Origin of the sequence: Roseateles agri (genome assembly GCF_034043675.1) — a bacterium.
In the GTDB taxonomy this organism is placed as follows: domain Bacteria; phylum Pseudomonadota; class Gammaproteobacteria; order Burkholderiales; family Burkholderiaceae_C; genus KK5.
The window spans coordinates 618055-729758 of the sequence record NZ_JAXCLA010000001.1; the positions used below are offsets into that span (position 1 = coordinate 618055).

Sequence of the window (111704 nt, forward strand, 5' to 3'; positions counted from 1 at the left end):
AGCCGTCCGCTCGAAGGTATTGAGATGCAAGACGCGCACGCGCTCGGCCTCTTCCCGGCGCGCCACGCGAGGATCAACGCCCCCTGAAATCTTCTCGGCTTCAGCACCCGCGAGTTTGCGGGCAGCAGCAAGCGAAACCGCCGGGTAGTGCCCCAGGCTCAACTTGCACTCCTTGCCGGCGCGCTTGAAGCGATAGACCCAGACCTTGGCCGACGGCCTCACCCGAAGGTAAAGACCGTCACCGTCTGCGAGGAGGTATTCCCGGTCGCGAGGCTTCGCGGACCTGATCTGAAGTTCGTTGAGCTGCCCCATGGTGTGTACCCAAAAATAACTGCGTTGAAAAAGCAGTCTGGGGTACACCAGTGGGTACACGCAACGACGAGATCTTGCGGGACTTCACGAGACTTCCTGAGACGCCGTTTTCGGCTAAGTCCTTGTTGCGCTTAGGCTTTTGGACTTCTCGGGAATTCGTGGGAAAGGGGGTTGGTGGCCTGGGGCGGAATCGAACCACCGACACGCGGATTTTCAATCCGCTGCTCTACCAACTGAGCTACCAGGCCTTTGTTTTTGTCTTCGGTGATCGTTGCCGATCAGCGAAGACCGCGACTATAGCACAGGATTTTCGTCAGATGCCAACGCCGCGCTTGTTGCGGCTCAGGTCGACGCCCAGTTGCTTGAGCTTGCGGTAGAGGTGCGTGCGTTCCAGGCCGGTCTTCTCGGCGACGCGGGTCATCGAGCCGTTTTCCTTGGCCAGGTGGAACTCGAAGTAGCACTTCTCGAAGGCGTCGCGCGCTTCGCGCAGCGGGCGGTCCAGCTCGAAGCTCTGCTCGGATGCCAGGCCCGCGGGCTGCAGCATGCCGGGCGCCGCCATGCCGCCGAGGCTGGCGGGTGCCGGATGCTGTTGCGTGGTCAATGCGGCGTTCGTGCCGGTGCTGCCGCCGCCGATCATGCCGTCGTTGCGCAGGCCGTTGTTGCTGCTGCCGCCGACGCTGCCGTAGCTGCCGGGCACCTGGCCCACCGGGGCCGCGGGCCGCGGTGCGGTCTTGACCAGTGCCTGCTCCACCGCGCGCAGCAGCTTTTGCAGCGTGATGGGCTTTTCGAGGAAAGCGATGGCGCCGAACTTGGTGGCTTCGACGGCGGTGTCGATGGTGCCGTGGCCGCTCATCATGATCACCGGCATCGTCAGCAGGCCGGCGCCGCCCCATTCCTTCAGCAGCGTGATGCCGTCGACGTCGGGCATCCAGATGTCGAGCAGGACGAGGTCGGGTCGCAAGCGGTCGCGGACGGCACGGGCCTGCGCGGCGTTTTCGGCCACTTCAATGGTATGGCCCTCATCGCTGAGGATTTCGGACAACAGGGCCCGGATGCCCAGTTCGTCATCGACTACAAGAATGGTTGCCATGGATGCCTAGTTCTGCCGGTCATGCGGGCCGCTGCGCGGTCTCCGCCGTCTCGCTGGCTGCTGCAGCAGCCGATACAAGATTTGAAAATGATAACGAAACTTGCGCACCGATAACCGGCAGCGCGTCCTCGCCGTCCTGATGAACATTGGACAAGCGGATGCGTGCCCCATGTTCGTCGGCGATCTTTTTCACCACCGCAAGACCCAGGCCCGTCCCCTTGCTCTTGGTGGTGACGTAGGGCTCGAAGGCACGCTTGAGCACCTTTTCGGCGAAGCCCGGGCCGTTGTCGATGATCTTCAGGCGCAGCGAGCGAGCCTCGCCGGCCTCGGTGAAGGTCTGCTGCGTGCAGACGTTGACGCGCCCGCCCTCGCGGTCCTGGATCGCGTCGAGCGCGTTCTGCACGAGGTTGTGGATGACCTGGCGCAACTGGCTCGCGTCGCCCTTGATGAGGGTCGGGTTCGATGCCAGATCGGCCTGCAACTGGCCCTTCTCCTGCGCCTCGGCGTAGAGGGTCAGCACCTCGGCGACCAGCGCGTTCAGGTCCAGCGGCTTCAACTGTGCGGAGGGCAGGCGCGCGTAGTCGCGGAACTCGTTGACGAGCTGCTTCATCGCCTGGACCTGGTTGACGATGGTGCCGACCGAGCGATTCAGCATCGCCTGGTCCGCGCCCTCCAGCTTGGCCTCGAGCTTGTGCTGCAGGCGCTCGGCGGAGAGCTGGATCGGCGTCAGCGGGTTCTTGATCTCGTGCGCGAGCCGCCGGGCCACCTCGCTCCAGGCGGCCGAGCGCTGCGCCGAGACCACCTCGGAGATGTCATCGAACACCATCAGGCGCGCATCCTGCGGCAGTTGGGCGCCGCGCACCAGCAGGGTCAGCTGCTCCTGGCCGGACTGCAGCTGGACCTCGAAGGCATCCTGCCAATGCTCGGCCTCGGTGCCGTCGCCGGGCAGCTCGAAGTGCGGCCCGATCGCATCGGCAAAAGCCTGCAGCGCCGGCACCTCGGCCAGCGTACGCCCGCGCCAGGCCAGCAGCGGCAGCCGCAGGATGCGCGTGGCACCGGGGTTGACGGTATCGATGCGGCCCTGCGCGTCGAACACGATGACGCCGGCGGTCAGGTTGTCGAGGATGGTCTGCAGGTTGGTGCGTGCGCTCTCCAGCTGCGCGACGCTGCGCTCCACCATGGCCCGCGCGTCGGACAGCTGCCCGGTCATGTCGGCGAAGGAGCGCGTCAGCCCGCCCAGTTCGTCGCGCGAGGCAAGCACCGGCTTGGCCGAAAGGTCACCCTGCGCCACCTGCCGCACGCCATCGGCCAGCAGCAGCAGCGGCCGCGCGAGCTGGTTGCCCAGGGTGACGGCCAGCAGCAGCGCGGCGAACACGGCAAGCACCAGCACCAGCGTCAGCGTGCCGAGGTACATGCGGCGCAGGCCGTCGCGCTCCAGCGCGCGCAACTGGTACTCGCTGTTGGCCGTCTGCACCGCCAGCGCGTTGGCCAGCACCAGGCTCGGAATGCGCTGCACGACCATCAGGAAGCGATCGCTCGCGCCGGCCGTGCCCAGCCGCATGTCGGCGCTGGGCAGCATGGCCAGCGCGCGGATGCGGGCCAGGCCCTGCAGAGCCAGTTGCTCGTCCTCCAGGCCTTCCAGCTGGCTGGCAGCGCTGGACGGCGCATTGCGCGCCTTGGCCAGCAGTTCCTTGGCCGGGCGGTCCGGAGCCAGCGTGCTGGCATCACCGCCGCTGGCCAGCAGGATCTGGCCCGAGCTGCTCACCACCGCCACCGTGCGCGCCCCGATCTGCTCGCGCAGCCGCTCCAGGCCCAGCAGCTGCGTGGCGCTGGAGCTGTTGACCGCATCGGCGCTCATCCGCTCGGCGGCGTCGCGGGTCTTGGTGGTCAGGTCGTTGACCATGCCGTCCAGCGTGCTGCGGCCCAGGTTGAGGCCCGCCTCCAGCGCGCTGGCCAGGCGCACGTCGAACCAGTTCTCGATGCTGCGATTGACGAAGGTGTAGGAGACGCCGTAGATCATCACGCCCGGCACGAAGCCCACCAGCGCGAAGATGCCCGCCAGCTTCAGCAGCAGCCGGCTGCCGAATCTGCCGCGCCGCACGCGGATCACCAGGCGAACCGCCGCCACGATGATGACGATGGCCAGCACGCCGGCCACCGCCGCGTTGAGCCAGAACAGCCAGAAGTAGTGCCGCTCGAAGAAGCCGCGCTGCGGCGTCGCGCCGATCGACAGCAGGAAAGCCAGCACACCGCAAATGCCGGTCACGGCCACCAGCGAGATGACCCAGACCCAGCGCGTCACCTTGGTCATGGGGTGATCGTCTGCGCGCTGAGGTCCGGCGCCAGGCCGATCGTGCGCTCGGTGGACAGGTTGAAGCCCTGGCTCGGACCGAGGACGATCTGCATCGGGCGCGGCAGCTGGGTGGTGTCGAGCCGGTAACTGAATTCGAGGTAGTAGCCGCCGTCGCCGTCGAGGTCCTTGGCGTCGGCGATGCGCCAGCCCGCCGCAGCCCGCAAGGAGGCCAGGGCCTCCGGCAGGCTGGCGAAGCTCTGGTTCAGGCCGCCGGTGCTGACCTTGTACTGCCGGTACAGCGACTCCCAGGAGAGGCGCCAGGTCCGCGTGCTGCGGTTGACCCGCACGTCGCGCCAGTACCAGCGGTGACGCAGCACGTTCACCTCGGCGATGAAGTAGAACTTCACCCCGTTCATCAGCGCCTCCTCGACCGGGCGCGTCAGCTCGAAACGGGTGCTGAAGCTCAGCTCCAGGCCATCGTCGGTCTTGTGCGTGCTCAGCTGGGCCAGCTCGACGCCATCGGAAGCCGCCAGCGCCAGCCGCGGGGCCAGCACCGATGCCAGGACCAACGCCAGCAGCAGCACCGCCCGGCGCAGCGCGCGGGGGAGCAGGAGGACCGGGCGGAGGAGGAAGGAAGCAGGCAGGCTCAAGAGGTCGACAAGGACGAGGGCGCGGGGCGCTGGTTCAGGACTTCACCAGCAAGGCGTAATAGAAACCGTCGACCATCGATGGCTCTCCCCCGCCCGCTGCTGCCGGCCCATTGTCGGCCAGGGGCAGCAAATGCCCGGTGACGCCGCTCACTTCGATGCGGCCCGCACCATTTTGGCGTTGCAAAAATGCGTCGATTTGGTTCACCCCTTCGTCATTGAAGACCGAGCAAGTGGCGTAGACCAGGCGGCCACCGGGCTTCAGCGTGGGCCACAGCGCGTCCAGCAGCTCGGCCTGGATGCGGGCCAGGTTGCCGATGTCTTCGGCCCGGCGCAGCCAGCGCACGTCTGGATGACGGCGCACGATGCCCGAGGCGCTGCAGGGCGCGTCGAGCAGGATCGCGTCGAAAGGTTTTCCGTCCCACCACGCGGCGGTTTCGCGCGCATCGGCGGCCTTCAAGGTGGCCTGCAGCTTCAGCCGATCGAGGTTGTCCTGCACGCGCGTCAGGCGGCCGGCATCGGCATCCAGCGCCAGCAGGTCCAGATCGCTGCCCAGCTCCAGCAGGTGGGCCGTCTTGCCGCCCGGCGCGGCGCAGGCGTCAAGCACGCGGGCTCCCGCAGCCAGGCCCGTGCCGAGCAGCAGCGGCGCGGCCAATTGCGCCGCCACGTCCTGCACCGAGACCTGCCCTTCGGCAAAACCGGGCAGCGCCGACACCGGCACCGCCCGCTCCAGCACCACGCCCTGCGGCGCCAGCGGGCCGGCGGCGCGCGCCGCGATGCCGGCCGCGGCCAGGCGCTCGAGGTAGGCGGAGGCCGTGAGCCCGTGCCGCGCATTGACGCGCAGGCTCATCGGCGGATGTTCGTTGTTCGCCCGCAGGATCGCCTGCCACTGCTCAGGCCAGTCCTGCCGCAGCCGCTCGATCCACCAGGCCGGGTGATCGAAGGCACCGCGCGGATCGCGCTGCGCGGCGGCCACCGTGGCATCGCGTTCGCGCAGGAAGCGCCGCAGCACCGCGTTGACGAAGCCGGCGCTGGCCGGCGCGCGCTTGCGGACCGCGCCGACCGCCTGGTCGACCACCGTGTGCGCCGCGTAGGGAGGATCATCGGCCGGCCATAACAGCGCAATTGCACTGACCAGCAGGCTGTCGACCTTCGGCGGCGGCGGCTTCGGGGCAAGCAGCACCCGCGCCGCCTCGGCGCCGCCCAGGTGGCGCAGCACATGGAAGCTCAGCGCCTGCGTGCCGGGTCGCAGTTCGGCGGGGCAGCGGGCCAGCACCTCGGTCAGCGAGCGGCCGTCGCGCACCGCCTGCACGGCGTCGGCGACCTGCAGCAGCAGCTTGTTCAATGGGGCGGAAAGCGAATTCACGGCACCAGTGTAGAGCGCGGGTTTCATCGACACGCCACAATGCGGGGCAGAAGAACCCGCCGAGAAGCCCGATGTCCGCACCGCCCGTCCCTGTTTCCGAACGCATCCGCTACCGCCTGGTCAGCGCCGCCTGCCGCCACCACGCCAACGACAACATCGCCGATTTCATCGAGGACGGCGAGCTCGACGAACTGCAGGCCGAGGTCCAGGCCAAGATGCAGGAGGTGCTGAAGGCGCTGGTGATCGACACCGACAGCGACCATAACACCCAGGAGACCGCCAAGCGCGTCGCCAAGATGTTCGTGCGCGAGGTCTTCAAGGGCCGCTACGAGAAGGCCCCGACGGTCACCGAATTCCCCAACGCCGAGCGACTCAACGAGCTGATGATCGTCGGCCCGATCACCGTGCGCAGCGCCTGCTCGCACCACCTGTGCCCGATCATGGGCCGCGTCTGGATCGGCCTGCTGCCCAACGAGCACTCCAACCTGATCGGCCTGTCCAAGTACACCCGCATCTGCGACTGGATCATGAGCCGCCCGCAGATCCAGGAAGAGGCCGTGACGATGCTGGCAAACGAATTGCAAGAGCGTGTGCAGCCGGACGGCCTGGGCATCGTGATGGAAGCGGACCACTTCTGCATGCACTGGCGCGGCGTGAAGGACACCGAGACCAAGATGACCAACAGCGTGATGCGCGGCGCCTTCCTGAAGGACCCGAGCCTGCGCCGCGAGTTCCTGTCCCTGCTCAGCAACAAGTAACCGACCGGGGGATCCGAGATGCTAGTGCGCCTTGTCTATGCCAGCCGCGCCGCCGCCACCATCGGCGAGCACGACTTCAACGCGATCCTGAAGTCCTCCCGCGAGCACAACCAGGCCGAGGGCATCACCGGCCTGCTGTGCTTCAACGAAGGCGTGTTCATCCAGTTGCTCGAAGGCGGTCGCAACGCCGTCAACGCCCGCTACAAGCAGATCATCGACGACGCCCGCCACAAGGACGTGATCCTGCTCGCCTACGACGAGATCCAGGAGCGCCAGTTCGCCGGCTGGGCGATGGGCAACGCCCAGCTGTCGCGCGCGAACCGGGCGATGCTCTTGAAGTATTCGGAGTCGGCCAAGCTCGACCCCTACGCGATGAGCGGCAAGGCGCTGATCGGGCTGTTCCATGAGATGGTGAGCGCCGGCGCCATCGCTTGTAGCTAAGCGAGTACTTCGCTCCAAACATCCCGCGCCCAGCGCCAGGCCTCCTCACCCTCGGCGGCACTGGGCGCATCCGACGAGCCGCCGACGCCGTGGACCGGCAGGTAGGTCTTCTCGGCCGCCACGTACTCGTGCTCGCTGGCGATGTGCATCGCGCGCTTCGCGTCGACGAAGCTGTAGCAGGTGCTGGCCAGCCGGGGCACCGCGGCGGGCTTTCCCGATCCGCTCAATTGCGACGTCAGCAATACCGCCAGCGCCTTGCCCTGGCTCATCGCCATATGGCCGCTCTTGGGCATCGCCGGGGCGATCTGGATCGAATCGCCGATCACGTGAACATCGGCCGCGGCCGTGGACTCGAAGTCCGGGAACTTCACGCCGACCCAACGCGCATTGCCGTTCGCCAGGCCCGCACGCACCGCGATATCGCCTGCGCGCATCACCGGCAGCACGTTCAGCACGTCGGCGCGCAGGTCTTCCTGAATCTCGAACTTCAGCGTCTTCGTCGCCGCGTCAACGGCCACGGTCTTGGTCTGCGGCTGGTAGTCGACGATGCCTTTGTAGTCCTCGGCCCAAACCTTGCGGAACAGCGCGCCCTTGGACGTCAGGTCCTCGTTCGCGTCGATCACCAGCACCTTGGACTTCGGCTTCGCCCGCTTGAAATAGGCCGCCACCAGGCAGGCGCGCTCGTAGGGCGCCGGCGGGCAGCGATACGGCGCCTCGGGAATGGCGATGGCGAACACGCCGCCGTCGGGCATCGCCTCCAGCTGGCGGCGCAGCGCCAGCGTCTCGGCACCCGCCTTCCAGGCCTGCAGGATCTGCCCGCGCGCGGCGGCCAGGCCCTCGACGCTGTCCCACACCATGTCCACGCCGGGGCTCAGCACCAGCTTGTCCCAGCCGAGCACGGCGCCGGAAGCCAGGGTCGCCGTCTTCTTCACCGGGTCGATGGTGACAACGCTGTCGCGCAGCACCTTGACGCCATGCCGCGACTGCAGGGCGGCATAACTGCGAATCAGCACGGACAGCGGCTGCGAACCTTCGAGCACCAGGTTCGACATCGGGCAGGAGACGAAGGCCTCCTCGGGCTCGACCAAGGTCACATCGATCGCGCCACCGGACAGCAGCCGCAGATGCTTGGCCGCGGTAGCCCCGCCGTAGCCGCCGCCGACGACCAGCACCCGTGGCTTCACCGCCGCCCGCACGGGCAGGCCGGCCAGGGCCACTGCTGCGCCGAGCAAGCCGCGCCGTTTCATGGCGCTACAACGATCGCGCCTCGGCGAAGCCGTAGAGGCTCGCCAGGATGCGGGTGGGGAACTGGCGAGCCGCCTCGTTGTACTGCGTCACCGCCATGTTGAAGACCTGCCGGGCGAAGGCGCGCTGGCGCTCGACCAGCTTCAGCTCGTCCACCATCGGATCGATGCCCTCGCGCTCGCGCAGATCGGGCTGGTGCTCCAGCAGCGACATCAGCCGCGTCAGCGCCGCCGCGTGGACCGCGCTGGACACGGCCAGCGCCGCGACCGGGTCGCCCGCGTAAGGCTTCAGCCGCGCCGCCTGCGCCGCCGTGCGGGCCTCGGCCTGGGCGCTGTCCAGGCTGTCGAAGGTGGCCTGCTCGCTGGCAAGCAGCGGCCGCAGCTTGGCGAGCAGCGCGCTGCACAGCTCGGCGCGCTCGTTGAGGTGCTGGTCCAGCAGCACGTAGGCGTCGCCGATCGCATTGCGCAGCCGCATCAGCCGGTTGTAGGCGCCGATGCCCCAGAACACGAGGATCGCGACGACGACGCCCAGCACGGTCGTCCAGCTCATGACTTCCCGGCGACGTATTCGTCGTAGCCCCGCGCGCGCAGTTCGCAGGCCGGGCAGGTGCCGCAACCCCAGCCCCAGGCGTGGCGCAGCTTGCGCTCGCCGAGATAGCAGGTGTGCGTGTCCTCGATCACCAGCTCGTTCAGCGCCGCGCCGCCGAGGCGCTCGGACAGCGCCCAGGTCTCGGCCTTGGTGATGAACATCAGCGGCGTCTCCAGGGTCATCGGCGCGTCCAGGCCCAGGCTCAGCGCCACCTGCAGCGCCTTCAGCGTGTTGTCGCGGCAGTCGGGGTAGCCGGAGTAGTCGGTCTCGCACATGCCGCCCACCAGCACCGAGGCACCGCGCCGGTAGGCCAGCGTGGCGGCGAAGGTCAGGAACAGCAGGTTGCGGCCGGGCACGAAGGTGTTCGGCAGGCCATTGGCCTGCATCTCGATCGCGACGTTCTCGGTCATCGCGGTCTGCGAGATCTGGCTCAGCAGGCTCAGGTCCAGCATGTGGTCCTCGCCCAGCTTGGCGGCCCAGTGCGGGAACTGGTCCGCGATCTTGGCGCGGACGGTCTGGCGGCATTCGAGCTCGATGCGATGGCGCTGGCCGTAATCGAAACCGATGGTTTCAACTTCGGCATAGCGGTCCAGCGCCCAGGCCAGGCAGGTCGTCGAGTCCTGCCCGCCTGAGAAGAGGACCAGGGCCTTGCGGGTCGTGTTGGCTTGCGGAGGTGCAGTCATGGGGGACATTTTCGCGTGAAGCTGCATGGTATGTTTGCCCGCGACGCCACTGGGAGTACCCGATGAAAAAGACCCTTGCCCTGTTCGTTCCCTTTGCCTTGTCCGCAATCGGCGCCGCTGCGCAGGGTCGCATCGACCAGGTGCTGGTCTTCCCCGGCGGTGCCACCGTGGAGCGCCTCGTGCCGGTAAAGGCTGGCGCGCAGCAGCTGCGCGTCGCCTGCCTGCCGGCGCGCTTCGATGCCGATTCGCTGCAGATCCGGCCCGAGCCCGGCATCACGCTGGGCGAGATCAGCATCCAGACCGTCGACCGCGCCGCCGTGCCGGAGTGTGCGAACTCGCCGCTGGATGCGCGCATCCGCGAACTGCAGGACCAGATCGCCACCGTGGCCGCCGAGTCGGACGCCCAGGGCGTGGCGCTGGACGTGCTGCGCCGCGTGGTGCCGCCCACCGGCCAGTTGCCCGGCACGCTCGACACCGTCCGCAAGAACGGGCTCGACGCGCTCGCCAAGCAGCACCAGCTGGCCCGCCGCCGCGAGGATCTGGAGAAGCAGCTGGCCCCGCTCACAACCGAGCGCGACCGGCTCGTCGCCGCCAATCCGCAGGTGCGCACCGTGGCGGTCCGCATGGCCGCCACGAAAGACGCCGAACTGCACCTGAGCTACCGGCTGAGCCAGGCCGGCTGGGAGCCGGTCTACCGCGCCTATCTGGACACCGCCACCGGCGCCGTGCGCCTGGAGCGCCACGCCCAGGTGGCGCAGAGCAGCGGCGAGGACTGGAGCGGCGTCAAGCTGCGCCTGTCCACCGCGCAACCCCGCCAGGCCACGGGCATGACGCCGCCCTACCCGTGGACGCTGGACATCCTGCCGCCGGCCCAAGCCATGAGCTTCGCGCGAGCCGTACCGGCGCCGGTGATGGCCAAGGGCGCAAGGGCCGCGGAAGCTGGTGACGCAGCGCCGGCCGGCCCGAGCTTCGACCTCAGCGTCTTCGAAGGCGAGTTCGCCACCGAGTACGAGGTGCCCGGCCGCGCCACCGTCGCCGCCACCGGCGAGCGCATCGCCTACGCGCTCGGCAGCGTGCCGCTCGACGCGCGGGTGATGGCCCGCAGCAACCCGCAGGCCGAGGCGGCCGCCTACCTGGTGGCCGAGAGCGCACGGCCGGCCGGCGTGTGGCCCGCCGGTGCGCTGCAGCTCTATCGCGATGGCACCTTCGTCGGCCAGAGCCGCCTGAGCCTGGCCAACCTCGACAAGCTGGACCTGTACTTCGGCCGGGACGACATGGTCCGCGTGACGGTCGACCCCGAGGCCCGCAACGCCGCCACCACCGGCTTCATCGGCACCCGCGCCGAGCAGAAGATCGCCCACGTCTACAAGGTCGAGAACCTGCACCGCACGCCCTTCGCCGTGCAGGTGCTGGAAGCCTCGCCGGTGGCGCAGCATGAGGACATCAAGGTCACGGCGACGTTCGAGCCCAAGCCCACGGTGACCGAATGGCGCAAGGAGCCCGGCATCAACGCCTGGGAATTCACCTTGCAGCCCGGCGCCTCGCAGTCGCTGAAGGCGAACTACCTGATCAGCTACCCGAAGGACGCGCGTCTGGGAGGAATGCGCTGATCAGGTCCTGATCTCGCCCTGGCCGAGCACCACCCACTTCATCGAAGTCAGCCCGTCCAGGCCCACCGGGCCGCGGGCGTGGAATTTGTCGGTGGAGATGCCGATCTCGGCGCCGAGGCCGTATTCGAAGCCATCGGCGAAGCGGGTGCTGGCGTTGACCATCACGCTGGCCGAATCGACCTCGCGCAGGAAGCGCATCGCATTGGGGTGGTTGGTCGTCAGGATCGCATCGGTGTGATGCGAGCCGTAGCGGCCGATGTGGGCCATCGCCTCGTCCAGGCTGTCCACCACCTTGATGCTAATAACCGGCGCCAGGTACTCGGTACCCCAGTCCGCCTCGCTGGCCGGCACCGCGGCCGGCACCAGCGCCTGCGTGCGGCCGCAGCCACGCATCTCCACGCCCTTGGCCACGAAGATCTCGGCGATGCGCGGCAGGAAGGCGCGCGCCTGCGCCGCATGCACCAGCAGCGATTCGGTCGCGTTGCAGGGGCTGTACTTCTGCGTCTTCGCGTTGTCGACGATCACCAGCGCCTGCTCGATGTCCACCTCCGCATCGACGTAGCAGTGGCAGTTGCCATCCAGGTGCTTGATGACGGGCACCTTGGCCTCGCGGCTGATGCGCTCAATCAGGCCCTTGCCGCCGCGCGGGATGATCACGTCGACGAACTCCGGCATCGTGATCAGGAGGCCCACCGCCGCACGGTCGGTCGTGCCGATCAGTTGCACCGCCTCGCGCGGCAGGCCGGCCTCGGCCAGCGCGTCGCCGACGAGCACGGACAGCGCCAGGTTCGAATGGATGGCCTCGGAACCGCCACGCAGGATGCAGGCGTTGCCGCTCTTGATGGCCAGCGAGGCGGCCTCGATGGTCACGTTCGGCCGGCTCTCGTAGATCATGCCGAACACACCCAGCGGCACGCGCATCTGGCCCACGCTGATGCCGCTCGGCCGGCGCTTGACGCCGGTGATCTCGCCGACCGGATCGGGCATCGCGGCGATCTGCTCGCAGCCCTCGGCGACGGTGGCCAGCACCTTGGCCGTCAGCCGCAGCCGGTCGACCATCGGCGCCTCCAGGCCCGCGGCGATGGCGGCGTCCACGTCCTGCGCATTGGCCTTCTGCAAGGCCGGGCCGGCTTCGCGCAGGCGGCGCGCCAGCGCCAGCAGCGCCTGGTTCTTCGCCGCTGTCGGGGCGGCGGCCATCGCGGTGGCGGCGCGGCGCGCGGCGGCGCCGAGCGAGGTCATCGAGGCAGTCAGATCGTCAAGGCTATTCACGGCATTCATTCGGCCATTTTGACCGATGCGCCCGGGTTCAGCCGGCGGCACATTTGCGCACCGTATCCCAGGTGCGCGTCGTGATGTCCTTGCCGAAGGTCTTCTCGATCAAGGTCATGAAGACGGGGCTGTCGTCGCCGGGCTCGTAGGCGGAGAGGATCTCGCGGCCGCGCACGGCCAGGATGCTGGCCTTGCTCAGGGCCAGCGGCAGCTCGAGGGTAGCCGTCGGCTCGGCGCGCAGGAAGCTCACCACGCGCTTGGCCTGCGCCGGCAGCTTGAATTCGGCGAAGGGGTCGGCGTCCAGCAATTCCTGCAGCTCCGCGACCGGCCGCACGATCGTGTAGAAGCCGCGGCCGAGGTGCTGCTGCATCGCCGCCTCCAGCTTCTTCTCCAGCGCCGCATCGGCGGTCTTGCGCGCCGTGTCGAAGGCGACGTTGCCGCTGGACAGCAGAGTCTTCACATTGGCATAACCCGCAGCCTCGACGCAGGCCTTCAGCTCGGCCATCTTGCAGTTCATCGGGCTGACGCCGCGCAGCAAGGCCACGTATCTCGGCATGGATCAGGCCTCCGAATCGAGCGCGGCGGCCCAGGCGCGCGTCACCTCACCGGCATCGCCCGCACGCGCCAGCGCCGCGGCCTGGCCCGACCACAGCGACATGAAGTCGCCCGAGCCGCGCGCTTCTGACGGCGCGCGCAGGGGCGTCAGCGCGCCGCCGGCCAGCGGGAAGGCGGGCGCAGCGTCCGACAGAGGGCCGAGTTCGCGCATCAACCGGTTGACGACGCTGCGTGCCGGGCGGCCACTGAACAGGTTCGTCAGCGCGGTGACTTCGACGCGCTCGCGGTCCTGCAGGGCCGCGCGGTGCGGCGCCGAGACCTTGGCCTGCGGGCTCAGCAGGTAGGCCGTGCCGATCTGCACGCCGGCCGCGCCGAGCGCCAGCGCCGCGCGAATGCCGCGCTCGTCGGCGATGCCGCCGGCCGCGATCACCGGCAGGCCGCCGGCCGCGTCCACCACCTGCGGCACCAGCGCGAAGGTGCCGATCTGCGAATAGACCTCGTCGCGCAGGAAGACGCCGCGGTGGCCGCCGGCCTCGCTGCCCTGCGCGATCACCGCGTCCACGCCACGCGCGGCCAGCCAGCGTGCCTCGGCTGGCGTCGTCGCCGAGGCCAGCACCTTGGCACCGGCGGCCTTCACGCGCGCCAGTAGCGCCGGCTCCGGCAGGCCGAAATGGAAGCTCACCACCTCGGGCCGCAGTTCCTCGACCAGCACACAGGCGGCGGCGTCGAAGGGGTTGCGATTGGAGACGGGGATCGGCCCCTCGGGGTCGACGCCCAGCTCCAGGTAGTAGGGCCGCAGCCGCAGCCGCCAGGCCTGCTCGCGTGCCTCGTCGGGCGCCGGCGTCGTGTGGCAGAAGAAGTTCAGGTTGAGCGGCTGGCCGGGCGCCAGGCGCCGGAACTGCGCCACCTCCTCGCGCACCTGCTCGGGCTTCAGCAGCGCGCAGGGCACGGCACCCAGCCCGCCAGCGGCGGCGACCGCCACGGCCAATTCATGGCCCTGCGCGCCGGCCATCGGCGCCTGCAGGATCGGATGCGCGATGCCCAGCAGGCCGCGCAAGGGCGAGTCACGCCATGCTTTCATCGGTACTTCCTTTTTCTTTCAGCTGACCGTCTGGAACGCGAGTTCGAAGCTGAACACGCTGCCCCGGCCCGGCTCGCTCTGCACGCGCAGCTGGCCGTCCATCAGCCGCACCAGTTGCTGGCTGATCGACAGCCCCAGGCCCGTGCCGCCCTGGCGGCGTGCCTCGTCGGACACCTGCTCGAAGGGCTGGAACAGGCGCGCCATCTGGATCGAGTCCATGCCGATGCCGCTGTCGCGCACCTCGAAGTGCAGCCGCGTGTTGCCGGGCTGCTGCGCCTGCACGCGCACCGCGAGCACAACCTCGCCGTGGTCGGTGAACTTGACCGCGTTGGACAGCAGGTTCAGCAGCACCTGCCGCACGCGCTGGCCGTCCGCCACGAGCCGGTAGGGCAGCTCCGGGTCCAGGTCGACGCCGAAGCGCAGCAGCTTCTGCTCGGCCCGCAGCCGCACCGCGTCGCAGACCGCGTCCAGCAGCGCATGCAGGTCCAGCGGCGCCGGCTGCAGCCGCACCTTGCCGGCCTCGATGCTGGCCATGTCCAGCACGTCGGAGATCAGGCTCAGCAGATGCTCGCCCGAATCGCGGATCAACCGCACCTTGCCCTGCTGCGTGCCGCCGAGGCTGTCGTCCATCTGCAGCAGCTGCGAGAAGCCGAGAATCGCGTTCAGCGGCGTGCGGAACTCGTGGCTCATCGTTGCGAGGAAGCGGCTCTTGCTCTGGTTGGCCTCTTCCGCGCGCTGCTTCGCGCGGGTCAGCTCCTGCGTGCGGCCGGCCACCAGTTCCTCCAGGTGGTCGCGGTGGCGCGTCAGCTCCTGCTCGGCCAGGCGGCGCTGGGTGATGTCGGTCAGCATGCCCTCGACCCGCAGGCCCTGGCCATCCGCCGCCGGCACGATGTGGGCGGACAGCTCCACCCACAGCTGCCGCCCTTCGCGCGTGGCGATCAGCACCGGCACCTGTTGCAGCAGCCGGTGCCGGATCAGCGCCCGTGCAATGCGCTTGAACTCGGGCCCTTCGAGCTGCACGATGCGCCGCAGCCGCGTCGCCAGGCCCAGCGCCTGCGCGGGGCTGGCGAAGCCCAGCATCGAGGCCATCCTGCGGTTCAGTCCGATCAGGCGGCCGCGGCCATTGGCCTGGAAGATGCCTTCGGTGGCGTTCTCGAACAGGCTGCGGTAGCGCTCCTCGCTGCGCCGCAGGTCCTGCGAGGAATCGCGCAGCTGCGCGCTCATCGTGTTGAACTGCTGGGCCAGCACGCCCAGCTCGTCCGTGCGCTCGACCGGCACGCTCGCACCGAGGTCGCCGCCCGCCACCGCCTGCGCCATCTTGCCCAGCGCCACCACCGGCTGGCAGATCAGCTTGTTGACGAGCACATAACTCGTTACCAGGACGGCAAGCAGCACGGCCGCCAGCAGCCCGGCGACGAAGTCCCGCGTGCGCGCGACGCGCTCCACCACCTGCGCCTGCGTGTAGACCAGCCGCGCCCGGGCCACCGGCGCGCTGTCGGCGCCGGGCACCTCGCCCTCGTGCTGGATGTCGAACTCGCGCACCACCGGCTCGACCGGCGGCGTCTCCCGCGCGCGCTGCATCGGCGGCACCTTCAAGCCTGTGCTGCGGATCTCGATCGACTGGACCTCCGGATCGGCCATCACGGCGTCGAGCAGGCTGTCTATCGCCGAGGCATCGAGGTTCCAGACCGGCCCGGCGAAGCCCCGCGCGACCAGGCCCGCCATCTGGGCCTGGCGATGCTGCAAGGCCTCGCTCTGCTCGCGCGCCTCGAAGCTCACCCAGTACCAGCCGATGGCCGACACGAGCACGCTCGCCACCAAAGCAATGCCGATCATCAGACGCGCCTGAATACCAAACCTGACCGGCGCGGGCATCACCATGCTGCTCTTCCTCTCCTATTTCTCGCGAGGGCAGCATAAATGAAACAGAACGAAGCCTAAGCACGGGTGGACCCCTGGTCACGCGACGGCCAGCTTGTGCCAGCGCCACGGCAAGGCCGCCGGCTGGCGCACGCCGCCGAGCACGCGCAGCCGCACGCTGGGTTGCTCGCCGTCCAGGCGCAGCTCGGCCTGCGCCGCCACCTGCAGCAAGGTGCCGTCGTGGTGGTCCAGCCACAGCAGGCCGGCGGCCGGATTGACGCTGAGGTTGCCCATGGTCATGAAGAAGCGATTGCCGGGATAGTCGGGCAGGACCAGCACAAGCCCGTCGGCCTCGGGCTCGATGGCGACGAAACCGGGCGGGCCGCCGCGGTGCGACACGTCGACGCCCTCGCTGCGCTCGTCGGCATCGGGCCGGGCCGAGGCGCTGGCGATGAACAGCGTGTCGCTGCGACGGATCAGCGCCAGCGCGGCTTCGTCGAGCTGCGGCCCGAGAAGCTGCACCGGCTGCGGCACGGCGGCGAGGCGCTCCGGCTCGCGCGGCACGATGTACTTGGGGCAGTTGCCGAAGCTCTGCCGCACGGCGATCTCCAGCGCCCCGCCCTCCGGCCAGCGCTCGACGACGCCGTTCATCCGGTTGCGTCGGCGCGTGTGCGGCTCCAGGCCCAGCAGACCGACCGGCGCGCCTTCGTGCAGGCCGGCCAGTGCCGGATCGCCGGCGCGGCGTGCCGCGTCGATCCGCATCCGCCGCGCATCGGGCGTCGTCACGAAGCCCGGCGGCCCGGCCAGCATCGTCGCCCAGGGCTGGCCCGCCTCGTCCAGCGCACCGAGCAACAGGGTCGGCAGCTTGCCGAACAGCTCGCGGTGCTGGTCGGGCATGTGGTCGCGCACCACCTGCGGGCCGATCGCCGCCATCCGCTCGCGCAGGCCCACGCGTGCCTGCATCGCCTGCTCGCCGGCGTGGAAGCTGGCACCGGCGGTCATGACACGAGCCTCGATGGCAGAGGGATGAAGCCGGGCAGCGCCTCGATGCGCGTCAGCCAGGCGCGCACGGCCGGATAGTCGTCCAGCGCGATGCCGCCGATGCCGGCCTGCGAGTTGTAGCTGTACAGCGCGATGTCGGCCAGGGTCGGCGCGTCGCCGCCCAGCAGCCAGGGCGTGGCAGCGAGCTGCGCCTCCATCAGCGCCAGCAGCCGATGGCCTTCGCTGCGGTTTTCGTCGGTGACCGGGCGGCCGATCAGCGCCGAGTAGCGCGCCGTGGCCGTGCCGTAGTCCAGCAGGCTGGCGGCCAGCGAGAACCAGCGCTGCAGCCGCGCGGCGGCCACCGGATCCTCGGGCAGCCAGGCCGAGCCCGGCGCGTAGCGGCGCACCAGGTAGACCAGGATCGCATTGCTGTCGGCCAGCGCGGTGTCGCCGTCCTCCAGCACGGGCACCTGGCCCAGCGGGTTCAGCGCCAGGAAGGCCGGCTGACGCTGTTCGCCGGCCCGCAGGTTCACCTCGACGTTCTCGTAGGGCAGGCCCAGCAGGCTCAACATCAGCTCGACCCGGTGGCAGTGGCCGGAAATGAAGGCGCGGTACAGGCGCAGCGGCTGGGCGGGGCTAACTTCGACGTTCATCTGACGCTCCTCGATTCGATTGCGTTCACGATAGCTATTGCCAGATTCGGTTGGAATATCGAAAGTCGGCCTTTCAGAATTCCTCCAGGCGAAACAGTTCAATGGACCATCTCGACACGCTGCGCGCCTTCGTCGCCATCGCCGACCTGCAGGGCTTCGCCGCGGCGGCGCGCCGCCTGGGTGTGTCGCCGCCGGCGATCACGCGGGCGATCGGCGCGCTGGAGAAGCGGCTGGGCGTGGTGCTGCTCTTGCGCAGCACGCGCACGGTGCGGCTCAGCGAGGCCGGCGAACGTTTCCTGGCCGACTGCCGGCGCATCCTGGCGGACCTGGACGAGGCCGAAGCCGCCGCTGCCGATGGCCAGGCGCGCGGCTGGCTGGCCGTGACGGCGCCGCAGATGTTCGGCCGGCTGCACGTGGCGCCGGTGGTGCTGGATTTCCTGCGCGCGCAGCCGCAGGTGCAGGTGCGCACGCTGTTCGCCGATCGGGTCGTGCATCTGCTGGACGAGGGCATCGACGTGGCGCTGCGCATCGCGCATTTGCCGGACTCGGGGCTGACGGCGCTGCCGGTCGGCGCGCTGCGGCGCGTCGTCGTCGCGTCGCCGGAATATCTGGCAGCGCACGGCGAGCCGCGCACGCCGCAGGATCTGGCATCCCACCGTGCCATCGCCTACGCGCAGGACGGCCTGAACCCATCACCCTGGCGCCTGCGCGATGGCCAGCTCGGCCATCCACGGATCGACTGGATCACCAACAACAACGAGGTCTCCATCGCCGCCGCCGTGGCCGGCCATGGGCTGACGCGCTGCCTGATCTACCAGGCCGCAGCCGACCTGCGGGCCGGCCGGCTGCGCACCGTGCTCGACGAGCACACGCTGCCGCCGGTGCCGGTGCACCTGGTCTACCCGGCGGGGCGGCGAGCGCCGGCCAAGGTGCGGGCCTTCATCGAGTTCGCACGCGAGCGGCTCGCCGCGGAGCCGGTGCTGCGCGGCGAGCTCTGATCAGGCCTTGGCGGTCTTCTTGGCAGCGGCCTTCTTCGCCGGCGGCGCGCCCTTGGCCGGGCGCGGCTCGAACTCGAACACAACCTTGCCTTCCTTCTTGTCGTAGGTGAGGAAGGCCTTGAACTTGCGCCGCGTCTTGTTGGAGACGAAGTTCTCCAGCAGGTCGGTCTTGCCGGTGCTCAGCAGCTTCTGCACCTGCTCCGGCTCGACCGGCTGCTGCAGGATGATCTTGCCGCTCTTGAAGTCGCAGGTGATCTTGTCGCCGACCGCGTGTTCGCAGACGTAGTTGCTGCCGAAATCGTAGACCTTGCCGCCGCACTTGGGGCAATGGCCCAGCGAGGTCTGGCCGCTGAAATCGACCGGCTCGCCGTCGTTCTCGGCCTTCTTCGCGTCTTCGCCGAAATCGAACTCGAGCTTCCAATTCTTGATCTCGTCGTCGAACACCAGGGCCAGCTCGGCGGTGAAGGGCCAACCCGCCTTGGAGCGGAAGCCTTCCAGCGGGCCGATCTTCTTGTCGTGCAGCAGCGCCTCCACCTCGGGCAGCTCGAAGCTGCGGCCGGCGGGAATCTTGCCGATGCTGAAGCCGCAGGCGTCGGAGCCGTCGGCATGCTTGCCCATGCAGGTGAAGCGGCGGTAGTTCTCCTTGACCACGCCGCCGCAGTTCGGGCAGGGCGTCTTCAGGGTCGCGTAGTCGCCCGGGATCGTGTCGCGGTCGTAGCTCTTGGCCTTCTGCACGATGCGCTCGGTCATCGACGCGATATTGGCCATGAAGGCGTCGCGGTCGAGGCGCCCCTTCTCCATCTCGGCCAGCTGGTGCTCCCAGTTGCCGGTCAGCTCGGGCTTGGTGAGGTCCTCGACGTCCAGGCCGCGCAGCAAGGTCATCAGCTGGAAGGCCTTGGCCGTGGGGATCAGCTCGCGGCCTTCGCGCAGCATGTACTTCTCGGTGATCAGGCCTTCGATCGTGGCGGCGCGGGTGGCTGGCGTGCCCAGGCCCTTCTCGCCCATCGCTTCGCGCAGCTCGTCGTCCTCGACCAGCTTGCCGGCGCCTTCCATCGCGGAGAGCAAGGTCGCTTCGGTGTAGCGGGCCGGCGGCTTGGTGGCCAGGCCCTTCACGTCCACGCTCTCGGTGCGCACCAGCTCGCCCGGTGCCACCGGCACGAGGTTGGCGTCGTCGTCCTGTTCTTCCTTGCCGTAGACGGCCAGCCAGCCGGCCTTCACGAGCACCTTGCCGTTGGTCTGGAAGCTGTGCTCGCCGACCTTGCTGATGCGGGTGGTGACGAGGAATTCCGCCGGCGGGAAGAACACGGCCAGGAAGCGCTTGACGACCATGTCGTACAGCTTGGCCTCGATCTCGGTCAGGCTCTTGGGCGCCTGCAAGGTCGGGATGATCGCGAAGTGGTCCGAGACCTTGGCGTTGTCGAAGACCTTCTTGGTCGGCTTGACGTAGCCGTTCTTGACCGAGGTCTTGGCATGCGCGCTCAGTTCGCGCAGCGGGCCGGGCATGTCTTCCTTGGCCAGCATCTCGGTCGTCTGCTTCGCGACAGCGAGGTAGTCCTCGGGCAGGAAGCGCGAGTCGGTGCGCGGATAGGTCAGCACCTTGTGCTTCTCGTACAGCGCCTGGGCGATCGACAGCGTTGTCTTGGCCGAGAAGCCGAAGCGCGAGTTGGCCTCGCGCTGCAAGGTGGTCAGGTCATAGAGGCCGCCGCAGGAACTGGTCGTGGGCTTGCTCTCTTCGGTGACGACGGCCGGCTGGCCCAGCACGGCCTTGGCAATCGCCTGGGCGTCGGCCTCGTTCCAGATCCGATCGGCGCGCGCCTCGGCGTCGTCGCCCTTCTTCCACTTCGGGTCGAACCACTTGCCTTCGTAGAGGCCCGCCTGGGCGTCGAAGGTGCCGCGCACTTCCCAGTAGTCGCGCGCCACGTGCTTGCGGATCTTCTCCTCGCGCTCGACGACGATGGACAAGGTGGGCGTCTGCACGCGGCCGACGGTGGTCAGGAAGAAACCGCCGTCGCGCGAGTTGAAGGCCGTCATCGCCCGCGTGCCGTTGATGCCGACCAGCCAGTCGGCCTCCGAGCGGCAACGCGCCGCGTCGGCCAGCGGCAGCATCTGCTTGTCGGAGCGCAGCTTGTCGAAGCCGTCGCGGATCGCCTGCGGCGTCATCGACTGCAGCCACAGCCGCTGCACCGGCTTGTCCAGCTTGCCCTTGGCCGGCTGCGCGTACTGCAGGATCAGCCGGAAGATCAGCTCGCCCTCGCGGCCCGCGTCGCAGGCGTTGATCAGGGCGGTGACGTCCTTGCGGCGGATCAGCTTCACCAGCGCGTTGAGCCGGCCCTTGCTCTTGTCGATCGGGTTCAGATCGAAGTGCGGCGGGATCACCGGCAGGTTCGCGAAGCTCCACTTGCCGCGCTTGACGTCGAACTCCTCCGGCGCCTTGATTTCCACCAGATGGCCGACCGCCGAGCTCACGACGTACGCGTCGTTCTCGAAATACTCGTCGTGCTTGTCGAACTTGCCCGTGCCGGGCTGCAAGGCCCGCACGATGTCCTGCGCCACCGAAGGCTTCTCGGCAATGATCAGTGTCTTGCTCATATCGATCGACTAATTTCCAACAGGTCCCTGCCTACAATCCGCCTCGCGCACGCACATACGTACGCGCGCGCACCCATGAATTCAATGTAACCACAACTTCCGATGACGCCCAAAAAGCCCGCCGACCGCAAGACGCCCCCGACGACGAAGCAGACGCCGGGCAAGGCGGGTGCCGGCCGCCGCATCCAGGTCCGCCGCTCGGGCGTGCATGGACGCGGCGTCTTCGCGGTGGCGCCGATCGCGGCCGGCGACACGCTGATCGAGTACGTCGGCGAACGCATCAGCTGGGACGAGGCGATGGACCGCCATCCGCACGATCCCAAGCAGCCCAACCATACCTTCTACTTCCACGTCGACACCGGCGAGGTGATCGACGCACTACACGGCGGCAACAGCTCGCGCTGGATCAACCACAGCTGCGACCCCAACTGCGAGGCCGACGAGGTCGACGGCCGCGTCTTCATCAAGGCGCTGGCCGACCTCTCGCCCGGCGAAGAACTGTTCTACGACTACGGCCTTGTCATCGACGAGCGCTACACGCCGAAGCTCAAAAAGGAGTTCGCCTGCTACTGTGGCAGCGCAAACTGCAGGGGCACGATGCTGGCCCCAAAGCGTCGGTGATGGAGCGCGGATGAAGCCTTTGAACAGCGGCGTTAGCATCGACCCCTACCAAGACAAGCCATCGCTCATGGACACCCCGCAGAACTGGAAGGTCGAAGCGCTGTGGCAGCAGCTCTCGCCGCTGTTGCCGGGCGTCAGCATCGAGGTCGTCGCGCGCACCGAATCCACGAACACCGCACTGCTGGAGCGGGTGCGCAAGGAGTCGCGCGGGGAGAACCAGGCCTACGGCCGCCGCTCGCACGACATGCAGCCCTGCCTGCTCGTCGCCGAACACCAGACGCAGGGCCGCGGCCGCATGGGCCGCCCCTGGGTTTCCGCGCCCAGCGCCTCGCTCACCTTCTCGCTGGGCGTCGCGCTGGACATGGACGACTGGTCCGGCCTGTCGCTGGCCGTCGGCTGCGCCGTCGCCGACGCGCTGGAGCCGTTGGCCGAAGGCCAGGCGCCGCGCCTGCAGCTGAAGTGGCCCAACGACATCTGGCTGGTCAACGAAGCCGGCGGCCGCAAGCTCGGCGGCATCCTGATCGAGACGGTGCCAGCCGGCGCGCAGCGCATGGCGATCGTCGGCATCGGCCTGAACATCAGCGAGCAGGCGGCCGTCGCGCCGCACGAGGGCATGGGCGCGCCGGTGTTCAGCACCGGCTTCGCGGCCCTCAGCGAGTTCTATCCGCCCGATGCTCCGGCGCCGACGGCGCCCGACGTGCTCGCCCGCATCGCGCCGGCGCTGGCCCAGGCCCTGCACGACTTCCCGCAGGCCGGCTTCGCGCCCTGGCAGGCTGCCTATGCGCGGCGTGACCTGACGCTGGACCGCGCGGTCAGCGCCGGCACGCTGGAAGGCATCTCGCGCGGCGTCGACGCCGGCGGCAACCTGCAGGTCGAGACGGCCGGCGGGGTCGTGCAGCCGGTCAGCGGCGGCGAGGTCAGCGTGCGCCTGGCCGGCAGCAAAGCCTGACCCCCCACGATGCTGCGCACGCTCGTCGTCCTGCTCGTCGTCGTCAACGCCCTCTTCTTCGGCTGGACCCGTGGCTGGCTGGACAGCGTCGTCGGCGTCAAAGCCAGCGGCGACAGCGAGCCCGAGCGCCAGGCGCGCCAGCTCCACCCCGAACGCATCCAGATCCTCGGCGCCCAGGCCGCCGCCGCGCTGCAACAGCGCAGCTGCCTTGAATACGCCGGCGCGCTGGACAACGAGGCCGCGCTGCAGGCCGCGCAGGCGGCGCTTGGCAAGGTAGGCGTGACGAACGCCGCCGCCAGCACCAGCGACCTGCCGGGCCAATGGGTCGTCGCCACGATCAAGCTCGGCACGAAGGACTTCCGCGACCGCAAGGAAGAGACCTACAAGCGCCTGCACATCGCCTTCGAGCCGCTGACCGGCGTGGCCGCCGACGAACTGCCCTCGCTCGTGCTGGGCCGCTACGCCAGCGCCGGCGCCGCCCAGGCCGCGCTGGACGGCTTCGAGGCACGGGCACTGAAGGGGCTGCGGGTGATGCAGTTGCAGGCACCGGCCAAGCACTACGGCCTGCAGATCGCGGAGGCCGACGGTGCGCTGCAGGCGCGTCTGAAGGCCGCTGCGGCGAAGGATCCGGCGCTGGCGGGTGGCTTCAAGGCTTGTACCGCCACGACCGGAACCGCCGCGGCCGCCTCATCGGCGGCCAGCGGCAACTAGAACCGGCTCAGGCAGCCGCCCTGCGGCGCAGGGCCACGCAGGCGACGGCCAGCAAGGCGAGCCAGGCGGCGCTGAATGCACCACCACCGCCGCCACTGCTGCTGCCCGTCGTCGTGGACGTCGGCAGACTCTCCGCGACCGTGATCGTCCCCTGCGCCGTGTAGCTGGCGCCGAGGTTGTCGGTCGCCTGGACCTGCACAACGATCGTGCCGGCAGCCGAGGTGGCCAGGGTCGCGACCGTCGAGCTGGCATTCGTCAACGTGCCGGTGCCGCTGACCACCGTCCAGCTGGCGCTGGCGATCGAACGGCCCGTGCCCAGCGTGCCGCTGCCGATGCTCAAGCTCACCGAGGTGCCGGCGGTGGGGCTGGCCGTCGACGGGCTCACGCTGATCGTCCCGCTCGGGTCGGCCGCGCTGACAGTGATCGTCGCCTGGCCGGAGTGCGTGAAGCCGAGGTTGTCCGTGACCGTGGCCTGCGCGACGACGGTGCCGACGCCGTTCGTCGTGATCGTCGCCGTGCTCGCGCTGGCGCCCGAGGTGATGGTGGCCGGCCCGCTGACGATGGTCCAGGCGGTACTTGCCGCCGTCACGCCGCTGGACAGGCTGCTGGCAGCACTCAGGGTGGCCGTGGCACCAGCCTTCACCGTCGTCGGCGAGGCGGTCGCCGTGACCGTGCCGCTGCCGGCCGACTGCGCCAGCGCGACCGCCTTCGCGGCGTCCAGCATGCCGGCGCCGCAGGTGCTGGTCGTGCAATAGCACTCGTCCTGCGTGGCGCTGGTCGGAGCGTGGCAGGCAGGGATGCCGGCCGTGGCGCCGCTCGTCACGAAGCTTCGAGCCGTGCTCTGCAGGATGCTCTTGACCTGCGTCGGGGTCAGCGAGGAATTGGCCGAGAGCATCAGCGCCACGGTGCCGGCCACCAGCGGGGTCGAGAAGCTCGTGCCGACCGATGCGGTGGTGCCGGTGTAGCCGTTGGTGCCCGGCGTGGTTGTGCCTTGATTGACGGTGCTCTGGATCGTGTAGATGCAGTCGCCGGTCGCGTTGCCGTTTGCATCCACGTTGACGCAGTTGCCGCCCGGCGCGGCGATCGCCACGTTGGAACCGAGGCTGGAGAAGCCCACCTTGCTGCCTGCATGGCGCAGGCCGGCGACGGTGATCACGCCGCTGCAACTGCCGGGAATACCGAGCCCCAGGCCTTCGCTGTTACCGGCGGCCACGACGATGGTCGTGCCGGCCGCGGTCACCTGGCTGATCGTGCCCGGATAGGTGCCGGAGCCGCTGCCTGTGCAGGTCTCGGCCGAGGAACTGCCGAGGCTCATGTTGATGACCTTGGCCTTGTTCGGGTTCGTCGGCGTGCCCGGTACGGCGATGCCCGCGGCCCACAGCATGCCGGCCATGATGTCGGAGTCGTAGCCGCCGCATTTGCCGAGCACGCGCACCGGCAGGATCATCGAGCCCCAGGACACGCCGGCCATGCCGGTGCCGTTGTTGATGGCCGCGCCGATCAGGCCGGAAACGCGGGTGCCGTGCCAGGAGCTGTTGCTGATGTCGTCGCTGGTGCAACTGCTGCCGAGCTTGCCGATATCGCTCTGGGCGACCCAATCGCCCGGGTCGGAAGCATCGCCATCGGCGCCATTGCCGTCGTTGGCCGCAGCGATCGAGGCCGAGCTGCCGCTCTCGCCGTAGCCGATGAAGTCGTAGCCCACGTAGCCGCTGGGGAAGTTCGTCGTGTCCGTGGTGGCGATGAACTTGCTCGTCAGGTCCGGATGGTCGAAGCGCACGCCGGTGTCGACCACCGCGACGACGACCGAGCTCGCGCCGGTCGTGACATCCCAGGCGCCGGGGACGTTGATGCTGGACACCACGTCGGTGGTCGGGGCCTTCAGGTACCACTGGTCCAGCGTACGCAGCGAGACGCCGCTGCCGTTCACGGTGACCGGAGCGATCGTCGCGCCGCCGTAGATCGGGTCGTTGGGCACCGCCGCGGCGCCGCGCTTGCGCAGCGTGTCGACGGCGACGAATTCGACCTCGCCGTCAGCGGCCAGCTGGGTCGCCAGTGCCGCCGAGCTGATGCCCTTCACCATCACGACCTGCGTGCGGTCGTCCAGCGCGCGGCCACCGTGGATCTGCGAGTCGGCCGTGGCCGTCTTCACCAGCCCTCGGCGCAGGCCCAGTGCCCGCGCGCGGGTCTGCGCGATGTCCTTGACCTCGGCGCGGGACATCGCCCGCGTCATCGTGTGAGCCTTCACCGAATCCGCGCCGGCCTTGAAGCGGACGATCACGCGGCCGACTTCGTCGCTGCTGCTCGTTGTGCTCGTGTCGGCAGCGACAGCCGCTGGAAGGAGCTGTACGCCGGTAGCCAGCAAGGCAGCCAGACCCAGTGCGAATGAAGAAATGCGTCGTCCCATAAGCTCTTACCTCGGCGGTGTCTTGTCGGCGGATCATCGCCGGGCGCCGATGAGTTTAGGTGTTAGCCCCAGACACACGCGGTAAAGAATCAGACAAAGAAACGGGCAGTTCCATCAAATAGACACGGACCATGAAAAAGGGCCTGCTCACGCAGGCCCTCTCTTGCAGGTCAGTCGACGGTCAGTCAGGCCTTGGCCACGACGCGAACCATCTCCAGCACCTTGTTCGAGTAGCCCCACTCGTTGTCGTACCAGGACACGAGCTTGACGAAGGTACCGTCCAGCGCAATGCCGGCATCGGCGTCGAAGATCGAGGTGCGCGGGTCGCCACGGAAGTCGGTCGCGACGACCTTGTCTTCCGTGTAGCCCAGCACGCCCTTCAGCGCACCCTCGGACTGCGCCTTGAACTCGGCGCAAATTTCCTTGTAGCTGGCTTCGTTGACCAGCTCGACGGTCAGGTCGACGACCGACACGTCGGAAGTCGGCACGCGGAAGCTCATGCCGGTCAGCTTCTTGTTCAGCTCGGGAATCACCACGCCGACAGCCTTGGCCGCGCCGGTGCTCGACGGGATGATGTTCTCCAGGATGCCGCGGCCGCCGCGCCAGTCCTTGTTGCTCGGGCCGTCCACGGTCTTCTGCGTGGCGGTGGTGGCGTGCACCGTTGTCATCAGGCCGCGCTTGATGCCCCACTTGTCGTTCAGCACCTTGGCCAGCGGGGCCAAGCAGTTGGTCGTGCACGAAGCGTTGGAGATGATGGCTTGGCCGACGTAGGTCTTGTCGTTGACGCCGAAGACGAACATCGGCGTGTCGTCCTTGGACGGGGCCGACATGATGACCTTCTTCGCACCCGCGGCCAGGTGCTTCTCGCCGCCGGCCTTGTCGAGGAACAGGCCCGTCGATTCGACGACGATGTCGGCACCGACCTCGCCCCACTTCAACTCGGCCGGATCCTTCACGGCGGTCAGGCGGATGCGCTTGCCGTTGACGATCAGCGTCTGGCCGTCCACCGACACCTCGCCGTCGAAGCGGCCGTGCACGGAGTCGTGCTTGAGCATGTAGGCCAGGTAGTCCGGCTCCAGCAAGTCGTTGATGCCGACGACTTCAACGTCCTTGAAGTTCGCGATGGCAGCACGGAACACCATGCGGCCGATACGGCCGAAGCCGTTGATACCGATCTTGATCGTCATGAGAGAGTCTCCAGGCTATGAAAAGTCAGACTGCGGCGCGCCGCCCGGGGCGAAGCCGGAAGGATATCGATTTGCGGTTACACGGGTGGATCAAGCAAACGCCGGACCACACCCGCACCGCGGGCAATCAGCGCTTCTTCGGCGCCTTCAGCTTCGCCACACCCAGCGCCACCTTGACGGTGTCGACGACGTTCTCGACCGTGAAGCCGAAGTACTTGAACAGCACCGGGGCCGGGGCGGATTCGCCGAAGGTGTCGATGCCGACGACGGCAGCGCAGCCGTACTTCCACCAACCGTCGCTGACGCCCATTTCTACAGCGACGCGCGGCAGGCCAGCGGGCAGCACGCTTTGCTTGTACTTGGCGTCCTGGCGGTCGAACACGCTGGTCGACGGCATCGAGACGACGCGCACGTGGATGCCTTGTTCGGCCAGCGCGGCCTGGGCGGACAGGGCCAGTTGCACTTCGGAGCCGGTGGCGATGATCACGCCCTTGGCCTTCTTGGCGGGCTCGCGCAGCACGTAGCCGCCCTTGCTGATCTCGTCGAGCTGCAGCTTGTTCGCGTAGGGCAGGTTCTGACGGCTCAGCGCCAGCGCGCTCGGGCGCGATGCATTGCTCAAAGCCATCGTCCAGGCCACGGCGGTTTCGGCCGTGTCGGCCGGGCGCCAGACGTCCAGGCCCGGGATCAGGCGCAGGCTAGCGACGTGTTCGATCGACTGGTGCGTCGGGCCGTCTTCGCCCAGGCCGATCGAGTCATGGGTGAACACGTGGATGACACGTTGCTTCATCAGCGCGGCCATGCGGATGGCGTTGCGGCTGTAGTCGCTGAAGGTCAGGAAGGTGCCGCCGTAGGGGATGTAGCCGCCGTGCAGCGCGATGCCGTTCATGATCGCGGCCATGCCGAACTCGCGCACGCCGTAGTTGATGTGGCGGCCGCCGTTCGGCGTGCCGTCGGCTTCCAGGCGGAAGGGCGTGGCGGCCTTGGTGTTGGTCAGGTTGGAGCCGGTCAGGTCGGCGCTGCCGCCGAGCATCTCGGGCAGCTTGGCGGTGAAGTGCTCCAGCGCGAGCTGGCTGGCCTTGCGGGTGGCGACGGTCTCGGCCTTGGTGTGGGCTTCGATCACCGCGTCGACGGCGACCTGGGCGAAGTCCTTCGGCAGCACGCCGGCCATGCGGCGCTGGAACTCGGCGGCCTGCTCGGGGAAGGCGGCGGCGTAGGCGTCGAAGCGGGTGTCCCACTCGCCTTCGGCGGCGGCGCCGGCGGCCTTGGCGTCCCAGTCGGCATAGACCTCGGCCGGCACGACGAAGGGCTCGTAGGGCCAGCCCAGCGCCTCGCGGGTCAGCTTGATCTCGTCGGCGCCCAGTGCTTCGCCGTGCGCCTTGGCGGTGCCGGCGCGGTTCGGCGAGCCCTTGCCGATGGTGGTCTTGGCGATGATGATCGTCGGCTTGTCGGTGCTGGTCTTGGCCTGCGCGATGGCGGCATCGACGGCGTCGACGTCATGGCCGTCGATCGGGCCGATCACGTTCCAGCCGTAGGCGTCGAAGCGCTTGGCGGTGTCGTCGATGAACCAGGGCGCGACCTTGCCGTCGATCGAGATGCCGTTGTCGTCGTAGACGGCGACCAGCTTGTTCAGCTTCCAGGCGCCGGCCAGCGCGCAGGCCTCGTGGCTGATGCCTTCCATCAGGCAGCCGTCACCCATGAACACGTAGGTGTGGTGGTCGACGATGGCGTGGCCGTCGCGGTTGAATTCCTTGGCCAGCATCTTCTCGGCCAGCGCCAGGCCGACGGCGTTCGTCAGGCCCTGGCCCAGCGGGCCGGTGGTCGTCTCGACGCCCGGGGTGATGCCCACTTCCGGGTGACCTGGCGTCTTGCTGTGCAGCTGGCGGAAATTCTTCAGCTCGCCGATCGGCAGGTCATAGCCGGTCAGATGCAGCAGCGCGTACAGCAGCATCGAGCCGTGGCCGTTGGACAGCACGAAGCGGTCGCGGTCGGCCCAGTGCGGGTTCGTCGGGTTGTGGCGCAGGTGGCGGCCCCACAGCGCGACGGCGATGTCGGCCATGCCCATCGGGGCGCCGGGGTGGCCGGAGTTGGCCTGCTGCACGGCATCCATCGCCAGCGCGCGGATGGCATTTGCCATCAAGGAGGTGGAGGTCGGTGCGGCGACGACGGCGGCGGTGTCAGACATGGTGGGCTGCTGGAGTTGCGAAGGACGAAACGAGGGATTTTACTTGGCTGACAAGTCCCGGTATTTCTGCCCCGGACGGGTGGCGCGGACGCTACGGATTAGCACCGATTCAGCGCCGTTCCGCGTCCAGGGCAGAATGACTTCGCTTCCCGGACCCGTCCCCCCTCCCTCCTCTTCCTCCTTATCCAATGACGGTCATCGCCGACAAGGCCAAGTTGTCCGCGGCCCTGCCCTGGTGGCTGTTGGGCGGCGCGGTGCTGGCCGCGGCGGATCTTGCGGCCCTGCTGCTGGCGCCGGCCTGGGCGCCCGCGCTGCACGGGCTGACCCTGCTGGCCGGCGCGCTGATCGCCGTGCAGCTCTGGCGCGCGCAGCAGCGCGGCTGGGCCGATGCGCAGGCCGAACTGGCACAGACGCATCAGGCGCTGGCGCAGGCACGCGCCGAGGCCCAGCAGGAACGACAGCTGCTGGAGCGCGCGGTCGACGTGCTGCCGGTCGGCCTCGAGATCTACGACGAACAGGACCGCCTGTTGCTGGCCAACCGCCGCGCTCGCGACTGGTTCCCTGCGGTCGATTTCGACATCGCCAAGCGCCCCACTTTCGAACAGCTGCTGCGCCAGAGCTTCGAGGCCGGTGAGCAGCCGCTGGACGCGCAGCAGACCGATGTCGAAACCTGGATGCAGGCCCGGATCGCCCAGCACGGCCAGAGCGACCTGCCGCTGCTGCAGCAATGGGCGGACGGCTTCGCGCTGATGATCCACGAGCGCCGCACGGCGGAGGGTTATCTGGTGTGCGCGCGGCTCGACGTGACCGAGCTGGTGGCCAAGGAGCGCGCGCTGCAGACCAGCCAGGCGCAGCTGCAGGCCATCATCGGCACGGCGGGCGTGGCGATCCTGACGCTGGACACCAACGGTCGCATCGGCAGCGCCAATCCGACGACCGAACGGATGCTCGGCTACACGAACGAGGAGCTGCTGGACCAGGACGTCGGCGTGCTGATGGGCGAGACCTCGCGCCGCCTGCTGCGGCAGGACGTGCAGGCCTACATCAGCGCGGAAGACCGTGAACTGCTGGGCCGCCCGCGCGAGGTCGAGGTCCGGCACAAGTCCGGCCGCGCATTGACGGTGCAGCTGGCGCTGGCCGAGGTGAACGCGCCCGCCAGCGCACCGGTCGATCCGGCGTCCCTCGAAGGCGAGACGCGGCCGGCACCGCTGGACGACGATGAAGAGTACGCCAGCACCCCGCGCTTCTTCGTCGCCGTGCTGACCGACATCACCGAGCGCAAGCGCTTCGAGGTGGAGCTGCAGCACGCCAACGAGCAGCTGCTGCGCCTGTCGACGACCGACTCGCTCACCGAGCTGGCCAACCGCCGCCTGCTGATGAACCGGCTCGAGGACGAGTGGCGCCGCGCGCTGCGCTCCAGCGAGCCGCTGTCGGTGCTGCTGATCGACGTGGACTTCTTCAAGCTCTACAACGACCACAACGGCCACCCGGCCGGCGACGCCTGCCTGCAGACGGTGGCCGACGTGCTGAGGATCTGCGCCAACCGCCCCAGCGACCTGGCCGCTCGTTACGGCGGCGAAGAGTTCGTGCTGCTGCTGCCGCACACCGACGAGGGCGGCGCGCAGAACGTGGCCATGCGCGTGATGCAGAAGCTGCGCGAGGCCGCCGTGCCGCACGACGTGTCGCCGCAGGGGCCGTTCATCACCGTCAGCATCGGCATCGTCAGCGGCCAGGCCAGCAGCCACAGCTCGGCCGCGAACTGGCTGGCGCAGGCCGACCTGGCGCTCTACCAGGCCAAGGCCCAGGGTCGCAACCGGCTCGTGACCGCGCCCGGGTACTGAGCGGCATGTCCTTCACCGCACTGACGCTGCACACGCCCCGCCTGCTGCTGCGCCCGACCGTCCCGGACGATGCACCCGCACTGCTGGAGATCAATGCCGACGCGCAGGTGGCACGCTACCTGAGCCGGCCCGCCTGGACCGAACTCGCGCAGGCCGAGGCACGCATCGCGCAGGACGCCGCGGACATGGCGGCCGGCACGCACCTCCGGCTGGCGATCGTGCATGAAGGCCGCTTCGTCGGCGACTGCACGCTATTCGACTGGTCGCGCCAATGCCGCCGCGCCGAGATCGGCTATGTACTGGGCCGCGCGGCCTGGGGCCGGGGTTTGATGAACGAGGCGCTGACGGCCTTGATCGACTTCGGCTTCAGCCCGGCGATGGCGCTGAACCGCATCGAGGCGGACATCGATCCGCGCAACGACGGTTCGGCCAAGGTGCTGGAGCGCCTCGGCTTCACGCGCGAGGGCTTGCTGCGGGAGCGCTGGATCGTCGCCGGCGAAGTCTCCGACAGCGCTCTTTACGGCCTGCTGCAAGCCGAGTGGTCGCAGCAGGCGCGCAGATAACGCCCCAGCCGGTTACTTATTTCGCCAGCGGCTTGCAGATCGCGTCGATGCGCGCTAGCACCTCGGGCGTCAGCTTCGGCGTCAGGGCGAGCGCGCCGAGGTTGTCCTGCAACTGGCTCAGCTTGCTGGCGCCGAGGATCACGGTGGACACGCGCGGATTGCGGTTGACCCAGGCGATCGCCAGCTGCGCGACATTGCCGCCCAGCTCGGCGGCGATCTTCTCCAGCTCGGCCACCGCTTCGTTCTTCGCCTTGTCCTGCAGCGCGTCGCGCATCCAGCTCATCGATTCCAGCGAGCCGCGGCTGCCGGCCGGGATGCCGCTCTTGTACTTGCCGGTGAGCAGGCCCGAAGCCAGCGGGCTCCAGGTCGTCAGGCCCAGGCCCGTGTCCTCGTAGAGGCGCGCGTATTCGTTCTCGACACGGCTGCGGTGGAACAGGTGGTACTGCGGCTGTTCCATCACCGGCTTGTGCAGCGAGTGCTTGTCAGCGATCTCCCAGGCGGCGCGGATGTCGGCGGCCGACCATTCGCTGGTGCCCCAGTACAGCGCCTTGCCCTGCGTGATCATGTCGCTCATCGCGCGGACGGTCTCCTCGACCGGCGTGTTCGCATCGGGGCGGTGGCAGTAGACGAGGTCGATGAAGTCCAGCTGCATGCGCTTCAGCGAACCGTCGATCGCCTGCATCAGGTACTTGCGATTGAGCGTGTTGCGGCGGTTCGTGTCGGTGTTGCTCGTGCGCTCCAGACCCCAGAAGAACTTGGTCGAGACGACGTAATCGAGCCGGTTCCACTTCAGCGCCTTGAAGGCCTCGCCCATCACGACTTCGCTCTCGCCCTGGGCATAAACCTCGGCGTTGTCGAAGAAGTTCACGCCCGCGTCGAAGGCGGCCGCCAGCATCTCGGTGGCGGACTTGGTGTCCACCTGGTTGTGATAGGTGACCCAGGAGCCCAGGGACAGTTCGGAAACCTGCAGGCCGCTGCGGCCCAGACGACGGTATTGCATGGTGTTGCTCTTGCCTCCAATGAACGAAGGCGGCAGCTTAGCGCCAGCGCAAAGCTTGTGCAGCGCGGTGACAATGCATCGCCATGCGCACAACGACGCTCCCGACCACCCTTCCGACCGCTCCGCTGAGGCTCGCCGTTATCGGCGCCGGCCCCGCCGGGCTGACGCTGGCCCTGCAGGCCGCTCGTGCGCTGCCCGAGGCGCAGATCTGCCTGTTCGACGCCCGGCCGCTGGAGCGCGACGTCTCCGCCGATCCGCGCACCTTGGCGCTGAGCCTGGGCAGCGTGCAACTGCTGCGTCGGCTGGGCGCCTGGAACGACGCCGCCGCGCAGGCGATCGCGCGGGTCCACGTCAGCCAGGCGCCGCCGACCTTGTCGCACCCGCTGTTCGGCGCCGCCGGAGAGCCGGAGGTGACGATCGACGCCTTCGAGCAAGGCGTGCCGCTGCTCGGCGCAGTGCTCGCCTATGGCCAGCTCGTCGCGCCGCTGCAGGCCGCGTGGCTGGCTGCATCGGCGCGGGAGCCGCAGCGCCTGCTCACACGCTTCGGTGCGCCGGTCTCGGCAATCAAGCCGCTCGACGGAGGCGTGGAGATCGATGCCGGCATTGCCGAGGGTTTCGACCTCGCCGTGGTCGCCGAAGGCGGCGTGTTCTCCGAGCAGGCGCGCAAGGCGGTGACGCACGACTACCAGCAGAACGCCTGGGTCGGCACGGTGACCTTGGCGGACGACAGCCCGGCCGGCGTTGCCTACGAGCGATTCACCCGCAACGGCCCGCTGGCGCTACTGCCGCTGCAGCCTCGCGAGGGCCAGAAGCGCGCAGCCTTGATCTGGTGCGTGCCGCAGGACGAGGACGATGTCGCCACGCTGGACGACGCGCAGCGCCTGGCGGTGATCCAGACGCTGCTACCGCCCGGTGTCGGCCGCCTGCGCGCGATCGGGCCATTGAAATGCTTCCCGCTGGGCCTGAACGCCGAACGAACTTTGGTGGAGGGCCGCACGGTGCGTATCGGCAATGCCGCGCAGACCTTGCACCCGGTCGCCGGCCAGGGCCTGAACCTGGGCTTGCGCGATGCGTTCTCGCTGGTGGAGGCGCTGCGCCGCGCCGGGCCCGAAGGCGTGGACGCCGCGCTGCGCCGCGTCGAATGGCAGCGCGCGCCCGACCGCTGGACGATGATCGCCGCGACCGACTTCCTCGCCCGCAGCTTCGCCTGGCGCTGGCCGGGCCTGCCGGCCGCGCGTGGACTGGGACTAGCGGCCCTGCAGAAGCTGCCGCCGGTCAAGCGCGCCTTGGCCCGCCAGATGATGTTTGGCAGGCGTTAGGGCGTTGGCGTTCAACCCTGCTGGCGACGCCTCAGCATCGTGACGGCGCCCAGGCCCAGGGCCAGCAGCAAGGCGCTGGTCGGCTCAGGCACGGCCGTGGTGACGGCCATCTGGTAGGCGAGTCCGTTCGGGCTCACGCCGTAGATGCTGCTGTACGTCGACTGGCCGGCGACGCCGGGGGCCGTCAGGTCGCCAGACCAGGCCCATTCGACCGCGTTGGGCGAAGTCGCCTCGATCTCGACCCAGTAGGTCGTGTTCGCAGCCAGCGCGAACGGTGCGGACGGCGTGAACGAGTAGCGGCCGAAGGCGTCGGCGGAGATGCCGGCGCTGGACAGCACGCCCAGGCTCAGCAGTTCGGCGCCGGGACCGTTGGCGCTGTCGGCATGCAGGCTCACGCGCAGGTCGCCGACGACCGAGGTGCTGTCGTTCTTCAGCAGCGCGGTGATGCCAGCCAGCGAAACGCCGCCGTCGGCGCCGGTCGTGAACGAGTTGGCCAGCGGGCCGAAGCTGAGGATCGGGTCCGAGCCCTCCTGGGCGGAGCCCAGGTTGTCGTACAGAGATGCGGCGCCGGCGTGGACGCCTGCCGCGGTCAGCAGGGCCATGACGCTCAGCTTGAGTGCGAAGTTTTTCATTTTCAGTGATTCCTGATGTTCAGACATGGGGGTCGCTGAGGCCGTCGGCGCCGGTCTCGACGCGGCCGGCGAACTGGGCGAGGAAGCGCGAGTCACCGTCGGCCGTCACGGCCAGGTCGTACCAGCGCGAGCTCGTCTGCAGCGACCAGTCGGTGCGCACGCTGGCGCCCGGGGCGAGCAGCTGGTGCGAGGTCGCGTTCGTGTAGCGGTCGGTGACGGTGACCGTCGTCGCGGTGGTGCCGACGTTGGTGATCGTCAGCGCCACGCCGCCGGTGCTGCGGTCGTAGGCGGTGCGGCAGGCCAGCTTGGCGGCGCCGTCGTCCAGGTTGCCGGCGAAGGCGCGGTAGAAGCCGGCCGGGCCATGCACCGTCAGGTCGTAGTTGGTCGTCGTCGGTGCGGTCCAGGTGTCGCTCAGCGACTTGCCCGGCTCCACCGTGTAGCCCCAGGGGCCCGTCGAGCCACCAGCCTGCGTGTCCAGCGTGGCCGAGCGCACCTGCAGCCAGGCACCGGCCTGGCCGTTGTTGGCGAAGCTCAGCGTGAAGCTGCGCTTGTCGGCGTTCGGTTGCCAGTCGACCTGCAGCTCATAGGGCAGCGCGCGCGACAGGCGCTGGCCCGGCTCCTGCACCGGCATCACCTGCGTCGCCGGCACGGCCGGGACGTAGCTGCTGTACTTCTTGCCCGAGACGATGTCGGCCTGCGGCGCGGCGTAGGCGGCCGTGCTCGGCAGGCGGGCGGCGGAGGCGTTGGGCAGCGAGAAGTCGAGCGTGGTGCTCAGGTCGCCGCAGACGGTGCGGCGCCACGGCGAGATGTTCGGCTCGGAGATGCCGAAGCGCTTCTCGATGAAGCGGATCACCGAGGTGTGGTCGAACACCTGCGAGTTCACCCAGCCGCCCTTGCTCCACGGCGAGATCACCAGCATCGGCACGCGTGCGCCCAGGCCGTAGGGGCCGGCGGCGTAGCTGCCGGTGCCCGGGTAGATCTCGTTGACGGTGCTGACGGTGGACTTGCCCTGCGCGGCCGTGGCCGGCGGCGTCGGCGCGACGACGTGGTCGAAGAAGCCGTCGTTCTCGTCGAAGCAGATGATGAAGACGGTGCTGGCCCAGACCTTGGGGTTGGCCGTCAGCGCGTTCAGCACGTTCTGGATGTACCAGGTGCCGTAGCTGGTCGGCCAGTTCGAGTGCTCGCTGTAGGCCTCGGGCGCGGCGATCCAGGACACCTGCGGCAGCGTGTCGTTCATGACGTCGGCGCGCAGCTGGTCGAACAGGGTGCCGTTGTTCCAGGCGCCGCCGTTGAGCAGGTTGGTGCCGGTGCGGGCGCGGTCATACAGCGCGTCGCCCGGCTGGGCATTGCGGTACTGGTTGAAGTACAGCAGCGAGTTGTCGCCGTAGTTGCCGATGTAGGGGTTGGCGCCGTCCCAGCCCCAGGAGCCGGTGCTGTTGAGGCCGTGGCCGATGTCCTGGTAGATCTTCCAGTCGATGCCGGCCTTCTGCAGGCGCTCGGGGTAGGTGGTCCAGCCGTAGCCGGCTTCAGCGTTGGTGACGACCGGGCCATAGGGCGGCGTGCCGTTGCCGGCGTTGCTGCCACTGGCGTTCAAGGCCATCGTGCCGGGCGTGCTGCCGGTGTTGGCCACATCGATGCCGCCGGGCAGCGTGCCGTTCTGGCCGCACCAGCCGGTCCAGAGGTAGTAGCGGTTCGGATCGGTGCTCGACATCATCGAGCAGTGGTAGGCGTCGCAGATCGTGAAGGCGTCGGCCAGCGCGTAGTAGAACGGGATGTCCGAGCGCTGCAGGTAGGCCATCGTCTGCTTGCCCTTGGCGGGCACCCAGCGGTCGTTGCGGCCGTTGTTCCAGGCGCTGTGCGCGTCGGACCACGAGTGCGCCAGGCCGGTCAGGAACTGCTCGCCCAGCTTGGCCGCGGTCGGGTGGTAGGGCAGGATGGCCGGCGGGTTCTGCACCACGCCGGAGCTGTTCACGTTGGGCTGCTGGAACACGGGGGCGCCCGAGCCGTAGAGCTTGGCCGCGCGCGGGTCGCCGAAGCCGCGCACGCCGCGCAGCATGCCGAAGTAATGGTCGAACGAGCGGTTCTCCTGCATCAGCACGACGATGTGCTTGACGTCCTCGATGGTGCCGGTGGTGCCTGCGGCGGGGATGGCCAGGGCCTTCTGGATGCTGTCCGGCAGCGCGGCGGTGGCGCCGAGGCCGGCCAGCCCGCGCAGCACGGTGCGGCGGTCGATCTTCGTCATGGGGAAATCTCCTGCGGTGGGGATGCCGGGCATTCTCAAATCCGTCCATGGCAGCAGCGTGTCGCTGCTATCGGCGCCACACGGGCCGGATGGATCTCCGCATTCATCAGACCGTCATCCGCGACATACGGCACACATTCGGGCACCCCCGGACCAAGGGGGTTCATCAGCTTGTCACAAGCATGCCGCACCCGATCCCTAGGCTGCGCAGCGCAGTACCTCGTACCCCATCCGCCCGTCAACACAAGCAAGAGGACACCCGATGAAGAACACCGCAATCCTGGCCGCCGCGCTGCTGGCCGTCGCCGCCTCCGCCGCCCACGCCGATGTCCGCGTCACCGAAGTCGCTCCCTGGTCCAGCGGCAACTCGCCGGTCGGCGCCGACTGGTTCGAACTGACCAACACCGGCACCAGCGCCGTGACGATCACCGGCTGGAAGATGGACGACAGCTCCGCCGCCTTCGGCAGCGCCGTCGCGCTGAACGGCATCACTTCGATCGCCGCCGGCGAATCGGTGATCTTCCTGGAAGGCAGCGGCAGCGCGCTGGTGAACTCCTTCAAGAGCGCCTGGTTCGGCACCAACGTGCCGGCCGGCCTGCAGGTCGGCACCTACACCGGCAACGGCGTCGGCCTCTCCACCGACGGCGACGCCGTCACCATCTTCAACGCCAGCGGCGTGCAGCAGGCGAAGATCACCTTCGGCACCTCCGACAGCAGCTCGCCCTACCAGACCTTCGACAACTCGCAGGGTCTGAACAACGTGACGGTGAGCCTGCTGAGCGCCGCCGGCACGAACGGCGCCTTCCTGGCGCACGACGGCGTGGAGATCGGCTCGCCGGGCACCATCGCCGCCGCGGTGCCGGAACCCTCGACCTACGCGCTGCTGCTGGGCGGCCTGGTCGCCGTCGGTGCCGTCGCCCGTCGCCGCAAGGCCTGAGCGGGAGGGAACGCGATGAACAAGCGCATCAAACTCCTGCTGCTCGCGCTGGCCGCTGCCGCCAGCTGCGGCGCCGCACAGGCCGCCAGCTCGCTGAACCTCGGCAACTACAGCGTCACCGCCACCTACGGCCTGGACATCCTGAACGGCACCAGCGGCGGCATCTCCGGCCTGGAAGCCTCGGGCGTGGCCTACGCGAAGGACCGCAACTCGCTGTTCTTCGTCGGCGATGAAGGCACCGGCGTCGTGGAGATCTCGCTGACCGGCAAGACGCTGGGCTACATGAACTTCGACTGGTCCAACACCGGCAGCAGCAAGCACGACACCGAGGGCATCACCTACCTCGGCAACGGCCAGCTGGTCGTCGGCGAAGAACGCCTGTACGACGCCTACAAGTTCGGCTACGTCAACGGTGGCACGGCCACGCTGTCCAGCAACAGCGTGTCGCTCAGCAACGCCTACCCGGTCGACAACAGCGGCATGGAAGGCATCGCCTACGACCCGCGCAACGGCGGCAGCTACGTCGCCGTCAAGCAGGAAAGCCCCGAGGCCGTCTTCTCCGGCACGCTGAGCTTCGGCAACCAGCTGAGCGGCACCGCCAACATCTCGACGCTGTTCGACGCCAGCAAGCTGGGCCTGTCGACGCTGTCGGACGTGGCCGTGCTGGCGCCGGTGGACTCGCTGGCCGGTACCGCAGGCGCGGACAATCTGCTGTTCCTGAGCCTGGGCTCGCACAGCCTGGTGGAGGCCGATCGCCAGGGCAACATCATCAGCAGCTTCGACCTGTCGAACGTGCTGCCGCACAACGCCATCGAGGGCGTAACCGTCGACGAGAAGGGCACGATCTACCTGGTGGCCGAGCAGATCCAGGACGGCAGCGCCACCGGCGCGGTGAAGTCGCAGCTGATCGTGCTGAGCCCCACGGCCGCCGTGCCGGAGCCCGCCAGCCTCTCGCTGATGCTGATGGGCGGCCTGGGCATCGCCGCCGCGGCCCGCCGCCGCAAGCAGCGCTGAGCAACGCTCTCCCCAGCAACCCCGGCCCCGGCCGGGGTTTTTCATTGGTTCACAGCCTTGTCATCGCCGCCTCAGACCATGTGAAGCCATGCCAACTCGTTGGGAAGACAGCATGGACAAGACGATCACGCCGCCGGCCCCGCTGCACATGCGCACGGTCTGGATCTCCGACCTGCACCTGGGCACGCCCGGCTGCCAGGCGGAAGCACTGCTGGAATTCCTGCGCGACGTGGAGTGCGAGACGCTCTACCTCGTCGGCGACATCATCGACGGCTGGCAATTGCGCCGGAACTGGTACTGGCCGCAGGCGCACAACGACGTCGTGCAGAAGCTGCTGCGCAAGGCCCGCAAGGGCACGCGCGTGATCTTCGTGCCGGGCAACCACGACGAGTTCGCGCGCAAGTACGTGGAGCACAGCTTCGGCGGTGTCGAGGTGATGGACGAGGCGATCCATGTCACCGCCGACGGCCGGCGCCTGTGGATCACCCACGGCGACCTGTTCGACGGCGTGATCCAGTGCGCCAAGTGGCTGGCCTACGTCGGCGACTTCGCCTACGAGTTCACCTTGAAGGTCAACCGCCACTTCAACCGCCTGCGTGCCAAGCTGGGCATGCCCTACTGGAGCCTGTCGCGCTACCTGAAGCTGAAGGTCAAGCGCGCGGTCAGCTACGTCAGCGACTTCGAAGTCGCCGTGGCCCGCGAGGCGCGCAAGCGCAAGGTCGACGGCGTGGTCTGCGGCCACATCCACCATGCCGAGATCCGCGAGATCGAGGGCGTGCTGTACTGCAACGACGGCGACTGGGTGGAGAGCCTCACCGCGCTGGTCGAGCACCCCGACGGCCGGCTGGAGATCCTCGATTTCAGCGCGCGGCTGGAGCACCAGGCGCGCGCCGCCCGTCCGGCTCAGGCGCTGTTGCCCAAGCCCGCCCCGGTCGTCTCCACCGCCCGCGAAGCGGAGGAATCGCTGGTGAATTGAGGCAGGGGCAGATCGAGCCCCGCGGCGCGCTTCATCAGCGCGTCGAAGATGTCCACCACCTCGAACACCGCCCGGTTGTCCAGCTCGCGCACGCGCGCCTGGAAGGCCGGCAGCCGCGCCAGCATCTCGGCCGTGGCGCCGCCAATGCCGCGCATCGTGTCCAGCACCAGGCCGACACCCATCTCGCGCACCCACTGCGCGTTGTAGCGCTCCTGCGGCATCGTGCCGCGGCCGCCGGTGGTGATCACCGGCAGCCCCAGGTGCAGCGCTTCGCTGAGGCAGCCGGGGCCGGGCTTGCCGATGAAGTAGTCGGCCATCTGCAGGTGCTCGGCCACCTGGGCGGTGAAGCCGACGATGGCGTGCGGCGCGTCCGAGCCCTGCGCCTGCAGTTGCCGCGCGAGCTTGGCGTTATGCCCGCACATCAGGATCAGTTGCTCGCCCTTCAGCGCCTTGGCGATCTTCAGCATCTGCATCGAGCCCTGGCCGCCGAACATCACGATGCCGGTCGGCCGCGCCGGGTCCAGCCCCAGCGCACGGCGCGCTTTCACCAGGTCGGCCGGGTCGGCCAGGCGCGGGTCGTAGAACGAGGGGCGCAGCACCATGCCGGAGACCAGGCTCAGCCGCTCGTCCGGGTGACCGGCCGCGCGGGCCTGCGCCAGCGCCCGCGGCGTGCCGCAGACGATGTGCTGACGCTGCCCCCGCTCGATCCAGAAGCGCGGCGGCAGGTCCGCCATGTCGGTCAGCACGGTGGCGAAGGGCACGCCGGGCAGGCTGGCATGGACCGAGGCGCACAGCGCGCGGTTGAAGTTGGGCACCAGCGAGACGACCAGGTCCGGCTCCGTGGCCAGCCAGTGCTGCTGCAGGATCTCCACGATCGATTCGTGGAAGAAGCGGATCGCCCGCTGCAGCATCTTCAGCTCCTGGGCCATGCCCAGGGTCCAGCCGCGCGCCAGGCGCTTGTTGTAGAAGTCCTCCGGCGCGGCGCCTGTGAGCTGCTTGAAGCGGCGCTTCGGGTCCAGCACCTCGAAGAGGTTGACCAGCTGCACCTCCCAGCCGCGCTGCTGCTGGGCGATCAGCGCCTGCAGCGCCTGCGCGGCGGCACGATGGCCGCCCCCCGCGTTGAAGTAAACCAGGGCAACGGTAGGCTTCGTCGTCATGGTTCTGTAGCTTCGGGCCGTGCAGTGACGGCTTCGTGAAGGTCGATATCCACATCAAGCATTAGGATTTTCGGCCCGCCGCGTTTATGCTGAGCGGCTTAACTCGCAAGGCCATGAACCACGACCCTGCCCTCCCCGTCACCCCCCGAACGACCAACGATACGCGCCTGCTGTCGATGATCAATGCCAGCGGCGACTGCTTCTGGGAGGTCGACGTGGAGCGCCGTTTCGTCTACATCAGCGACAACATGGCGCTGATGATGGGCTACCCGGCGACGGAGGTGGTGGGCCGCTCGGTGCAGGACTTCATGACGCCGGAGTACAAGCTGCAGATCCACCGCCAGACGATCGAGCGCGGCGCGCCGATCCACCAGCATGGTGCGATCCGCCACGAGGGCGAATTCATCTGCAAGGACGGCAGCGGCAAGTGGGGCGACACCGTCTCCGTGCCGGTGTTCGACGACGACGGCGTGCACATCGGCTACTTCGGCATCACGCGCGACATCACCCAGCGCAAGAAGGACGAGCACGCGCTGCGCGAGGCCAACCGCCTGCTGCGCGGCCAGGTGCAGCGGATCAACCAGCTGCACGAGCAACTGCGCGAGCAGGCGATTCGCGACGACCTGACCGGCGTCTACAACCGCCGCCACTTCGTCGCCGTGGCCGAGCGCGAGATCGCCCGCTCACGCCGTCAGCAGCAGCCGCTGTCGCTGGTGATGCTGGACGTGGACTTCTTCAAGCGCGTCAACGACGTGCACGGCCATCTGGCCGGTGACGAGGCGCTGCGCGTGATCGGCCTGCTGCTGCGCTCCACCTCGCGTGCGGAAGACCTGGCCTGCCGGCTCGGCGGCGAGGAGTTCGCCGTGTTGCTGCCGGGCATGGACCACCACGGCGCCATCGAGCGTGCGCAGGAGTGGCGCAGCGCGCTGGCCTCGCTGAAGACGCGCATCGGCGGCGGCACCGAGCTGAGCCTGACGGCCTCCTTCGGCGTCGCCACCTTCCCGCAGCATGCCGGCTCGGTGACCGAGCTGATGCGCGCGGCCGACCAGCGCCTGTACCACGCCAAGGACAGCGGCCGGAACCGCGTGGTCGGTGCGCTGGACGAATAAATCCTTCGCCGCACGCGAACGCTGATCCGTGACAATGTCGGCCCACGCGGGCCGAGGTCGGATCCGCGCCCGAAAGGATTCATTCCATGGCCCCGTCTTCATCCACGCCCCAGCGCAACTCGCCGCGCCAGGTCGCCATTGCCTCGCTGGTCGGCACCGCGATCGAGTTCTACGACTACTACATCTATGCCGCCGCGGCGGTGCTGGTCTTCAGCACGCAGTTCTTCCCCAAAGGCGACGGCTACGCGGCGCAGCTGCTGAGCCTGTCGACCCTGGCGCTGGCCTTCTTCGCCCGGCCGATCGGCTCGGCGCTGTTCGGCCACTTCGGCGACCGGATCGGCCGCAAGAAGACGCTGGTGGCTTCGCTGCTGACGATGGGCATCTCCACCATCGCGATCGGCCTGCTGCCGACCTACGCGCAGATCGGCATCGCGGCGCCGATCCTGCTGTGCATCTTCCGCATCGGCCAGGGCATCGGCCTCGGCGGTGAATGGGGCGGCGCGGCGCTGGTCGCCACCGAGAACGCACCGCAGGGCAAGCGCGGCCTGTTCGGCAGCTTCCCGCAGCTGGGTGCGCCGATCGGCCTGTTCGCGGCCAACGGCGTGTTCTTCCTGGTCAGCTACTTCCTCGGGGCTGAGCAGATGGTGGCCTGGGGCTGGCGCATTCCCTTCCTGCTGTCGGTGGTGCTGGTCGCCGTGGGCCTGTACGTGCGGCTGAACCTGCACGAGAGCCAGGTCTTCCGCGACGCCGAAGCCGCCGGCAAGAAGCTGCATGCGCCGGTCTCGGCCGTGTTCGCCAAGCACGGCCTGGCCGTGCTGCAGGGCGTGCTGATCATGACGACGACCTACGTGCTGTTCTACCTGATGACGGCCTTCGTGCAGGTCTACTCGAAGAGCCCCGTCGCCACTTCGGCCACCGGCCACGCCACAGGCCTGGGCATTCCGGCCAACACCTTCACCGGCATCCTGCTGATCGGCGCCATCGTGTTCGGCATCTGCACCAGCGTCGGTGGCGTGCTGGCCGACCGCTGGGGCCGCCGCCAGTGGCTGATCGGCGTGACGATCGCGATCATCGCCTTCGGCCTGGCGATGCAGAACCTGCTGGGCGGCGCGGATGCCTTCGGCGTGCTCGTCTTCATCATCATCGGCCTGGGCCTGATGGGTTTCACCTTCGGCCCGATGGCCGCCCTGCTGCCCGAGCTGTTCCCGACCGAGGTCCGCTACTCGGGCGCCTCGCTGGCCTACAACCTGGCCTCCATCGTCGGCGCCTCGATCCCGACCCTGGTGGCGCTGGAGCTGAACAAGAACTACGGCCTGCAGGGCGTGGGTCTCTACCTGGCCGCCAACGGCCTGTTCACGCTGGCCGCGCTGTGGTTCTCGCGCGAGACGCGCGATCTGGACCTGGCAACCGTGAAGTAGTTGCTCGCGACGGGGAGGATCTGGCACGGCGCATGCATGCCAGCGGTGGCCCAACAAGGAGCCGCCGCGATGAAGATCTCCACCCGTCTGATCCTGCTGATCGCCGTGATGTCCGCGCTGCTGATCGGTGTCGGCCTGCTGGGCCTGTCCGGCATGGCGGCCAGCAATGCCGGCCTGAAGACCGTCTACGAGGACCGCACCGTCGTGCTGGGTCAGCTCGGCGACATCCAGGCGCGCATGCTGATGAATGCGAACCTGATCAGCTCCGCCACGCTGGCGGCCACGCCCGAGGCGGTGGCCCGCGACGGCCAGGAGGTCGAGGCCAACATCGCCGAGATCACCCGGCTGTGGAAGAACTACATGGCGACCTACCTGACGCCCGAGGAGGAGCAGATCGCCAAGCGCTTCACGACCGTCCGCGGCGAGTACGTCAGCGGCGCGCTGCGGCCGGCGCTGGCGGCGCTGAAGAAGGGCGATTTCGACGCCGCTCGGCACATCGCCAACGAGGTCGTGCCGGGCCTGTGGGCCCCTGCCCGCCGCGAGATGATGGCGCTGATCGACCTGCAGCTGCGCGTGGCCAAGAGCGAGTACGACAAGGCGGTGGCGCACTTCGAGACGATCCGCGGGGTGGCGATCGCGGCGATCGTCATCGGCGTGCTGGGCGCGATCGCGCTGGGCGGCTTCCTCGTCGCCGGCATCGGCCGGGCACTGGCGCAGGCCAACGCGCTGGCCGGCGCGATCGCCGCCGGCGACCTGGGCGTGCAGATCGACACCCGCGGCCGCGACGAGATCGCCGCGCTGCTGCGCGGCCTGGTGCAGATGAAGGACGGCCTGGCCGCCGTCGTCCACAAGGTGCGCAGCGGCTCGGAGGGCGTGGCCACGGCCAGCGCCGAGATCGCGCAGGGCAACCACGACCTGTCCTCCCGCACCGAGAGCCAGGCCAGCGCGCTGGAGGAAACGGCCTCGTCGATGGAAGAGCTGGACGCCACCGTCAAGCACAACGCCGACAGCGCCCGAGAAGCCAACGAGATGGCGCGCAGCGCCTCGGCGGTGGCGGTGCGCGGCGGCAAGGTCGTGGGCCAGGTGGTCGAGACCATGCGCGAGATCAGCGAGGCCTCGCGCCGCATCGGCGACATCACCGGCGTGATCGACGGCATCGCCTTCCAGACCAACATCCTGGCGCTGAACGCAGCCGTGGAGGCGGCGCGGGCCGGCGAGCAAGGGCGCGGCTTCGCCGTCGTGGCCGGTGAGGTGCGCACGCTAGCCGGCCGCGCGGCCGAGGCGGCCCGCGAGATCAAGCGGCTGATCGGCAGCAGCGTCGAGCGGGTCGAGCGCGGCACGGTGCTGGTGGACCAGGCCGGCACGACGATGGAAGAGGTCGTCGCCGCGATCGGCCGGGTCGGCGATCTGATGCACGAGATCAGCGCCGCCAGCCGCCAGCAGAGCGCCGGTGTCTCGCAGGTGGGCGAGGCGGTGCAGCAGATGGACCAGGTCACGCAGCAGAACGCGGCGCTGGTCGAGCAGATGGCTGCGGCCACCTCGAGCCTCAATTCGCAGGCGCAGGACCTCGTCCAGAGCGTGGCCGTGTTCCGCCTGCAGCCCGGCTAATCGTCGTTTTTTCTGTGCGCGGCGGCGTGGATGGCAGCGTAGAGTCCGGGGGCTTCGCTAACCTTGAATCTCGACGCACACCGCCATGGCCGCCCCGTCGCCCCTCACTGTTTCCTCGCTGCCCGAAGAGGATCGCTACCGGCTGCTCGTCGAGGCCGTCACCGACTACGCGATCTACATGCTCGACGCGGACGGCACGGTGACCAGCTGGAACCCGGGCGCCCAGCGCTTCAAGGGCTACCGGGCCGACGAGATCATCGGCCAGCACTTCTCGCGCTTCTACGCGCCTGAGGACCGGCACGCCGGCCTGCCCGAGCGGGCGCTGGCGATCGCCGCGGAGCGCGGCCAGTTCGAGGGCGAGGGCTGGCGCCTGCGCAAGGACGGCACCCGCTTCTGGGCCCTGGTCGTCATCGATCCGATCCGCAGCGCCGACGGCCGCGTGATCGGCTACGCCAAGGTCACCCGCGACCTGACCGAGCGCCGCGAGACCGAGGCCGCGCTGCGCCGCACGCAGGAGCAGTTCCGGCTGCTGGTGCAGGGCGTCACCGACTACGCGATCTACATGCTGGACCTGCAGGGCCGCGTGGTCAGCTGGAACGCCGGCGCCGAGCACATCAAGGGCTACCAGGCCGACGAGATCGTCGGCCGCAACTTCTCCACCTTCTACCGCGCCGAGGATCGCGCGCTGGGCACGCCCGAGCGTGCGCTCGCCACCGTGCTGCAGCGCGGCCGCTTCGAGAGCGAGGGCTGGCGCGTGCGCAAGGACGGCAGCCAGTTCTGGGCCAGCGTCGTGATGGACCAGGTGCACGACGACGACGGCAAGATCATCGGCATCGCCAAGGTCACGCGCGACGTGACCGAGAAGCGCCAGGCCCAGCAGGCGCTGGAAGCGGCGCAGGCCTCGCTGTTCCAGTCGCAGAAGCTCGATGCGATCGGCCAGCTCACCGGCGGCGTGGCGCACGACTTCAACAACCTGCTGATGGTGATCCTGTCCAGCCTGCGCCTGATCGATCGGCGCGGCGGCGAGGCCGACCCGCTGCTGCGCAAATGGGTGATGACGGCCACCCGCGCCGCCCAGCGCGGCGCCGCGCTGACACAACGGATGCTGGCCTTCGCGCGGCGCCAGGAGCCGAGCCCCGAGCGCGTGGACCTCGGCGCACTGGTGCGCGGCATGAGCGACCTGCTGCAGCGCTCGGTCGGCCCCACCCTGACGCTCACGCTGGACACGCCCGAGGACCTGCCGCCCGCCTTCGTCGACCCCAACCAGCTGGAGCTGGCGCTGCTGAACCTGGTCGTCAACGCGCGCGACGCGATGCCCACCGGCGGTCCGGTGCGCATCGAGCTGGCCGCTCGGCAAGTGGACGCCAGCGAAGGCAGCCTGCCCGCCGGCAGCTACCTGAGCCTGGCCGTCATCGACACCGGCGAGGGCATGGACGACGAGACGCTGCAGCGCGCGATGGAGCCCTTCTTCACGACCAAGGGCATCGGCAGGGGCACGGGCCTGGGCCTGTCGATGGTCCACGGCCTGGCGGCGCAATCCGGCGGCCGCTTCCTGCTGACGAGCCAGCCCGGCCAGGGCACGCGGGCGGAGGTGTGGTTGCCGGCGGCGCGCGCTGCGGCAGATTCAGCCGCGGCCGAACCCCGCACGGCAAGCGGAACGCCGGCGATCGATGCCGCGCTCGACCCACGCCAGCCGCTGCGCGTGCTGCTGGTCGACGACGACGCGCTGGTGCTGGAGAGCACGGCCGCGCTGCTGCAGGACCTCGGCCACCAGCCGAGCTGCGCTAGCGACGCGCCCGATGCGCTGCGCCTGCTGCGCGAGGACCCGGCCGCCTTCGACCTGGTGATGACCGACCAGGCGATGCCCCGGCTCAGCGGCGCGGAACTGCTGGCCGAGGTGCAACGCCTGCGCCCCGGCCTGGCCGCGATCGTCGCCAGCGGCTATGTGGGCCACACGCCCGGCACGCTGCCCGAGCATGCGGTGCGCCTGGACAAGCCCTTCGACCAGGAGCAGCTGATCGAGGCGATCCGCACGGCGCTGGAGCGGGGCGGCGGCCGATAATCCGGCCTGCATGGAAATCTATCTCGACGCCAACGCCACTACCCCGGTGCTGCCCCAGGCAGCACAGGCCGCCCTCCAAGCCCTGGCCCAGGACTTCGGCAACCCCAGCAGCGTGCACAGCACCGGCCTGAAGGCCCGCGCGCTGATGGACACCGCCCGCGCCCGCGCCCAGCGCCTGCTGGACACCGGCGCCGGCCGCCTGCTGTTCGTCAGCGGCGCCACCGAGGGCATCCAGACCGCCGTGCTGTCGGCGCTGACCGCGCTGCGCGGGCGCAGCGATGTGCAGTGGCTGCTCTACGGCGCCACCGAGCACAAGGCGGTGCCCGAGGCGCTGAAGCACTGGAACCGGCTCCTGGACCTGGGCCTGGAGATCAAGGCGATCCCCGTCGACACCGACGGCCGGCACGACCTGGCCTTCATCCGCGAGCATGCGCCGCGCACCGGCCTCATCTGCACGATGGCCGCCAACAACGAGACCGGCGTCGTCAGCGACCTGGCCGGCATCGAGGCGGCGCTGTCCGCGCTGGCCGGCTACTGGATGGTGGACGGCGTGCAAGCGCTGGGCAAGCTGCCGATGAAGCTGGCCGCCAGCCGCATCGACTACGCGCCCTTCTCCGGCCATAAGCTCTATGCCCCCAAGGGCATCGGCCTGCTGTACGTGCGCGAGGGCGCGCCGTTCACCCCGCTGATGGCCGGCGGCGGGCAGGAAGGCGCGCTGCGCTCGGGCACCGAGAACATGTCCGGCATCGCCGCGCTGGGCGCCGTGCTGGCCGCGCTGGAAGACGGCCAGAGCTTCCGCAGCGCCGCCGAACTCACCCGCTACCGCGACGCGCTCGCTGCCGCGCTGCGCGAGGCCTTCCCCGGCCTGGTGTTCAACGCGCCGCTGGCCCATGTGCTGCCGACGACGCTGAACTTCGCCGTGCCGGGCCTCAGCTCGCGCCTGCTGCAGGACCTGTTCGACGCGGCCGACGTGCGCGTCAGCGGCGGCTCGGCCTGCAGCGCCGCCAAGGCCGCGCCCAGCTTCGTACTGGAGGCGATGGGCCTGCCGCATTGGCAGGCAGCCGGCGCGGTGCGCCTGTCGATCGGCCCGGCCGCCACGGCCGAGTTCATCGCCGAGGCCTGCGCCCGCATCCGCGCCTGCGGCGAATCGCTGCGCCAGAACTGCCTGAGCCCGCAGGACAACGCGCCGACGGTGGGTGACGGCATCACCCGCTTCATGCTGGACGGCGCCTGCTGCTACCTGTTGGCCGACGCCGCCGCCAAGCGCTGCCTGCTGATCGACCCGCAGCCCGAGCAGGTCTCGCGCCTGGTGCAAGCGCTGGGCTGCCAGGACTATCCGCTGGCTGCGATCCTCAGCACCAGCGGCGACGACGCCCACCGCCAGGCCCGCGAGATCCTGCATGCCGACCTGCCTGCAGCGCTGCTGCCCGCCGGCGAGACCGACGCGCTCGGCTGGCCCGTCGGCGCCGGCGCGATCGAGCTGGGCGCACGCCGCCTGGTGCGCCGCCCGACGGCCGAGGGCCAGGTCTTGCTGCTGGGCGCCGGCGACGAGGCCCAGTTCGCCTTCGGCGAGGTGCCCGTCGCCATGCTCGCGCCGCACACGCTGGCCGCCCCCACGCACGACGACGCGGCCCTGTTCGCCACCCGCGCGCTGCAGCGCGAGGACGCCGAGCCGATCCAGCTCGACGGCATGCAGCTCGCCGCCTTCGTCGCCACGCACCCGGGCGCGCTGCTGGTGGACGTGCGCGAGCCCTACGAGCAGTTCCTGACGCACACGCCGGAGCTGCCGGGCGTGGAACTGCAGGCGATGCCGATCTCGCGCCTGCTGAACGCGATCGAGCCCTGGCTGGCCGAGCAGCGCCCGCTGCTGTTCTTCTGCCGCAGCGGCAACCGCAGCCGCCAGGCCGCGCAGGCGCTGGCGCGGCTGGGCCACGGCCAGGCCTTCACGCTGGCCGGCGGGCTGGCGCTGATGCCGGGCAACGTCGTCCATGTCTGAAGCGCAGCAGGTCCACAGCTCGTTCTACCGCTTCGCCGCGCTGGACGATCCGTCCGCCGTGGCGGAGCGGCTGCGCGAACTGGTGGTCGGGCTCGGCGGCAATGTGATCGTCGCGGCCGAAGGCATCAGCGGCGCCGTGGCCGGGCCGCCGGCCGTGCTGCAGGCCTTCGAGCAGGCGCTGGTGACGGAGTTCGGCGGCGCCTTCGCCGGCATGGTCTTCAAGCACAGCGCCTGTGCGACGCGGCCCTTCCACCTCGTCAAGGTCCACGTGAAGCGAGAGATCGTGGCCTTCGGCGTGCCCGGCGTCACGGCGCCGGAGACGCAGGACGACACGCACGTCTCGCCGCAGCGCTGGCGCGAACTGCTGGACGAGCCCGACGTCGTCGTGCTCGACAACCGCAATAGCTTCGAATGGCGCCTCGGCCGCTTCCGCGGCGCCGTCGACCCCGAGGTCAAGCACTTCCGCGATTTCCCCGCCTACGTCGAATCGCAGGCCCCGCAGTGGAAAGCCGAGGGCAAGCGCATCGCGATGTACTGCACCGGCGGCATCCGCTGCGAAAAGACCAGCGCCTGGATGCAGGACCAGGGCCTGACCGTCTACCAGCTCGACGGCGGCATCCTGAACTTCTTCCAGGCCATGCCCGACGCCGCCGCGGACTGGCAGGGCGAATGCTTCGTCTTCGACAAGCGCATCGCGATCGACGCGAAATTGCAAGAAACTGCAACAACGGCCGAAGAGGTCTACGCCGACGAACCCGATGGCGCTTGGCGACTAGCCCGCGCAAAGCGGCTCGACCCGGCCTCTTAGCGAACCCCAGTGGTCGTTTGCCTCGGGATGTGGCTGGGGCCGGCCACGGAAGTAAAGGAGGAGCCCGCGCAGCGGGCGGGGGACATGAAGTGGACGGCCCCAGCCGCAGCCCGAGGCTCGGCCGAGCGGTAGCGGTAAAACTTGAAACCCCTCAGACGGCACAAGGCGATTGCCTGGGGATAATCGGCCCACTCGCCCCTCACCCACTTCCATGTCCAATCTGATCGTCCACGGCGGCACTCCCCTGAAGGGCCGCGTCATCCCCTCGGCGAACAAGAACGCCGTCCTGCCCATCCTCTGCGGTACCTTGCTGAGCCGCGAACCGATCCGACTCAAGGGCATCCCCGAGAGCACCGACGTGCGCAAGATCCTCGAGGTGTTCCGCAAGCTGGGTTCGCAGGTGGAGGTGAACTACGAGACCGGCATCCTCGACGTCCACCACCGCGACACCCACTTCGACGCCGCCACCGACCGCCTGCCGGAAGAAATGCGCAGCTCGATCATGCTGGTGCCGGGCCTGATGGCGCGCTTCGGCGCCGCGCGGATCGAGGACGACGTCAAGGGCTGCACGCTGGGCGCGCGCGAGATCGATCCCCACGTGGAAGTGTTCGAGCGCTTCGGCGCCGCCGTCGAGCGCCAGCCCGACGGCCTGACCTTGAAGGTCGACGGCAAGCTCCGCGCGAACAAGCACTGGACCGACTACGCCTCGGTCACCACCACCGAGAACTTCATCCTCTGCGCCGCGCTGGCCGAGGGCACATCCACGCTGACCAATGCGGCCAGCGAACCGCACGTGCAGGAGTTCACCCAGTTCATGCAGATGCTGGGCGCGAAGATCGAGGGCCAGGGCACCTCGCGCGTCACCATCCACGGCGTGGACAAGCTGGGCGGCGGCGAGTTCACCTTCGCCGAAGACTTCCACGAGATCGTCACCTTCCTGGCGCTGGGCGCCATCACCGGCGGCGACGTGCGTGTGAAGAACTCCCAGCCCGAGCAGTTCCCGCTGCTGGACCGCACCTTCGCCAAGTTCGGCGTCAACATCGTCCATGAGGACGGCTGGAGCCGCTGCGAGGCGCAGTTCCCGCTGAAGGTGAAGGAACCCTTCACCCGCAACATCCTGCAGAAGGTCGAGGCCGCGCCCTGGCCCTACCTGCCGGTGGACCTGCTGCCGATCTTCGTCGCCCTGGGCGTCAAGGCCGAGGGCAGCGTGATGTTCTGGAACAAGGTCTACGACGGCGCGATGGGCTGGACCAGCGAGCTGGCCAAGTTCGGCGGCCACGCCTTCCAGGCCGACCCGCACCGCATCATCACCTTCGGCGGCAAGCCGCTGACGCCGGCCGAGGTTGAGAGCCCCTACATCATCCGCGTGGCGATCGCACTGGTGATGGTGGCCGCGAGCACGCCGGGCCGCTCGGTGATCCGCAACGCCACGCCCGTGCGCCGCGCCCACCCGAACTTTGCCGAGAACATCCGCCGCCTCGGTGCCCAAATCGAGTGGGTCGAGGGCGACTGAGCTTCGAGCCGCCGCTGCTGGACGGCGTCGGCGCCAGCACCGTCGCCTGCCCGCCCGGCGCCTGGGCGACGGTGCTGGACTTCATGACGGAACGCCTGCCGCGCGTCAGCCGCGATGACTGGTCGCAACGACTGGCCCGCGGCGAGGTGCTGGATGCAGCCGGCGTGGCGCTGGCGCCCGATGCGCCCTACCGCCCGAACACGCGGCTGCACTACTACCGGCTGCTGGCCCACGAGCCCGAGATCCCGTTCGCCGAGGAGATCGTGTTCCAGGACGAGTGGCTGCTGGTCGCCGACAAGCCGCACTTCCTGCCCGTTACGCCCAAGGGCCGCTACGTGCAGCAGACCTTGCTGACGCGGCTGAAGAAGCGCACCGGCATCGCCACCCTGACGCCGGTCCACCGGATCGACCGCGAGACCGCCGGCCTGGTGCTGTTCTGCATCCGGCCCGAGACGCGCGATGCCTACCAGCGGCTGTTCCGCGAGCGCACGGTCGAGAAGGTCTACGAGGCGATCGCGCCGGTCAGGCAAGACCTGGCCCTGCCGATGACCTACCGCAGCCGCCTGCGCGAGCGCGACGGCGATGCTTTCATGCAGATGGAGACTGTGGACGGCGAGCCCAACGCCGAGACCGAGATCCGGCTGATCGAGAGCGCGGGGGAATATGCACGCTACGAGCTGCGACCCCGCACCGGGCAGAAGCACCAGCTGCGCGCACAGCTGAGCGCGCTGGGCATTCCGATCCGCGGGGACCGCATCTACCCGGTGCTGCAGCCGCCGGAGCCGGAGGAGGCGGTGCCGGACTTCCGCGAACCGCTGCAACTGCTGGCGCGGGAGATCGGCTTCACCGATCCCTGCACCGGCCTGGCCCGGCGGTTCAGCAGCCGGCGCCGCCTCGACGGGCTGGCTTAGCCCAGCCGTTGCTTCAGGAAGGCGACGACGTAGGGCGTCGCCGCGGCGGCGATCGACGAAGCCGTGGCCGGATCGATGCCGGCGCGAGCCGCCAGCGTCTCGGCGATGCGGCCCGTCATCACGCCCTCGCCGCCGTCGACCAGGGACTTGAAGAAGCCGTCGCCGCGCACCAGCCCGGCCGCGAAGGCCGAGAAGAAGCTCTTGCCGGCGTGCTCGCCCATCAGGCCTTCGCTCTGCTGAGACTCCACGTGCTCGTAGGCCGCGCTGGCCGCGTGCCCCAGCAGTTGCTGGGCATCGTCCGCGTTGACGCCCTGGGCCGCGAGGGCCTGCGTCGCCTGCGCGCCATGCTCGGACGCGAGAAATTCACCGATCAGTTGCTGGACATCCATCTCGAACTCCTCAGGAACAGGCCTTGTTGTGGTCGGCGTGGTAGCCGGCGGCCTTGGCGGCGGCCTCGCTCATGTACGAGCCCTGCTTGGTCTTGCCGTACCAGCGGCTGCCGGCGCAGTGATAGGCCTTGGTCGAGGTGTTCACCCAGACGTCACCGGGAGCCGGCGCCGCAGCAGCGGCGGGCTTGGCAGCCGGTGCGGGCTTGGCCGCGGGCGCAGCGGCCACAGCGGGAGCGGGAGCAGCGGCCGATGCCGGCACCGCAGCCGGTGCCGCGGCGGGCGCAGGAGCGGCTGCAGGAGCGGTTGCTGCGGCGTACCAGGTCTTGACCCCCTTGTGCCCGCGGCAGGCCCCCTTCTTGGCGGCGTCGCTGCTGTAGCTGCCGTCCTTGCAGAGGCCGGTCGTCCCGGCGGGTGCATCTGCCGGCACTTGCGCGGCCGCGATGGCGGCGCCTGCCATGCCGAGCGCGAACAGCAGCGCCCTGGTGGAAAACTTCATTGGCTGTACTCCGGGGAAAAATGCCATCGGGTCGATGGCCGGTTGAAACGCCGCCCCTTGTAGCGGCGCCTGCTTGACGCCCAACTGACCGGACGCCGACCTCCCCCTCGTTTCGCAGTCGTCGTTTTCCCGCAAGCCGGTACAGACCGAAACTTTGCACCCCAGCAACGCGTGCATACACTGCCCCGCGAGTTCGCACACAGGGGGAAGCAGCAATGGCGATGACGGGCGGCATGAAAGCGGGCTTGGCGGCCCTGGTCGTGGCGGCGGCCGCGGGCGGCGGCTGGTGGTTCTGGCAGAGCCATCCGCACGGCGGCCAGGACCTGGGCTCCACGGCCGAGATCGGCAGCGAACAGGCCTTCGCCTTCATGGACTGCAAGCCGCGAATGTTCGACGGCTCGCCGGCCATCGCGGTCAGCTTCACCCAGCCGCTGGACCGCAAGCAGGACTTCGGCGCGCTGCTGAAGGCCACCGAGAGCGCGATCCCCGACCCCAAGGCCAAGAACCCGTCCACGCCCGATGCCAAGCCGGTCGAGGCCCGCTGGGTGCTCGGCGACAACCCGCGCGTGCTCTACCTGCCCTACGTGACGCCGGAGCGGCAGTTCCACATCGCCATCGACGCCGGCGTGGCCGCCACCAACGGCGCGAAGCTGCCGGTGGCGCAAAGCTGCGAGCTGGCCAGCGAGAGCATGCCGACGAGCTTCTACTTCGCCAGCAAGGGCATCGTGCTGCCGGCCGGGCAGAACGGCGGCCTGCCGGTGATCAGCGTCAACGTGCCCGAGGTGGACGTGCAGTTCCTGCGCGTGCGGCCCGACGCGCTGCCGCGCTTCCTCGAACAGGTCGGCGGCCGGCGCGAGAACAAGCAGGAGAGCGAGAGCGTCGACGCCGGCGAGGACGGCGAAGGCGGCGGCTACTACGGCGACTACTACGACAGCAGCCGCAAGCTCAAGGGCACCGTCGGCGGCTACATCCTCGACGAGCTGCGGACCATGTCCGACAGCATCTACATCGGCCGCTTCACGACCGACCAGCGACCGAACCGCCGCAACGTCAACTTCCTGCCGGTGGAAAAGATCAAGGAGCTGCAGGAGCCCGGCATCTACATCGCGGTGATGAGCCAGCCCGGCCGCTTCGGCTGGGACTACCAGGTCACCCACTACTACGTCACCGACATCGGCCTGCACCTGCGCCGCCACCTCGACCAGCTGGACGTCTTCGCCACCTCGCTGAAGAAGGGCACGGCCCTGTCGGGCATCGAGCTGACCTTGGTGGACGACGCCGGCAAGTCGCTGGGCCAGGCCAAGACCGATGGCGACGGCCATGCGGTGTTCAGCGGCCGCAGCGAGCGTGCGCGCGTGCTGCTGGCGCGGCGCGGCGACCAGGAAATGTCGGTGCTGGCGCTGCGCGATCCGGCGCTGGACCTGTCGGAGTTCGACGCGATCGGCTGGCCCTCGCGCAACAACAAGCTGTTCGTCTACGCCGGCCGCGACCTGTACCGCCCTGGCGAGAGCTTCCAGGCCTCGATCCTCGCCCGCAACGCGGACGGCCAGTTGCCGGCCAAGCTGACGCCGCTGACGCTGACCTTGAAGAAGCCCGACGGCTCCAACGTCTCGAACCAGCTGATCCAGCCGCGCAAGGAAGGCTCAGGCTACTTCCAGCAGACCATCACCCTGCCGCCCGACGCGCCCACCGGCACCTGGATGCTGCAGGCCCGCGTCGACCCCGCGGCCAAGCTGCCCGATGCGCAGTGGCCGTTCAAGGTCGAGGAGTTCCTGCCCGAGCGGATGAAGCTGGACCTGAAAGCGCCCGATGCGGTGCTGAGCGGCGACGAGACCGGCGTGCCGGTGCAGGTCAGCGGCATGTACCTCTACGGTGCGCCGGCCGCGGGCAACCAGCTGCAGGCCAGCCTCTACACCGAGCGCCAGACCAACCCGCTGGCGCAGAAGCTGCCCGGCTTCATCTTCGGCGACTTCGCCGACGACAAGGCCAAGAAGTACGAGAACCTGGAGGCCCAGTCGCTCGACGAGCAGGGCAAGGCCGAGGTGACGCTGGCCCCCGAGTTGGGCGAGCGCAAGTCGCCAATGCTGATCCGCGGCAGCTTCAGCTTGCTGGAGTCGGGCGGGCGGCCGGTCGTGCGTTCGATCGAACGCTCGTGGTGGCCGGCGACCAAGCTGGTCGGCATCCGGCCGCTGTTCGATCGCAACGTGGCGCCAGAAGGCGCGCTGGCCGAATTCGAAGTCACCCGCGTGGACGCTGCCGGCCGCGTCCAGCCGGCCAAGGAACTGCAGGTGCGCCTGGTCTACGAGGAGCGCCAGTGGTACTGGCGCTATGACGACGGCCGCGGCTGGAACTCGGGCTTCAACGTCAGCGAGGAAACCGCCGACGCCCGCTCGGTCGCGCTCAGCGGCAAGGACCGCATCAAGATCGCCGTGCCGGTCAAGTACGGCCGCTACCGGCTGGAGGTGACCGACCCCGAGACCAGCCTGACGACCCGTTACGCCTTCTACGCCGGCTGGGGCGCGCAGGATGCCGACGACGCCGGCAACCGGCCGGACCGCGTCCAGCTGAAGCTGCAGGGCGCGCCCTTCAAGCCCGGCCAGACCGCGAAGCTGAACATCAAGCCGCCGCATGACGGCGAGGCGCTGCTGACCGTCGAGGGCGACCGCGTGCTGTACCAGAAGCGCCTGTCCGTCAGCGCCTCGGGCACCGACGTGGAGATCCCGATCGCTGCAGACGATCCGGCCTGGCAGCGCCACGACCTCTACATCACCGTCGCCGCCTTCCGCCCCGGCAGCCAGGGCGACCAGGTGACGCCGGCGCGCGCGTTGGGCCTCGTCTACCTGCCGCTGGACCGCGAGCAACGCAAGATCAAGATCGCCCTCACCGCGCCGCCCAAGACGCGGCCCGAGACCGAGCTGCCGGTCAAGGTCAGCGCGCCGGCGCTGGCCGGCAAGCCGGCGATCGTCACCGTCTCGGCGGTGGACGTGGGCATCCTGAACATCACCCGCTACAAGACGCCGGACCCGGTCGACTTCTTCTTCGGCAAGCACCGCTACGACGCCGACATCCTCGACCTCTACGGCAAGCTGATCGAGAAGATGGACGGCACCGCGGCCAAGCAGCGCTTCGGCGGCGACGCCGGCAAGCGCGACACGCAGAGCATGCCGCGCAAGGTGCTGCTGGTGGACCTGTTCTCCGGCCCGGTGACCCTGGACGCCAAGGGCGAGGCCAACATCAAGCTGAAGCTGCCGGACTTCAACGGCACCTTGCGGCTGATGGCCGTGGTGTCCAGCGCCGACAGCTACGGCAGCACGCAGGCCGAGACGGTCGTCGCCGCGCCGCTGGTGGCCGAGCTGAACCTGCCGCGCTTCATCGCGCCGGGCGACACGGCCACGATCGCGCTGGACCTGACCAATCTCTCCGGCAGCACGCAGACCATCAACGTCCAGGTGGACGCCAGCGGCCCGCTGAAGATCACCGGCAAGCCCGAGCCGGTGACCCTGGCCGACAAGAAACGCCAGATCCTGAAGCTGCAGGCCCAGGCCACCGATGCCTACGGCCTCGCGCCGATCAAGCTGACCGTCAGCGCCGGCGACCTGAAGCTCACGCGCGAGGCCGCGCTGCAGGTACAGCCGGCCACGCCGCTGACGCGCAGCATCGTCCGCCAGCGCCTGGAGCCCGGCGCCACGATGAAGCTCGACGCCGCCGCGCTGGACAGCTACTGGCCCGGCTCGGCCGCGATGAGCGTGACCCTGTCGTCCTCGCCGCCGATCGACATCCGCGCCCAGGTGCAGGGCCTGCTCACCTACCCCTACGGCTGCCTGGAGCAGACCACCAGCAGCGCCTATCCGCTGCTCTACATCGACGAGGCGGCGGCCGACAGCTTCAAGTTGAAGGGCATCTCCCGCGAGGAGCGCGCCAAGCGGCTGGACGAAGGCTTCGCGCGGCTCTCGGCGATGCAACAGGCCAAGGGCGGCTTCGGCCTGTGGTCGGCATCGAGCCCGTACGAGGCCTGGCTCAGCGCCTACGTCACCGGCTTCCTGCAGGACGCACGCGCGGCCGGCTTCAACGTGCCGGAGGCGATGCTGAAGCATTCGCTCGACTCGCTGACCGAGCAGTTCCAGCGCGCGCCCGGCTACCAGCTGCAGCCGCCCAAGGAAGTCGCCCGTGATGCCAAGGGCCGCATCTCGGACTACCGCGCCGTGGAGGCGCTGCGGCAAGCGCACCAGCGCTTCGCGGAGGCCGCTTTCGCCGGCTACGTGCTGGCCCGCGAACAGAAGGCGCCGCTGGCCACCTTGCGTACCCTGTTCGACCAGTGGCGCGGCAACGCACGCTCGCCGCTGCCGCTGCTGCAACTGGGCATCGCGCTGCAGCTGATGGGCGACGAGGCACGCGCCAAGGTCGCCATCGACGAGGCGATGAAGAAGCCCTACGGCCTGCAGCTGCAGACCGCCTCCGACGACGGCAGCGGCTACTACGACTACTGGAACGACTGGCTCGGCGACTACGGCTCGCGCGTGCGCGACTACGCGCTGGGCTACGCGCTGATGCATCGCCACAAGATCGCGCATGAGCGCCGCGAGGGCCTGCTGTTCGACCTGGCCGCCGACTTCCAGCGCCGCAGCTATTACTCGACGCAGGAGCGGCTCGCGCTGTTCCTCGCCGTGTACAGCGCGCGCGGCGCGGCGGACGGCAAGGGCTGGAAGGCCGAGCTGGACGGCCAGGCGCTGAGCGGCAAGGATTCGTTGCAGCAGCCCGTCACCGCCGAACGCCTGAAGGCCGGCGCCACCTTGCGCAACGACGGCGATGCGCCGCTGTTCGTCGAGGCCGCGGCGCAGGGCTATCCGGTCAAGCCACCGGTGCCGCAGGCCGACGCGATCACGATCGAGCGCGAGCTGTTCGACACCAAGGGCCAGTCGGTGTCGGGCAAGCGCGACTTCGCCACCGGCGACCTGCTGATCGTGCGCCTGCGCGTGACAGCCAAGCAGCAGATGAACGACGGCCTGGTCGTCGACCGCATCCCGGCCGGCTTCGAGGTGGAGAACCTTACCCTCAGCCAGGGCCCGCAGGGCGGCGAGTTCGCCGTGCAGGGCACCAACATCGCCGAGGCCAACGCGAACCCGCGCATCGTCCACACCGAGTACCGCGACGACCGCTTCGTCGCCGCGGCCAAGCTGGGCCGCGAGAAGCTGGAGGTGTTCTACCTGGTGCGCGCGGTGACGCCGGGCCACTACGTCGTGCCGGCACCGTACGCGGAAGACATGTACCGGCCCGAGCTGCGCGGCATCGGCAAGGCCGAGGCGGACATCAACGTCATCGACCGGCGATGAAATGATTGCAAGCAACAAACTCCCCATCAACCTCGACGATCTGCTGCGCCAGCGCACGGTCGAGGGGGAGCGCATCGAATACAAGGCCGGCTTGAACCCGGATGCGATCATCCGCACCCTCTGCGCATTCGCCAACGATTTCGAGAATCTGGGCGGCGGCTATGTGGTGATCGGGCAGGACTGCGATGCCGACGGCAGACCGGTCTTTCCCCCGGTCGGCCTGCCCGACAAGCAGCTCGACAGAATCCAGCGCGAACTGCTGGCGCATTGCCAGTTGATCCAGCCGCCGTATTTCCCGATATTGAGTCTCGAAGTCGTCGAAGGCCGCAACTTGATCGTGCTGCAAGCACCGGGCGGGCAGACGCGCCCCTACAAGGCGCCGGAAGCAGTCACGGCCAGCAAGAAGACGTGGCGTTACTACATCCGCCGCTACAGCAGCACGGTCGAGGCCAAGGGCGAGACCGAGCAGGAACTGATGAGCCTGGCGGCCAAGGTGCCGTTCGACGATCGCTTCAACCAATTCGCGCGCGTCGATGATCTCGCCAAGGCCTTGATGCAGGACTTCCTGGAGGAAGTCGGTAGCGCGCTGGCGATGGATGCGCCGGGGCTTTCCGTCGAGGCACTGGGTCGGCAGATGAACGTGGCGGGCGGCCCGACTGAATCGCCCTGGTCCAAGAACGTGGGGCTGCTGTTCTTCAACGAAACGCCGGAACGGTTCTTCCCCGGCGTGCAGATCGACGTGGTCTGGTTTCCCGAAGGTGCGGGCGGCGACCGCTTCGACGAAAAGATATTCAAGGGGCCGCTGGCGCGAATGACGCGCGAGGCGCTGGGCTATATCGAGCGCAATTTTCTGCACGAGACGGTCATCAAGCACCCGGACCGGGCCGAAGCGACGCGGCTCTGGAACTTTCCCTATGCAGCCATCGAGGAGGCCGTGGTCAACGCCGTGTATCACCGCTCCTACGAGGAGCGCGAACCCATCGAAGTGCGCATCAGCCATGAGGAACTGGTGGTGGTGAGCTACCCCGGCCCGGACAGATCGATCCGCATGGAAGACCTGAAGGCGGGCCGCGCCGTCAGCCGCCGCTACCGCAACCGGCGCGTCGGTGAGTTCCTGAAGGAACTGCAGATGACCGAAGGGCGCTCCACCGGCATCCCGAAGATCCTCAAAGAGATGGCGGCCAACGGCTCGCCTGCGCCGCTGTTCGAGACGGATGATGATCGGCTGGCGTTCGTGATCCGGCTGCCGAGGCATCCTCTGGCCCTGGTCCCCACTGACACCCCGCAAGTTACCCCGCAAGTTACCCCGCAAGTTACCCGGCAAATCGCGGCGCTGCTGACAGTGGTCGATGGCGACGTCACGCGGCAGGCCATGCAGCAAGCATTGGGACTGGCCGACCGCGAACACTTCCGCAAGACGTACCTGACCCCGGCACTGGAACAGGGCTTCATCGAAATGACCCTGCCCGACAAGCCCCTCAGCAGCAAGCAGCGCTACCGCCTGACGGCCATCGGGCGGCAGTGGCTGAAAGCGCATCCCGGCGGGGATTCGGCCTGAACCACCCGCCACCCTCGGCACACAGCGCATGAAAAGACATTGGGCCAAGCTGGCAGCGATCGGCGGCGGCACAGCTGCCGCGCTGGTGCTTGCGCTGGACCTCGCCTTCCCGCTGCCGCGGATGGCAAGACCCGACCCCGGGCCCGGCCAGTCCACGTTGGTCGTGCTGGCCGCGGACGGCACCCCACTGCGGGCCTGGGCCAGCGAAGACGGGGCGCTGCGGCATCCGGTCACGCTGGCCGAGGTGTCGCCGCTGTACCTGCAGGCACTGCTGAACTACGAAGACCGGGCCTTCCGCTGGCATCCCGGCGTCAACCCGAAGGCGCTGGCGCGCGCGGCCTGGCAATGGGCGCGGCACGGCCACATCGTCTCGGGCGGCTCCACGCTGACGATGCAGGTGGCGCGCATCGTCGACCCCGGCGTGCAGGGCAAGAGCGTCGGTGCCAAGCTGCGCCAGATCCTGCGCGCGCTGCAGCTGGAACTGCACCTCAGCAAGGACGAGATCCTCACGCTGTACCTGAACCAGGCGCCGATGGGCGGCATGATCGAAGGCGTCGAGATGGCGAGCCGCGCCTACCTCGGCAAGCCCGCCAAGGACCTGAGCCATGCCGAGGCGGCGCTCCTGACCGCGATGCCGCAATCGCCCTCGCGGCTGCGCCCCGACCGCGCCGCCGCCCGGGCCCAGGCGGCGCGCGACAAGGTGCTGGACCGCATGCAGACGCGCGGCGTCTGGGATGCCGCGACGGTGAAGGACGCCAAGCTCGAACGGGTCTTCGCCCCGCCCCTTCGGGCGCAATGGCTCGCCCCGCTGGCCGCCGAGCGGCTGCGCCAGCAGCGCCGGCCGGACGAGGACGCGCTGATCCGCACCACGATCGACGCCGGCCTGCAGATGCGCCTGGAGCAGGTGCTGGCCGACCGCATCGGCGTGCTGCCGGTCAAGGTGTCGATCGCCGCGCTGATCGTCGAGAACGAGCACGCCGAGATCCGCGCCTACGCCGGCTCGGTCGACTTCGGCGACGCCAGCCGCGCCGCACATGTCGACATGGTGCGCGGCCTGCGCTCGCCCGGCTCGACCCTGAAACCGTTTCTCTACGCGATGGCGCTGGACCAGGGCCTGATCCACTCGGAGAGCCTGCTGATCGACGCGCCGCAGAACTTCGGCGGCTACGCACCCGGCAACTTCCAGGCCGATTTCTCCGGCCCGGTCAGCGTCAGCGAGGCGCTGCAGCGCTCGCTGAACGTGCCGGCCGTGGACGTGCTGGAACGGCTCGGCCCGGCGCGCTTCGCCGCGCGGTTGCGCACGGCGGGTCTGCGCCTGCGCCTGCCGCAGGACGCCCAGCCCAACCTGAGCCTGATCCTGGGCGGCGGCAGCACGAACCTGGAGGAACTGGTCGGCGCCTACACCGCCTTCGCACGACGCGGCATCGCTGTGCGACCCCGGCTGCGCGAGAGCGAGCCGCTGGTCGAGACGCCGCTTGTCAGCGAAGGCGCGGCCTTCATCGTGCGCGAGATCCTCGAGAACGGCGGCCGCCCCGGCGCCCCCTTCCGCGAAAGCGAGCAGCGCATCGCCTGGAAGACCGGCACCAGCTTCGGCTTCCGCGATGCCTGGGCCGTCGGCGTGACCGACCGCTACACCATCGGCATCTGGATGGGCCGCCCCGACGGCACGCCCAACCCCGGCCACTTCGGCGCCAACAGCGCCGCCCCACTGATGAAAGACATCGCCGCCACGCTCGGCCCGCAACAACTGGCCCCGCGCCGCGTGCCCGCCACCGTCAAGGCCGTGCCCGTCTGCTGGCCGCTGGGCCTGGCCGAGAACCTCACCGCCCCTGCAGAGTGCCTGCAGCACCGCCTGGCCTGGACCTTGGACGGCAGCACGCCGCCCACGCTGCCCGACCGCCTCAGCGGCACCGGCCTGATCGACGTCGCCTGGGTCGACCGGCAGGGCCGCCGCACGCGGCCGGATTGCGCGGCTGCCAGCGTCGAACCCGAACGCGTTGAATTCGCCCGCTGGCCCACGCTGGTGCAGCCCTGGATCGAGCCGGACGAACGCAGCCCCGTCGAACGCCTCGCCTGGTCCGGCGACTGTGCGCCACGCACCGCGACGCAAGGCCTGCGCATCGTCGGTCTGGAACCCGGCTCGGTGCTCCGGCCCGCGCCGGGGCATCGGCAGGTGGAGCTGGCTCTGCAGGCGGTCGGCGCGCAGCAGGGGCTCAGCTGGCTGTTGAACGGACAGGCAGTGGGCGGGGTCGGCGCGAACGGCGGCGGGCCGCTGAAGCTCACGCTGGCGCGTGCGGGATCGCAGTCGCTGACGGCTCTGGACGGACGCGGGCGCTATGCGCAGGTGAAGTTCAGTGTGCAGATGCCATCGGCGCCATGACACCAATCTCCCTCCGTGCACGCCTGACATTTGCCCTGCTTGGCGCAGCGACATTCACCCCTGCCCACAGCGCAACAAGGTGCGCGCCCGGATTTGTGGAGTTCATTTCCAAGTTCGAGCGCGGCGTCATCGACCAGACCGAGCACACGAAATTTCCGTTGCGCTATTCGCTGCTGGACAGCGACGGTCCGGAACTCACACGCAAGGTGCTCTGGCTCGATCAAAGTCGTGCGGCGACGTTCGAATCGTTCCCCAGCCCGGAAGATCAGGCTCGCCTCCACGTTAAACGAGCATTCGTCAGGGACAAAACGGGCCGCTGCGCAGTCAAGCTCAATGTCGAGAACTCCGACATATACGCCATGACTTTCACGTTTGCGAGATGGAACAAGACGTGGCGTCTTGTGGAGATCGATGATGATTCATTGTGAGAACTCACTCGACCTATCGAATCTCTCGACCGAAGGCATCCCGCTCATTGCTTGCTTTCGAAGCCACCCGTTGAATTTCGCATGAGGCCGCAGGATCACAGATAGGCCGTCGCTGCGGCCTCGTCCGCTCAAGTCCCACGGCCAGATTCAGTTCGGCCATAGCGTGCCAGCGCCACGTGCACAATCGTCCGCATGAAGTCGAACATCACCATCGATCGCCCCCAGAGTCTGGGAGAGGAAATTGCCAATGCTGTCAGCCATGGCCTGGGCGCGGCACTGGCGGTCGCTGCGTTGCCCATTCTTGTGTACTTCGCTGCGACCCATGGAACGGCCATCAACGTGGTCGCCGTCTGCCTGTTCGCCGCGACGATGATCCTGCTGTATTCCGTGTCTGCGCTCTATCACGCGCTGCCACAAGGGACCGCCAAGCGCTGGCTCAACCGCCTGGATCATTCAGCGATCTACCTGTTCATCGCAGGCAGCTACACGCCCTTCGCGCTCGGCGTCCTGCGCGGTGGATGGGGCTGGACCTTGTTCGGCCTCACTTGGGGAATTGCCGCCATCGGGGTCGCGGCGAAGCTCTTCAATCGACTGAGCCATCCCTATTGGTCGACGGGCTTGTACGTCGCCATGGGTTGGATCGTTCTGGTCGCCCTGAAGCCTTTGCTGGCAGTGATGCCTTCGCAGGGCATGGCCTGGCTGGTCGCAGGCGGCGTTGCCTATACCGCGGGGGCGGCGGTCTTCCTGCTGGACAACCGCATTCGCTACGCGCATGCGGTGTGGCATCTGTTCGTCATGGCCGGAAGCCTCTGCCATTTCTTCGCCGTGCTGTGGTACGCGATCTGAAGGCGAGCCCTCGGCATATCCGGCCCTAGAGAGGTGACCTCGAGATGCTCCACAACGCCCGAATGACATCTCGCCCCGACGGAGACTTCGTCGTATTCCTCATCGGCATGCGCATCAACAAGCCGCTGCACGTCCACAAATGGCTGCCGGTTGCCCAGGCCATGCCCCGGATGCTGAAGGAGCTTTATCGGCAGCCTCAGCTCGGCCTGCTCAGCCACGAGATGTGGTTCTCGAAGACGATCATTCTGGTGCAGTACTGGCGGAGCATGGACCTGCTATTGGACTATGCCAAAGCCCGGTCATCAGAGCATCTCCCGGCTTGGCAGCGTTTCAACAAGGCCATCGGCACCGATGGCGCCGTGGGGATCTGGCATGAGACCTACAAGGCCGCCGCCGGGACGTACGAGAACGTCTACGTCAACATGTCCCCGTTTGGCCTAGGCAAGGTGGGACCGCTGGTGGAGGCACGAGAGGGCCTGCAATCGGCCACGAGCAGAATGAATGCCGGGTGATTGCAGTCAGGCGCATCCCGTAGAACGCATCGCGCTGCGCACAACGCCACCATGAATCCCCATGTCGAAATCCTGGCTCGGTTCTTCGCTGCCTTCAATCGCAACGACATGCACGCGATCACGCGGGACTTCGATCCGGCGATCGTTCGAATCGAGCCCGAAGGTTTTCTGACCGCGGGAATCTATCCACCGGTCCCTGAGCATCTTTCTGCGGCGGGCTTCCGAAAACATGCATATGCTTCATCACATCTCCTTCGCCGTCACCGACATTGAGCGCGCCGCGAAGTTCTACGACAAGACATTGGCGGCGCTCGGATACGTGAGAGTCTTCGAAGACTTGTGTCCGGGAGACGAAGACCAGGCCGTCGGCTATGGTCTTGAAGGACAAGGTGACAAGTTCTGCATCAAGCAGGCGAGCAGATCTTCAGCCAGCGAAGGCCACGGCTTTCACCTTGCATTCGCGGCACCGGATCGAAACTCGGTGCATGAGTTCCACAGGCAGGCGTTGCTGAATGGGGGCACTGACAACGGCGGCCCCGGACCCAGGCCCGACTACGGCCCGAACTACTACGCCTGCTTCGTCATCGATCCGGACGGTCATCGCATCGAGGCGGTTATCAACAGCGCGGGCTAGCATTTCGTTCAATCGGAATACCTGCACTGCTCCGCTCGCAAGGATTGATAACCATGTATCGCAGAACAGCTTGGCAACTTCTCGCTCTCGGCATCACCGGCTGCGCCGTCGACCACGGACCGCTTCGACTGCCCGACCCGCGACCGCTGATCACACCCCAGCCGGGCAAGGCAGTTTTGTATCTGCTGAGAATTCCCCGCGAACCGCTCGATCTTGTCGTCAGTGTCGACGGCGTCCGGACTGCGCTACTGAGCACGGAGACCTTCACTGCCATTGCACTCGAGCCTGGGCAACACGAGTTGCTGGCGACTTCACCAAAGACGTCCACTCCATCGGCTCCGGCGGTAGTCAGGCTGGCCGCGGGTGAACGTCGGTTTCTCTATTCTTCTGTGCCATCCAAGAGCTCCGTCAGCACCGGCTTCGGGCCAACGGGAGCGGGAATCGTACCGATATTTACGCCCACGGAGACTCCGATCGGGGCTCGACGATGGACGGAGATGAGTGAGTTCGGCGCGCAGGGAATGATGTCCGTGCTTCAACCCATCGGCGCGGAAGCAAATGCGCCATAAACTGCACCGTCGTGGACTATGAACGGTCGGTCATCCCGCGAACCGCCTGGGAAGTTGACGGCCCTGTTGCTCATCGCGGGCTCGTTCATACCTTTGCTATTTCTGCATTGGGTTGTGGCTGACTACATCGACTCCCGGCTATCGCGGGAATGGCCGATGACGACGGTCTCTCGGATTGAGGCCGCGGTGGTCAAGGGCCATGGGCGAAGCAGCGGAAGGTACTTCCTGGAAGTCGTCTATCGATACCAAGTCGTAGATCAGGAGTTCGTCGGATCTCGACTCGCCTTTGGGGATCGCTGGAGCGGGGACGAACACGAATTGCAGGCGATGGCGGCCGGCATGACCGTTGGCATTCCTGTCCGATACGACCCGACATCCCCTCAGTCGTCGGTTCTGCTACCGGGGCGCCTATCGCCAGGCTTCCTGTCTCATGGGCCGCCCTTTCTGATCGGATTTCTCTTCTTCTTTTCCATGGGCATCTTCTTGTATCGACGCGCCGCAAAGGGCAACGTGGTCAGTGTTTAGCGTTCGCACGCGAGGACCGACCCGATGACCAACATCGAAGCCCTGACACGCTTCTTCGCCGCCATCAATCGCAACGACATGGATGCGATCACGCGGGACTTCGATCCGGCGATCGTTCGCGTCGAGCCCGAAGGCTTTCCAACCGCCGGCACCTATCGCGGCATCGCCGAGGTCCAAGAGCACGTTCGCAAGGGGCGTGGGACTTGGGCTGAGGGAACTTGCGAGCCCGAGCGTTACCTGGTCAACGGAGACAAGGTCGTCGTGTACCTGCATGCCTGGGTGCGCCTGCACGGCGAGACCGAGTGGATGGGCGGGCGGTTTGCCGATGGCTTCGTGTTCCGCAACGGCAGGATCACGGAGTACCTGTCCTTCGGCGAACGGCAGGACGCGCTCAAGTGGGCGGGCGTCGACGATCCCGTAGCAGCTTAGGGCTCCCGCAACACAGCGTAGCGGCGGCCACACTTATGCTTCGCTTATCCCCCAAGGGCTACCGTCGGCTTGCCATCGCAAGTACTGCGGTTGTGAACTTTGGAGATCGCTGATGAGTCAAGCAGGACGCTATTGGTTTCCGATGAAGAGATACGGCTGGGGCTGGGGCCTTCCGCTCGTCTGGCAGGGATGGGTGGCGTTGGCCTTGTACGTCGCGCTCGTCGTCATCGGCGTCGCCATCTTCCCGCCGGCTACGCATCCCGAGGGTTTCGCCACCGTCGTCCTTGGCTGCACCGCTGCCTTCGTGGGCGTGTGCTATCTCAAGGGCGAACCACCAAGATGGCGCTGGGGTGACTGAGGCCCTCGATCCTTTCGACCTGCAGCGTTTCGTCGACGCGCAGGCTCGCAACTACGAGGACGCGCTGGCCGAGTTTCGGGCGGGACGCAAGACGACGCACTGGAGCTGGTACGTGATCCCGCAGTTGGCCGGCCTGGGCACGAGCCCGATGGCCAAGCGCTATGCGGTCCAGTCGCTGGATGAGGCAAAGGCCTATCTCGCGCACCCGCTGCTCGGCGCGCGGCTGCGCGAGTGCGTGGCGGCGATGAACGCGCTCGATGCGGGCACCTCGGCCGAGCAAGTGCTGGGTGGCATTGATGCGCGCAAGTTCCAGTCTTGCCTGACCCTGTTCGATTGCGCAGCCGGCGGTACGGAGCCGTTGTTCCGCACCGCGCTGGACAGGTTCTACGACGGTCAGCCGGACGACGCGAGCCTGCGCCTGCTCGTCAGTGCGGCGCCTTCCCCGGGCTCCCCAGCGCCGCGCTGAAAGCCTGCTCCAGTTCGTGCTCGTTGCTGCTGATGGCCGACAGCGCCAGCTGGTAGGCGGCCAGCGCCTTCAGGAATGCCGGCTGGTCGACCTTGCCGAGCTTGGCATCCACACTGACGTTCTGGATCTGCCCCGGCCAGTTGCCGAGCGCGAAGGTCGTGAGGATCGTCTGCATCGTGTCGCGCTGCGCGCTGTAGCCCTCGGAGAAGCGCCGCACGAGCGCCGGGTCCAGGTAGCTGAGCGCCTGGCTGGCGATCGCGGCGTCCCAGGCGTCGCGCCGCAGCACCGGGGTCGCCGCGCCGACATGCACAGCCTTGAGTCGCTCGGCAAATGTCGCCAGCGAGTCGTCCTTCTGCTGCACGTCGCGGATCACCGCCTCCTGGATCGCCTGCAACTCGGTCAAGCGCTGGCGGTTCTGTGCCAGCGTCTCGCGCGCCTGCTGGAGGTTGGCTTGCAGTTCCTCCTCGATGTGCTCGGTGGCCTGATGCGCCAGATGGTTGTGGTGGATCGTTTCCACGCCCTGCTCGATCCCGATCGCGGTGAGGATGCCCAGCACGATCATCAGGTAGTGGGTTCCGAATTCCTTCAGGGTCTGCGGGGCGTGGCCCGGCGGCTCGACGTGCATCGTGAATGATCCCGTGCTAACGCTGAAATTCAGCGTGCCGGATCTTACGGGCAGCCGTCAGCGCCGCGCCTGGATCACCTTCCACCCATTGCCCGACGGATCGCGGAAGCCCGCGTCGACCGTGCCGTAGCGCTCCGTCGGCTCCTGCGTGAACTCCACGCCGTGGGTGCGCATGCGCTCGCAGGCGGCGCGGCAGTCGTCGACCTGCAGCACCAGCGGCGGCATCGCGCCCTTGGCGACCATCTGCTGCAGCGTCTGTGTGGTGGCCTCGTCGTGCAGCGGCGGGCCGGGGCGGAACAGGCCGAGCTGGAAGTCGGGCTGGTCGGGGTGGCGCACGGTGAGCCAGCGGTAGTCGCCGTTGCGCACGTCGGTGTGTACCTGGAAGCCCACGCGCTCGGTGTAGAAGGCCAGTGCCTCGTCCTGGTCGCGGACGTAGATGCCTGCCACTTGAATGCCCTGAGTCGTCGCTTGAGTCATCGTCGTTTCTCCTTCGTCGTTGTGTTGTCGATGGAGTTCATTGTTTCGGCCTCGCCGTTGCGGCGCTTCTCCGAAACTGCTGTCGTCAGGTCGGGCCGCTGCGCCGCGCTGAGCAGGCAGCCGGGCATGCGGCCGAAGTCGTGCACCAGCGCGGCGAGCTGCTCGCGCTCGCGCAGCTCGCCGGGGCTTTCTCCGGTGACGTCGCGGAACACGCGGCCGAAGGTGCCGAGGCTGGCCCAGCCGGTCTGGAAGGCGATCTCGGTGATCGGCAGCGCGGTCTCGCGCAGTAGCAGCTTGGCCCGCTCGATCCGGCGCGTCAGCAGGTAGCGGTGCGGCGGCAGGCCGAAGGCCTGGCGGAACGAGCGGGAGAAGTGCGCCTCCGACACGCCGCTGACGCTGGCCAGCCGCGCCACCGGCCAGGCCTCGTGCGAGGCGGCGTCCATGCGGTCCTTGGCGCGCAGCAGGCGGCGCAGCACTTCGGGCGATGGCGAGGACGGGGTTTGCAGCTTCGTGCTCACGGCGGCGAAGTATGCCGCCCGTGCGGCAGCTGCCGTCGAAGCGTCGCGTTAGGCCCGTATGATCGACTGCCCTCCCCCGTGCAGCCGAGACAAGATGAGCCCCCGTTTCCTCGCCCGTCGCAGGCTGCTGGCCAGTGCCGCGCTGGCCCCCGTGGTCGGCATGGCCACGGAGGACAAGCCGCTGCGCGTGATCTACCCGCGCATGCTGGAGCGGCCCGAGCAGGCCTTCGGCTACCGCGTGCTGGGGCTGGCGCTGCAGCACGCGGGCCAGCCCTATGAGCTGCAGGTGGGCGATGCGCTGATGTCCAACAAGGCGGCCTGGCAGGCGCTCCAGCAGGGCCGGGTCGACGTGGTAGACAACTCCAGCGCGGGCCGCTCTCCCGAGCGGGTGGACCTGGTGCCGGTGCCGATCGACTTCGGCCTGGCCGGCTGCCGGATGCTGCTGGGCCGGCGCGAGGTGCTGCATCGCCTGCGCGGCGTGCGCCGTGTCGAGGACCTGCGCGGCTTCGTGTTCGGCCAGGGCTTCGACTGGACCGACGGCCGCATCCTGCGCAACGCGGGCCTGCGCGTCGAGGAGGCCGATTTCTCCAGCTTGCTGCGCATGCTGCAGGGGCGGCGCTTCGACCTGCTGCCGCTGGGCTGCGACGAAGCGCACGCGATCCTGGAGCGCGAGCGGGATCAAGCGCCGGACGTGCAGGTCGACGAGGGCGTCGGGCTGTTCTACCCCTATCCCCGCATCTTCTTCCTGACCCGCGGCAACACGGCGCTGCAGGCGGCGCTGCTGCGCGGCCTGAAGGCGGCGCGCGAAGACGGCTCGCTGGCGGCGCTGCTGGAACACACGCCGGGCATCGGCCCGGTGCTGACGGGCAAGCGCCCCCTGCCGAAGACGCTGATCGGCCTGCCCAATCCCTGGCTGCCGGCCGAGCTGCGCGGCCTGGCGCCGGAGCAGTACCACCCGGCGCTGCGCGCGACGCTGCGGGCCTTGCAGCAGCCGACGCAGGGCTGAGGGCCGATGCGCCGGCGCGACTTCGCCGCGTTGTCGCTCGCACTGTCGGGCGGCGTACTGCGCGCGGCACCTCCTGCAGCACCGTCTGCCGCCCAGGCGCCGCTCGTCGTCCGCTACCCGAACATCAACGGCATGGGCCCGCGCGGCCTCGGCTACCGCATGCTCGATCTGGCCCTGTCCGGCTGCGGCAGGGCCTACCGGATCGAGCTGCTGCCCGATGCGGCCAATCCAGCGCGCGTGCGCGCGCTGCTGGAGAACGGCGAGGCCGATGTGATCGACTTCGGCAGCACGCCGGAGTTCGAGCAGCGCTACGCCCCCATCTTCCTGCCGATCGACCGCGGGCTGAACGGCTGGCGCCTGCTCGTGATCCGCCGGGCGGACCGCGCTGCCTTCGAGAACGTGCGCTCGATCGACGAGCTCCGCCGCTTCGTCGCCGGCCAGGGCCTGGGCTGGCCCGACGCCGAAATCCTGCGCCACGCGGGGCTGAACGTGCGCACCTTCCCGCAGCTCGACTCGCTGTTCCACAGCCTGGAGGCCGGCCGCTTCGACTACCTGCCGCTGGGCATGGACGAGGCCTACGACCTGATGCGCCGCTACGCCTCCGCACCGGACACGTTGGAGGTCACGCCGGGCGTCGCCATCGTCTACCCCTTCGGCCGCCTTTTCTTCACGCGCAAGACGGACACCGTGCTGCACGACTTGATCGACACCGGCCTGCGCAAGGCCTTCATCAGCGGCCGCGCGCAGCAGTTGCTGCTCGCCGACCCCGGCTACGCCGAGGCGGCCAAGCGCGGGGCGGCGGCGCTGAAGCTGCGGATCGACAACCCGGACCTGAGCCCCGAGTTCCGCGCGATTCCGCAGGCCTACTTCCTGCGCTGAGCCAGGCTCAGCCCCGCAGCAGCTCGGCCAGCGCCTTCGCGTCCAGCACTGACGCCTCTTCCTGGCCTTCCAGCACGCCCTCGGCCAGGCCGCGCTTGTCGCGGTGCAGCTCGATGATGCTCTCCTCGATCGAGCCGGCGGTGACGAGCCGGTAGACCGTCACCGGGCGCTGCTGGCCCATGCGGTGCGCGCGGCCGGTGGCCTGGTCCTCGGCGGCGGGGTTCCACCAGGGGTCGACGATCAGCACGTAGTCGGCCATCGTCAGGTTCAGGCCGAAGCCGCCGGCCTTCAGGCTGATCAGGAAGACCTCGCCCTCGCCGCGCTGGAAGGCCGCGACGCGCTTCGTGCGCTCGGCGGCGGGCGTGCTGCCGTCGAGGTACTGGTAAGGCAGGCCGATCGCGTCGAGCCGCTCGGCCAGCAGGCCCAGGTAGTCGGTGAACTGGCTGAAGACCAGCGCCTTGTGCGAGCCGTCCACCAGCTCGCGCACGATGCGTTCGAACTCGGCCAGCTTGCTGCCGACGAGGCCCAGCTCCGGCGCGACGAGGCGCGGGTCGCAGGCCGCGCGGCGCAGCCGCATCAGCTCGGCCAGCACCTGCATCGGCGCGGGCTGGCCGTCGGCATCGACGACCGCCTCCTGCGCGCTGCGGCGCAGCGCCTCGAGGAAGTGCTTCTCCTCGAGGCTCGGCTGCACCAGGTGGACGATCTCGGTGCGCGGGGGCAGGTCTTGCAGCACCTGGGACTTGGTCCGCCGCAGCAGGAAGGGCGAGACCAGCCGGCGCAGGCGCTGGCGGGCGGCCGGGTCCTGCTGCCGCTCGATCGGCGTGGCGAAGCGCTCGGCGAACTGGGCCGCCGTGCCGAGCAGGCCCGGGTTGATCAGGTTCATGATCGACCACAGGTCCGACAGCCGGTTCTCGACCGGCGTGCCCGACAGCGCCAGCCGGAAGCCGGCCTTGAACTCGGCCACCGACTTGGCGCGCTTGGTCGCCGCGTTCTTCAGCGCCTGCGCCTCGTCCATCACCAGCGTGCCCCAGTCCAGCGGCGCGAACAGCTCGGCGTCGATCTGGGCCAGCGCGTAGGAGGCGATCAAGACGTCGCCCGGGCCCATGCGCTGGATCTGGGCGGCGCGGTCGGGCTCGTCGCCGTAGAGCGTGGCGCGCAGCCCGGGCGCGAAGACGCCGCATTCGGCCAGCCAGTTGCCGCACACCGAGGTCGGCGCCAGCACCAGCGCGGGGCCGGTATCGGCGCGGGCCACCAGCAGCGCCAGCGTCTGCACCGTCTTGCCCAGGCCCATGTCGTCGGCCAGGCAGGCGCCGAGGCCGGCGGCGGCCAGGCGGCTCATCCAGCAGAAGCCCTCGGCCTGGTAGCTGCGCAGCTCGGCGCGCAGGCCGGCGGGCACCTGGGGGCGCAGCGCGCCGGCTTCGGCCAGCGCATCCATGCGCGCCAGCCAGGGCTTGTCGCCTTCCAGCGCCATGCCGTCCAGGGTGTCGTCCAGCCACGAGGCGGCGGCCAGCGGGAGCTGCAGCTGATCCTTGCGCGCGACAGCCAGCGCATCGAGGTCACGCAGCTGCTGGCGCAGCTGTTCGCTGAGCGCGAGGTAGTCGCCCTCGCCCATGCGGACGAAGCGGCTCTTGGAGTCGCGCGCGAGCTTGATCAGCTGCTGCAGGTTCAGCACGCGCTGTTCGTCGACGGCCAGTTCGCCGTCCACCGCCAGCCAGTCGCGCCCACTGCTGACGTTGACGCTCAAGGCTGCGCTCTCCACCGGCTTCACCCGCAGCGGTTTGCCCTTGGGCCAGTCCAGCGCGGCGACGCCGGGCAGTGCGGGCAGCAGCTCGACGGCGCGCAGCGCCTCCTCGGCATCGGCCAGCAGCCAGGCCGACGCGGGCGCCTGCTCGGGGTCGAGAAAGGGCAGCGCCTCGATGACCGCGCGGCGGTGCTCGCGTTCCGCGGCCAGGTCACGCTCGGTCGCCAGGCTCAGGCCTTCGTGCATGCACATCAGCCGGGCACGACCCTGCCCCGGCGTGACGGCCGGGCCGAAGTTGCCGAAGGGCTGCGCCACCAGCTGCAGCTGCAGGCCGTCGCCCAGCGGCACCAGGCGCGCATGCAGGCGGTTGTCGCCCGGCACCTGCTGGCCGGCCGCGGCATCGCTGTGCAGCTGGAAATGGCCGCTGAGCACCTGCAGCGCGGCACCCAGCTCGGCCGTGGCGTCCGCGGGCACGGACCAGCCCTGGGCGACCAGCTCGGCCACGCGGCGCTGCGCGGGGCCGATGCGGATCAGCCGCGCCTGCTGCGGCCCGTCGCGCACGATGCGGAAGGCGTTGCGCTTCTCGGCCTCGTTCTCGTCGCGGCCGGGGAAGTAGCTGAGCGACATCGGCGCGGTGGCGATCAGCGGCGGCTCGATGCGGAAGACGAACTGGTCCTTGCCCCCATTGCCGTCCTCATCGCCCGGGCGGCGCTGCACCTCCAGCTCCGGCTGCGCCTCGCTCAGCTCGACCCAGACGCCCGGCGCGTCGGCGAACATCACGGCCGGGTGGCCCACCAGCGCCTGCGCGGCCGATGCCACGTCCAGCTGCCAGCTGTTGACGCCGCCCCAGGGCGCCCGCTCGATGTGGCGCAGCACGGCGTTGTCCTGCGGTGTTGCGCCGCCGGCGCCCTTCTTCAGCTTGGACAGCGAAATGGGCTTGAACTTCGCCGCGCCGCGGGTGCCGGTGCTGCGCTCCAGCGGCTCCAGGTCGAGCACGCGGTGCTCGCCGTCCAGCGTCAGCTGCCAGGCCAGGTCGAGGCTGGTGGCCTTGCCGGGCAAGGTCTGCCCCTCGTCGCCCAGCGCGGCGATGGCGGCCAGCGCATCGCGCCAGGGCTCGCGCTGCGCCCCCAGGAAGCTCACCGGCGGCGCATTGCCGTGCAGGTCGATCGCCAGCGGGCCGAGTTCCAGCCGCTCGGCCGCCTGCGCCAGCAGGGCCGCGTGCCACAGCTGTTCGGCCCGCACGAGCCGCTCGCCCAGTTGCTGCACCATCGCGTGGTCCCAGCCGGGCGCGGGCTTGCCCAGCCAGGCGGCGAGCAGCAACAGGTCGGCCACCAGCTCGGTGATCGCCTCGCGCGACTCGAAGCCGCTCTGGAAATCGAACAGGCCCGGCTCCAGCGCCTCCTCACCCAGGCGCACGCCGATCACGTGGGCCCACAGGCCCCAGCGCTCGCGCGGCGATGGGTTGCGCGAGCCGGACTCGCCGATGCTGTACTTGCGCGCCGCCAGCCAGGCCTTGGGATCGGGCTGGGCCAGCAGGCTGACGAGATAGAGGCGCGACACCTCGGGCCGCAGCGCGCCGCGGCGCGAGCCGCCGAGCTGGCGTGCCTGCTTCAGTGCCGCCTCGAAGCTCGACGCGGCGGTAACCCACTCGCCGCGCTGCGTGCGTTCCGCCGCATCGATGATGGCTTGCAGCGGGCCTTCGATGCCCTGCATCAGCGTGCGCGCGCCGGGCAGGTCCAGCGCCAGCAGGCTGGCCTCGGCCAGCCGCGTGAGCAGGGCCGGCTGCAGCGATTCGGGCCGCGACTTCGCAAGCTCGTGAAGCCAGCGGCGCACCGGCACCAGCCGCGGGTCGCCGGGCGGCAGCAGGTCCAGCGCCTGGCTCAGCGTCTCGTCTCGCAGCTCGGGGTCCATCGCCTCGACGGCGCGCGGCATCCACGGGTGCAGCAGCACGTCGACCAGCTCCGGCGGCGTGCCGACCGGGTGAGCGCTCTGGGCGATGCGCTGGCGCAGCGTCGGCCCGTCGACACGGGAGTACAGCATCAGGCGCAGCAGCGCCAGGCGCTCGGCCTCGCCGCGGTAGCTCATCCAGTAGGGCAGCCGGTCCTCGGGCCCGTGGCCGCCGCCGATCAGGTTGCCCAGCAGCAGCCACCAGCGCTTGGCCTCGGGTCGCAGCAGCAGGGTTTCCAGCCGCTCGGCATGGTCGGCCAGGTCGATCTCGTAGGTACCGCTGGTGGTGTTGTAGGCGCGCCCCTGGCGCACCAGCTCGCGCAGGCAGGCCGTGACCTGGGCCGAGCGCAAGGGCTTGCCGCTCTCCTCGCTGCGCACTTCCACGGCTTCCAGCCACAGCGCGAGGCCGGCGGCGCCGCGGATGCCGCCGATCAGCAGCAGCGCATCCTGCACCGCCTGGAGATCGGCCTCCGGCGGCGGCGCCACGCTCGCCGGTGCCGGCGCGTCCTCGGCGTCTTCGCCGCGCAGGCGGCGCAACTCGGCGAGCAGTTCCTCGCGCGTACCCAGCTGTCGGCCTCCCAGCGTCGTGAAACCGATCGGCGATTTGCCTTCCTTGCTACTCATGGCCGGCAGTATGCCGCCGGCACCATGACATCAGGCGATGCCGGGGTTCCCGTCGGCACCGATCAGCTTGGGCGTGTTGATGCGACGCGTGGGGATGCGTCCAGGCTGGCCGTTAGCAGCGGAACCCGCCTTGGCGCGCAGCCAGTCCTCGGCCAGTTCCCACACCGGCTTGGTGCCGGCCTTGGCCGCGTCCTCGCCGACCGGCGCCCAGCCGGCCACCTTGTAGGTCTTGCCGGCGTCGATCAGCTTGCCGGCCAGCCGCATGTCGGTGATGCGCTCGCCCATCTTGGCCTCGGGCGTGCAGGTGTAGGCCAGGCCGCCGACGCGCACCATGTCGCCGCCCTGCTGGTAGTAGGGGTCGGGGTTGAACAGGTTGTCGGCGACGTCTTCGAGGATGGTCTTGATCGTCTCGCCGGTCATCTCCGTCACCGTCGTGTGCGGATAGGTGATGGCCGTCTGCTCCATCAGGAACTCGCGCGTGATCGTCTGGCCGGGCAGCAGGCTGGTGCCCCAGCGGAAGCCGGGCGAGAAGGCGATCTGGGCGTCCTGCACGTCCATCAGCGCATCGCACAGCAGCTGGTCCCAGGAGCCGTTGAAATTGCCGCGGCGGTACAGCAGGCCCTCGGTGACGGCCAGCGGCTCGGCCAGGCGCGCGGCGAAGGGCTGGCGCACCTTGGCGATCAGCGCGTCCATCTCGGCATCGGCGGGCAGCAGATTGGCGAACACGGGCAGCAGCCGGTAGCTGATCTCCGGGGCGCGGCCTTTGGCGACCTTGAAGTCCAGCAAGCCGAGGAACTTGCCGTTGCTGCCGGCGTTGGTGACCAGGGTCTGGCCGCCGCGGTTCTTCACCGGCACGGGCACGGGGATGCCGTCGTGCGTGTGGCCGCCGAGGATCACGTCGAGACCGCTGACGCGCGAGGCGAGCTTCAGGTCCACGTCCATGCCGTTGTGGCTCAGCAGCACGACGAATTGCGCGCCCTTGGCCTTCACCGCATCGATCACCTGCTGCAGCTCCTGCTCGCGGATGCCGAAGCTCCAGTCGGCCACCATGTAGCGCGGGTTGGCGATCGGCGTGTAGGGGAAGGCCTGGCCGATGATCGCGACCGGCACGCCGTTGATTTCCTTCAGCGTGTAGCCGGGGAAGACGTCATCGCCGAAGTCGTTGGTCTTGACGTTGTGGGCGACGAAATCGATCTTGCCCTTGAAGTCGCCGTCGACGATCTCCTTGACGCGGTCCTGGCCGTAGGTGAACTCCCAGTGGCCGGTCATCACGTCCACGCCCAGCAGCTTGGCGGCGTCGACCATGTCCTGGGCATTGGTCCACAGCGAGGTGGCCGAGCCCTGCCAGGTGTCGCCGCCGTCCAGCAGCAAGGCGCCGGGGCGGCTCGCGCGCATGCGCTTGACCAGGGTGGCGAGGTGCGCGAAGCCGCCGACCTTGCCGTAGCGCCGGGCCGCGCGCTCGAAGTCGAGGTAGCTGAAGGCATAGGCCTCCGGCGTGCCCGGCTTCAGGCCCAGGGCCTTCAGCAAGGGCTCGCCGACCAGGTGCGGCAACTGGCCCTTCTGGTCCGCGAAGCCCAGGTTGACGCTGGGCTCGCGGAAGTACAGCGGCATCAGCTGCGCATGGCAGTCGGTCATGTGCAGCAGGCTGCCGGTGCCCGGGCCCTTGAACGGCGCGGGCATGGCATAACGGTCTGCATCAGCGGCATGCGCCTGGGCGCCAAAGCCCGCCACCGCCGCAGCGCCGAGCAGCTGCGCGAACTCGCGCCGGTTGAGCTGGCTCACTGCGTGTTGACGGGCGACTTGGGATCGAGCAGCAGCGCCATCAGGTCCTGCACCTGCTTTTCGTTCAGCACGCCGAAGTGGCCGAAGCGAGGCATGTTGGAGCAGGCGTTGGTCGCCTTGGCGTTCCAGATCTTGCCCCAGGTGTACTTGACGATCGCTTCCGATTCCTTGGCCGAAGGATCGGCGACGCCGCGCAGCTTGCCGTACTGGTAGAGGCTGGGGCCGATCGTGCCGAAGGAGATCTCGCTCTTGCCGATCTGGTGGCAGTTGTAGCAGTTGCCGCCGCTGGGCTCGCCGGCCTTGTCGGTCCAGGTCATGCCGCGGCCGTTCTGCGCGAGCTTCTCGCCTTCCTTCCAGTCGCCGAGGTACTTGCCGTCGGCCGGCCATTTGACGGTGGCCATCTGGGCGGCTTCGAGCTTGGCCGTGACGGCCGCCGGCGGCGCCTTGTCGCCGGAGCAGGCCTGCTGGATCTCGTCCTGCTGGAGCCGGTCGAGCTTGGCGATGCCCTGCTCGCGGAACGAGGTCTTCAGCATCGCCTGGGCGGCGGCGTCGACCTGGGCGGGGTCGGGTTCGGAAGAGCTCGTGGCGCAGGCGGCCAGGACGAGCGCGGCCGCGCTGGCTGCCAGGGCCATGGCAATGTGGGTCTTGTTCATCGGCTGCTCTCCGTCCTCAACGCTTGATCGCGGGCGCGACCGAGACCGCGCCCTTGCTGTTCACGCCCATGTACGTCGCCAGCGCGATCGTGGCGTCCGACGCATAGCCGGGGTACGGGAAGCGCTGCTGGCGGTAGCAGTCGTTCAGGCGCCGCTGCATGCTCCACAGCTCGCCGCTGGAGACGCGGTAGGCCGGCCAGGAGGCGAAGCCCACGCCGTCGCCCGGGTTCTTGTACAGGGCCGGCAGGTCCTGCAGGCGGATGCGCTTGCCTTCCTCGCCGTGGCAGGTGGCGCAGGCGAAGTCGTAGGGGCCGGCACGCAGGTAGAAGAGCTTCTTGCCGACGGCGTACATCTGCTTCTCGGCCGGGTGCGACTGCGGCAGGTTGAACTTCAGGCCGCCGGACTCGGACGAGATCCAGGCCACGTAGGCCTCGATGTTCGACTGCTCGCCCTTCCCGAAGGGCGTGGCGGCGATGGCCTTGGCGTCGAAGCCCTGCAGCGTTTCCATGCAGGTCAAGAGGCGCGATTCCAGGTCCTGCACGCGGCCGGTGTCGGCGAAGTAGCGCGGCAGCTCGACGAAGGCGCCCTTGACGACGCCCGGGCCCTTGCCCAGGTCACACTGCTGCAGCGAGGCGTTCTTGGGGCCGCGCGCCTGCTTCCACAGGTCCTCGCCCTTGGCCTCGAACAGCTCGGACGGATTGCCGTCGGCCAGCATCGCGCGGTACTGGGCGATGCCGTCGGCGGTGGAATTCTGGGCCTGCGCGCCAGCCAGCGCCGCGGCGGCCAGCGCCACTCCCAACAGGGTCTTCTGCATCATCGGCTTGTCTCCTTGTTGCCGGGGCCGATCAGGACACGGTCGCTTCGTCGGTGCGCTTGTCGCCGTGGTTGTCCACCCAGTTGATGGTGATCTTGTCGCCGGCCTTGGCGCCCTTGACGGTGAACTGCAGGAAGGGGTTCTTGGACACCGCCGGGCCCCACTGGGCCGTCATCACCGTCTTGCCGTTGAGCTGGGCACTGACGTCGGTGATGTGCCAGGCCGGGATGGTCTTGCCGTTCGCATCCTTGCGCTGGCCGGTTTCCATCTCGTGGGCCATCAGCACGCGCACGACCGCATTGCCGCCTTGCGCCTGGGCGCGGATTCGCATCGGATCTGCCATGTCAATTCTCCAATCTGTTACTTGTCGACCGGCCGATCAGCCGCCGCAGCCACCGAGGGTGACCTTGATCTCTTTTTGCGCGAAGAGCACCTTGTTGTCGCTGGTGATCGCCACGGCGTAGACGTTGGACGTCTGGCCCATCTTCACGCGGGTGGACATCGAAGGCTCGACGAACTCGGTGACGTCGAAGGTGGCCGTCAGGATGTTGGGGTTCTTCTCGACCAGCACCAGCAGGCGCTTGACGTTCGGCGCGGTGCTGGCGACGGCCAGCGGCACGACGGCGCCGTTCTCGGCGATGTCCGGGCCGGTCAGCGTGACCAGCGGGCTTTCGACCGGCTTGGCGATGCCCAGTGCCTTGTACAGCTCGTCCATTGACTTGGCGGCGAAGGCCGCCTGGCTGACGGCTTCGGCGTGGGCCAGTTGGGGCAGCAGGCCGGCGCCCGCCAGCAGACCGGCGACGGCAGCGCTGTGCTTGAGCAGGTCGCGACGGTTCAGGGTGAGGTTCATAACGGTCATCTCCAACGGGGGAACAAGGTGAATTGTCACTTACTGCTTGGCACCGTTCGCGAGCCAGTTCGCGATCGCGGTCAGGTCGGCGGCCGGCAGCGCATCCTGCGCCGGCATCGGGACGCTGCCCCAGATGCCGACGCTGCCGCTCTTCAGGCGGGCGACGAAGTAGTCGCGCGCATCGGGCCGGTCCTTGTACTTGGCGGCCACGTCCTTGAATGCCGGGCCGACGACCTTGCTGTCGATCTGGTGGCAGGCCAGGCAGGCATGCTGGCTCAGCAGCGCGCTGACGTTGGCGGCAGGTGCGGCGGATGCGACGGCCGGTTCGGTCTTCGCACGCGGCTGCGTGTCCAGGCCCCGCTGCGGGCCGACCAGGCGCTGCTGCTGGGCGAGGTTGCCGTGCGCGCTCATCGCGAAGTCGGGCAGCAGCGAGGCGACCTTGGGCTCCGTGGCGCAGTCCTTCATGCACGTGGAGCCCTGGACATCGGGCTTGGCGACCTTGCTGAACTCGGCGCCGGGCCACAGGTCATGCTCCCAGGTCTTGCCGTTGCGGTTGGGCAGGCGCTGCTGGACCTCGGCGATGTTCTTGTCGGACAGCTCGCCGTCGGCCGGCAGCACGTCGGCCAGCGAGAGCAGGTAGGCGGTGACGGCGTAGACCTCGTCGGGCTTCAGGCTCTTGGGCGCGGTCCAGGGCATCGCGCGGTGGATGTAGTCCCACAAGGTGCTGATGTGCGAGACCTTCATCAAGGTCGTGCGGCCCGGGAAGGACGGATCGAGCAGTCGCTTGACGTGGCCGGTGGCGATGTCGTCCTTGGTCGTGCCGCCGACGAGGGCGCTGAAGACCTCGTTCGACTCGCCGAAGATGCCGTGGCAGCCGGCGCACTTGGCCTCCCACAGGTCCTGGCCTTGCGCGACGGTGCCGCGGCCGGGCGGCAGGCCCTTGAAATCGGGGCGGACGTCGATGTCCCAGGCCTGGATCTCCGCGGGGGTGGCGGTGCGGCCTATTCCTTCAAATTTAGGCACCTGAGCGAAAGCAGTGGTGCCGAGCAACGCCAGCGCCAGCAGGGCCTTAGCTGAGCTGGACATTCTTCACCTCCCCGCTTTCCTGCACGAGCCAGGTCTGGATCGAGTTGTTGTGATAGATCGAGCGGCGTCCGCGCACCGCGCGCATCTGCTGGTAGGTGGCCTGCACCTGACCAGTCTCGTCGGTGGCGCGGCTCATCACCAGCGCGGGCTTGCCATCCCAGGTCCAGGGCAGGCTGAAGCGGGTCAGGCAGCGGTCCATCACCGGCGCCTGCAGCTGGGCCTCGCGCCAGTTGCGGCCGCCGTCCACCGACACGTCCACCCGCTTGATGCGGCCACGACCCGACCAGGCCAGGCCGCTGATGCTGTAGAAGCCCTTGTCGAGCAAGACCTGGCCCCCGCTGGGCGTGGTGACGACGCTCTTCACCTCCTGGATCGAGGTGTACTGGCGGTGCTGGCCGTCGGGCATCAGGTCGACGTAGTGGACGTCCTCGTCCTTCGTCGCATAGGGCATGTCGCCCACCTCGATGCGGCGCAGGTACTTGACCCAGGACACGCCCTGCACGCCCGGCACGACGAGCCGCAGCGGATAGCCGTTCTCGGGCCGCAGCATCTCGCCGTTCTGGCCGTAGGCGAGCAGCACGTCGCCGCGCTCGACCAGCTCCATCGGTATCGTGCGCGTCATCGACGAGCCGTCCGCGCCCTCGGCCAGCACGAAGCGGCCGCGCTTGCGATCGGCGCCGCACATCTCCAGCACGTCGATCAGGCGCACGCCGGTGAACTCGCTACAGCTGAGCATGCCGTGCGAGTACTGCACCGTGGGCACCGCGACGTTGCCCCACTCCATGCCGGTGTTGGCGCCGCATTCGATGAAGTGAAAGCGGGAGACGCTGGGCAGGCGCATCAGCTCGTCCATCGTGAACACCATCGCCCGCTTCAGCATCTTCTCGTCGCTGCCGTTGATCATCAGCCGATGGGTGCTGGGATCGATGTCCCACCAGCCCTGGTGATGGCGCTCGAAGTGCAGGCCGCTGGGCGTGACGATGCCGAACAGGCCCTGCAGCGGCGCGAAGGAGACGGAGGCCTGGCGCGTCGGCGTGAGGCCCGGGCTCTGGCGGCGCTGCAGGTTCGCCTCGTACTTCGAGGGCTTGCCGTAGCCTTCCAGCGCGACGGGCTGGCCCAGCGCCAGCGACTGCGGCGGCAGCTTCAGGATGTTGGCATCGCCCTCGGGCTCGGCGCGCGCGATGCCCGCGGCCATCGCTGCGCTGGCGGCCGCGAAAGCACCGCGCAGGAAGCGGCGGCGCTCGGCGGGCGGCGCGGCGAGCTGCTCGCGCGAGAGCAGGTTCTCGGGCGCGCGCAACAGGCGGCCGGGGCAGGTGTCGGAGGAAGCATCCATCGTCAAGTCCTCGGCAGGATCAGGCGTTCGGCGGGCTCCATGGCCTCCGGGTCGTCGATCTCGATCGCGATCTGCGTGCAGACCGCGCGGCACAGCGCCACGGCGCGCTCGTTCTGCACCCGGTAGACGATCGACTGGCCCTCGCGCCGCCGCGCCAGGATGCCGGCGCGGTACAGCTGGCTCAGGTGCTGCGACATATTGGGCTGGGTCGTCGGAATCTCGGCGAGCAGCTCGCCGACGCTCTTCTCGCCGTTGCACAGCGCACTGATGATCTTCAGCCGCATCGGCGTGGACATCAGCGAGAACAGCTCGGCGGCGATCTCGTAGATCCGGTCGGCCTGGATCGACGGCGATGGGGTATCGGGCATGAAAATCACTATATAAGTAATTACTGATTATTCACAAGCTAGGGGGACCCCTCACTGATGAGGCCGAATCTCGCCTGGCCGCATCCGGGCCGCTCCTAAACTGAAACGCCAGCCAGCGACCGCGCGACATTGCCAGCCATGACCGAGTCCAGCACCAACCCCGAAGCCTCCTTGCACTTGCGAATGACGGCCGTGGTCATGCTGATGAGCGTGCTGGTCGTGGGTTTGGCCGACGCGCTGTACATCGCCAGCGACGAAGGCCTGCTCCGCAGCGTGATCCGCGCGGGCCTGTGGTCGCTGCTGCTGCGCGATGCGCTGCTCATTGCCGCGCTGAGCATCGGCATCGTCATCGCGCTGGACCGGATGGTGCTGCAGCCGCTGCGCCGCGCGGCTGCACGCGCCGCGGCCTTCGACCCCACGCAGCCGCCCCTGCCGTTCACACCGGAAGCCGATGGCGCTGAACCCGTGGCGGAGCTGCAGCAGATCTCTCAATCACTGGTCCGCGTTCACCGCAGTCTCTGGCAGCAACTGCGCGACGAGCAGGACCGCGCGGCCGAACTGGAGCGCGAGATCACGCGCCAGCGCGGCGTCCTGCTCGAGACGCAGCAGGCGCTGGACGGCAAGACCCGCGAGCTGAGCGGCATGAGCCGGATCGACGGGCTCACCGGCCTAGCGAACCGCCGCGAGTTCGACGAGGCGCTGCGCCGCGAGTTCAAGCGGACGCAGCGCGAACGCGGCCTATTGGCGCTCGCCGTGCTGGATCTCGATCACTTCAAGGCCTACAACGACCACTACGGCGGTGCCGCGGGTGACGCGGCGCTGGCGCGCTTCTCGCAGCTGCTGTCGATACGCTTCAAGCGCGACACCGATCTGGTTGCCCGGCTGAGCGGAGCGAAGTTCGTGGCGCTGCTCCCGGGCTTCGATGTCGGCGCCGCGCAGGATCTGCTGGAACAGGTGCGCAGCGATCTGCAAGCGCCGCAGATTCCGCACGAGGGCACAGGCGCGGGTGCGCTGACGGTCAGCATCGGCCTGGCCTGCTACAGCCCGTTCCATCCCTACCTGAGCGGGCAGACGTTGATGGAGGCAGCCGACGAGGCGCTCTACATCGCCAAGCACGCGGGGCGCGACCGGCTCAGCCTGGCCGCCTCCGGCGGCAACGGCTGAGGCCTAGCGGCCGTGCTCCTCGGCCTGCTCGAGCTGTTCCGTCACCCGGCGCGCGGCGCGCAGCACCAGGCCTTCGTCGAGCTGCGCCTGCGGTGAAATCGCCTGCGCCACGCCTTCGAGCTGATCGGGGTGCTGCAGCATCGCCCAGGCGATCGTCGAGATCGCGCTGACGCTGCGGCGCTGCAGGCTGTCGGGCATGGTCAGCGTGGCCTGTACCTCGACATGGCTGCGCACGCTGGCGACCGCGGCGGGGGCGAGGCCCCAGCTCTCGCACAGCGCGGCACCCAGCGCGTCGTGGCTGACGCCGAAGGCCGTGCGCTCCAGCTGCACCAGGTCCGCATCGCGCGAGGCCGCGCGCAGCATCGCCGGATAGTGGGCCGGCGCATGGCGGTACAGCACCGCCTTGCCGCATTCCTCGAACAGACCGGCCGAATGAGCGGCCCAGGGGTCGATGCCCAGCATCTGGCCCATGCGGCCCATCAGCAGGCCGCGGCGCGATGCACGCTGCCACACCTGCTCCAGCTCCGCCGCGGTCGGGAAGGCCGCGCGCAGACCCATCTCGAAGGTGATCGCCGCCACCTCGCGCATGCCCAGGTAGGTCAGCGCCTGCTGCACCGTCTGCACGCGCCCGCGCAGGCCGTACAGCGATGAGTTGACCGCCTTCAGCACAGCGGCGGCCAGCGCCATGTCCAGCTCGACCAGCGAGGACATTGCCTGCAGGTCGACGTCCTCCGCCGCCATCAGCAGCGACAGCTTGACCAGGACCTCCGGCTGGGTCGGGATCTCGATGTCGAGCGTTCGCAGTTGCGGATCAACGGGCATGGTGGGCGGATGTTCGGCGTGTCAGCGGAACTTGCATGTTAGCGCCGCGCCCGTCGGTCTTCATGTCAACGCAAGAAGGCGTCCCAGCCGGTCTTCAGGATCAGCAGGCCGACGACGACGACGAACATGCCCCGCACGAAGCCCGCACCGCGGCGCAGCGCCATGTGCGTGCCCAGCAGGCTGCCCAGCACGTTGGTCACCGCCATCACCGCGGCGACGTGCCACCAGATGTGTCCGGTGTAGGCAAACAGCGACAGGGCGGCCGCGTTCGTCGCCACGTTCATCAGCTTTGCGGTGGCGGACGCATGCAGGAAGTCGTAGCCCAGCACGCGCACGAACAGGAACACGAAGAAGCTGCCGGTGCCGGGGCCGAAGAAGCCGTCGTAGAAGCCGATCACCAGCGCGATGCCGCCGGCCACCAAGGTCTCGGCCATGCCCTGGAAGCGCGGCGCGTGATGCCGGCCCATGTCCTTGCGGGCCAGCGTGTAGGCCAGCACGGCCAGCAGGATCAGCGGCAGGGCCTTGCGCAGCCCGTCGGTGCTGACCAAGGTCACCGCCCAGGCCCCGAGGAAGCCGCCGACCAGCGCGAAGGCCGCCGCCGGTGCCAGCGCAGCCCAGTTCAGGCTGACGCGGCGGGCGTACTGGACGGTGGCCCAGGCCGTGCCCCAGACCGAGGCGCCCTTGTTGGTGCCCAGCAAGGTGGCCGGTGGGCTCGTCGGATAGACGCCGAACAGCGCAGGCACCAGAACGAGGCCCCCACCGCCGACAACGGCATCAACAAATCCGGCCAGCAGGGAGGCCGCGGCCGCGGTCAGCAGTTCAAACATCGGGATCGATCAAAAGCGTAGGCAACAAAAAAGGCGCCGGAGTAAAAACTCCGGCGCCTGCGAATTGTGACAGTGTCACTGCTATTCGTTGATCTTGCTTTCTATTGTGTTTGTCTCCTCAGCCCCGCCTAGCGATTGCTGTTCTTCACAGGCACCCGCATCGAGTGCTACGGACTGTAGAAGCGAGCGTCGACGCACGCACTTGGGGTTTTCCTGCAGCAAATGCACCATTTTAGTGATGTTAGTTTGCGCAAACTTTCGATTAAGCGATTAAGCGTCGGACATTGAGGGCCTTACGGCGACGCACTTGATTGGTCTTGACGTTTCGGTGCCGGCGCAGCCTGGCAGCAACGATTTGGCGACGGACGCTGCGTCAGAATGCATTCATGCATCAGCCACGTCCCCACTCACGGCTCCAGCGGCACGCCAACCGGCTGCCCGTCCTGGCTTGTTTGCTGCTCGTCGCATGCGGCGGTGGGGGTGGAGGAAGCAGCAGCGCACCACCGGTCGATGGCACGCCGTCCACGCCGCTGTCCACACTGACGCTGGCCCTGCCCGCGCACGGCATCGGGCCGTCGCAGTTGGCGGTGATCGTTGCGGCCGGCGATGCGACCTCCGAGGCCATTGCCACCAGCTACCAGCAAAAGCGCGGCATCCCGGCGGCCAACATCATCCGCGTGACGCTGCCGAGCACGACTGACTCGATCACCTCCGCCAATTTCGCGACGCTGAAGGCCAACATCGACGCCCAGTTGCCCGCCGGCATCCAGGCCACATTGCTGACCTGGAGCGCGCCATCGCGCGTGGCCGGCCCGACCTGTTCGATGAGCATCACCAGCGCGATGGCCTTCGGCTACCAGTCGGGCTACTGCTCCACCACCGGCGGCACGACGACCGGGTCGCTCTACTTCGACTCGGAATCGCAGGCACCCGCCAGCGAACTCGCCAACCTGCGCCCCTCGATGATGCTGGGGCGCAGCACACTGGACACGGCCAATCTGCTGATCGAACGCGGCGTGGCCGCCGACGGCAGCGCGCCGGCGGGCACAGGCTGGCTGGTCCGCACCAGCGACGTCAATCGCAACGTCCGCTATCCGGATTTCGTGCCGCTGCCCGCACTATGGGCCGACACGCTGACGCTGAACTACGTGGACAACTCGACCGGCAGTGCCGCGAACAACGTCATCAGCGGCAAGACCGACGTGTTGTTCTACTTCACCGGCCTGCCCACGGTAAGCTCGCTGACAACCAACACCTACCGACCCGGCGCCGTCGGCGATGCGCTGACGTCATCCGCCGGCACACTGCCCACCGGCAACGGCCAGACGCCCGTCACGGCCTGGCTGGACGCAGGCTTGACCGCCAGCTACGGCACCGTCGAGGAACCGTACAACATCACCGACAAGTTCCCGGAGGCCTCGGTGCTGATCGACCAGTACTGGCGCGGCGCCACCCTCATCGAAGCCTACTGGAAATCGGTGAAGACGCCAGGCGAAGGCCTGTTCGTCGGCGAGCCGCTGGCGCGTCCCTGGCCCGACACGCCGAGCTTCACGATCAGCGGCGACAACTACCTGATCACGAGCCGCGCATTCCGTCCGGGCAGCCGCTACGCGCTCGAATACCGCACCAGTTCCACCGGCAGCTGGATCAACCTGGCCAGCTTCACCGCGGCCTCGCGCGCCAGGGTGCAGACTTTCACCGCGCCCCGCCCGCCAGCCACCGCCACGCAGATTCGCTGGACCGGCCCCTGCGCGACAAACTCCGCGCAGACCTGCCAGCTCGCCGCCTCCAGTTAAGCGCGGACCAGGGGCTCCAGCAGCTCGCGATGCGTGTCGATCGCCTCGCGGATGAACGGGCCCAGTTCGGCACCGCCGTTGTCCACATGGGCCAGCAGCGCACGGCGCATCCGCGGCTCCCAGAATTTCTTGATGTGCTGCGCCGCGCCCTCCAGCGCCTCGGGGTGATCGGGCATGTCCTTGAAGAAGGCGCCGATCTGGTTGGCCATGTGGATCAGGTTCTCGATATGCATAACTAGTTGCCTAAGCTGATTCTGTCTGCGTGGCTGTAGACCACCAGGTCCTGCTGCCGCGCGAAGCCGCACAGCGTCACGCCGGCGCAGCGCGCGGTTTCGATGGCCAGCGCCGTCGGCGCGGAGACCGCCGCGAGCAGCGAGACGCCAGCCTTGGCCGCCTTCTGCACCATCTCGAAGCTGGCGCGGCTGGTCACCGCGATGAAGCCCTGAGAAGCGTCCACGTCGTTGTGGGCCAGCGCGCCGATCAGCTTGTCCAGCGCGTTGTGCCGGCCCACGTCCTCGCGCAGCCAGCGGACGTCGCCGTCCGCCGTGCACCAGGCCGCCGCATGGACGGCACCGGTGAACTGCTGCAGCGACTGGTGCTCGCGAAACTGCGCCATGGCCCTGGATACCGCGGCAGCAGACCAGACCGACCGGGAATCCAGCGGGGCCAGGTCTTGCCGGACCTGCGCCAGGTTCTCGGTACCGCACAGCCCGCAGCCGGTGCGGCCCGTCATCGAGCGGCGGCGTTCCTTCAGCTTCATGAACGCGCTGCTGGCCACTTCGAGCTGCAGGGTGATCCCTTCCGGCGAGACGACTTCCTCGACGCCATACAGCTCGTGCGCCGCATCCAGGATGCCCTCGCTGAGCGAGAAGCCCAGCGCGAAGTCCTCCAGGTCCAGCGGCGTGGCCAGCATCACCGCATGCGAGATGCCGTTGAACTCCAGCGCCACCGGCACCTCCTCGGCCACCCAGTCGGGCGCCTCGAAGACCTGGCCCTGGCGCAGTCCACGCACCGGCAGCTGGCGGGCACCTTCGCAGAAGGGCTCGTCGGCCGGCGGCGGCAGGGACTCGTTCAGGGCGTTCATCGTTGCGATTCTCTACTTCGCCGGGATCACCTCGGCCCGCGCATCCAGCAGTTCCAGCTGCGTCTTGTTGAACTGGCTGTACTCCTTCTGCCAGCTCGAGGGCTGCATCACCGGCAGCACCTGCACGGCCGTGACCTTGTACTCGGGGCAGTTGGTGGCCCAATCGGAGCTGTCGGTCGTGATCACGTTGGCGCCGGATTCGGGGAAGTGGAAGGTCGTGTAGACGACGCCCGGCTGCATCCGCTCCGAGACCACTGCGCGCAGCACCGTCTCGCCGGCGCGGCTCGTGATGCCGACCCAGTCGTCGTTCTTGATGCCGCGGTCCTCGGCGTCGTGCGGATGGATCTCCAGCCGGTCTTCGCTGTGCCACTCGTTGTTGGGTGTGCGGCGCGTCTGCGCGCCGACGTTGTACTGCGAGAGGATGCGGCCCGTCGTCAGCAGCAGCGGGAACTTGCGCGTGACCTTCTCTTCGGTCGGCACGTACTGCGTGATGATGAACTTGCCCTTGCCCTTGACGAACTTGCCGATGTGCATCGTCGGCGTGCCGTTCGGCGCGCTCTCGTTGCAAGGCCACTGAACGCTGCCGCCCATCTCCTCGATCTTCTTGTACGAGACGCCGCTGAAGGTCGGCGTCAGCGCCGCGATCTCGTCCATGATCTCTTCGGCGTTCTTGTAGGGCATCGGGTAACCCAGCGCTTCCGACAGCTTGCAGGTGACTTCCCAGTCCGCGAGGCCGGGCAGCGGCGGCATCACCTTGCGCACGCGGCTGATGCGGCGTTCGGCATTGGTGAAGGTGCCGTCCTTCTCCAGGAAGGACGAGCCCGGCAGGAACACATGCGCGTACTTGGCGGTCTCGTTCAGGAAGATGTCCTGCACGACCACGCACTCCATCGAGCGCATCGCCGCGGCCACGTGCTGGGTGTTCGGGTCGGACTGGACGATGTCCTCGCCCTCGCAGTACAGGCCCTTGAAGCTGCCGTCCAGCGCCGCCTCGAACATGTTGGGGATGCGCAGGCCCGGTTCCGGCTCCAGCGTCACGCCCCAGGCTTCCTCGAACTGGCCGCGCACGATGCTGTCGCTGATGTGGCGGTAGCCCGGCAGCTCGTGCGGGAAGGAGCCCATGTCGCAGGAGCCCTGCACATTGTTCTGGCCGCGCAGCGGGTTCACGCCCACGCCTTCGCGGCCGACGTTGCCGGTGGCCATCGCGAGGTTGGCGATGCCGATCACCATCGTCGAGCCCTGGCTGTGCTCGGTGACGCCCAGGCCGTAGTAGATGGCCGCGTTGCCGCCGGTGGCGTAGAGCCGCGCGGCTGCACGCACGTCAGCGGCCGGCACGCCGGTGGCGGCTTCCATCGCCTCGGGCGAGTTCTCGGGCTTGGCGACGAACTCGCGCCATTCGTTGAAGGACTTCGGATCGCAACGCTCGGCCACGTAGGCCTCGTTGACCAGGCCCTCGGTGACGATCGTGTGCGCCAGCGCGGTGATCATCGCGACGTTGGTGCCCGGGCGCAGCGGCAGGTGGTAGTCGGCCTTGATGTGGGCGCTGTTGACCAGCTCGATCTTGCGCGGGTCGACGATGATCAGCTTGGCGCCCTGGCGCAGCCGCTTCTTCATCCGCGAGGCGAACACCGGGTGGCCGTCGGTCGGGTTGGCGCCGATGACCATGATCACGTCGGCCTGCTCCACCGACTTGAAGGTCTGCGTGCCGGCCGAGGTGCCCAGCGTGGCGCCCAGGCCGTAGCCGGTCGGCGAGTGGCAGACGCGGGCGCAGGTGTCCACGTTGTTGTTGCCGAAGGCGGCGCGGATCAGCTTCTGCACGAGGTAGGTTTCCTCGTTCGTGCAACGGCTGGAGGTGATGCCGCCGATCGAGTCCTTGCCGTACTTGGTCTGCAGGCGGCGGAACTCGCTGGCCGCATGGCCGATGGCCACTTCCCAGCTGACTTCCTGCCACGGGTCGTCGATGCTCGCGCGGATCATCGGCTTGGTGATGCGATCCTTGTGCGTGGCGTAGCCCCAGGCGAAGCGGCCCTTGACGCAGGAATGGCCTTCGTTGGCCTTGCCGTCCTTCCACGGCACCATGCGCACGACCTCGTTGCCCTTCATCTCGGCCTTGAACGAGCAACCGACGCCGCAATAGGCGCAGGTGGTGATCACGCTGTGCTCGGCCTGGCCCAGCCAGATGACCGACTTCTCCTGCAGCGTCGCCGTCGGGCAGGCCTGCACGCAGGCGCCGCAGCTGACGCACTCGGATTCCATGAAGGGCTCGTCCATGCCCGGCGACACGCGCGACTCGAAGCCACGGCCCGAGATCGTCAGCGCGAAGGTGCCTTGCGTCTCTTCACAGGCGCGCACGCAACGGTTGCAGACGATGCACTTGCTGGCGTCGTAGGTGAAGTACGGGTTCGACTCGTCCTTCTTCGCGTCCAGGTGGTTCTCGCCGTCGTAGCCGTAGCGCACATTGCGCAGGCCGGTGACGCCGGCCATGTCCTGCAGCTCGCAATCGCCGTTGGCGGCGCAGGTGAGGCAGTCCAGCGGGTGGTCGGAGATGTAGAGCTCCATCACACCCTTGCGCAGTTCCTGCAGCTTCGGGCTCTGGGTCTTGACCTTCATGCCCGGCTCGCAGGGCGTCGTGCAGGAGGCCGGATAGCCGCGGCGGCCCTCCACTTCCACGAGGCACAGGCGGCAGGAGCCGAAGGGCTCCAGGCTGTCGGTCGCGCAGAGCTTGGGCACCTGGATGCCGGCGTCCACCGCCGCACGCATCACGGACGTGCCCTTGGGCACGGTCACCTCGTGGCCGTCGATCTCCAGCGTGACTTCGATGTCGGATTCACGGGCGGGAGTGCCGTAGTCGGTTTCCTGGATCAGCATGTTCTTCCTCCTCGTTCAGGCCGCGGCCTGGTCGGGTGTCTCAAGACCGAAGTCCTGGGGCCAGTGGTTCAGTGCCGACAGCACCGGCAGCGGCGTCATATTGCCCATCGCGCAGAGCGAGCCGTTGACCATCGTGTCGCAGAGATCGCGCAGCAGGATCACCTGCTGGGCGCGGTTCTGGTTGCGGGTGATCTTGTCGATCACCTCGACGCCGCGCGTCGATCCGATGCGGCAGGGTGTGCACTTGCCGCAGGATTCGAGCTTGCAGAATTCCATCGCGTAGCGCGCCAGCTCGGCCATGTCGGCCGTGTCGTCGTGCACGACGATGCCGCCGTGGCCCACCGTGGCACCGGCCGCGGCGAAGCTCTCGTAATCGAAAGGCAGGTCCCAGTGCTTCTCGGGCACGTAGGGGCCCAGCGGGCCGCCGACCTGGATCGCCTTGATCGGCCGGCCGCTCATCGTGCCGCCGCCGTAGTCCATCACCAGTTCGCGCAGCGAGACGCCGAAGGCCTTCTCGACCAGGCCACCGTGCTTGATGTTGCCGGCCAGCTGCATCGGCAAGGTGCCGCGCGAGCGGCCCATGCCGAAGTTCTTGTAGTGCTCGGCGCCCTTGGCCAGGATCACCGGCACGCTGGCGAAGGTGATCACGTTGTTGATCACGGTCGGCTGGCCGAACAGGCCCTCGATCGCCGGCAGCGGCGGCTTGGCGCGCACGATGCCGCGCTTGCCCTCGATGCTCTCCAGCAGCGCCGTTTCCTCGCCGCACACATAGGAGCCGGCGCCCTTGCGCACTTCCAGGCGGAAGGCCTTGCCGCTGCCCAGCACGTTGTCGCCGAGGAAGCCGGCGGCTTCGGCATTGACGATCGCCTCGTTCAGCGCGGCGATCGCGTGCGGGTACTCCGAGCGGCAGTAGATGTAGCCCCGCGTCGCACCGACGGCCAGGCCCGCGATCGTCATGCCCTCGATCAGCATGAAGGGATCGCCCTCCATGGTCATGCGGTCCGAGAAGGTGCCCGAGTCGCCCTCGTCGGCATTGCAGACGATGTACTTCTGCGCCGCCTGCACTCCGGCGACGGTCTTCCATTTGATGCCCGCCGGGAAGGCGGCGCCACCGCGGCCGCGCAGGCCGGAGTCGAACACCTGCTGGACGATCGCCTCGGGCGCCAGAGCGAGCGCGGCGCGCAGGCCGGCATAGCCCTCGTGCGCCTCGTAGTCGGGCAGCGAGACCGGATCGGTGATGCCCATGCGGGCGAAGGTCAGGCGCTCCTGGCCCTTCAGGTAGGGCATCGCGTCGGTCAGGCCATGATGCAGCGGGTGCGATTCGGCGCTCGGGAAACCGGCATCGAACAGGGCCGGCACGTCCTTCACCGTGACCGGGCCGTAGGCCACGCGGCCGGCCGGCGTGGCGACCTCCACCAGCGTCTCCAGCCACATCATGCCGCGCGAGCCGTTGCGCACGATGTTCAGCTCGATGCCGCGGGCCGCAGCCTCCTCGGCCATCTTCTTCGCGACGCGGTTCGCGCCGACGGCCAATGCCGCCGAGTCGCGGGGAATGTAGATCGTGGTGCTCATGCGCCGCTCCTCGCTTCTTCGATCAGCGCATCGAAGTCTTCGATCGTGACCCGGGCGTGCAGTTCGTCGCCCAGCATCAGCGCCGGCGAGGAGGAGCACAGGCCCAGGCAGAAGGCGGGTTCAAGCGTGAACTCGCCGTCCTTGGAATTCTGGTGCTGGCCGCAGCCGAGCGTCTTCTCGGCATGCGCCATCAAGGCATCCGCACCCATCGCCTTGCACGATTCGGCGCGGCAGATCTGCAGCACCTGGCGCGCGGCCGGGTGGGTGCGGAAGTGGTGGTAGTAGGTGACGACGCCGTGCACCTCCGCCCGCGACAGGTTCAGCGCCTGCGCGATCACCGGCACCGAGCCGCCGGGCACGTGGCCCAGGCGGTCCTGGATGTCGTGCAGGATCGGCAGCAGCGCGCCGGGCATGCCCGCGCGTTCCGCGAGCACCTCGCTCACTGTCGCTTCCGGGTCGGCTGCGTTCATCGTCGTCTCCATCAAATCCTCTTGTCTCTGTTGTAGTCCGGCGGGCCTGCAATGCAAGCCCACCGCGGCTACAGCATCTTCACACTTCGATCAGCCAAAGAACTTGACCACGCTCAAGAGCGTGCGATACACACCCCAGGCCAGCGGAATTCCAACGGCCAGCCAGGCCAGCACGGCCACCAGCGTCGACGACGAAGCCGCCGAAGCGCTGCCGCCCGAACCGGTGCCGACGTCGTTGGCAATTGCGCGGTCATGCGCCAGGCGCTTTTCCTCGGCCAGCTCGGCGTCGTTCATGAACCACTTCGGGTTCAAGGGGCGCACGAGCAGGTTGCAGACCAGACCGATCGCCAGCACGCCGACGAAGATGTACATCGACTGGTTGTAGGCCTCGTTCTTGGGCAGGCCCAGGCTCTGCTGGTACTCGCGCATGTAGGTGATCAGCACCGGGCCCAGGATGCCGGCGGTGGACCAGGCGGTCAGCAGACGGCCGTGGATCGCGCCGACCATCTGCGTGCCGAAGATGTCGGCCAGATAGGCCGGCACCGTGGCGAAGCCGCCGCCGTACATCGAGACGATGATGCAGATCGCGCCGACGAAGGCCAGCTTGGCGCCGCTGTCCGCACTGCTCGGGATGCTGGCGTACAGCAGGCCGCCGAGGATGAAGAACACCGCGTACGTCAGCTTGCGGCTGAGCTTGTCGGAAATGCTGGCCCAGAAGAAGCGGCCGCAGATGTTGAACAGGCTCAAGAGCGCCGCGAAGCCCGCGCCCATGACGGCCAGCTTGGCCAGCGAATCCTTGTCCAGGTTGCCGAACTTGGCCGCGTCGCCGGTGAGGCCGATCAGCGTGCCGCCGAACACCTCTTGCAGCATCGGGCTGGCCATGCCGATCACGCCGATGCCGGCCGTCACGTTCATGCACAGCGCCATCCAGATCAGCCAGAACTGCGGAATGCCCCAGACCTTCTTCACGTGCACATGGCGCTGCGTGATCATCGCGTTGCTGTTCTGCGCAGCAGGCGGCGTCCAGCCGGCGGGCTTCCAGCCGGTGGCCGGGATGCGGTAGCTCATCGCGCCGCCCATCATGAAGATGAAATAGATCACCGCCATGCAGACGAAGGTCGCGGCCACGCTGCCGCCGAAGGCCTTCATCAGCTCCACCGCCAGCGGCGAGCCGATCATCGCGCCGCCGCCGAAGCCCATGATGGCCATGCCGGTCGCCATGCCGCGGCGGTCCGGGAACCACTTGATCAGCGTGGACACCGGCGAGATGTAGCCCAGGCCCAGGCCGATGCCGCCGATCACGCCGGAGCCCAGCCACATCATCCAGAGCTGGTGCGTGGACACGCCCAGCGCCGAGATCAGCAGGCCGCCGCACCAGCAGAAGGCCGCAACGACGCCGGCCTTGCGCGGGCCCACGTGTTCCAGCCAGCCGCCCCACAGTGCTGCGGCCACGCCCAGCACGACGAAGAACAGCGTGTACATCAGGCTCAGCGAGGAGATGCGCCAGTTGCAATCCGCCGCGAACAGCTCGGTCAGCAGGCTGACGTCCTTGCCGCAGGCCGCGGCACCGGCGCCCAGCGCCTTGGACAGCGGCAGCCAGAACACCGAGAAGCCATAGGCCATGCCGATGCACAGATGGATCGCCAGCGCGGCCGGCGGTACCAGCCAGCGGTTGTAGCCGGCCCCTGCAATCGTTCTTTCCTTATCCAACCAGCCGTTACCGGCCCCAACGTCGTTCCCTATCACGGCGGACATGAATGTCGCTCCTCTCGATTGCTTCTACTTCTCACGCATGTGGCCGCGTGTTTGGCCAGTGTCCGCAGCCCCATTGCCACGGTCAAATTCATTCCCCGAATGGCCCGATTCGACTGGCGAATCAGGGTTAACCCTGATCAACACCCAATGCGATACCCAGCGAACCCGCATGAAGCGTGAGTTGCTCGGCCCACAGCGGATCGGCGGCGAAGGCCAGCGCGGCCTCCAAGGTGCGCGAGGGGCGGTTTCCGTCATGCACCATGAAGGCAATCGGCACGCCGACCTGCGGCGCCTGCAGCGGCCGCGCCACCAGGTCGCCATAGCCCTGCATCGCCCCCACTAGCGCCCCCGGCATCACGCTGGCGACACGCCCGGCCCGCACGCTCAGCGCCAGGGTCAGGCTGGAATTGGTCTCGATCACCGGCTCCACGACGCGCTGGCAGGCGCTCAGGAAGGCGCGGTCCATCAGCGTGCGGTTGTGCATCTCGGCCGACAGCAGGCACAGCGGCAGCTCGGCCGCCTCCCGCCAGCTGATCGGCGGGCCGATCGTCATCGCGCCGCCGGCCGCGGGCCCGGGCGCGCGCGACAGCAGGTAGTAGTGCTCGGTGTACTGCGGGATCAGGCGCAGCGCCGAGCGGTTCTCATCGATACGCTCCGTGTAGCCCAGGCCCATGTCCAGCGCCAGGCTCTCCAGCCCCGTCTCCAGCTCGATCGAGCTCATCGATCGCAGCGTCGGCCGGATGCCCGGATGCCGGTCCTGCAGCATCGCGCCGAAGCGCGCCACGATCGGCATCGCCGTGGGCACCGCGCCGATCACCAGATGGCCGACCGGACTGTCGGCCTGGCTCTTCAGGTCCTGCTCCAGCAGCTCGTGCTCGTGCAGCATGCTGCGCGCACTGGCGAGGATGCGATCACCCTCCGTCGTGAAGCCCGCGAAGGTGCGCCCGCGCTTGACGATGGCCGAGCCGAAGTGCTCCTCCAGCGCGCGGATCGCGTTGGACAGCGCCGGCTGGGTGACGTGACAGGCCAGCGCGGCGCGGCCGAAGTGGCGATGGTCGTCCAGCGCGACCAGATATCGAAGCGAGACGAAGAGATTCATGGTGATTGCCGGGCGCGAGGATAAGCGCTAGGCGTGACATCGACGGCCTCGCCTCGGGAAACTACCGTGTCCAGCATGTGCGACTGGCAAAATTCGCCCATGTCTTCCCCGCTCCCCTCGCTGCGCGTGCTGAGCGTCATCCCGCCGATGACGCAGCTCAACACGCCCTACCCTTCGACCGCCTACCTCACCGGCTTCCTGCGTTCGCGCGGCGTCGACGCTGTGCAGGTAGATCTGGCGTTAGGTCTCATGTTGAAGCTGTTCTCGCGCGAGGGGCTGGAACAATTGCACGAACGCACCCGGGCCGTGACAAAGCGCACGCCGGTCATCGAATGTTTCGACTCGGCCTACGCGCGCTACCGCACGACGATCGCGCCGGTGATCGCCTTCCTGCAGGGGCGCGACCCGACCTTGGCGCACCGCATCAACACGCGCCAGTTCCTGCCCGAGGGCCCGCGCTTCGCGGCGCTGGACCACTACGTCGCCGCCGATCCCGAGTCCGGCGAGGACCCGCTCGCCTGGGCCTTCGGCGCCCTGGGCCTGCAGGACCGCGCCCGCCACCTCGCCACGCTCTACCTGAACGACCTGGCCGACGTGCTGCGCGACGCGGTGGACCCGCGCTTCGAGTTCGTCCGCTATGCCGAGAAGCTCGCCACCAGCCAGCCCACCTTCGACCCGCTGGCCGAGGCGCTGGCCGCGCCGCCAAACCTCGTCGACGAGACGCTGCGCGAATTGACCGTCAGCGCCCTGGAACAGCATCGCCCGCAGGTGCTGCTGCTGTCCGTGCCCTTCCCCGGCGCCGTCTACGCGGCGCTGCGGATCGCTCAGACGGCCAAGGCACACGACCCCGGCATCGCCGTGGTGCTGGGCGGCGGCTTCGTCAACACCGAGCTGCGCGAGCTGAGCGAAGCACGCCTGTTCGACTTCGTCGACTTCGTGACCCTGGACGCCGGCGAGCGCCCGCTGCTGGCGCTGCTGGAGCACATCGGCGGCAAGCGCTCGAAGCAGCGGCTGGTGCGCACGTTCGTGCGTGAGGAGGGCCAAGTCCGCTACATCAATTTCGTCGAGCCCGACATCGCCTTCGCCGAGGTCGGCACACCCACCTGGGACGGCCTGCCGCTGCAGAGCTATCTGTCGCTGCTGGACATGCTGAACCCGATGAACCGGCTCTGGTCCGACGGACGCTGGAACAAGCTCACCGTGGCGCACGGCTGCTACTGGAAGAAGTGCAGCTTCTGCGACATCAACCTCGACTACATCTCGCGCTACGAGGGCGCCTCCGCCGCTACGCTGGTGGACCGGATCGAGACCATCGTCGCCGAGACCGGGCAGACCGGTTTCCACTTCGTCGACGAGGCTGCGCCGCCGAAGGCACTCAAGGCGCTGGCGGCCGAGCTGCAGGCGCGGCAGGTGGACATCTCCTGGTGGGGCAATATCCGCTTCGAGAAGACCTTCAGCCCCGAGCTGTGCCAGGCGCTGGCGGACAGCGGCTGCATCGCGATCTCGGGCGGCCTGGAAGTGGCCTCGGATCGACTCTTGGACCTGATGAAGAAGGGTGTCAGCGTCGAGCAGGTGGCGCGCGTCACCAAGGCCTTCAGCGACGCGGGCATCCTCGTCCACGCCTACCTGATGTACGGCTTCCCGACGCAGACGGTGCAGGACACCGTCGATGCGCTCGAATACGTACGCCAGCTGTTCGAGAACGGCTGCATCCAGAGCGGCTTCTTCCACCGCTTCGCCTGCACGGTGCACTCGCCGGTGGGCAAGTCACCCGAGGACTACGGCGTGACCCTGCTGCCGCTGCCCGACAGCCCGTTCGCGAAGAACGACGTCGGCTTCGTCGACCCGACCGGCGTCGACCACGACGAGCTGGGCCGTTCGCTGAAGAAGGCGATCTACAACTTCATGCACGGCATCGGCATCGAACAGGACGTGCGCCGCTGGTTCGACATCCGCGTGCCCAAGCCGACGGTGCCCCGGCACAAGATTGCCAAGGCGCTGGCGGCAGCCTGATGTTCAGTGGAACCGGGCGAAGACCATCAGGGTCGCGACGAACAGCGGGAGCGCCAGGCCGATGAAGGCGGCCCAGTTGCGCTCGCCGCGCTCGCCGTGCGGGGACGGCAGATCGCCGTTCTCGTGCGAGGCCTGGAGGGTTTGACCGGACAGATGGACCAGGGACATCGGGCTCATGGCGGACCTTTCGGGGTTCAAGGTGGCATGGGCGCAGTCTGATCCTCGATCACCCGGCGTGCGTATGACAGTCCGCCGCGTTTGTGGCGGATTCCGCATACCGCACAGTTTCTGCGTCGGTTGCCGTCGGCAGCTTCATCAGCGCCTGGCCCATCCGCACCCGCGCGCCCGTCACGATGCCGTCAAACAGCGTGAAGCCCTTGGGCGCGAACAGGATGATCGTGGAGCCGTGCTGGAACCAACCCATCTCCTGGCCCTTGGCGTAGCGGGCGTCGCGGCAGGGGATTTCCTTCGGGCCGCGGTAGCCCAGGTGCAGCAGCAGGTCGACGAAATGCAGGCGCAGGCTGGCCACCAGGATGGCCGCCACCGGCACGATCGCCAGTTGATGCCCGCCCGAGCGCACGCGCACCACGGCCCGCTCGTTGCGGCAGAAAAGCCGCTCGACCCGCTTCAGCGCGATCGGGTTGACGTTCCAGGTGTCCCCGCTGATGAAGGTGACGTGGTCGACCTCGCAATCCGCCGGCGCGTGGAAGCGGTGGTACATGCTGGAGGTCAGCCGCAAGGTGATGTAGCTGCCATCCTCGAAGGGCGTGATGTCCTGGCTCGGGCCGAACAGTTCCTCGATCGAGTACGGGAATCCTTTGGCCTGGAACACCTGCCGGCCGCGCACTGGCCCGCATTCGCCGACGATGCCGTCGCAGGGGCTGGCCAGCAGCGCGGGATCGGGCTCGATCGTGCGGGCGCCGGGCTTCAGCTCCCGGATGAAGCATTCGTGCAGGCTGCGGAAACCGCTCTGCTGCCGCGCCTCGCTGAGGTCCAGGTCGGTGAACATGCGCCAGATGCCGATGGACAGCCGCGCCAGCAGCGGCGAGCGGATCTGGCTGAACCAGCCCATGAAGCGGGTCAGCGCGATGCGCGGCACGCGGTTGGTGAGCAGGAAATTCAGGTCTTCCTGCTGGAGGACTTTTTGGAGTTGCTTCATCGTTTCACGGGCCTGTCAAGCAATGCTGATAAATCTCGGGCCACCGCAACACCGGCCCGACCATGGAAGAAACCTTCACCCTGTCTGCCATCGCGCTTGCCGCGCTGGCCCTGACCTTGCCGGCCGCGCGCCGCCGCCTGCAGCTCTCGCGTGCCAAGCACCGTTCGCTGGCCGGTCATTCGAAGTGGTCCAAGCGCCTGGCCCGGCTGATGCCCGGCTATGCCTACGACGAGGCCCGCTTCTTCGCCGCCGACGGCGCGCCCGCCGAGGTGATCGCGCAGCGCCGCGCCGGCTTCCAGCGCCTCTCCGGCGTCTACAAGCAGCGCTTCGCGCAGAGCATCGCGATGACGCGCGAGGCTCGCGAAGGCCTCTCGGACCTGCAGTTCACCGGCAGCTACCGCGTGCCCTTCCCCTTCAGCCCCTACCTGCGCGAGCACCTGCCCAGCGGCAGCTTCGTGCGCGCGGCGCAGGGCGTGACGGTCGAGGACATGGACGGCAATGTGCTGTACGACCTCACCGGCTCCTACGGCGTCAACGTGTTCGGCGTGGACTTCTACCGCGAGTGCATCGCCGAAGGCAGCGCGCTGGCCGCGCCGCTGGGCCCGGTGCTGGGCCTGCTGCACCCCTGCGTGGCCGACAACGTCGCGCGGCTGAAGGCGATCTCGGGTCTCGACGAAGTCTCGTTCCACATGTCGGGCACCGAGGCGGTGATGCAGGCCGTGCGTCTGGCCCGCTATCACACGAAGCGCAAGCACCTGGTGCGCTTCTGCGGCGCGTACCACGGCTGGTGGGAAGACGTGCAGCCGGGCGTCGGCAATCCGCTGCCGCCGCGCGAGACCTACACGCTGAAGGACCTGGACCCGAAGAGCCTGGAAGTGCTGCGCACGCGCAAGGACATCGCCTGCGTGCTGATCAATCCGCTGCAGGCGCTGCACCCGAACGCCAACGCGCCGGGCGACTCGGCCCTGCTGGACAGCAGCCGCCGCGCCGGCTTCGACCGCGCCGCCTACACCGCCTGGCTGAAGCAGCTGCGCGAGGTCTGCAGCGAGCGCGGCATCGTGCTGATCTTCGACGAGGTCTTCGTCGGCTTCCGTCTCGCGCCGGGCGGCGCGCAGGAGTACTTCGGCGTCAAGGCCGACATGGTCACCTACGGCAAGACGCTCGGCGGCGGTCTGCCGGTGGGCGTGGTCTGCGGCAAGCACGCGCTGATGAAGCGCTACCGCGAGGAACGCCCGGCCGACATCTGCTTCGCCCGCGGCACCTTCAACGCCCACCCCTACGTGATGGGCGCGATGAACGTGTTCCTGAAGCGGCTGGAGACCGCGACCATCCGCGCCGTCTACGACGGGCTGGAGACGCGCTGGACCGCCCGCGCCGACCGCTTCAACGCCGAGCTGATGTCGGCCGGCGTGCCGGTGCAGGTGGCGGCGCTGCAGTCGATCTGGACGGTGAGCTACACCGAACCCTCGCGCTACAACTGGATGCTGCAGTACTACCTGCGCGAGCAGGGCCTGCAGCTGTCGTGGGTGGGCACCGGCCGCTTCATCTTCAGCCTGAACTACACCGACGCCGACTTCGATGCCGTCACGCAGCGCTTCGTCTCCGCCTGCCAGCAGATGAAGAAGGACGGCTGGTGGTGGCAGGACGAGCAGCTGACGAACAAGAGCATCCGCCGCGGCATCCTGCGCGAAACGCTCGGCCATCTGTTCAAGCGCTGACGACATAGGGCACATAAGAAAGCGACCACGGAGCCCGGCTCCGTGGTCGCTTGTTTTGAGGAGGAACCGGATCAGTCGTGGCTCGTGACGTGCGTCATCGGGTCGATCAGTTCGCCGCGCAGCAGGTACAGCGGGGCGCGGTGGTACATCTTGATGTCGTGGAACGGGTCCGTGATGATCTTCGTGGCCCAAGCCAGGCCGGTCATCAGGCTCTGCTGCAGCCACAGCTGCATCACGCGAAACAGCAGGCCGCTGATGCCCAGGGCCAGCCAGGCGGTACCGACGTCATGCAGATAGCCGGTCATGTCGGTGGCCGGCTGGATCAGCCCGAACATCGAGGGCTGGAACCACAGCAGCACCGGGATCAGCGCCCACGCGGCCATCAGCACGATCTTGCGGCGGATGTTGTAGCCGATCTTGATGTCTTCCTTGTACTCGTCGGTCACGTTGTTCACGTGGTCGAAGCCGCGCGGCTCGAAGAAGAAGTGGCCGCACTGGCGGCTGGTCATCGAGACCGTCCAGGCCAGCAGCGCCGCCCAGGCCGGGTCCACGAACATCAGCCCGTAGGAGATCACGAAGCAGATCGCGCTGAGCAGGTGCAGGCTCTGGTTGATCCGGCTGTGGTGGTAGAAGCGGTGGTCGTCCCAGCGCTGCACCTGGAGAGTCTTGTAGAGGTCCTTGAAAGTCGACACTGTGTCCTCGCCCATGGAGTAGTGGAAGCGTGACGCGATGGTGACGAGCGCGCATGAAATCCACGTGACGGTTTTGCTGTCTTCGTACTGCAATGAATCCGTCATCGCTCTGTTGCATGGCGCCGTCAGCATCGCGCCACCATGCCCGCAACGCCACGCAACCCCGAGCCGGAGCGCCTTCAAGTGGATCATCTGCCCGCTGCGAGGCGCAGCCTGCGCATTGCCTTCGTGACCGAAACCTATCCGCCGGAAGTCAACGGCGTAGCGATGACGGTCGCGCGGCTCGTCGATGGCATGCACGAGCGCAACCACGACATCCAGCTGATCCGCCCGCGCCAGAACGGCAGCGATGCGGCCAGCAGCAGCGAGCGCTTCGACGAGGAGCTGGTGCTGGGCCTGCCCATTCCGCGCTACCCGAGCCTGCGCATGGGCATGCCGTCCAAGCGGGCGCTGGTGAAGCTGTGGTCGGTGCAGAGGCCGGACGTGGTGCACATCGCCACCGAAGGTGCACTGGGCTGGTCGGCGCTGCAGGCGGCCGTGCACCTGAAGCTGCCGGTGTGCTCGGACTTCCGCACCAACTTCCACGCCTACAGCGCGCACTACGGCATCGGCTGGCTGCACAAGCCCATCATGGCCTACCTGCGCAAGTTCCATAACCGCACCGGTTGCACGATGGTGCCGACCGATGCGCTGCGGCGCGACCTGCAGTCCCAGGGCTTCGAACGCCTGATGGTGGTCAGCCGCGGTGTGGACACGCGACTGTTCAACCCGCTGCGCCGCAGCGCCGAGCTGCGCGCGCAGTGGGGCGTGGCCGAGGACGACCTGGTCGTCGGCTGCGTCGGCCGCCTCGCGCCGGAGAAGAACCTCGACGCGCTGATGGCCGCCTTCGATGCGGTCCAGCGCCGCGATCCGCGCGCACGCCTGCTGTTCGTCGGCGACGGCCCGCTGCGCGCCGAACTGCAGCAGCGCTGCCCGGCGGCGATCTTTGCCGGCCAGCGCCGCGGCGAGGACCTGGCGGCGCACTACGCGTCGATGGACCTGTTCGCCTTCCCGAGCCAGACCGAGACCTTCGGGAACGTGACGACCGAGGCCATGGCCAGCGGCCTGCCCGTGGTCGCCTTCGACTACGCCGCTGCGGCGCAGCTGATCCGCCACGGCGAGAACGGCATGCTCGCGCCGCTGTCGGACCGCCAGGCCTTCATCGACGCCGCGCTCGCGCTGGCCGCCGATGCGGCGCTGCGCCGCCAGGTCGGCATCAACGCCCGCGCCAGCGCCGAGCCGCTGGACTGGGCCGGCATCGTCGCGCAGTTCGAATCGGTGCTGACCGGCGTGATGCAGCAGGGCAGCGCCCTGCCGGCCGGCCGCCTCAGCGCGGCGCTGCCTCTGGCCTGAGCGCCTGCTGGCCGGCATTGCGGCGCCGCCACTCGCGGCGCATCAGCAGCGCCAGGGCCAGCGCCACCAGCAGGCCCAGGCCGCACATCAGCGTGGCCGTCGGCACATCCAGCGCCAGCAGCGCGGCGTAGAGACCCAGCATCGCCAGCACGCTGGCGTTCTCGTTGAAGCCCTGCACGGCGATCGAACGGCCGGCTGAAAGCAGCGAATAGCCCCGGTGCTGCAGCAGCGCATTCAGCGGCACCACCATCAGCCCGCCGACCGCGCCCGTCAGCATCAGCAGCGCGATCGCGCAGGGCAGCGAGCGCGTCATCGCGACGATGGGCATCAAGAGCCCCAGCACGACGCCGAAGACCAGCATCCGCTTGGCCGCCGCCAGCGGCACCCAGCGCCCTGCGATGCCGGCGCCGACGACGACGCCCACCGCCACCGCCGCCTGCAGGATCGCCGCGCGATCGAGGCTCAGGCCCAGCGCCTCGCCGGACCAGCGCAGCACGGCGAACTGCAGGGTGGCGCCGACGCCCCAGAAGATCGTCGTCACCGCCAGCGAGAGCCCGCCATCGCGGTCGCGCCACAAGGTGCGGTTGGCCGCGGCGAAGTCGCGCACCAGCGCGCCGGGGTGGAGGCCGCAGGCCGGATAGCGCGCGCCACTGTCCGGGATGCCCAGGTTCAGGAGGCTGGCCAGCACGTAGACGCCCACCAGCACGGCCATCGGCCCGCCCAAGCCCACGCCCTCAGGCAGCAGTCCCAGCAGCCAGGGGCTCACCAGCACGCCGCCCAGCACCGCGCCGAGCAGTGCCGCGCAGACCACGGTCACCTCCAGCCAACCGTTCGCCGCCACAAGGCGTTCGGCACCACAGATCTCGGTGATCAGGCCGTACTTGGCCGGCGCGTAGGCAGCGGCGCCAAAGCCGACGATCGTGAACGCCGCCACCGGATGCAGGCCAACCAAAAGCGCCAGCACGCCGACGAGCTTGACGCCGTTCATCCAGGCCATCAGCCGCGCCTTCGGGATCGCATCGGCCAGCGGGCCGACGAAGGGCGCCAGCAACACATAGGACAAGGTGAAGCCGAACTTCAGCAGCGGCGCCCACCACGCCGGCAGACCCTGCTGCTGCATCAGCGCCATGGTGACGATCAGCAAGGCGTTGTCCGCCAATGCCGAGGCGAATTGCGCGGCGATGAGGAAGTGGAAACCGGTCGGCACGCGCGAGCAACAGAGTGTCAGGACGATGACGGATCATCGTGAACGCTTGTGAAGCCGGCATGACATGGTCCAATCCGCAACCATGAATTTCGAAGCGATCCTGTTCGACTGCGACGGCGTGCTCGTCGACTCCGAGACCATCACGCACCAGGTGCTGCGCAAGAAGCTCGGCGAAGCCGGCTGGCAGCTGAGCCTGGACGAATGCATGCGGATCTTCATCGGCAAGATGGTGCGCGACGAGGCCGCGCTGATCGAGCGCATGACCGGCCAGCCGCTGACCGATGCGTGGATGAACGACTTCCGCACCCGGCGCAACGACGCGCTGGAGCGCGAGCTGGAAGCCATCCCCGGCGCCACCGCCGCCGTGGCCGCACTGCATGCGGCGTATGGCGGCCGCATCGCATGCGCCTCCGGCGCGGACCGGCCGAAGATCGAGCTGCAACTGCGCAAGGTCGGGCTGTTCGATCTGTTCGCGAGCCGCATCTTCAGCGGCCAGGAGATGGCGCGCTCGAAGCCGGCACCGGACGTCTACCTGGCCGCGGCCGCTGCGCTGGGCGTCGACCCGAGGCACTGCGCGGTCATCGAGGACACGCCTACCGGCGTCGCCGCTGGTGTGGCGGCCGGCGCCACCGTCTTCGGCTTCAGCCCTGGCGGGCCGAGCCATGGCTCGGCCGAGTCATTGAAGAACGCCGGCGCGGCAACGGTGTTCGCCGACATGGCGGCACTGCCCGCCGTCTTGGCCGCCTGGCAGCGCTAGGGCAGCACCACGCAGGCCCACAGCCCCAGCACGGCCAGGAAGTTGATCGTGAACACGAGACCCCGGAATCGGATGTTCCGGGTCAGGATCTGGACGGCACTGTGCAGCACCCGACCGGCGATGAAGACCCAGGCCAGCGCGACGGCCGCCGTGCTGGGCGACGGCATCTGCATCAGGACCAGGCAGGCCGCGTAGAAGAACAGCGGCCACTCGAACTGGTTGGACAGGTTGGCGCTGATGCGAGGCTCCATCTCCGCCCAGGGATTGGCGCCATCCGCCCGGCGCCCGATGCCCCAGACAGCAGGCGCCCGCGCGATCGTGAGCAGCAGGTACAGCAGCGCCGCCAGCGCGACATGGGCGGCCATCGGAAGGATCAGCGGGTGGTGCATGGTCGTTTCGCCTACTGAAGCTGTCGCTCACAACTGAAGATCGAGCACGTCCCCGATCGGCACGGCCTTCCACTCCTGGTCCAGCTCGACAACCCTGGCGCGAATGGCCAGGATGTCCTCCGCGACGATGGGCAGCGGCGGGCACTGGCGCGCGCTGCAGGTGAGCCGGTACAGGTCGAGCAGCTCGGCCGGATCGCCGTTCCCGCCCGACCAGGCATCGCCCTGGACGATCTCGACCAGTCGCTCCACGCCGTCGCTCTCCGCATCGGCGCTCATCTGGAATCCGGCGGCCTCGCCATCGCGCACACGCGTCAGGAAACCGCGCCGATGCAGCGTGCCCTCGACGGCGAAGTGCACCATCTCGTGCGGAATGATGCCCTGCTTCGGGCAATCGACGGACTCGCTCGCGTCGCCGCGATGCACGACCATGCGGTCGTATTTGCCCTTGCCCTTGACGAATGAGATCTTCATGGCGTGAGTGTGCCCGCCCGCATGGCAAAAGGGGCCTCCGGATGGAGGCCCCTTTGCGTTCATCGTCATCATCAAGCCCGGCAGCCGGGCTTGCCTGGGATTACCAGCCGATGTCCTGCAGCAGACGGAAGGTCAGATCTTCCGGCGGGATGACCGAGTGGGTCAGATCGCCGCTGATCGCGTATTCCATCAGCTGGTTCGGGAACGGCGTGGTGTCGTAGTGCGACACGGACGAGCCGCTGGCGTAGACGCTGGGGGCGTACATCAGGATGTGGCCCTGTGCGTCGGCACCGGAGTACTGCGTGCCGCTGATGTTCAGCAGCGCGACGACGCCGGAGGCCGTGCGAGTGCGCTTGCCCAGCTGGGCCAGCAGCGCGGCGCCGGCGGCCTGCTCGATGCGGACCGAGGGGATCAGCACGGTGCTGTCCGAACCGCCCAGGCCGGCCGGTGCACCGGCGGCGTTGTCGGCGATCAACACGGCGGCGGCGCCGGCGTCCTGCATGTTCTTCACCTTGACGGTGAAGGCGCAGGTGCCACGGCTGACCAGGGCGATGTTGCCCTTGACGGCCAGCGCTGCCGAGCCCGAGATCGGGTCGCAGGCCAGGCTCAGCGAGCCGTCGGCATTGACGACGGGCATCACCTGACCGCTGAGGCCGGTCTTCGTCACCGGGTTGCCGAACGAGGCCTCGCCGACGGCGTAGACGCCGGCGGCGGTGCCGGCGTTCGTGCCGCTGATCGTCAGGCCGGGCTGGCCCTGGCGCAGCACGCTCGGCACCGCAGCGGTGACCAGCGGGCCGGCCCAGTACAGCTTGTCCACGCTCAGGGCCGAGGCCTTGCGCTGGGCGGCCGTCATGTTGGCCCAGGTCAGGCCCGTGGCCGAGCCGGTCAGGTAGTAGTCCCAGGCCGACGGATAGCCGCTGCTGAATGCACCGGTCGAGCCGTTGGTGAAGGTCTGGAAGCCCAGGCCGTGCGCCATTTCGTGCAGCAGCGTGGCGACGAAGTCGATGTCGTTGCCGTGGGCGGCGTCCAAGCCCAGGTACCAGTGCGTGCCGTCCAGGCAGCCGGTGTTGCCCAGGTTCACGTTGAAGTTGGCGTTGATCTGCGCCGCGTTCGCGGTACCCAGGTAGGCGCCAGCCAGCTTGTTCGCCAGCGCGTACGAGTACCAGGTGTTGGTGCGCGGCGCGTTGGCGAAGTTGCGGAACGTGGACGTCGCGCCGGCGCTGCCCAAGGTGGCGCTGGCCGAGTCGCAGGTCAGCGCGGAGAACTGCGCGTTGATGACGATCGGCTGCGTGCTGGTCAGCGTGGCGCCCCAGATGTTGGCGGCGTGGGTGAAGGCGATCAGGCGCTGCTGGCCGATCGTCGTGCCGTTGTTGCCACCGACCGGCGTAGCCGGCGTGCTGTCATTGAAGCCGATGCCGGCGGCATTGACGTTGTTGATGACGATGGTGGCGGCGGCCTGAGCCTGGCCGGCAAGGGCCAGCAGCGCACCGGCGAAGGCGACGGTTCCGAAGGCGGTCTTGATCATGCTGTTCTTCTCACTTGACTTCATGGCTGTGTTCCTGCGCCTTGGCGGCCTTGAAGGCCTTCTTGTCGAGGACGGCGGCGTCGGCGGCGGTCTTGCCGGTCACGCAGGCGGTGTCCAGCGTGCCGTCGTCGTTGCGACGCGCGACCGAGAAGATCTGCGTGTCTTCGGTCAGCTCCTGCTCGACGCTGCCGTCGGCGTGCTGGATCGGCTGCGGATTGAGCGTGCCGGTGCGCAGGCCGCGTGCGCCGGTGAGGCGACTTTTGGCTGCGGCCTTGGCGTCGAGCGCCTTGGTTTCGTCGGCGGTCGGGGCGCGCAGCGCGCCGGTGACGGGGTCCTTGGCGACGCGCTGGGCGGCCGATTGGGCCTGGGCGGCGGGCGTGGAGATCAGGGCGGCGACGGCGATCGCCGCGGCCAGGCCGATGCGGCCTTGGGCGTTATGGATAGACATGGTTTGTCCTTTGTTCGTGCGGGTGCGGCTCAGGAAGCCTTGCGGCGACGCAGCATGGCCAGACCTGCCAGGCCCATGGCCATCAGGCCGTAGGTGGCGGGTTCCGGAACGGCGCTGACCGAGACGGTGTCGATGCCCAGCGAGTTGGCGTTGTTGGCATCGGCCACGAGATATTCGAAGGCGATGCGGCCGGTCGCGGCGCTGGGCAGCGTCACCGTGTACTGCGTCCAGTCGGCGGTGCTGGCGGTGACCGAGGCCAGGATCGTCGTGAAGCCGGAGGTGGCGCTGCCGGAGCCGGCGCTGAACAGCACGCTGAAGCTATCGGCGAAGCCGGCCACGTCTTCGGTGCGGGCGTAGAAGCTCAGCACGGTGCTGCCGCCCAAGGAGATGACCGGGCTGATCAGCCAGTTGTCGATGCTGCCGGAGCCCAGATCAGCGCTCAAGTAAGTGGCCTGCGCGTAGGAAGTCTCGGCTCCGCTCTGCGCGGCGTAGCTGGCGTCGCCAATGCCTTGCGACCAGCTCTTGCCGACGGGCGAACTCAGGTTAGTCTGAATCCAGCCAGACTTGACGAAGTCATCGAAACCTTCCGTGAACACCACGCCGTTCGCGTGTGCTGCGCCCGCCAGGGCCAGGGCCGATAAGCCCAGGGTCAATTTGTTGCCGAATTTCATGAAATTCCCATCTCGGTTGCACGATCGACCGGCCGCTGAATTGGGTATTTCAGTGAAATAAAACCGGTCTCGTCTTCCCATTTGGGTTCATGCGGGCGCTGTCGTAAAGAACCGTTTCCCCTGAAGCCGGCCCCTCGATCGCGGGGGCGGGAAAGTCTTGACTGGGCGAGGCATCGACGCTTTGCTAGCGCGAATTTGTCGCCGCGGACACATAGGAATGACAGTGAAAGTTAACAAAAATTCACGATCAAATGCGCGCGCGATACAGGACGCTCTGCTCGAAATGCATGAATTTCATTCGGGCTGACCGCATCCCGACTGTTGCATCTTCCCAACTGGTCCGAGGTGTCCGACTTCTTGCAATTTCCCTGGTTTGGGCGCATGTCGCCCAAACAGGAGTGCATCGCGTCACCTATGCAGCGCCGAAGCCTTGTTCTCCCAGTTCGCGACGTAGGGCGTCAGGTCCGCCGCGGGAATCGCCGGGCTGTAGTGCCAGCCCTGGAACATGTCGCAGCCCAGTTCCTGCAGCAGGGCCTGCTGCTCCGCGGTCTCGACGAACTCGGCGATCACATGGACATGCTGGGCACGTCCCAGCCCGGCGATGCAGCGGACGATGTCGCGATCGACCTCGTTGGTCAGCACTTCGCGCGTGAGACGGCCATCGAGCTTGATCGAATGCAGACGGAAGCGGTGCATGTAGAGCAGCGACGTGCATCCCATCCCGAAATCGTCCATCGACAGGGCCACACCCATCGCCTGCAGCGCCTGCAGGGTTTGTTCGGACTGGGGCGACGACGACAGCGACTGCCCTTCGGTGATCTCGATGTCCAGATCCTGCGGGCTGACGCCATGGCGTCGAAGCGCCTGCCACACGGTCGTGGCCCAGGCCGGGTCGTCGAGCTGACGGGGAGACATGTTGATCGACACCTTGAACCCGGCGAACCCAGCGTCCCGCCACCGCCGCGTGTCCGCGCAGGCCTGGTCCAGGACCCAGCCGCCGATGTCGTGGATCAGCTCGCATTCTTCGGCGATGTTGATGATCGCGGCGGGCGGAATCGGGCCGAAGCTGGCATGGGTCCACCGCAGCAGCGCCTCGACCCCCACGACGCGGCCATCCGCGTCGTGCTGAGGTTGATAGGCCAAACGGACCCGTGAGGAGCCGAGATCGGCCTGGAAATCGCGATGCAGGCAGCGGGCCACGGCCCCCACGGCATCCGGCCGGTCGATCAATCGCGTGGACTCACCCGTGCGCTCACGCATCAACTCGTTCATCGCGGCCTTCAGGTTCCTACCATGGCGCTCGGCGCGGAGCCGTTCAAGCTGACGCAGGAAGGGCGCGTAGATGGCGGTGCTGACCACCAGACCCATCAGTTGCACCAGCGTGCCGTGCCAGGACTCGGTCATCAGGTAGCCCGAGACCAGCATCGGCATCGACCAGGGCACGGCCTGCCCATCGAGCACGATGAACCCCAGGCGAAACGCCACCAGCGCGATGGCGCAGTTCGCCAACGGTGCCAGGATGAACGGGAGCAGCAAGGATCGGCTGAGTACCAGCGGAATGCCGAACAGCAGCAGTTCGTTCACGTTGAACAGCGCGGGCACGATGGAGTACAGGGCGAGCCTGCGCAAGTTCGCATCGCGCCCCCGGAACGCACAGTAGAGGATCAGGCCCCAGGTCGCCCCCGCTCCGCCGAGGTGGGCGAAGGCGTTCATGAACATCGGAGTCGCAGCGACGTTCGACCACAGGACCTGCTCGGGAGCCATCAGGGACGAACTCGCCGAAGCGAGGTGCAGGAGCAATTGGCCACCGTTCACCCCGATCGCCCACAAGAGCTGATTGAACAGCACCGAAACCATGTTCAGCCACTCTGGACCCAGGGACTGAAACCAGGGCGCGAGATGCGGTAGCAGCCCGCTGACGCACCAGCCCAGCCACAACGAGCACAGGTAGTAGCCGCCGCCGACCAGCAGCAATGCCGAGCCCGCCGTGAAGGTGAGGTGCAGGGAGTCGCGCAGATGCACGCCGGTGTCGAGAACATTCAGCTCCGTGTGCAGGGGGAATCGATGATTGAGCCAAAGGATCACTTCCGCCGTGGCCACACCCACGACCAAGCTCTGGAACGCGCTGACGTAGCCCAGGGACTGCAGGTTCGCGCCGCCGGTCGACCAGACGGACAGGACGAACACCGCGGCGGCAACCGAGGCGACCGTGGCCATGCCTCGGAGCTCTGTCGAGTCGTCCGGCCGGTGCAGCAGATTCATCGTCCGCGCGGACACCGACATGGCACCGAACAGGCCCATCATCCCCATCGTCGACTGGAACACCAGCAGGGCGCCCCGCATCCAGCCCGGGCCGAACCAGGCGCTCATGGCGTCGATGAAGGGCGGGTAAGGCACGCTGGCCAGCGACAGCGCCAAGGCCCCGACGACCGTGAGCGGCAACAGCGCCACGTAGGCCTCACGTATGGCCGTCACCCACAGCGCCAGACGCGCCTGAATCGCCCCCCCGGCATGCAAAGCCCACCCGTGCGAAGCCCATTTTCGGCTGGCTTCTGGCGAAGCGAACTCGGCGTCCATGACCCACCTCCCCGACTGCTGGTTGTGAGAGCGCAGCCCCCTGCCGCAAGGATGACCCCGCGATGCGGGATTCACGACATGACCCATGTCTCAGCGGCGAAGAGCCTTCGGCCTCGCCCCCGAGGTTGCAAGACCTGACCCTATCGTCGCGGGGTTTGGCCCTGAGCACAAGCGGGCGGGAATCCACCGCGGCGGTACTCGATGGCCGGAGCTAGAGACCTTTGACTCGCTTCAAGTCCGCATCTCGCTAGAGAAAACCAGATCCCCCGGTCCGTAGCTGAGCAAGGTGGGAAATGGTGCAGTCACCTCGACGTACCCACTCCGCACCAGCAGGGCCTGACATCTGAGGTTGGCAGGGACAGTTGTTGCCCAGAAGCCGGATACGCCCCAGCGATGACGCACCTCGCTTTGCAGCCATGCAAGACCTTCCGTCGCATAGCCCTTGCCCCAGTGCCGCGCTCCAAAGAGAAATGCGACTTCGGCGATCCCGTCATGAACGGTCGCCTCCAGGCGCCCGAGCATCTGATTTGTTCCCGCATGACGGACCAGGAAATTCAACCAAGACTCGTCGGATCGACTCGGCGGGGGCCCCGCAATGGCGCGAGACAGGCCAAGCCTGAAATCTTCGAGCGAGGGGAGATCGTCCTCGATGTACTCAAGCACCTCGGGTCTCAGCAACTCAAGCGCGAGTGCATCCAGGTGATCGGTCCGGAGAGGCTCGAAGATGAGGCGAGGGTTCCGTGTGGACTGCATGCGGCCCCATGTTCACACTCCGCGGGCGTGCGAAGGATTGGATCCTATGAATCGACATCGAAGTCTTCGCCAAGCGCAAAATCCCCACGCTTGAATGCCGCGATAACGGCCATCGCTTCCGGAACGAATTGCTCTGGTACTCACAAACAGGCTCCACCGACAGCGCCGGCCAGCAGCGAGGGTGCCTGCACGAGATTCGTATCACCCGCTTCAGCAGGTACTCCAGCCGCCTGGAGGCAGGAGCAAAGCATGTGCGCCTCCGTCGGCGTGAGGTAGCGAGCGACGATTTTCATGTCGCCGTGATAGGGGCCGTCAGCCTCAATGGGGAGATCCTGTGGATCTGAACTCACGAGCCATTCTCACAAGCTATTGCCGCCGGCTATTTTCCCGCCCCGACCGTCACCCACCGCAGTTCCAGCCAGTTGTCCGGCCGGTGCACCACCGTCACATTGCTGCGCGCGGCCCAGGGAATGAACTGCCGGTGCAGCGGGATGTAGTGGACCTGGTCCTGCTCGCGCAGGAAGGCCTTCTTCACCAGGTCCTCGCGCTTCTTCGGGTCGGCCTCCTTCGATGACGCGACGACCAGCGCGTCGAGTTCGTCGTCCTTGAAGTTGCCGCGGTTGTATTCGCCCTGGCCGTTCGGGCCGCGGTTGCGGAAGTGGGTGGTGAAGAT

At 68.4% G+C, this 111704-nt stretch carries 98 protein-coding genes and 1 tRNA gene (2 of these 99 only partly in view); 40 read left to right on the forward strand and 59 right to left on the reverse strand.

The window, feature by feature from the left end; genetic code table 11:
- The 6 genes from SNE35_RS02730 to rsmB all read right to left on the reverse strand — a co-directional run.
- Positions 1-312: the 5' portion of a tyrosine-type recombinase/integrase gene (locus tag SNE35_RS02730; protein ID WP_320421282.1), read on the reverse strand. 996 nt of this gene lie to the left of the window's left edge; only the first 312 of its 1308 coding nucleotides appear in the window; the start codon lies at positions 310-312; its stop codon lies beyond the left edge, outside the window.
- Between the two features lie 172 nt (positions 313-484).
- Positions 485-560: transfer RNA gene (locus SNE35_RS02735), tRNA-Phe, on the reverse strand.
- 65 nt (positions 561-625) lie between these two features.
- Entirely contained in the window at positions 626-1402 is a 777-nt protein-coding gene (locus SNE35_RS02740; RefSeq protein WP_320421283.1) for a response regulator, read from the reverse strand.
- Between the two features lie 19 nt (positions 1403-1421).
- The gene (locus SNE35_RS02745) at positions 1422-3713 is read right to left on the reverse strand and encodes a sensor histidine kinase (RefSeq protein ID WP_320421284.1); all 2292 of its coding nucleotides are present in this window, start codon (positions 3711-3713) and stop codon (positions 1422-1424) included.
- Positions 3710-4345, reverse strand: a complete 636-nt coding sequence (locus SNE35_RS02750) for a DUF4390 domain-containing protein (RefSeq protein ID WP_320421285.1) — start codon at positions 4343-4345, stop codon at positions 3710-3712. Before SNE35_RS02750 ends, SNE35_RS02745 begins: the two co-directional genes overlap by 4 nt.
- Before the next feature lie 34 nt (positions 4346-4379).
- On the reverse strand, positions 4380-5735 hold the full coding sequence (rsmB, locus tag SNE35_RS02755) for a 16S rRNA (cytosine(967)-C(5))-methyltransferase RsmB (protein ID WP_431312700.1): 1356 nt from the start codon (positions 5733-5735) through the stop codon (positions 4380-4382).
- A 44-nt stretch (positions 5736-5779) separates the two neighbouring features.
- Here rsmB and folE point away from each other — a divergent pair, with 44 nt between their 5' ends.
- A complete protein-coding gene (gene folE / locus SNE35_RS02760) occupies positions 5780-6466 on the forward strand; it encodes a GTP cyclohydrolase I (protein WP_320421287.1) in 687 nt (228 codons plus the stop codon).
- Between the two features lie 18 nt (positions 6467-6484).
- Entirely contained in the window at positions 6485-6907 is a 423-nt protein-coding gene (locus SNE35_RS02765) for a BLUF domain-containing protein (protein WP_320421288.1), read from the forward strand.
- On the opposite strand, the gene SNE35_RS02770 is transcribed toward SNE35_RS02765, so the two are convergent.
- From SNE35_RS02770 to queC, 3 genes are read right to left on the reverse strand one after another with little or no spacing between them, the layout of a single operon-like run.
- On the reverse strand, positions 6904-8154 hold the full coding sequence (locus SNE35_RS02770; RefSeq protein ID WP_320421289.1) for an NAD(P)/FAD-dependent oxidoreductase: 1251 nt from the start codon (positions 8152-8154) through the stop codon (positions 6904-6906). The genes SNE35_RS02765 and SNE35_RS02770 overlap by 4 nt on opposite strands.
- Positions 8155-8158: 4 nt before the next feature.
- Complete coding sequence (locus SNE35_RS02775) at positions 8159-8701, reverse strand: LemA family protein (protein WP_320421290.1); 543 nt, start codon at positions 8699-8701, stop codon at positions 8159-8161.
- Positions 8698-9423, reverse strand: coding sequence for a 7-cyano-7-deazaguanine synthase QueC (queC, locus tag SNE35_RS02780; RefSeq protein ID WP_320421291.1), 726 nt, complete (start codon positions 9421-9423; stop codon positions 8698-8700). Before queC ends, SNE35_RS02775 begins: the two co-directional genes overlap by 4 nt.
- A 62-nt stretch (positions 9424-9485) precedes the next feature.
- Here queC and SNE35_RS02785 point away from each other — a divergent pair, with 62 nt between their 5' ends.
- Complete coding sequence (locus tag SNE35_RS02785; RefSeq protein ID WP_320421292.1) at positions 9486-11033, forward strand: DUF4139 domain-containing protein; 1548 nt, start codon at positions 9486-9488, stop codon at positions 11031-11033.
- Here the strand turns inward: SNE35_RS02785 and SNE35_RS02790 are convergent, their stop codons facing one another.
- From SNE35_RS02790 to SNE35_RS02815, 6 genes are all read right to left on the reverse strand, one after another.
- A complete protein-coding gene (locus SNE35_RS02790) occupies positions 11034-12311 on the reverse strand; it encodes a glutamate-5-semialdehyde dehydrogenase (protein WP_320421294.1) in 1278 nt (425 codons plus the stop codon).
- 28 nt (positions 12312-12339) lie between these two features.
- Positions 12340-12858: a DUF1697 domain-containing protein gene (locus SNE35_RS02795; RefSeq protein ID WP_320421295.1), complete on the reverse strand. Its 519-nt coding sequence runs from the start codon at positions 12856-12858 to the stop codon at positions 12340-12342.
- 3 nt (positions 12859-12861) lie between these two features.
- A complete protein-coding gene (locus SNE35_RS02800; protein WP_320421296.1) occupies positions 12862-13938 on the reverse strand; it encodes an NAD(P)H-dependent flavin oxidoreductase in 1077 nt (358 codons plus the stop codon).
- A gap of 18 nt (positions 13939-13956) precedes the next feature.
- Positions 13957-15774 (reverse strand): ATP-binding protein, encoded by a 1818-nt coding sequence (locus tag SNE35_RS02805; protein ID WP_320421297.1) that lies wholly within the window; start codon positions 15772-15774, stop codon positions 13957-13959.
- 123 nt (positions 15775-15897) lie between these two features.
- Entirely contained in the window at positions 15898-16800 is a 903-nt protein-coding gene (locus SNE35_RS02810; protein WP_320421298.1) for a pyridoxamine 5'-phosphate oxidase family protein, read from the reverse strand.
- On the reverse strand, positions 16797-17432 hold the full coding sequence (locus SNE35_RS02815; protein WP_320421299.1) for a glutathione S-transferase family protein: 636 nt from the start codon (positions 17430-17432) through the stop codon (positions 16797-16799). Before SNE35_RS02815 ends, SNE35_RS02810 begins: the two co-directional genes overlap by 4 nt.
- Before the next feature lie 101 nt (positions 17433-17533).
- On the opposite strand from SNE35_RS02815, the gene SNE35_RS02820 reads away from it, so the two are divergent.
- Positions 17534-18430, forward strand: coding sequence for a LysR family transcriptional regulator (locus SNE35_RS02820; RefSeq protein ID WP_320421301.1), 897 nt, complete (start codon positions 17534-17536; stop codon positions 18428-18430).
- Here the strand turns inward: SNE35_RS02820 and SNE35_RS02825 are convergent, their stop codons facing one another.
- Positions 18431-21019 carry a DNA topoisomerase III gene (locus tag SNE35_RS02825; RefSeq protein WP_320421303.1) on the reverse strand — a complete coding sequence of 863 codons (2589 nt, stop codon included), beginning with the start codon at positions 21017-21019 and terminating at the stop codon, positions 18431-18433.
- Positions 21020-21121: 102 nt separating this feature from the next.
- Between SNE35_RS02825 and SNE35_RS02830 the strand changes: the two genes are divergently transcribed.
- The 3 genes from SNE35_RS02830 to SNE35_RS02840 all read left to right on the forward strand — a co-directional run bounded on the left by SNE35_RS02830 (position 21122) and on the right by SNE35_RS02840 (position 23300).
- A complete protein-coding gene (locus SNE35_RS02830) occupies positions 21122-21640 on the forward strand; it encodes an SET domain-containing protein (protein WP_320421304.1) in 519 nt (172 codons plus the stop codon).
- A 67-nt stretch (positions 21641-21707) separates the two neighbouring features.
- Positions 21708-22589 (forward strand): biotin--[acetyl-CoA-carboxylase] ligase, encoded by an 882-nt coding sequence (locus tag SNE35_RS02835; protein WP_320421305.1) that lies wholly within the window; start codon positions 21708-21710, stop codon positions 22587-22589.
- 9 nt (positions 22590-22598) lie between these two features.
- On the forward strand, positions 22599-23300 hold the full coding sequence (locus tag SNE35_RS02840; RefSeq protein ID WP_320421306.1) for a hypothetical protein: 702 nt from the start codon (positions 22599-22601) through the stop codon (positions 23298-23300).
- 7 nt (positions 23301-23307) lie between these two features.
- Here SNE35_RS02840 and SNE35_RS02845 read toward each other — a convergent pair whose 3' ends face one another.
- From SNE35_RS02845 to tkt, 3 genes are all read right to left on the reverse strand, one after another.
- Positions 23308-25704 carry a S8 family serine peptidase gene (locus SNE35_RS02845; protein WP_320421307.1) on the reverse strand — a complete coding sequence of 799 codons (2397 nt, stop codon included), beginning with the start codon at positions 25702-25704 and terminating at the stop codon, positions 23308-23310.
- A gap of 185 nt (positions 25705-25889) precedes the next feature.
- Positions 25890-26891 carry a type I glyceraldehyde-3-phosphate dehydrogenase gene (gap, locus tag SNE35_RS02850; RefSeq protein WP_320421308.1) on the reverse strand — a complete coding sequence of 334 codons (1002 nt, stop codon included), beginning with the start codon at positions 26889-26891 and terminating at the stop codon, positions 25890-25892.
- A gap of 127 nt (positions 26892-27018) precedes the next feature.
- Positions 27019-29073: a transketolase gene (tkt, locus tag SNE35_RS02855; RefSeq protein ID WP_320421309.1), complete on the reverse strand. Its 2055-nt coding sequence runs from the start codon at positions 29071-29073 to the stop codon at positions 27019-27021.
- Positions 29074-29261: 188 nt separating this feature from the next.
- Here tkt and SNE35_RS02860 point away from each other — a divergent pair, with 188 nt between their 5' ends.
- Together SNE35_RS02860 and SNE35_RS02865 are read left to right on the forward strand one after the other, a co-directional pair.
- Positions 29262-30914, forward strand: a complete 1653-nt coding sequence (locus tag SNE35_RS02860) for a diguanylate cyclase domain-containing protein (protein ID WP_320421310.1) — start codon at positions 29262-29264, stop codon at positions 30912-30914.
- Between the two features lie 5 nt (positions 30915-30919).
- The gene (locus SNE35_RS02865) at positions 30920-31477 is read left to right on the forward strand and encodes a GNAT family N-acetyltransferase (protein ID WP_320421311.1); all 558 of its coding nucleotides are present in this window, start codon (positions 30920-30922) and stop codon (positions 31475-31477) included.
- Positions 31478-31493: 16 nt separating this feature from the next.
- Here the strand turns inward: SNE35_RS02865 and SNE35_RS02870 are convergent, their stop codons facing one another.
- Positions 31494-32477: a potassium channel beta subunit family protein gene (locus tag SNE35_RS02870; protein WP_320421312.1), complete on the reverse strand. Its 984-nt coding sequence runs from the start codon at positions 32475-32477 to the stop codon at positions 31494-31496.
- Positions 32478-32560: 83 nt separating this feature from the next.
- Here SNE35_RS02870 and SNE35_RS02875 point away from each other — a divergent pair, with 83 nt between their 5' ends.
- Positions 32561-33796 (forward strand): FAD-dependent monooxygenase, encoded by a 1236-nt coding sequence (locus tag SNE35_RS02875; protein ID WP_320421314.1) that lies wholly within the window; start codon positions 32561-32563, stop codon positions 33794-33796.
- A gap of 11 nt (positions 33797-33807) precedes the next feature.
- Here the strand turns inward: SNE35_RS02875 and SNE35_RS02880 are convergent, their stop codons facing one another.
- Both SNE35_RS02880 and SNE35_RS02885 read right to left on the reverse strand, forming a co-directional pair.
- The gene (locus tag SNE35_RS02880; protein WP_320421316.1) at positions 33808-34428 is read right to left on the reverse strand and encodes a choice-of-anchor R domain-containing protein; all 621 of its coding nucleotides are present in this window, start codon (positions 34426-34428) and stop codon (positions 33808-33810) included.
- A 19-nt stretch (positions 34429-34447) separates the two neighbouring features.
- The gene (locus tag SNE35_RS02885; protein ID WP_320421317.1) at positions 34448-36670 is read right to left on the reverse strand and encodes a phosphocholine-specific phospholipase C; all 2223 of its coding nucleotides are present in this window, start codon (positions 36668-36670) and stop codon (positions 34448-34450) included.
- Positions 36671-36932: 262 nt separating this feature from the next.
- Here SNE35_RS02885 and SNE35_RS02890 point away from each other — a divergent pair, with 262 nt between their 5' ends.
- From SNE35_RS02890 to SNE35_RS02900, 3 genes are all read left to right on the forward strand, one after another.
- Positions 36933-37607 (forward strand): lamin tail domain-containing protein, encoded by a 675-nt coding sequence (locus tag SNE35_RS02890; RefSeq protein WP_320421318.1) that lies wholly within the window; start codon positions 36933-36935, stop codon positions 37605-37607.
- Between the two features lie 15 nt (positions 37608-37622).
- A complete protein-coding gene (locus SNE35_RS02895) occupies positions 37623-38621 on the forward strand; it encodes an SdiA-regulated domain-containing protein (protein WP_320421319.1) in 999 nt (332 codons plus the stop codon).
- 112 nt (positions 38622-38733) lie between these two features.
- Positions 38734-39597, forward strand: coding sequence for a UDP-2,3-diacylglucosamine diphosphatase (locus tag SNE35_RS02900; RefSeq protein WP_320421320.1), 864 nt, complete (start codon positions 38734-38736; stop codon positions 39595-39597).
- Here SNE35_RS02900 and SNE35_RS02905 read toward each other — a convergent pair.
- Positions 39525-40754, reverse strand: coding sequence for a glycosyltransferase (locus SNE35_RS02905; protein WP_320421321.1), 1230 nt, complete (start codon positions 40752-40754; stop codon positions 39525-39527). The two genes, SNE35_RS02900 and SNE35_RS02905, sit on opposite strands and share 73 nt — an antisense overlap.
- 113 nt (positions 40755-40867) lie before the next feature.
- Between SNE35_RS02905 and SNE35_RS02910 the strand changes: the two genes are divergently transcribed.
- From SNE35_RS02910 to SNE35_RS02945, 8 genes are all read left to right on the forward strand, one after another.
- Complete coding sequence (locus tag SNE35_RS02910; RefSeq protein ID WP_320421322.1) at positions 40868-41863, forward strand: sensor domain-containing diguanylate cyclase; 996 nt, start codon at positions 40868-40870, stop codon at positions 41861-41863.
- Between the two features lie 86 nt (positions 41864-41949).
- The gene (locus SNE35_RS02915) at positions 41950-43281 is read left to right on the forward strand and encodes an MFS transporter (protein ID WP_320421323.1); all 1332 of its coding nucleotides are present in this window, start codon (positions 41950-41952) and stop codon (positions 43279-43281) included.
- Positions 43282-43350: 69 nt separating this feature from the next.
- Positions 43351-44889 carry a methyl-accepting chemotaxis protein gene (locus SNE35_RS02920; protein ID WP_320421324.1) on the forward strand — a complete coding sequence of 513 codons (1539 nt, stop codon included), beginning with the start codon at positions 43351-43353 and terminating at the stop codon, positions 44887-44889.
- 85 nt (positions 44890-44974) lie between these two features.
- Entirely contained in the window at positions 44975-46951 is a 1977-nt protein-coding gene (locus tag SNE35_RS02925) for a hybrid sensor histidine kinase/response regulator (protein WP_320421325.1), read from the forward strand.
- A gap of 10 nt (positions 46952-46961) precedes the next feature.
- On the forward strand, positions 46962-48947 hold the full coding sequence (locus SNE35_RS02930) for an aminotransferase class V-fold PLP-dependent enzyme (RefSeq protein ID WP_320421326.1): 1986 nt from the start codon (positions 46962-46964) through the stop codon (positions 48945-48947).
- Positions 48940-49755 (forward strand): oxygen-dependent tRNA uridine(34) hydroxylase TrhO, encoded by an 816-nt coding sequence (trhO, locus tag SNE35_RS02935; protein WP_320421327.1) that lies wholly within the window; start codon positions 48940-48942, stop codon positions 49753-49755. Before SNE35_RS02930 ends, trhO begins: the two co-directional genes overlap by 8 nt.
- A gap of 211 nt (positions 49756-49966) precedes the next feature.
- Complete coding sequence (locus SNE35_RS02940) at positions 49967-51268, forward strand: UDP-N-acetylglucosamine 1-carboxyvinyltransferase (RefSeq protein ID WP_320421328.1); 1302 nt, start codon at positions 49967-49969, stop codon at positions 51266-51268.
- The gene (locus SNE35_RS02945; protein WP_320421329.1) at positions 51250-52179 is read left to right on the forward strand and encodes a pseudouridine synthase; all 930 of its coding nucleotides are present in this window, start codon (positions 51250-51252) and stop codon (positions 52177-52179) included. Before SNE35_RS02940 ends, SNE35_RS02945 begins: the two co-directional genes overlap by 19 nt.
- Here the strand turns inward: SNE35_RS02945 and SNE35_RS02950 are convergent.
- Together SNE35_RS02950 and SNE35_RS02955 are read right to left on the reverse strand one after the other, a co-directional pair.
- The gene (locus SNE35_RS02950; RefSeq protein ID WP_320421330.1) at positions 52176-52568 is read right to left on the reverse strand and encodes a hypothetical protein; all 393 of its coding nucleotides are present in this window, start codon (positions 52566-52568) and stop codon (positions 52176-52178) included. The genes SNE35_RS02945 and SNE35_RS02950 overlap by 4 nt on opposite strands.
- Before the next feature lie 10 nt (positions 52569-52578).
- Positions 52579-53064 (reverse strand): DUF3761 domain-containing protein, encoded by a 486-nt coding sequence (locus tag SNE35_RS02955; RefSeq protein ID WP_320421331.1) that lies wholly within the window; start codon positions 53062-53064, stop codon positions 52579-52581.
- A 221-nt stretch (positions 53065-53285) separates the two neighbouring features.
- On the opposite strand from SNE35_RS02955, the gene SNE35_RS02960 reads away from it, so the two are divergent.
- The 6 genes from SNE35_RS02960 to SNE35_RS02985 all read left to right on the forward strand — a co-directional run bounded on the left by SNE35_RS02960 (position 53286) and on the right by SNE35_RS02985 (position 64118).
- Positions 53286-58394: an alpha-2-macroglobulin family protein gene (locus tag SNE35_RS02960; protein ID WP_431312705.1), complete on the forward strand. Its 5109-nt coding sequence runs from the start codon at positions 53286-53288 to the stop codon at positions 58392-58394.
- Between the two features lies 1 nt (position 58395).
- Positions 58396-59952: an RNA/DNA-binding domain-containing protein gene (locus tag SNE35_RS02965; protein WP_320421333.1), complete on the forward strand. Its 1557-nt coding sequence runs from the start codon at positions 58396-58398 to the stop codon at positions 59950-59952.
- 28 nt (positions 59953-59980) lie between these two features.
- The gene (gene pbpC / locus SNE35_RS02970; protein ID WP_320421334.1) at positions 59981-62332 is read left to right on the forward strand and encodes a penicillin-binding protein 1C; all 2352 of its coding nucleotides are present in this window, start codon (positions 59981-59983) and stop codon (positions 62330-62332) included.
- A complete protein-coding gene (locus SNE35_RS02975; RefSeq protein WP_320421335.1) occupies positions 62329-62760 on the forward strand; it encodes a hypothetical protein in 432 nt (143 codons plus the stop codon). The genes pbpC and SNE35_RS02975 overlap by 4 nt, the downstream gene beginning before the upstream one ends.
- A gap of 192 nt (positions 62761-62952) precedes the next feature.
- A complete protein-coding gene (trhA, locus tag SNE35_RS02980; RefSeq protein WP_320421336.1) occupies positions 62953-63606 on the forward strand; it encodes a PAQR family membrane homeostasis protein TrhA in 654 nt (217 codons plus the stop codon).
- A gap of 44 nt (positions 63607-63650) precedes the next feature.
- Positions 63651-64118, forward strand: coding sequence for a DUF4188 domain-containing protein (locus tag SNE35_RS02985; protein WP_320421337.1), 468 nt, complete (start codon positions 63651-63653; stop codon positions 64116-64118).
- 6 nt (positions 64119-64124) lie between these two features.
- Here SNE35_RS02985 and SNE35_RS02990 read toward each other — a convergent pair whose 3' ends face one another.
- Positions 64125-64349: a hypothetical protein gene (locus SNE35_RS02990; RefSeq protein ID WP_320421338.1), complete on the reverse strand. Its 225-nt coding sequence runs from the start codon at positions 64347-64349 to the stop codon at positions 64125-64127.
- Between the two features lie 4 nt (positions 64350-64353).
- On the opposite strand from SNE35_RS02990, the gene SNE35_RS02995 reads away from it, so the two are divergent.
- The 5 genes from SNE35_RS02995 to SNE35_RS03015 all read left to right on the forward strand — a co-directional run bounded on the left by SNE35_RS02995 (position 64354) and on the right by SNE35_RS03015 (position 67099).
- Positions 64354-64752 (forward strand): VOC family protein, encoded by a 399-nt coding sequence (locus SNE35_RS02995; RefSeq protein WP_320421339.1) that lies wholly within the window; start codon positions 64354-64356, stop codon positions 64750-64752.
- Positions 64753-65477: 725 nt separating this feature from the next.
- The gene (locus SNE35_RS03000; RefSeq protein WP_431312701.1) at positions 65478-65846 is read left to right on the forward strand and encodes a DUF3592 domain-containing protein; all 369 of its coding nucleotides are present in this window, start codon (positions 65478-65480) and stop codon (positions 65844-65846) included.
- 24 nt (positions 65847-65870) lie between these two features.
- Entirely contained in the window at positions 65871-66275 is a 405-nt protein-coding gene (locus SNE35_RS03005; protein WP_320421341.1) for a nuclear transport factor 2 family protein, read from the forward strand.
- 112 nt (positions 66276-66387) lie between these two features.
- Complete coding sequence (locus SNE35_RS03010; protein ID WP_320421342.1) at positions 66388-66633, forward strand: hypothetical protein; 246 nt, start codon at positions 66388-66390, stop codon at positions 66631-66633.
- Positions 66626-67099 carry a DUF1810 domain-containing protein gene (locus SNE35_RS03015; protein ID WP_320421343.1) on the forward strand — a complete coding sequence of 158 codons (474 nt, stop codon included), beginning with the start codon at positions 66626-66628 and terminating at the stop codon, positions 67097-67099. The genes SNE35_RS03010 and SNE35_RS03015 overlap by 8 nt, the downstream gene beginning before the upstream one ends.
- On the opposite strand, the gene SNE35_RS03020 is transcribed toward SNE35_RS03015, so the two are convergent.
- Genes SNE35_RS03020 through SNE35_RS03030 form a run of 3 tightly spaced genes read right to left on the reverse strand, consistent with a single transcriptional unit; the run spans position 67059 to position 68719 of the window.
- The gene (locus SNE35_RS03020; protein ID WP_320421344.1) at positions 67059-67724 is read right to left on the reverse strand and encodes a hypothetical protein; all 666 of its coding nucleotides are present in this window, start codon (positions 67722-67724) and stop codon (positions 67059-67061) included. The two genes, SNE35_RS03015 and SNE35_RS03020, sit on opposite strands and share 41 nt — an antisense overlap.
- A gap of 57 nt (positions 67725-67781) precedes the next feature.
- Positions 67782-68201: a VOC family protein gene (locus SNE35_RS03025; protein ID WP_320421345.1), complete on the reverse strand. Its 420-nt coding sequence runs from the start codon at positions 68199-68201 to the stop codon at positions 67782-67784.
- Positions 68198-68719, reverse strand: coding sequence for an AraC family transcriptional regulator (locus SNE35_RS03030; protein WP_320421346.1), 522 nt, complete (start codon positions 68717-68719; stop codon positions 68198-68200). The genes SNE35_RS03025 and SNE35_RS03030 overlap by 4 nt, the downstream gene beginning before the upstream one ends.
- Before the next feature lie 94 nt (positions 68720-68813).
- Between SNE35_RS03030 and SNE35_RS03035 the strand changes: the two genes are divergently transcribed.
- A complete protein-coding gene (locus SNE35_RS03035; RefSeq protein WP_320421348.1) occupies positions 68814-69725 on the forward strand; it encodes a hypothetical protein in 912 nt (303 codons plus the stop codon).
- A 6-nt stretch (positions 69726-69731) separates the two neighbouring features.
- Positions 69732-70604, forward strand: a complete 873-nt coding sequence (locus tag SNE35_RS03040) for a hypothetical protein (protein WP_320421349.1) — start codon at positions 69732-69734, stop codon at positions 70602-70604.
- Positions 70605-70611: 7 nt separating this feature from the next.
- Here SNE35_RS03040 and SNE35_RS03045 read toward each other — a convergent pair whose 3' ends face one another.
- Genes SNE35_RS03045 through SNE35_RS03085 form a run of 9 tightly spaced genes read right to left on the reverse strand, consistent with a single transcriptional unit; the run spans position 70612 to position 81802 of the window.
- Complete coding sequence (locus tag SNE35_RS03045) at positions 70612-74916, reverse strand: DEAD/DEAH box helicase (protein ID WP_320421350.1); 4305 nt, start codon at positions 74914-74916, stop codon at positions 70612-70614.
- 30 nt (positions 74917-74946) lie between these two features.
- Positions 74947-76698 (reverse strand): thiosulfohydrolase SoxB, encoded by a 1752-nt coding sequence (gene soxB, locus SNE35_RS03050; RefSeq protein WP_320421352.1) that lies wholly within the window; start codon positions 76696-76698, stop codon positions 74947-74949.
- Positions 76695-77351: a sulfur oxidation c-type cytochrome SoxX gene (gene soxX, locus SNE35_RS03055; RefSeq protein ID WP_320421353.1), complete on the reverse strand. Its 657-nt coding sequence runs from the start codon at positions 77349-77351 to the stop codon at positions 76695-76697. Before soxX ends, soxB begins: the two co-directional genes overlap by 4 nt.
- A gap of 16 nt (positions 77352-77367) precedes the next feature.
- Positions 77368-78165 (reverse strand): sulfur oxidation c-type cytochrome SoxA, encoded by a 798-nt coding sequence (gene soxA / locus SNE35_RS03060; RefSeq protein ID WP_320421605.1) that lies wholly within the window; start codon positions 78163-78165, stop codon positions 77368-77370.
- Positions 78166-78196: 31 nt separating this feature from the next.
- Positions 78197-78508 carry a thiosulfate oxidation carrier complex protein SoxZ gene (gene soxZ, locus SNE35_RS03065; RefSeq protein WP_320421354.1) on the reverse strand — a complete coding sequence of 104 codons (312 nt, stop codon included), beginning with the start codon at positions 78506-78508 and terminating at the stop codon, positions 78197-78199.
- A gap of 36 nt (positions 78509-78544) precedes the next feature.
- Positions 78545-79015 carry a thiosulfate oxidation carrier protein SoxY gene (gene soxY, locus SNE35_RS03070; protein ID WP_320421356.1) on the reverse strand — a complete coding sequence of 157 codons (471 nt, stop codon included), beginning with the start codon at positions 79013-79015 and terminating at the stop codon, positions 78545-78547.
- A gap of 39 nt (positions 79016-79054) precedes the next feature.
- Positions 79055-80101 (reverse strand): c-type cytochrome, encoded by a 1047-nt coding sequence (locus SNE35_RS03075; protein ID WP_320421357.1) that lies wholly within the window; start codon positions 80099-80101, stop codon positions 79055-79057.
- Positions 80085-81434: a sulfite dehydrogenase gene (gene soxC, locus SNE35_RS03080; protein ID WP_320421358.1), complete on the reverse strand. Its 1350-nt coding sequence runs from the start codon at positions 81432-81434 to the stop codon at positions 80085-80087. The genes SNE35_RS03075 and soxC overlap by 17 nt, the downstream gene beginning before the upstream one ends.
- Positions 81435-81436: 2 nt before the next feature.
- On the reverse strand, positions 81437-81802 hold the full coding sequence (locus tag SNE35_RS03085) for an ArsR/SmtB family transcription factor (RefSeq protein WP_320421359.1): 366 nt from the start codon (positions 81800-81802) through the stop codon (positions 81437-81439).
- 138 nt (positions 81803-81940) lie between these two features.
- Here SNE35_RS03085 and SNE35_RS03090 point away from each other — a divergent pair, with 138 nt between their 5' ends.
- Complete coding sequence (locus tag SNE35_RS03090) at positions 81941-82966, forward strand: GGDEF domain-containing protein (RefSeq protein WP_320421360.1); 1026 nt, start codon at positions 81941-81943, stop codon at positions 82964-82966.
- A gap of 3 nt (positions 82967-82969) precedes the next feature.
- Here the strand turns inward: SNE35_RS03090 and SNE35_RS03095 are convergent, their stop codons facing one another.
- The gene (locus tag SNE35_RS03095) at positions 82970-83788 is read right to left on the reverse strand and encodes an HDOD domain-containing protein (RefSeq protein ID WP_320421361.1); all 819 of its coding nucleotides are present in this window, start codon (positions 83786-83788) and stop codon (positions 82970-82972) included.
- Between the two features lie 65 nt (positions 83789-83853).
- The gene (locus SNE35_RS03100) at positions 83854-84615 is read right to left on the reverse strand and encodes a sulfite exporter TauE/SafE family protein (protein WP_320421363.1); all 762 of its coding nucleotides are present in this window, start codon (positions 84613-84615) and stop codon (positions 83854-83856) included.
- Between the two features lie 386 nt (positions 84616-85001).
- On the opposite strand from SNE35_RS03100, the gene SNE35_RS03105 reads away from it, so the two are divergent.
- Positions 85002-86411, forward strand: a complete 1410-nt coding sequence (locus tag SNE35_RS03105) for a TIGR03790 family protein (RefSeq protein WP_320421364.1) — start codon at positions 85002-85004, stop codon at positions 86409-86411.
- On the opposite strand, the gene SNE35_RS03110 is transcribed toward SNE35_RS03105, so the two are convergent.
- The 7 genes from SNE35_RS03110 to SNE35_RS03140 all read right to left on the reverse strand — a co-directional run bounded on the left by SNE35_RS03110 (position 86408) and on the right by SNE35_RS03140 (position 95259).
- Positions 86408-86644 carry a formate dehydrogenase subunit delta gene (locus SNE35_RS03110; RefSeq protein WP_320421365.1) on the reverse strand — a complete coding sequence of 79 codons (237 nt, stop codon included), beginning with the start codon at positions 86642-86644 and terminating at the stop codon, positions 86408-86410. The genes SNE35_RS03105 and SNE35_RS03110 overlap by 4 nt on opposite strands.
- A gap of 2 nt (positions 86645-86646) precedes the next feature.
- Entirely contained in the window at positions 86647-87495 is an 849-nt protein-coding gene (fdhD, locus tag SNE35_RS03115) for a formate dehydrogenase accessory sulfurtransferase FdhD (protein ID WP_320421366.1), read from the reverse strand.
- Between the two features lie 12 nt (positions 87496-87507).
- Entirely contained in the window at positions 87508-90363 is a 2856-nt protein-coding gene (gene fdhF, locus SNE35_RS03120) for a formate dehydrogenase subunit alpha (RefSeq protein ID WP_320421367.1), read from the reverse strand.
- A gap of 15 nt (positions 90364-90378) precedes the next feature.
- The gene (locus SNE35_RS03125) at positions 90379-91935 is read right to left on the reverse strand and encodes a formate dehydrogenase beta subunit (RefSeq protein ID WP_320421368.1); all 1557 of its coding nucleotides are present in this window, start codon (positions 91933-91935) and stop codon (positions 90379-90381) included.
- The gene (locus SNE35_RS03130; protein WP_320421369.1) at positions 91932-92405 is read right to left on the reverse strand and encodes a formate dehydrogenase subunit gamma; all 474 of its coding nucleotides are present in this window, start codon (positions 92403-92405) and stop codon (positions 91932-91934) included. The genes SNE35_RS03125 and SNE35_RS03130 overlap by 4 nt, the downstream gene beginning before the upstream one ends.
- Before the next feature lie 90 nt (positions 92406-92495).
- On the reverse strand, positions 92496-94160 hold the full coding sequence (locus SNE35_RS03135) for an OFA family MFS transporter (RefSeq protein ID WP_320421370.1): 1665 nt from the start codon (positions 94158-94160) through the stop codon (positions 92496-92498).
- Positions 94161-94287: 127 nt separating this feature from the next.
- Positions 94288-95259: a LysR family transcriptional regulator gene (locus SNE35_RS03140; RefSeq protein ID WP_320421371.1), complete on the reverse strand. Its 972-nt coding sequence runs from the start codon at positions 95257-95259 to the stop codon at positions 94288-94290.
- Between the two features lie 99 nt (positions 95260-95358).
- Between SNE35_RS03140 and SNE35_RS03145 the strand changes: the two genes are divergently transcribed.
- Positions 95359-97272, forward strand: a complete 1914-nt coding sequence (locus SNE35_RS03145) for a B12-binding domain-containing radical SAM protein (RefSeq protein ID WP_320421372.1) — start codon at positions 95359-95361, stop codon at positions 97270-97272.
- Between the two features lie 3 nt (positions 97273-97275).
- On the opposite strand, the gene SNE35_RS03150 is transcribed toward SNE35_RS03145, so the two are convergent.
- Entirely contained in the window at positions 97276-97449 is a 174-nt protein-coding gene (locus tag SNE35_RS03150; protein ID WP_320421373.1) for a hypothetical protein, read from the reverse strand.
- Positions 97450-97498: 49 nt separating this feature from the next.
- Positions 97499-98431 (reverse strand): archaetidylserine decarboxylase, encoded by a 933-nt coding sequence (gene asd / locus SNE35_RS03155; protein ID WP_320421374.1) that lies wholly within the window; start codon positions 98429-98431, stop codon positions 97499-97501.
- A gap of 62 nt (positions 98432-98493) precedes the next feature.
- Between asd and SNE35_RS03160 the strand changes: the two genes are divergently transcribed.
- Positions 98494-100149 carry an aminotransferase class III-fold pyridoxal phosphate-dependent enzyme gene (locus tag SNE35_RS03160; protein WP_320421375.1) on the forward strand — a complete coding sequence of 552 codons (1656 nt, stop codon included), beginning with the start codon at positions 98494-98496 and terminating at the stop codon, positions 100147-100149.
- Positions 100150-100220: 71 nt separating this feature from the next.
- On the opposite strand, the gene SNE35_RS03165 is transcribed toward SNE35_RS03160, so the two are convergent.
- Positions 100221-100946 carry a hypothetical protein gene (locus SNE35_RS03165; RefSeq protein ID WP_320421376.1) on the reverse strand — a complete coding sequence of 242 codons (726 nt, stop codon included), beginning with the start codon at positions 100944-100946 and terminating at the stop codon, positions 100221-100223.
- A 36-nt stretch (positions 100947-100982) separates the two neighbouring features.
- Here SNE35_RS03165 and SNE35_RS03170 point away from each other — a divergent pair, with 36 nt between their 5' ends.
- On the forward strand, positions 100983-102233 hold the full coding sequence (locus SNE35_RS03170; RefSeq protein WP_320421377.1) for a glycosyltransferase family 4 protein: 1251 nt from the start codon (positions 100983-100985) through the stop codon (positions 102231-102233).
- On the opposite strand, the gene lplT is transcribed toward SNE35_RS03170, so the two are convergent.
- Positions 102208-103440, reverse strand: coding sequence for a lysophospholipid transporter LplT (gene lplT, locus SNE35_RS03175; RefSeq protein ID WP_320421378.1), 1233 nt, complete (start codon positions 103438-103440; stop codon positions 102208-102210). The two genes, SNE35_RS03170 and lplT, sit on opposite strands and share 26 nt — an antisense overlap.
- An 82-nt stretch (positions 103441-103522) precedes the next feature.
- Between lplT and SNE35_RS03180 the strand changes: the two genes are divergently transcribed.
- On the forward strand, positions 103523-104197 hold the full coding sequence (locus tag SNE35_RS03180) for an HAD family hydrolase (protein ID WP_320421379.1): 675 nt from the start codon (positions 103523-103525) through the stop codon (positions 104195-104197).
- Here the strand turns inward: SNE35_RS03180 and SNE35_RS03185 are convergent.
- The 8 genes from SNE35_RS03185 to SNE35_RS03220 form a co-directional block, all read right to left on the reverse strand.
- Positions 104194-104586 carry an MAPEG family protein gene (locus tag SNE35_RS03185; RefSeq protein ID WP_320421380.1) on the reverse strand — a complete coding sequence of 131 codons (393 nt, stop codon included), beginning with the start codon at positions 104584-104586 and terminating at the stop codon, positions 104194-104196. The two genes, SNE35_RS03180 and SNE35_RS03185, sit on opposite strands and share 4 nt — an antisense overlap.
- A 27-nt stretch (positions 104587-104613) precedes the next feature.
- Positions 104614-105057: a hypothetical protein gene (locus SNE35_RS03190; RefSeq protein ID WP_320421381.1), complete on the reverse strand. Its 444-nt coding sequence runs from the start codon at positions 105055-105057 to the stop codon at positions 104614-104616.
- 100 nt (positions 105058-105157) lie between these two features.
- Positions 105158-106582, reverse strand: a complete 1425-nt coding sequence (locus SNE35_RS03195) for a PA domain-containing protein (protein ID WP_320421382.1) — start codon at positions 106580-106582, stop codon at positions 105158-105160.
- Between the two features lie 10 nt (positions 106583-106592).
- Complete coding sequence (locus SNE35_RS03200; protein WP_320421384.1) at positions 106593-107030, reverse strand: post-PEP-CTERM-1 domain-containing protein; 438 nt, start codon at positions 107028-107030, stop codon at positions 106593-106595.
- Between the two features lie 29 nt (positions 107031-107059).
- Positions 107060-107701: a choice-of-anchor J family PEP-CTERM protein gene (locus SNE35_RS03205; RefSeq protein WP_320421385.1), complete on the reverse strand. Its 642-nt coding sequence runs from the start codon at positions 107699-107701 to the stop codon at positions 107060-107062.
- 408 nt (positions 107702-108109) lie between these two features.
- Positions 108110-110278, reverse strand: a complete 2169-nt coding sequence (locus SNE35_RS03210; RefSeq protein WP_320421386.1) for an EAL domain-containing protein — start codon at positions 110276-110278, stop codon at positions 108110-108112.
- Between the two features lie 231 nt (positions 110279-110509).
- Positions 110510-111031 (reverse strand): GNAT family N-acetyltransferase, encoded by a 522-nt coding sequence (locus SNE35_RS03215; protein WP_320421387.1) that lies wholly within the window; start codon positions 111029-111031, stop codon positions 110510-110512.
- A gap of 379 nt (positions 111032-111410) precedes the next feature.
- On the reverse strand, positions 111411-111704 hold the final stretch of the coding sequence (locus SNE35_RS03220; protein WP_320421388.1) for an ABC transporter substrate-binding protein. The gene runs 1287 nt beyond the window's last position; the window shows 294 of its 1581 coding nt (coding positions 1288-1581); its start codon lies beyond the right edge, outside the window; its stop codon occupies positions 111411-111413.

What these genes read in the sequence shown, in the direction of transcription:
- gap (WP_320421308.1), bottom strand. Translation starts at nt 26,891, where the DNA reads ATGACGATCAAGATCGGTATCAACGGCTTCGGCCGTATCGGCCGCATG.
- SNE35_RS02870 (WP_320421312.1), bottom strand. Translation starts at nt 32,477, where the DNA reads ATGCAATACCGTCGTCTGGGCCGCAGCGGCCTGCAGGTTTCCGAACTG.
- SNE35_RS03105 (WP_320421364.1), top strand. Translation starts at nt 85,002, where the DNA reads ATGCATCAGCCACGTCCCCACTCACGGCTCCAGCGGCACGCCAACCGG.
- SNE35_RS03205 (WP_320421385.1), bottom strand. Translation starts at nt 107,701, where the DNA reads ATGAAATTCGGCAACAAATTGACCCTGGGCTTATCGGCCCTGGCCCTG.
- SNE35_RS02905 (WP_320421321.1), bottom strand. Translation starts at nt 40,754, where the DNA reads ATGACGACGAAGCCTACCGTTGCCCTGGTTTACTTCAACGCGGGGGGC.
- SNE35_RS02795 (WP_320421295.1), bottom strand. Translation starts at nt 12,858, where the DNA reads ATGCCGAGATACGTGGCCTTGCTGCGCGGCGTCAGCCCGATGAACTGC.
- SNE35_RS03190 (WP_320421381.1), bottom strand. Translation starts at nt 105,057, where the DNA reads ATGAAGATCTCATTCGTCAAGGGCAAGGGCAAATACGACCGCATGGTC.
- trhO (WP_320421327.1), top strand. Translation starts at nt 48,940, where the DNA reads ATGTCTGAAGCGCAGCAGGTCCACAGCTCGTTCTACCGCTTCGCCGCG.
- soxX (WP_320421353.1), bottom strand. Translation starts at nt 77,351, where the DNA reads ATGAACAAGACCCACATTGCCATGGCCCTGGCAGCCAGCGCGGCCGCG.
- SNE35_RS02820 (WP_320421301.1), top strand. Translation starts at nt 17,534, where the DNA reads ATGGACCATCTCGACACGCTGCGCGCCTTCGTCGCCATCGCCGACCTG.
- SNE35_RS02930 (WP_320421326.1), top strand. Translation starts at nt 46,962, where the DNA reads ATGGAAATCTATCTCGACGCCAACGCCACTACCCCGGTGCTGCCCCAG.
- SNE35_RS02940 (WP_320421328.1), top strand. Translation starts at nt 49,967, where the DNA reads ATGTCCAATCTGATCGTCCACGGCGGCACTCCCCTGAAGGGCCGCGTC.
- SNE35_RS02765 (WP_320421288.1), top strand. Translation starts at nt 6,485, where the DNA reads ATGCTAGTGCGCCTTGTCTATGCCAGCCGCGCCGCCGCCACCATCGGC.
- SNE35_RS02880 (WP_320421316.1), bottom strand. Translation starts at nt 34,428, where the DNA reads ATGAAAAACTTCGCACTCAAGCTGAGCGTCATGGCCCTGCTGACCGCG.
- fdhF (WP_320421367.1), bottom strand. Translation starts at nt 90,363, where the DNA reads ATGCTGATCCAGGAAACCGACTACGGCACTCCCGCCCGTGAATCCGAC.
- SNE35_RS03075 (WP_320421357.1), bottom strand. Translation starts at nt 80,101, where the DNA reads ATGTCCAGCTCAGCTAAGGCCCTGCTGGCGCTGGCGTTGCTCGGCACC.
- SNE35_RS02990 (WP_320421338.1), bottom strand. Translation starts at nt 64,349, where the DNA reads ATGTTTTCGGAAGCCCGCCGCAGAAAGATGCTCAGGGACCGGTGGATA.
- SNE35_RS02975 (WP_320421335.1), top strand. Translation starts at nt 62,329, where the DNA reads ATGACACCAATCTCCCTCCGTGCACGCCTGACATTTGCCCTGCTTGGC.
- SNE35_RS02785 (WP_320421292.1), top strand. Translation starts at nt 9,486, where the DNA reads ATGAAAAAGACCCTTGCCCTGTTCGTTCCCTTTGCCTTGTCCGCAATC.
- SNE35_RS03145 (WP_320421372.1), top strand. Translation starts at nt 95,359, where the DNA reads ATGTCTTCCCCGCTCCCCTCGCTGCGCGTGCTGAGCGTCATCCCGCCG.
- SNE35_RS02800 (WP_320421296.1), bottom strand. Translation starts at nt 13,938, where the DNA reads ATGAAAGCATGGCGTGACTCGCCCTTGCGCGGCCTGCTGGGCATCGCG.
- SNE35_RS03195 (WP_320421382.1), bottom strand. Translation starts at nt 106,582, where the DNA reads ATGATCAAGACCGCCTTCGGAACCGTCGCCTTCGCCGGTGCGCTGCTG.
- SNE35_RS02875 (WP_320421314.1), top strand. Translation starts at nt 32,561, where the DNA reads ATGCGCACAACGACGCTCCCGACCACCCTTCCGACCGCTCCGCTGAGG.
- SNE35_RS03130 (WP_320421369.1), bottom strand. Translation starts at nt 92,405, where the DNA reads ATGAACGCAGCCGACCCGGAAGCGACAGTGAGCGAGGTGCTCGCGGAA.
- SNE35_RS03045 (WP_320421350.1), bottom strand. Translation starts at nt 74,916, where the DNA reads ATGAGTAGCAAGGAAGGCAAATCGCCGATCGGTTTCACGACGCTGGGA.
- SNE35_RS03090 (WP_320421360.1), top strand. Translation starts at nt 81,941, where the DNA reads ATGACCGAGTCCAGCACCAACCCCGAAGCCTCCTTGCACTTGCGAATG.
- SNE35_RS03010 (WP_320421342.1), top strand. Translation starts at nt 66,388, where the DNA reads ATGAGTCAAGCAGGACGCTATTGGTTTCCGATGAAGAGATACGGCTGG.
- SNE35_RS02815 (WP_320421299.1), bottom strand. Translation starts at nt 17,432, where the DNA reads ATGAACGTCGAAGTTAGCCCCGCCCAGCCGCTGCGCCTGTACCGCGCC.
- tkt (WP_320421309.1), bottom strand. Translation starts at nt 29,073, where the DNA reads ATGTCTGACACCGCCGCCGTCGTCGCCGCACCGACCTCCACCTCCTTG.
- SNE35_RS02830 (WP_320421304.1), top strand. Translation starts at nt 21,122, where the DNA reads ATGACGCCCAAAAAGCCCGCCGACCGCAAGACGCCCCCGACGACGAAG.
- SNE35_RS02865 (WP_320421311.1), top strand. Translation starts at nt 30,920, where the DNA reads ATGTCCTTCACCGCACTGACGCTGCACACGCCCCGCCTGCTGCTGCGC.
- SNE35_RS03215 (WP_320421387.1), bottom strand. Translation starts at nt 111,031, where the DNA reads ATGCAGTCCACACGGAACCCTCGCCTCATCTTCGAGCCTCTCCGGACC.
- SNE35_RS03110 (WP_320421365.1), bottom strand. Translation starts at nt 86,644, where the DNA reads ATGCATATCGAGAACCTGATCCACATGGCCAACCAGATCGGCGCCTTC.
- SNE35_RS03140 (WP_320421371.1), bottom strand. Translation starts at nt 95,259, where the DNA reads ATGAATCTCTTCGTCTCGCTTCGATATCTGGTCGCGCTGGACGACCAT.
- SNE35_RS02840 (WP_320421306.1), top strand. Translation starts at nt 22,599, where the DNA reads ATGCTGCGCACGCTCGTCGTCCTGCTCGTCGTCGTCAACGCCCTCTTC.
- SNE35_RS02920 (WP_320421324.1), top strand. Translation starts at nt 43,351, where the DNA reads ATGAAGATCTCCACCCGTCTGATCCTGCTGATCGCCGTGATGTCCGCG.
- SNE35_RS03160 (WP_320421375.1), top strand. Translation starts at nt 98,494, where the DNA reads ATGGAAGAAACCTTCACCCTGTCTGCCATCGCGCTTGCCGCGCTGGCC.
- SNE35_RS02890 (WP_320421318.1), top strand. Translation starts at nt 36,933, where the DNA reads ATGAAGAACACCGCAATCCTGGCCGCCGCGCTGCTGGCCGTCGCCGCC.
- soxZ (WP_320421354.1), bottom strand. Translation starts at nt 78,508, where the DNA reads ATGGCAGATCCGATGCGAATCCGCGCCCAGGCGCAAGGCGGCAATGCG.
- SNE35_RS02965 (WP_320421333.1), top strand. Translation starts at nt 58,396, where the DNA reads ATGATTGCAAGCAACAAACTCCCCATCAACCTCGACGATCTGCTGCGC.
- SNE35_RS03165 (WP_320421376.1), bottom strand. Translation starts at nt 100,946, where the DNA reads ATGACGGATTCATTGCAGTACGAAGACAGCAAAACCGTCACGTGGATT.
- queC (WP_320421291.1), bottom strand. Translation starts at nt 9,423, where the DNA reads ATGACTGCACCTCCGCAAGCCAACACGACCCGCAAGGCCCTGGTCCTC.
- SNE35_RS02745 (WP_320421284.1), bottom strand. Translation starts at nt 3,713, where the DNA reads ATGACCAAGGTGACGCGCTGGGTCTGGGTCATCTCGCTGGTGGCCGTG.
- SNE35_RS02955 (WP_320421331.1), bottom strand. Translation starts at nt 53,064, where the DNA reads ATGAAGTTTTCCACCAGGGCGCTGCTGTTCGCGCTCGGCATGGCAGGC.
- SNE35_RS03040 (WP_320421349.1), top strand. Translation starts at nt 69,732, where the DNA reads ATGCGCCGGCGCGACTTCGCCGCGTTGTCGCTCGCACTGTCGGGCGGC.
- SNE35_RS02740 (WP_320421283.1), bottom strand. Translation starts at nt 1,402, where the DNA reads ATGGCAACCATTCTTGTAGTCGATGACGAACTGGGCATCCGGGCCCTG.
- fdhD (WP_320421366.1), bottom strand. Translation starts at nt 87,495, where the DNA reads ATGAACGCCCTGAACGAGTCCCTGCCGCCGCCGGCCGACGAGCCCTTC.
- SNE35_RS03135 (WP_320421370.1), bottom strand. Translation starts at nt 94,160, where the DNA reads ATGTCCGCCGTGATAGGGAACGACGTTGGGGCCGGTAACGGCTGGTTG.
- SNE35_RS03085 (WP_320421359.1), bottom strand. Translation starts at nt 81,802, where the DNA reads ATGCCCGATACCCCATCGCCGTCGATCCAGGCCGACCGGATCTACGAG.
- soxA (WP_320421605.1), bottom strand. Translation starts at nt 78,165, where the DNA reads ATGCAGAAGACCCTGTTGGGAGTGGCGCTGGCCGCCGCGGCGCTGGCT.
- SNE35_RS02825 (WP_320421303.1), bottom strand. Translation starts at nt 21,019, where the DNA reads ATGAGCAAGACACTGATCATTGCCGAGAAGCCTTCGGTGGCGCAGGAC.
- SNE35_RS02895 (WP_320421319.1), top strand. Translation starts at nt 37,623, where the DNA reads ATGAACAAGCGCATCAAACTCCTGCTGCTCGCGCTGGCCGCTGCCGCC.
- SNE35_RS02845 (WP_320421307.1), bottom strand. Translation starts at nt 25,704, where the DNA reads ATGGGACGACGCATTTCTTCATTCGCACTGGGTCTGGCTGCCTTGCTG.
- SNE35_RS02925 (WP_320421325.1), top strand. Translation starts at nt 44,975, where the DNA reads ATGGCCGCCCCGTCGCCCCTCACTGTTTCCTCGCTGCCCGAAGAGGAT.
- asd (WP_320421374.1), bottom strand. Translation starts at nt 98,431, where the DNA reads ATGAAGCAACTCCAAAAAGTCCTCCAGCAGGAAGACCTGAATTTCCTG.
- SNE35_RS03180 (WP_320421379.1), top strand. Translation starts at nt 103,523, where the DNA reads ATGAATTTCGAAGCGATCCTGTTCGACTGCGACGGCGTGCTCGTCGAC.
- SNE35_RS03000 (WP_431312701.1), top strand. Translation starts at nt 65,478, where the DNA reads ATGACGACGGTCTCTCGGATTGAGGCCGCGGTGGTCAAGGGCCATGGG.
- trhA (WP_320421336.1), top strand. Translation starts at nt 62,953, where the DNA reads ATGAAGTCGAACATCACCATCGATCGCCCCCAGAGTCTGGGAGAGGAA.
- SNE35_RS02860 (WP_320421310.1), top strand. Translation starts at nt 29,262, where the DNA reads ATGACGGTCATCGCCGACAAGGCCAAGTTGTCCGCGGCCCTGCCCTGG.
- SNE35_RS03020 (WP_320421344.1), bottom strand. Translation starts at nt 67,724, where the DNA reads ATGCACGTCGAGCCGCCGGGCCACGCCCCGCAGACCCTGAAGGAATTC.
- SNE35_RS02770 (WP_320421289.1), bottom strand. Translation starts at nt 8,154, where the DNA reads ATGAAACGGCGCGGCTTGCTCGGCGCAGCAGTGGCCCTGGCCGGCCTG.
- SNE35_RS03100 (WP_320421363.1), bottom strand. Translation starts at nt 84,615, where the DNA reads ATGTTTGAACTGCTGACCGCGGCCGCGGCCTCCCTGCTGGCCGGATTT.
- SNE35_RS03185 (WP_320421380.1), bottom strand. Translation starts at nt 104,586, where the DNA reads ATGCACCACCCGCTGATCCTTCCGATGGCCGCCCATGTCGCGCTGGCG.
- SNE35_RS03170 (WP_320421377.1), top strand. Translation starts at nt 100,983, where the DNA reads ATGCCCGCAACGCCACGCAACCCCGAGCCGGAGCGCCTTCAAGTGGAT.
- SNE35_RS02950 (WP_320421330.1), bottom strand. Translation starts at nt 52,568, where the DNA reads ATGGATGTCCAGCAACTGATCGGTGAATTTCTCGCGTCCGAGCATGGC.
- folE (WP_320421287.1), top strand. Translation starts at nt 5,780, where the DNA reads ATGTCCGCACCGCCCGTCCCTGTTTCCGAACGCATCCGCTACCGCCTG.
- SNE35_RS03150 (WP_320421373.1), bottom strand. Translation starts at nt 97,449, where the DNA reads ATGAGCCCGATGTCCCTGGTCCATCTGTCCGGTCAAACCCTCCAGGCC.
- SNE35_RS02805 (WP_320421297.1), bottom strand. Translation starts at nt 15,774, where the DNA reads ATGATCGGCATTGCTTTGGTGGCGAGCGTGCTCGTGTCGGCCATCGGC.
- SNE35_RS02910 (WP_320421322.1), top strand. Translation starts at nt 40,868, where the DNA reads ATGAACCACGACCCTGCCCTCCCCGTCACCCCCCGAACGACCAACGAT.
- SNE35_RS02985 (WP_320421337.1), top strand. Translation starts at nt 63,651, where the DNA reads ATGCTCCACAACGCCCGAATGACATCTCGCCCCGACGGAGACTTCGTC.
- SNE35_RS02885 (WP_320421317.1), bottom strand. Translation starts at nt 36,670, where the DNA reads ATGACGAAGATCGACCGCCGCACCGTGCTGCGCGGGCTGGCCGGCCTC.
- SNE35_RS02790 (WP_320421294.1), bottom strand. Translation starts at nt 12,311, where the DNA reads ATGAATGCCGTGAATAGCCTTGACGATCTGACTGCCTCGATGACCTCG.
- SNE35_RS02960 (WP_431312705.1), top strand. Translation starts at nt 53,286, where the DNA reads ATGACGGGCGGCATGAAAGCGGGCTTGGCGGCCCTGGTCGTGGCGGCG.
- SNE35_RS02775 (WP_320421290.1), bottom strand. Translation starts at nt 8,701, where the DNA reads ATGAGCTGGACGACCGTGCTGGGCGTCGTCGTCGCGATCCTCGTGTTC.
- SNE35_RS03095 (WP_320421361.1), bottom strand. Translation starts at nt 83,788, where the DNA reads ATGCCCGTTGATCCGCAACTGCGAACGCTCGACATCGAGATCCCGACC.
- SNE35_RS02995 (WP_320421339.1), top strand. Translation starts at nt 64,354, where the DNA reads ATGCTTCATCACATCTCCTTCGCCGTCACCGACATTGAGCGCGCCGCG.
- SNE35_RS03035 (WP_320421348.1), top strand. Translation starts at nt 68,814, where the DNA reads ATGAGCCCCCGTTTCCTCGCCCGTCGCAGGCTGCTGGCCAGTGCCGCG.
- SNE35_RS02915 (WP_320421323.1), top strand. Translation starts at nt 41,950, where the DNA reads ATGGCCCCGTCTTCATCCACGCCCCAGCGCAACTCGCCGCGCCAGGTC.
- SNE35_RS02900 (WP_320421320.1), top strand. Translation starts at nt 38,734, where the DNA reads ATGGACAAGACGATCACGCCGCCGGCCCCGCTGCACATGCGCACGGTC.
- SNE35_RS03005 (WP_320421341.1), top strand. Translation starts at nt 65,871, where the DNA reads ATGACCAACATCGAAGCCCTGACACGCTTCTTCGCCGCCATCAATCGC.
- soxC (WP_320421358.1), bottom strand. Translation starts at nt 81,434, where the DNA reads ATGGATGCTTCCTCCGACACCTGCCCCGGCCGCCTGTTGCGCGCGCCC.
- SNE35_RS03200 (WP_320421384.1), bottom strand. Translation starts at nt 107,030, where the DNA reads ATGTCTATCCATAACGCCCAAGGCCGCATCGGCCTGGCCGCGGCGATC.
- pbpC (WP_320421334.1), top strand. Translation starts at nt 59,981, where the DNA reads ATGAAAAGACATTGGGCCAAGCTGGCAGCGATCGGCGGCGGCACAGCT.
- SNE35_RS03125 (WP_320421368.1), bottom strand. Translation starts at nt 91,935, where the DNA reads ATGAGCACCACGATCTACATTCCCCGCGACTCGGCGGCATTGGCCGTC.
- SNE35_RS02835 (WP_320421305.1), top strand. Translation starts at nt 21,708, where the DNA reads ATGGACACCCCGCAGAACTGGAAGGTCGAAGCGCTGTGGCAGCAGCTC.
- SNE35_RS03210 (WP_320421386.1), bottom strand. Translation starts at nt 110,278, where the DNA reads ATGGACGCCGAGTTCGCTTCGCCAGAAGCCAGCCGAAAATGGGCTTCG.
- SNE35_RS03025 (WP_320421345.1), bottom strand. Translation starts at nt 68,201, where the DNA reads ATGACTCAAGCGACGACTCAGGGCATTCAAGTGGCAGGCATCTACGTC.
- SNE35_RS02810 (WP_320421298.1), bottom strand. Translation starts at nt 16,800, where the DNA reads ATGACCGCCGGTGCCAGCTTCCACGCCGGCGAGCAGGCGATGCAGGCA.
- rsmB (WP_431312700.1), bottom strand. Translation starts at nt 5,735, where the DNA reads ATGAAACCCGCGCTCTACACTGGTGCCGTGAATTCGCTTTCCGCCCCA.
- soxY (WP_320421356.1), bottom strand. Translation starts at nt 79,015, where the DNA reads ATGAACCTCACCCTGAACCGTCGCGACCTGCTCAAGCACAGCGCTGCC.